The 112,140-nt window shown below is 63.7% G+C and carries 109 protein-coding genes (2 of these 109 running past the window's edge); 48 read left to right on the forward strand and 61 right to left on the reverse strand.

Annotated features, from left to right (window positions below):
* The 11 genes from JAB8_RS21200 to JAB8_RS21250 all read right to left on the reverse strand — a co-directional run.
* Window positions 1-43, reverse strand: the beginning of a protein-coding gene (locus tag JAB8_RS21200; RefSeq protein WP_070291411.1) for a TIGR00730 family Rossman fold protein. 503 nt of this gene lie to the left of the window's left edge; only the first 43 of its 546 coding nucleotides appear in the window; it begins with the start codon at window positions 41-43; its stop codon lies beyond the left edge, outside the window.
* Window positions 44-54: 11 nt separating this feature from the next.
* The gene (locus tag JAB8_RS21205; RefSeq protein ID WP_070224976.1) at window positions 55-828 is read right to left on the reverse strand and encodes a hypothetical protein; all 774 of its coding nucleotides are present in this window, start codon (window positions 826-828) and stop codon (window positions 55-57) included.
* Between the two features lie 41 nt (window positions 829-869).
* Complete coding sequence (locus JAB8_RS21210) at window positions 870-1,541, reverse strand: TetR/AcrR family transcriptional regulator (RefSeq protein WP_034758777.1); 672 nt, start codon at window positions 1,539-1,541, stop codon at window positions 870-872.
* A 138-nt stretch (window positions 1,542-1,679) separates the two neighbouring features.
* Window positions 1,680-2,300: a phasin family protein gene (locus tag JAB8_RS21215; protein ID WP_070291305.1), complete on the reverse strand. Its 621-nt coding sequence runs from the start codon at window positions 2,298-2,300 to the stop codon at window positions 1,680-1,682.
* Between the two features lie 152 nt (window positions 2,301-2,452).
* The gene (locus JAB8_RS21220) at window positions 2,453-6,091 is read right to left on the reverse strand and encodes an EAL domain-containing protein (RefSeq protein WP_070224974.1); all 3,639 of its coding nucleotides are present in this window, start codon (window positions 6,089-6,091) and stop codon (window positions 2,453-2,455) included.
* Window positions 6,092-6,393: 302 nt separating this feature from the next.
* A complete protein-coding gene (locus JAB8_RS21225) occupies window positions 6,394-7,350 on the reverse strand; it encodes an alpha/beta fold hydrolase (protein WP_070291306.1) in 957 nt (318 codons plus the stop codon).
* A complete protein-coding gene (locus tag JAB8_RS21230) occupies window positions 7,347-8,981 on the reverse strand; it encodes a GMC family oxidoreductase (RefSeq protein WP_070291307.1) in 1,635 nt (544 codons plus the stop codon). Before JAB8_RS21230 ends, JAB8_RS21225 begins: the two co-directional genes overlap by 4 nt.
* A gap of 7 nt (window positions 8,982-8,988) precedes the next feature.
* Complete coding sequence (locus tag JAB8_RS21235) at window positions 8,989-9,516, reverse strand: hypothetical protein (protein WP_070291308.1); 528 nt, start codon at window positions 9,514-9,516, stop codon at window positions 8,989-8,991.
* 72 nt (window positions 9,517-9,588) lie between these two features.
* The gene (locus tag JAB8_RS21240) at window positions 9,589-10,785 is read right to left on the reverse strand and encodes an MFS transporter (protein WP_254679563.1); all 1,197 of its coding nucleotides are present in this window, start codon (window positions 10,783-10,785) and stop codon (window positions 9,589-9,591) included.
* A 100-nt stretch (window positions 10,786-10,885) separates the two neighbouring features.
* Window positions 10,886-11,788 (reverse strand): LysR substrate-binding domain-containing protein, encoded by a 903-nt coding sequence (locus tag JAB8_RS21245; protein WP_070291310.1) that lies wholly within the window; start codon window positions 11,786-11,788, stop codon window positions 10,886-10,888.
* Window positions 11,785-12,549, reverse strand: a complete 765-nt coding sequence (locus JAB8_RS21250) for an RNA methyltransferase (RefSeq protein ID WP_070224968.1) — start codon at window positions 12,547-12,549, stop codon at window positions 11,785-11,787. The genes JAB8_RS21245 and JAB8_RS21250 overlap by 4 nt, the downstream gene beginning before the upstream one ends.
* Window positions 12,550-12,744: 195 nt before the next feature.
* Between JAB8_RS21250 and JAB8_RS21255 the strand changes: the two genes are divergently transcribed.
* The gene (locus tag JAB8_RS21255; protein WP_070224967.1) at window positions 12,745-13,524 is read left to right on the forward strand and encodes an inositol monophosphatase family protein; all 780 of its coding nucleotides are present in this window, start codon (window positions 12,745-12,747) and stop codon (window positions 13,522-13,524) included.
* Between the two features lie 74 nt (window positions 13,525-13,598).
* On the opposite strand, the gene JAB8_RS21260 is transcribed toward JAB8_RS21255, so the two are convergent.
* The 10 genes from JAB8_RS21260 to JAB8_RS21300 form a co-directional block, all read right to left on the reverse strand.
* Entirely contained in the window at window positions 13,599-14,531 is a 933-nt protein-coding gene (locus JAB8_RS21260) for a type II secretion system F family protein (RefSeq protein WP_083287854.1), read from the reverse strand.
* 27 nt (window positions 14,532-14,558) lie between these two features.
* Window positions 14,559-15,527, reverse strand: a complete 969-nt coding sequence (locus tag JAB8_RS21265; protein ID WP_070291312.1) for a type II secretion system F family protein — start codon at window positions 15,525-15,527, stop codon at window positions 14,559-14,561.
* 6 nt (window positions 15,528-15,533) lie between these two features.
* Window positions 15,534-16,823: a CpaF family protein gene (locus tag JAB8_RS21270; RefSeq protein ID WP_139143130.1), complete on the reverse strand. Its 1,290-nt coding sequence runs from the start codon at window positions 16,821-16,823 to the stop codon at window positions 15,534-15,536.
* 107 nt (window positions 16,824-16,930) lie between these two features.
* Window positions 16,931-18,091, reverse strand: a complete 1,161-nt coding sequence (locus JAB8_RS21275) for an AAA family ATPase (protein ID WP_070224964.1) — start codon at window positions 18,089-18,091, stop codon at window positions 16,931-16,933.
* Window positions 18,092-18,128: 37 nt separating this feature from the next.
* Complete coding sequence (locus JAB8_RS21280; RefSeq protein WP_070224963.1) at window positions 18,129-18,401, reverse strand: hypothetical protein; 273 nt, start codon at window positions 18,399-18,401, stop codon at window positions 18,129-18,131.
* Between the two features lie 9 nt (window positions 18,402-18,410).
* Window positions 18,411-19,919, reverse strand: coding sequence for a type II and III secretion system protein family protein (locus JAB8_RS21285; RefSeq protein WP_070291313.1), 1,509 nt, complete (start codon window positions 19,917-19,919; stop codon window positions 18,411-18,413).
* A 25-nt stretch (window positions 19,920-19,944) separates the two neighbouring features.
* Complete coding sequence (gene cpaB / locus JAB8_RS21290) at window positions 19,945-20,778, reverse strand: Flp pilus assembly protein CpaB (protein ID WP_070291314.1); 834 nt, start codon at window positions 20,776-20,778, stop codon at window positions 19,945-19,947.
* A gap of 63 nt (window positions 20,779-20,841) precedes the next feature.
* Window positions 20,842-21,402, reverse strand: a complete 561-nt coding sequence (locus JAB8_RS21295) for an A24 family peptidase (protein WP_083287855.1) — start codon at window positions 21,400-21,402, stop codon at window positions 20,842-20,844.
* Between the two features lie 116 nt (window positions 21,403-21,518).
* The gene (locus JAB8_RS28300; RefSeq protein ID WP_071650303.1) at window positions 21,519-21,692 is read right to left on the reverse strand and encodes a Flp family type IVb pilin; all 174 of its coding nucleotides are present in this window, start codon (window positions 21,690-21,692) and stop codon (window positions 21,519-21,521) included.
* A gap of 201 nt (window positions 21,693-21,893) precedes the next feature.
* Window positions 21,894-22,586, reverse strand: coding sequence for a response regulator transcription factor (locus JAB8_RS21300; protein ID WP_070291315.1), 693 nt, complete (start codon window positions 22,584-22,586; stop codon window positions 21,894-21,896).
* Between the two features lie 558 nt (window positions 22,587-23,144).
* Here JAB8_RS21300 and JAB8_RS21305 point away from each other — a divergent pair.
* Genes JAB8_RS21305 through JAB8_RS29215 form a run of 3 tightly spaced genes read left to right on the forward strand, consistent with a single transcriptional unit; the run spans window position 23,145 to window position 25,578 of the window.
* Window positions 23,145-23,633: a TadE/TadG family type IV pilus assembly protein gene (locus JAB8_RS21305; RefSeq protein ID WP_070224959.1), complete on the forward strand. Its 489-nt coding sequence runs from the start codon at window positions 23,145-23,147 to the stop codon at window positions 23,631-23,633.
* Complete coding sequence (locus tag JAB8_RS21310; protein WP_070291316.1) at window positions 23,633-24,238, forward strand: TadE/TadG family type IV pilus assembly protein; 606 nt, start codon at window positions 23,633-23,635, stop codon at window positions 24,236-24,238. Before JAB8_RS21305 ends, JAB8_RS21310 begins: the two co-directional genes overlap by 1 nt.
* A complete protein-coding gene (locus JAB8_RS29215; protein WP_070291317.1) occupies window positions 24,238-25,578 on the forward strand; it encodes a VWA domain-containing protein in 1,341 nt (446 codons plus the stop codon). Before JAB8_RS21310 ends, JAB8_RS29215 begins: the two co-directional genes overlap by 1 nt.
* 14 nt (window positions 25,579-25,592) lie before the next feature.
* On the opposite strand, the gene JAB8_RS21320 is transcribed toward JAB8_RS29215, so the two are convergent.
* Complete coding sequence (locus tag JAB8_RS21320; protein ID WP_070291318.1) at window positions 25,593-27,443, reverse strand: amidohydrolase; 1,851 nt, start codon at window positions 27,441-27,443, stop codon at window positions 25,593-25,595.
* Between the two features lie 66 nt (window positions 27,444-27,509).
* Window positions 27,510-28,163 (reverse strand): hydrolase, encoded by a 654-nt coding sequence (locus JAB8_RS21325; protein ID WP_070224955.1) that lies wholly within the window; start codon window positions 28,161-28,163, stop codon window positions 27,510-27,512.
* Between the two features lie 219 nt (window positions 28,164-28,382).
* Between JAB8_RS21325 and JAB8_RS21330 the strand changes: the two genes are divergently transcribed.
* Entirely contained in the window at window positions 28,383-28,637 is a 255-nt protein-coding gene (locus JAB8_RS21330; protein ID WP_070291319.1) for a hypothetical protein, read from the forward strand.
* 15 nt (window positions 28,638-28,652) lie between these two features.
* On the opposite strand, the gene JAB8_RS21335 is transcribed toward JAB8_RS21330, so the two are convergent.
* The 4 genes from JAB8_RS21335 to JAB8_RS21350 all read right to left on the reverse strand — a co-directional run bounded on the left by JAB8_RS21335 (window position 28,653) and on the right by JAB8_RS21350 (window position 34,669).
* The gene (locus JAB8_RS21335) at window positions 28,653-30,797 is read right to left on the reverse strand and encodes a TonB-dependent receptor (protein WP_070291320.1); all 2,145 of its coding nucleotides are present in this window, start codon (window positions 30,795-30,797) and stop codon (window positions 28,653-28,655) included.
* Between the two features lie 113 nt (window positions 30,798-30,910).
* The gene (locus JAB8_RS21340; RefSeq protein ID WP_070291321.1) at window positions 30,911-32,467 is read right to left on the reverse strand and encodes a M23/M56 family metallopeptidase; all 1,557 of its coding nucleotides are present in this window, start codon (window positions 32,465-32,467) and stop codon (window positions 30,911-30,913) included.
* A gap of 3 nt (window positions 32,468-32,470) precedes the next feature.
* The gene (locus JAB8_RS21345) at window positions 32,471-32,848 is read right to left on the reverse strand and encodes a BlaI/MecI/CopY family transcriptional regulator (RefSeq protein ID WP_070291322.1); all 378 of its coding nucleotides are present in this window, start codon (window positions 32,846-32,848) and stop codon (window positions 32,471-32,473) included.
* Between the two features lie 99 nt (window positions 32,849-32,947).
* Complete coding sequence (locus JAB8_RS21350; protein WP_070291323.1) at window positions 32,948-34,669, reverse strand: methyl-accepting chemotaxis protein; 1,722 nt, start codon at window positions 34,667-34,669, stop codon at window positions 32,948-32,950.
* Window positions 34,670-34,959: 290 nt separating this feature from the next.
* Between JAB8_RS21350 and JAB8_RS21355 the strand changes: the two genes are divergently transcribed.
* From JAB8_RS21355 to JAB8_RS21380, 6 genes are all read left to right on the forward strand, one after another.
* Complete coding sequence (locus JAB8_RS21355) at window positions 34,960-36,330, forward strand: DEAD/DEAH box helicase (RefSeq protein WP_070291324.1); 1,371 nt, start codon at window positions 34,960-34,962, stop codon at window positions 36,328-36,330.
* Between the two features lie 244 nt (window positions 36,331-36,574).
* On the forward strand, window positions 36,575-37,366 hold the full coding sequence (gene otnI / locus JAB8_RS21360; protein ID WP_070291325.1) for a 2-oxo-tetronate isomerase: 792 nt from the start codon (window positions 36,575-36,577) through the stop codon (window positions 37,364-37,366).
* An 88-nt stretch (window positions 37,367-37,454) separates the two neighbouring features.
* Window positions 37,455-38,273, forward strand: a complete 819-nt coding sequence (locus tag JAB8_RS21365; protein ID WP_083287840.1) for a hypothetical protein — start codon at window positions 37,455-37,457, stop codon at window positions 38,271-38,273.
* A complete protein-coding gene (locus JAB8_RS21370) occupies window positions 38,258-38,731 on the forward strand; it encodes a hypothetical protein (protein WP_083287293.1) in 474 nt (157 codons plus the stop codon). Before JAB8_RS21365 ends, JAB8_RS21370 begins: the two co-directional genes overlap by 16 nt.
* Window positions 38,732-38,814: 83 nt before the next feature.
* Complete coding sequence (locus JAB8_RS21375) at window positions 38,815-39,231, forward strand: VOC family protein (protein ID WP_070291326.1); 417 nt, start codon at window positions 38,815-38,817, stop codon at window positions 39,229-39,231.
* A 108-nt stretch (window positions 39,232-39,339) separates the two neighbouring features.
* A complete protein-coding gene (locus JAB8_RS21380; RefSeq protein ID WP_070291327.1) occupies window positions 39,340-39,720 on the forward strand; it encodes a TraR/DksA family transcriptional regulator in 381 nt (126 codons plus the stop codon).
* Window positions 39,721-39,888: 168 nt separating this feature from the next.
* Here the strand turns inward: JAB8_RS21380 and phbB are convergent, their stop codons facing one another.
* Complete coding sequence (gene phbB / locus JAB8_RS21385; protein WP_070224945.1) at window positions 39,889-40,635, reverse strand: acetoacetyl-CoA reductase; 747 nt, start codon at window positions 40,633-40,635, stop codon at window positions 39,889-39,891.
* A gap of 168 nt (window positions 40,636-40,803) precedes the next feature.
* Between phbB and JAB8_RS21390 the strand changes: the two genes are divergently transcribed.
* On the forward strand, window positions 40,804-41,670 hold the full coding sequence (locus JAB8_RS21390; RefSeq protein WP_070291328.1) for a universal stress protein: 867 nt from the start codon (window positions 40,804-40,806) through the stop codon (window positions 41,668-41,670).
* Between the two features lie 21 nt (window positions 41,671-41,691).
* Here JAB8_RS21390 and JAB8_RS21395 read toward each other — a convergent pair whose 3' ends face one another.
* The 8 genes from JAB8_RS21395 to JAB8_RS21430 all read right to left on the reverse strand — a co-directional run bounded on the left by JAB8_RS21395 (window position 41,692) and on the right by JAB8_RS21430 (window position 47,784).
* Complete coding sequence (locus tag JAB8_RS21395) at window positions 41,692-42,051, reverse strand: hypothetical protein (RefSeq protein WP_070224943.1); 360 nt, start codon at window positions 42,049-42,051, stop codon at window positions 41,692-41,694.
* Window positions 42,052-42,247: 196 nt separating this feature from the next.
* Complete coding sequence (locus tag JAB8_RS21400; RefSeq protein ID WP_070224942.1) at window positions 42,248-42,802, reverse strand: glycine zipper domain-containing protein; 555 nt, start codon at window positions 42,800-42,802, stop codon at window positions 42,248-42,250.
* A 105-nt stretch (window positions 42,803-42,907) separates the two neighbouring features.
* The gene (locus JAB8_RS21405) at window positions 42,908-43,651 is read right to left on the reverse strand and encodes an amino acid ABC transporter ATP-binding protein (RefSeq protein WP_070291329.1); all 744 of its coding nucleotides are present in this window, start codon (window positions 43,649-43,651) and stop codon (window positions 42,908-42,910) included.
* Window positions 43,648-44,340, reverse strand: coding sequence for an amino acid ABC transporter permease (locus JAB8_RS21410; RefSeq protein WP_070291330.1), 693 nt, complete (start codon window positions 44,338-44,340; stop codon window positions 43,648-43,650). Before JAB8_RS21410 ends, JAB8_RS21405 begins: the two co-directional genes overlap by 4 nt.
* A complete protein-coding gene (locus JAB8_RS21415; RefSeq protein WP_070291331.1) occupies window positions 44,340-45,023 on the reverse strand; it encodes an amino acid ABC transporter permease in 684 nt (227 codons plus the stop codon). Before JAB8_RS21415 ends, JAB8_RS21410 begins: the two co-directional genes overlap by 1 nt.
* A 128-nt stretch (window positions 45,024-45,151) precedes the next feature.
* Complete coding sequence (locus JAB8_RS21420) at window positions 45,152-45,982, reverse strand: transporter substrate-binding domain-containing protein (RefSeq protein ID WP_070291332.1); 831 nt, start codon at window positions 45,980-45,982, stop codon at window positions 45,152-45,154.
* Between the two features lie 110 nt (window positions 45,983-46,092).
* A complete protein-coding gene (locus tag JAB8_RS21425) occupies window positions 46,093-46,965 on the reverse strand; it encodes a M90 family metallopeptidase (RefSeq protein ID WP_070291333.1) in 873 nt (290 codons plus the stop codon).
* Between the two features lie 318 nt (window positions 46,966-47,283).
* Window positions 47,284-47,784 carry a winged helix-turn-helix domain-containing protein gene (locus JAB8_RS21430; RefSeq protein ID WP_223278908.1) on the reverse strand — a complete coding sequence of 167 codons (501 nt, stop codon included), beginning with the start codon at window positions 47,782-47,784 and terminating at the stop codon, window positions 47,284-47,286.
* A gap of 466 nt (window positions 47,785-48,250) precedes the next feature.
* On the opposite strand from JAB8_RS21430, the gene JAB8_RS21435 reads away from it, so the two are divergent.
* From JAB8_RS21435 to JAB8_RS21490, 12 genes are all read left to right on the forward strand, one after another.
* Complete coding sequence (locus tag JAB8_RS21435) at window positions 48,251-48,487, forward strand: hypothetical protein (protein ID WP_070224936.1); 237 nt, start codon at window positions 48,251-48,253, stop codon at window positions 48,485-48,487.
* Window positions 48,488-48,883: 396 nt separating this feature from the next.
* Window positions 48,884-49,885: an ABC transporter substrate-binding protein gene (locus JAB8_RS21440; protein WP_070224935.1), complete on the forward strand. Its 1,002-nt coding sequence runs from the start codon at window positions 48,884-48,886 to the stop codon at window positions 49,883-49,885.
* Window positions 49,886-49,915: 30 nt separating this feature from the next.
* Entirely contained in the window at window positions 49,916-50,737 is an 822-nt protein-coding gene (locus JAB8_RS21445; protein WP_070291334.1) for an ABC transporter permease, read from the forward strand.
* Between the two features lie 11 nt (window positions 50,738-50,748).
* Window positions 50,749-51,540 (forward strand): ABC transporter ATP-binding protein, encoded by a 792-nt coding sequence (locus JAB8_RS21450; RefSeq protein ID WP_070291335.1) that lies wholly within the window; start codon window positions 50,749-50,751, stop codon window positions 51,538-51,540.
* Between the two features lie 73 nt (window positions 51,541-51,613).
* Entirely contained in the window at window positions 51,614-53,500 is a 1,887-nt protein-coding gene (locus JAB8_RS21455; RefSeq protein WP_070291336.1) for an ATP-binding protein, read from the forward strand.
* Between the two features lie 3 nt (window positions 53,501-53,503).
* A complete protein-coding gene (locus JAB8_RS21460; protein WP_070291337.1) occupies window positions 53,504-54,850 on the forward strand; it encodes a sigma-54 dependent transcriptional regulator in 1,347 nt (448 codons plus the stop codon).
* 111 nt (window positions 54,851-54,961) lie between these two features.
* Window positions 54,962-55,420 carry a hypothetical protein gene (locus JAB8_RS21465; protein ID WP_139143121.1) on the forward strand — a complete coding sequence of 153 codons (459 nt, stop codon included), beginning with the start codon at window positions 54,962-54,964 and terminating at the stop codon, window positions 55,418-55,420.
* A gap of 40 nt (window positions 55,421-55,460) precedes the next feature.
* Complete coding sequence (locus JAB8_RS21470) at window positions 55,461-55,961, forward strand: hypothetical protein (protein ID WP_139143122.1); 501 nt, start codon at window positions 55,461-55,463, stop codon at window positions 55,959-55,961.
* Window positions 55,962-56,088: 127 nt separating this feature from the next.
* Complete coding sequence (locus tag JAB8_RS21475; protein ID WP_139143123.1) at window positions 56,089-56,379, forward strand: hypothetical protein; 291 nt, start codon at window positions 56,089-56,091, stop codon at window positions 56,377-56,379.
* A 63-nt stretch (window positions 56,380-56,442) separates the two neighbouring features.
* On the forward strand, window positions 56,443-57,129 hold the full coding sequence (locus JAB8_RS21480) for a hypothetical protein (protein WP_139143124.1): 687 nt from the start codon (window positions 56,443-56,445) through the stop codon (window positions 57,127-57,129).
* A gap of 92 nt (window positions 57,130-57,221) precedes the next feature.
* Window positions 57,222-59,540 carry a DUF3274 domain-containing protein gene (locus JAB8_RS21485; protein WP_070291342.1) on the forward strand — a complete coding sequence of 773 codons (2,319 nt, stop codon included), beginning with the start codon at window positions 57,222-57,224 and terminating at the stop codon, window positions 59,538-59,540.
* 110 nt (window positions 59,541-59,650) lie between these two features.
* A complete protein-coding gene (locus tag JAB8_RS21490) occupies window positions 59,651-61,273 on the forward strand; it encodes a DUF2875 family protein (protein ID WP_070291343.1) in 1,623 nt (540 codons plus the stop codon).
* Here JAB8_RS21490 and pbpC read toward each other — a convergent pair whose 3' ends face one another.
* A complete protein-coding gene (gene pbpC, locus JAB8_RS21495) occupies window positions 61,274-63,370 on the reverse strand; it encodes a penicillin-binding protein 1C (RefSeq protein ID WP_070291415.1) in 2,097 nt (698 codons plus the stop codon).
* A 17-nt stretch (window positions 63,371-63,387) separates the two neighbouring features.
* On the reverse strand, window positions 63,388-69,144 hold the full coding sequence (locus JAB8_RS21500; RefSeq protein ID WP_254679564.1) for an MG2 domain-containing protein: 5,757 nt from the start codon (window positions 69,142-69,144) through the stop codon (window positions 63,388-63,390).
* A gap of 472 nt (window positions 69,145-69,616) precedes the next feature.
* On the opposite strand from JAB8_RS21500, the gene JAB8_RS21505 reads away from it, so the two are divergent.
* Together JAB8_RS21505 and JAB8_RS21510 are read left to right on the forward strand one after the other, a co-directional pair.
* A complete protein-coding gene (locus JAB8_RS21505; protein WP_070224923.1) occupies window positions 69,617-70,642 on the forward strand; it encodes an OmpA family protein in 1,026 nt (341 codons plus the stop codon).
* 72 nt (window positions 70,643-70,714) lie between these two features.
* Entirely contained in the window at window positions 70,715-71,662 is a 948-nt protein-coding gene (locus JAB8_RS21510; protein WP_070224922.1) for a YihY/virulence factor BrkB family protein, read from the forward strand.
* 62 nt (window positions 71,663-71,724) lie between these two features.
* Here the strand turns inward: JAB8_RS21510 and JAB8_RS21515 are convergent, their stop codons facing one another.
* From JAB8_RS21515 to JAB8_RS21525, 3 genes are all read right to left on the reverse strand, one after another.
* Entirely contained in the window at window positions 71,725-72,783 is a 1,059-nt protein-coding gene (locus tag JAB8_RS21515; RefSeq protein WP_227742169.1) for an AI-2E family transporter, read from the reverse strand.
* A 210-nt stretch (window positions 72,784-72,993) separates the two neighbouring features.
* Entirely contained in the window at window positions 72,994-73,305 is a 312-nt protein-coding gene (locus JAB8_RS21520) for a BON domain-containing protein (protein ID WP_070224920.1), read from the reverse strand.
* An 82-nt stretch (window positions 73,306-73,387) separates the two neighbouring features.
* The gene (locus JAB8_RS21525) at window positions 73,388-73,942 is read right to left on the reverse strand and encodes a hypothetical protein (RefSeq protein ID WP_046682431.1); all 555 of its coding nucleotides are present in this window, start codon (window positions 73,940-73,942) and stop codon (window positions 73,388-73,390) included.
* Between the two features lie 270 nt (window positions 73,943-74,212).
* Here JAB8_RS21525 and JAB8_RS21530 point away from each other — a divergent pair, with 270 nt between their 5' ends.
* From JAB8_RS21530 to JAB8_RS21540, 3 genes are all read left to right on the forward strand, one after another.
* Entirely contained in the window at window positions 74,213-74,659 is a 447-nt protein-coding gene (locus tag JAB8_RS21530; protein ID WP_070224919.1) for a glycine zipper 2TM domain-containing protein, read from the forward strand.
* Between the two features lie 67 nt (window positions 74,660-74,726).
* Complete coding sequence (locus tag JAB8_RS21535; protein WP_010396415.1) at window positions 74,727-74,879, forward strand: DUF3309 family protein; 153 nt, start codon at window positions 74,727-74,729, stop codon at window positions 74,877-74,879.
* 44 nt (window positions 74,880-74,923) lie between these two features.
* Complete coding sequence (locus JAB8_RS21540) at window positions 74,924-75,226, forward strand: hypothetical protein (RefSeq protein WP_071654449.1); 303 nt, start codon at window positions 74,924-74,926, stop codon at window positions 75,224-75,226.
* A gap of 156 nt (window positions 75,227-75,382) precedes the next feature.
* On the opposite strand, the gene JAB8_RS21545 is transcribed toward JAB8_RS21540, so the two are convergent.
* The 7 genes from JAB8_RS21545 to JAB8_RS21575 all read right to left on the reverse strand — a co-directional run bounded on the left by JAB8_RS21545 (window position 75,383) and on the right by JAB8_RS21575 (window position 79,773).
* Window positions 75,383-76,537 (reverse strand): patatin-like phospholipase family protein, encoded by a 1,155-nt coding sequence (locus tag JAB8_RS21545; protein WP_070224917.1) that lies wholly within the window; start codon window positions 76,535-76,537, stop codon window positions 75,383-75,385.
* A gap of 136 nt (window positions 76,538-76,673) precedes the next feature.
* The gene (locus JAB8_RS21550; RefSeq protein WP_070224916.1) at window positions 76,674-77,012 is read right to left on the reverse strand and encodes a hypothetical protein; all 339 of its coding nucleotides are present in this window, start codon (window positions 77,010-77,012) and stop codon (window positions 76,674-76,676) included.
* A 21-nt stretch (window positions 77,013-77,033) separates the two neighbouring features.
* Entirely contained in the window at window positions 77,034-77,420 is a 387-nt protein-coding gene (locus JAB8_RS21555) for a phage holin family protein (protein ID WP_070224915.1), read from the reverse strand.
* Window positions 77,421-77,438: 18 nt separating this feature from the next.
* Window positions 77,439-77,741: a DUF883 family protein gene (locus JAB8_RS21560; protein ID WP_070224914.1), complete on the reverse strand. Its 303-nt coding sequence runs from the start codon at window positions 77,739-77,741 to the stop codon at window positions 77,439-77,441.
* Between the two features lie 58 nt (window positions 77,742-77,799).
* A complete protein-coding gene (locus tag JAB8_RS21565) occupies window positions 77,800-78,336 on the reverse strand; it encodes a ferritin-like domain-containing protein (RefSeq protein ID WP_070224913.1) in 537 nt (178 codons plus the stop codon).
* A gap of 107 nt (window positions 78,337-78,443) precedes the next feature.
* The gene (locus tag JAB8_RS21570) at window positions 78,444-79,343 is read right to left on the reverse strand and encodes an OmpA family protein (RefSeq protein ID WP_070224912.1); all 900 of its coding nucleotides are present in this window, start codon (window positions 79,341-79,343) and stop codon (window positions 78,444-78,446) included.
* Between the two features lie 25 nt (window positions 79,344-79,368).
* The gene (locus JAB8_RS21575; protein ID WP_070224911.1) at window positions 79,369-79,773 is read right to left on the reverse strand and encodes a DUF4398 domain-containing protein; all 405 of its coding nucleotides are present in this window, start codon (window positions 79,771-79,773) and stop codon (window positions 79,369-79,371) included.
* Window positions 79,774-80,034: 261 nt separating this feature from the next.
* On the opposite strand from JAB8_RS21575, the gene JAB8_RS21580 reads away from it, so the two are divergent.
* Window positions 80,035-82,071: an AsmA family protein gene (locus JAB8_RS21580; RefSeq protein ID WP_070291345.1), complete on the forward strand. Its 2,037-nt coding sequence runs from the start codon at window positions 80,035-80,037 to the stop codon at window positions 82,069-82,071.
* A 169-nt stretch (window positions 82,072-82,240) separates the two neighbouring features.
* Window positions 82,241-82,459, forward strand: a complete 219-nt coding sequence (locus tag JAB8_RS21585) for a glycine zipper 2TM domain-containing protein (protein ID WP_034758955.1) — start codon at window positions 82,241-82,243, stop codon at window positions 82,457-82,459.
* A 119-nt stretch (window positions 82,460-82,578) separates the two neighbouring features.
* Here the strand turns inward: JAB8_RS21585 and JAB8_RS21590 are convergent, their stop codons facing one another.
* Window positions 82,579-83,355 (reverse strand): Crp/Fnr family transcriptional regulator, encoded by a 777-nt coding sequence (locus JAB8_RS21590; protein WP_083287389.1) that lies wholly within the window; start codon window positions 83,353-83,355, stop codon window positions 82,579-82,581.
* 183 nt (window positions 83,356-83,538) lie between these two features.
* On the opposite strand from JAB8_RS21590, the gene JAB8_RS21595 reads away from it, so the two are divergent.
* From JAB8_RS21595 to JAB8_RS21605, 4 genes are all read left to right on the forward strand, one after another.
* Window positions 83,539-84,198: a glycine zipper 2TM domain-containing protein gene (locus JAB8_RS21595; protein WP_070291346.1), complete on the forward strand. Its 660-nt coding sequence runs from the start codon at window positions 83,539-83,541 to the stop codon at window positions 84,196-84,198.
* 165 nt (window positions 84,199-84,363) lie between these two features.
* On the forward strand, window positions 84,364-84,609 hold the full coding sequence (locus JAB8_RS21600; protein ID WP_070224908.1) for a hypothetical protein: 246 nt from the start codon (window positions 84,364-84,366) through the stop codon (window positions 84,607-84,609).
* 166 nt (window positions 84,610-84,775) lie between these two features.
* Window positions 84,776-84,922 (forward strand): lmo0937 family membrane protein, encoded by a 147-nt coding sequence (locus JAB8_RS29220; protein WP_121670992.1) that lies wholly within the window; start codon window positions 84,776-84,778, stop codon window positions 84,920-84,922.
* Between the two features lie 165 nt (window positions 84,923-85,087).
* The gene (locus tag JAB8_RS21605; RefSeq protein WP_070224907.1) at window positions 85,088-85,774 is read left to right on the forward strand and encodes an OmpA family protein; all 687 of its coding nucleotides are present in this window, start codon (window positions 85,088-85,090) and stop codon (window positions 85,772-85,774) included.
* A gap of 217 nt (window positions 85,775-85,991) precedes the next feature.
* Here the strand turns inward: JAB8_RS21605 and JAB8_RS21610 are convergent, their stop codons facing one another.
* Window positions 85,992-88,838 (reverse strand): pitrilysin family protein, encoded by a 2,847-nt coding sequence (locus tag JAB8_RS21610; RefSeq protein WP_070291347.1) that lies wholly within the window; start codon window positions 88,836-88,838, stop codon window positions 85,992-85,994.
* Window positions 88,839-89,123: 285 nt separating this feature from the next.
* Between JAB8_RS21610 and JAB8_RS21615 the strand changes: the two genes are divergently transcribed.
* The 3 genes from JAB8_RS21615 (at window position 89,124) to JAB8_RS21625 (ending at window position 91,665) form a co-directional block, all read left to right on the forward strand.
* Window positions 89,124-89,411 carry a hypothetical protein gene (locus tag JAB8_RS21615; protein WP_139143125.1) on the forward strand — a complete coding sequence of 96 codons (288 nt, stop codon included), beginning with the start codon at window positions 89,124-89,126 and terminating at the stop codon, window positions 89,409-89,411.
* A gap of 69 nt (window positions 89,412-89,480) precedes the next feature.
* Window positions 89,481-91,028: a TerC family protein gene (locus tag JAB8_RS21620; RefSeq protein WP_070224904.1), complete on the forward strand. Its 1,548-nt coding sequence runs from the start codon at window positions 89,481-89,483 to the stop codon at window positions 91,026-91,028.
* A gap of 67 nt (window positions 91,029-91,095) precedes the next feature.
* Window positions 91,096-91,665 carry a DUF3617 domain-containing protein gene (locus tag JAB8_RS21625; protein WP_070291349.1) on the forward strand — a complete coding sequence of 190 codons (570 nt, stop codon included), beginning with the start codon at window positions 91,096-91,098 and terminating at the stop codon, window positions 91,663-91,665.
* Here JAB8_RS21625 and JAB8_RS21630 read toward each other — a convergent pair.
* The gene (locus JAB8_RS21630; protein WP_070291350.1) at window positions 91,653-92,762 is read right to left on the reverse strand and encodes a porin; all 1,110 of its coding nucleotides are present in this window, start codon (window positions 92,760-92,762) and stop codon (window positions 91,653-91,655) included. The two genes, JAB8_RS21625 and JAB8_RS21630, sit on opposite strands and share 13 nt — an antisense overlap.
* A gap of 320 nt (window positions 92,763-93,082) precedes the next feature.
* Here JAB8_RS21630 and JAB8_RS21635 point away from each other — a divergent pair, with 320 nt between their 5' ends.
* From JAB8_RS21635 to JAB8_RS21650, 4 genes are all read left to right on the forward strand, one after another.
* Window positions 93,083-95,194, forward strand: coding sequence for a site-specific recombinase (locus JAB8_RS21635; RefSeq protein WP_070225020.1), 2,112 nt, complete (start codon window positions 93,083-93,085; stop codon window positions 95,192-95,194).
* A complete protein-coding gene (gene cls / locus JAB8_RS21640; RefSeq protein WP_070291351.1) occupies window positions 95,191-96,582 on the forward strand; it encodes a cardiolipin synthase in 1,392 nt (463 codons plus the stop codon). The genes JAB8_RS21635 and cls overlap by 4 nt, the downstream gene beginning before the upstream one ends.
* Before the next feature lie 96 nt (window positions 96,583-96,678).
* A complete protein-coding gene (locus JAB8_RS21645; RefSeq protein WP_070224900.1) occupies window positions 96,679-96,924 on the forward strand; it encodes a type II toxin-antitoxin system ParD family antitoxin in 246 nt (81 codons plus the stop codon).
* On the forward strand, window positions 96,917-97,207 hold the full coding sequence (locus JAB8_RS21650; RefSeq protein ID WP_070291352.1) for a type II toxin-antitoxin system RelE/ParE family toxin: 291 nt from the start codon (window positions 96,917-96,919) through the stop codon (window positions 97,205-97,207). The genes JAB8_RS21645 and JAB8_RS21650 overlap by 8 nt, the downstream gene beginning before the upstream one ends.
* Before the next feature lie 15 nt (window positions 97,208-97,222).
* On the opposite strand, the gene JAB8_RS21655 is transcribed toward JAB8_RS21650, so the two are convergent.
* Genes JAB8_RS21655 through JAB8_RS21665 form a run of 3 tightly spaced genes read right to left on the reverse strand, consistent with a single transcriptional unit; the run spans window position 97,223 to window position 99,723 of the window.
* Window positions 97,223-98,041, reverse strand: coding sequence for a metallophosphoesterase family protein (locus JAB8_RS21655; protein WP_070291353.1), 819 nt, complete (start codon window positions 98,039-98,041; stop codon window positions 97,223-97,225).
* Window positions 98,042-98,050: 9 nt separating this feature from the next.
* Window positions 98,051-98,959 carry a diacylglycerol kinase family protein gene (locus JAB8_RS21660; protein WP_139143132.1) on the reverse strand — a complete coding sequence of 303 codons (909 nt, stop codon included), beginning with the start codon at window positions 98,957-98,959 and terminating at the stop codon, window positions 98,051-98,053.
* Between the two features lie 11 nt (window positions 98,960-98,970).
* Window positions 98,971-99,723 (reverse strand): phosphatase PAP2 family protein, encoded by a 753-nt coding sequence (locus tag JAB8_RS21665; RefSeq protein ID WP_343216111.1) that lies wholly within the window; start codon window positions 99,721-99,723, stop codon window positions 98,971-98,973.
* A gap of 147 nt (window positions 99,724-99,870) precedes the next feature.
* On the opposite strand from JAB8_RS21665, the gene JAB8_RS21670 reads away from it, so the two are divergent.
* The gene (locus JAB8_RS21670; RefSeq protein WP_010396348.1) at window positions 99,871-100,095 is read left to right on the forward strand and encodes a hypothetical protein; all 225 of its coding nucleotides are present in this window, start codon (window positions 99,871-99,873) and stop codon (window positions 100,093-100,095) included.
* Between the two features lie 107 nt (window positions 100,096-100,202).
* Here JAB8_RS21670 and JAB8_RS21675 read toward each other — a convergent pair whose 3' ends face one another.
* The 3 genes from JAB8_RS21675 to JAB8_RS21685 form a co-directional block, all read right to left on the reverse strand.
* Window positions 100,203-101,315, reverse strand: coding sequence for an AI-2E family transporter (locus JAB8_RS21675; RefSeq protein ID WP_070291355.1), 1,113 nt, complete (start codon window positions 101,313-101,315; stop codon window positions 100,203-100,205).
* A gap of 92 nt (window positions 101,316-101,407) precedes the next feature.
* A complete protein-coding gene (locus JAB8_RS21680; protein ID WP_070291356.1) occupies window positions 101,408-102,592 on the reverse strand; it encodes a DUF1501 domain-containing protein in 1,185 nt (394 codons plus the stop codon).
* Between the two features lie 15 nt (window positions 102,593-102,607).
* On the reverse strand, window positions 102,608-104,155 hold the full coding sequence (locus JAB8_RS21685) for a DUF1800 domain-containing protein (protein WP_070291357.1): 1,548 nt from the start codon (window positions 104,153-104,155) through the stop codon (window positions 102,608-102,610).
* A gap of 250 nt (window positions 104,156-104,405) precedes the next feature.
* Between JAB8_RS21685 and JAB8_RS21690 the strand changes: the two genes are divergently transcribed.
* A complete protein-coding gene (locus tag JAB8_RS21690) occupies window positions 104,406-104,783 on the forward strand; it encodes a cytochrome c (protein ID WP_070291358.1) in 378 nt (125 codons plus the stop codon).
* Between the two features lie 44 nt (window positions 104,784-104,827).
* Here JAB8_RS21690 and JAB8_RS21695 read toward each other — a convergent pair whose 3' ends face one another.
* The gene (locus tag JAB8_RS21695) at window positions 104,828-105,742 is read right to left on the reverse strand and encodes a LysR family transcriptional regulator (protein WP_070291359.1); all 915 of its coding nucleotides are present in this window, start codon (window positions 105,740-105,742) and stop codon (window positions 104,828-104,830) included.
* 226 nt (window positions 105,743-105,968) lie between these two features.
* Between JAB8_RS21695 and JAB8_RS21700 the strand changes: the two genes are divergently transcribed.
* Window positions 105,969-106,982 carry a zinc-binding alcohol dehydrogenase family protein gene (locus JAB8_RS21700; RefSeq protein ID WP_070291360.1) on the forward strand — a complete coding sequence of 338 codons (1,014 nt, stop codon included), beginning with the start codon at window positions 105,969-105,971 and terminating at the stop codon, window positions 106,980-106,982.
* Window positions 106,983-106,984: 2 nt separating this feature from the next.
* Here JAB8_RS21700 and JAB8_RS21705 read toward each other — a convergent pair whose 3' ends face one another.
* Window positions 106,985-108,253 (reverse strand): glycerate kinase, encoded by a 1,269-nt coding sequence (locus JAB8_RS21705; RefSeq protein WP_070291361.1) that lies wholly within the window; start codon window positions 108,251-108,253, stop codon window positions 106,985-106,987.
* Window positions 108,254-108,343: 90 nt separating this feature from the next.
* Here JAB8_RS21705 and JAB8_RS21710 point away from each other — a divergent pair, with 90 nt between their 5' ends.
* Complete coding sequence (locus JAB8_RS21710; protein ID WP_070291362.1) at window positions 108,344-108,697, forward strand: YnfA family protein; 354 nt, start codon at window positions 108,344-108,346, stop codon at window positions 108,695-108,697.
* Here JAB8_RS21710 and JAB8_RS21715 read toward each other — a convergent pair whose 3' ends face one another.
* Window positions 108,698-109,099 carry a TerB family tellurite resistance protein gene (locus JAB8_RS21715; protein ID WP_070224889.1) on the reverse strand — a complete coding sequence of 134 codons (402 nt, stop codon included), beginning with the start codon at window positions 109,097-109,099 and terminating at the stop codon, window positions 108,698-108,700. It abuts the gene before it with no gap.
* Window positions 109,100-109,169: 70 nt separating this feature from the next.
* Entirely contained in the window at window positions 109,170-110,132 is a 963-nt protein-coding gene (locus tag JAB8_RS21720) for a TerC family protein (RefSeq protein ID WP_070224888.1), read from the reverse strand.
* A gap of 160 nt (window positions 110,133-110,292) precedes the next feature.
* On the opposite strand from JAB8_RS21720, the gene nhaR reads away from it, so the two are divergent.
* Together nhaR and JAB8_RS21730 are read left to right on the forward strand one after the other, a co-directional pair.
* On the forward strand, window positions 110,293-111,192 hold the full coding sequence (gene nhaR / locus JAB8_RS21725; RefSeq protein ID WP_070291363.1) for a transcriptional activator NhaR: 900 nt from the start codon (window positions 110,293-110,295) through the stop codon (window positions 111,190-111,192).
* Window positions 111,193-111,307: 115 nt separating this feature from the next.
* Window positions 111,308-112,140, forward strand: the 5' portion of a protein-coding gene (locus JAB8_RS21730) for a chloride channel protein (protein WP_070291364.1). 502 nt of this gene lie beyond the right edge of the window; only the first 833 of its 1,335 coding nucleotides appear in the window; it begins with the start codon at window positions 111,308-111,310; its stop codon lies beyond the right edge, outside the window.

A 112,140-nucleotide genomic window follows, 5' to 3' on the forward strand; every position in this document is an offset into this window, starting at 1 on the left:
AGACGCCCGCGTTGGCGCCACAGTACACACATAAAGCCTTGATCACAGTCGTCCCTACCCTTTCAATTCATCGATCGCCGCCTCGACTTCGAGGCGTTCCTTGGCGTCCAGTGCCACGCACTCGGCCGCCTTTTCATACAAGGCCAGCGCTTCCGCCAGCTTTTTCTTTCCATCGAGCATATTCAATGCGCGCGCATATTCGCTGTGCGCGAGCGCCGAATACGGCGTCAGGGCCAGCGCCGTCTTGAAGTGCTGGTAGCCGTCTTCCTTGTTGGCGCCATAGGTCAGCCCCCCTATCATGACGCCGACCTTGTCGATAATTTCCGTATGATAAATCCCAAACGCGATATGCGCTTCCGCATGCATGGGCGCGATCGTCATCGTGCGGTCCAGGCTGTTGCGCACGCGCGCCCCCATGCCCTGCGCCAGCGCCTTGACGACGGAAGTGCCGAGCGCGTAGCGGCCCAGACTGTAGGCATGCCAGTAGTAGCCGGCCGGATTGTCCGGCTGCTCGCTCTGCTGGCGCTCGCAGCGCTCGGCCACTTCCTCGTACATGTCGAGTTTCTGGCTGTCGTTGCCTTCCAGGTGCGTGGCATAGATGCAAGTGGCCTTGTGCGCCACCGCATAACCGGGCACGCCGACGGCCAGGCCCAGCTTCACGGCGCGCTCGAAGTCGCCCGCATGGAAGGCCAGCCAGGCTTGCACCAGCGCAGGGTGCGTGGGAAACGGTTCCACATCGCCCGCATGCAGGCGCGACCAGGCCGCTTCCAGGGTTTGCGGGGTGTAGACATATGCTGCGTCCGGATAGGGAAATTGTTTCCAAGCCATATATCTCTCCTGTAATTGACGACGTGACGCCAACAGCCGCATCAGTCGTTCTTGAGTTTGGTCACATACTCTTCCGACAGTTTGCGAAACAGCAAATGCGTTTCATTGCGCAAATAGGGCCCGATCAGGGACAGCACCTGGTAGCAGCCGCGCGCCAGCGCATCGGACATCGATTGCTGCTCGCTGTACTTGCGCGGATTGCGCACATATTCGTACGACAGCCAGTAGGTGGCGACGACCACCATATTCGTCGCCATGGCGGCCACTTCCATGTCCGACGCCTCGAGCGACTGTTCGCTGCGCAAATCTTCGCACAGCTGCGTGGCCACCTTGATCTTGTGCGCCAGGATCAGTTTGAAGTGCAATTCCAGCTTGCGGTTGCGCGACAACAAATCGTTGAGGTCGCGATAGAAAAAGCGGTAGCGCCAGATCAGTTCGAACATCAGGTGCAGGTACAGCCAGACATCCTCGATATTCGAGCGGCGCCCGTCGGGCACGGTCAGGATGCGTTCGATTTCCGCCTCGAACTGGACGAAGATCGAGTTGACGATGTCGTCCTTGTTACGGAAGTGGTAATACAGGTTTCCCGGCGAAATGTTCATCTCTTCCGCAATCACGGTCGTCGTGATATTCGGCTCACCAAACTCATTGAACAGGCGCAGCGACAACTCCAGGATGCGTTCGCGGGTACGGCGTGGTGCTTTTTGTAGCATGGCGGGCAATCTCTCTGTGTTCTGCCTCAAGCATACCACCTAAGATAGCCGTAATGAAACACCGCGCCCCACGGCGGCGGCGAATAAGGCAGGCAAAAAAAAGCCTGCGCGAGCAGGCTGGAGGAATGCTGCGCCAGCTCAGGCCGGCGATGCTTTTTTCTTCGCCGCCGGCCTGACGGCTGGCTTGCTGGCGGCTGGTTTGGTCACGGGCTTGGTCACGGACTTGGCGGCGGCGCGCGGCACCGCCTTGGCGGTCGTCTTGACCGGTGCCTTGCCCGGAGCCTTGGCGACGGCCGCCTTCGGTGCCGTTTTCGGCGCCGTCTTCGCGGCAGGCTTGGCAACGGCCTTCGGCTTGGCCGCCGGCGCGGCCTTGCCCGACAGGGCCGCCACCTGCACGCTCAAGGCATCGATCTTGGCGTGCAGCGCGGCAATGTCGTTTTGCATGGGCACGCCGATGGTGGCCAGGGCCCGCGCCACGCGCTCCTCAAACACCTGTTCCAGCTTGTCCCAGGAACCGCTGGCCTGCTTGCCCACACCATCGGCCAGCTTGCTGACGCTGCCGCTGACATCGGCCACCTTGTCTTCGGCGCGCTTCTGGAATTCCGTGCCCTCCTTGACCAGCTTGGAAAACACGCGTCCGCCCTCTTCCTGCGCCTTGGCGAAGGCGCCCAGGCCCGCTTGCCAGATCTGCTGCGCCGACGAGCGCACGGCGCTCGCCAATTCCGTGTCTTCCGCCAGTTCCTTCAATTTCTTTACCATCGCCCGCTCCCGTCATGTGAAAGGCCATGCCACTACATGGATGTTTTTATTCTAGAGAGCAAAACTAGAGACGGGAGTCTAATTCGATAGCGAGCTGCGCCCCAAGGTGCGCCAGCGCACGCGGCGGCCGGTCGCTTGCGCGCGGCCAGCGCCTAAGCCGCCGCTTTCACGGGGCCATGCAGCAGCTTGTGCAAGCGGAAGCCTTCGCGGATATTCTCGCGCAGCACGGCGCCTTTCCACGGCTTGGTGTAGAAGCGGTCGACGGCGCCGCGGTTGATGGCCGCCATGATGGGCGTCAGGTCGGCAAAGGCCGACAGCATGATGCGGAAGGTGTCGGGGCACAGGTGCTTGACCCGCTCCATGAATTCGGTGCCGCTCATGAGCGGCATGCACTGGTCGCACAGGATCACCTGCACCTTGTGGCGCGCCAGGATGTCGAAGCCCTCGGCGGCCGTCTGCGCCGTCAGGATGCGGTAGCCGTCCTGCGCCAGGAAGTCGCTGAGCACGTCGAGCATGAAGACATCGTCGTCGACGATCAGCAAGGTTTGCTGCTCTTCGCTGCCATCATCCTGCGGCGCCTGCAGCAGCTTGCCCCCCATCAGCATCTGCTCGAATTCTTCCTGCGGCACGGGGCGGCTGAAATAATAGCCCTGCATCTCGTCGCAGCCGTGGCGCCGCAAATAAGCCAGCTGCGCATCGTTTTCCACGCCTTCGGCAATCACCTCCAGTTTCATGCTGTGCGCCATGCTGATGATGGCCAGCACGATGGCCGCGTCGTCCGGATTGCTCGTCACTTCGCGCACGAAGGCGATGTCGATCTTCAGCTTGTCGATGGGGAAGCGCTTCAGGTAGGCCAGGCTGGAATAGCCGGTGCCGAAATCGTCGATGGAAATCTGGATGCCCAGCGCCTTCAGGTTGCGCAGCACGGAGATGGTCTCCTCGGCATTCGACATCAGCGAGCTTTCCGTCAGCTCCAGTTCCAGCAGGTCGGGCGCGATATCGTACTTGCGGATGGCCTTGAGCACCTCCTCTTCCAGGCCCCCGACGAAGAACTGGATGCCCGACACGTTCACCGACAGGTGCACGGGGCCGATGCTGCTGGCGCCCCACTCGCTGATCTTCTTGCAGGCCTCGTCGAGCACCCAGTTGCCGACGCGCACGATGAGGCCCGTTTCTTCCAGCAGGGGGATGAACAGGGCCGGCGAGACCATGCCGTGGCCCGGACGGCGCCAGCGGATCAGCGCTTCGGCGCCGCTGATGCGCCCCGAGATGATATTCACCTTGGGCTGGAAGAACAGCACGAATTCCTCGTTGTCGATGGCGCGCCGCAAGGCATTTTCCATGTCCAGCCGCGCCATCGATTGCGCATTCATTTCCGCCGTGAAGAAGCGGAAGGCGTCGCGCCCCGCTTCCTTGGCGCGGTACATGGCCGTGTCGGCGTATTGAATCAGCGTGTCCGCATCGACCGCATCCTCGGGGAACACGGAAATGCCGATGCTGACCGTCACCGTCACCTCGTGGCCCTGCAAGTCGAAGGGCTTGCGCATCGCCTCGCGGATCTTGTCGACCACGCCCACGGCATGCTGGGCGCCTTCAGGCAGCACCAGGATGGTGGCAAATTCATCGCCGCCAAAGCGGCCGATGGTGTCGCGCACGCGCAGGCAATCGACGAGGCGGCTGGAAAACTGCCGCAGCAGGTCGTCGCCGATGGTGTGGCCCAGGGTATCGTTGATATTCTTGAAGCGGTCGACATCCATGAACAGCACGGCCACGGCCCACTGGTGTTCGGCCGCCTGGGACAGCGAATGGGTCAGCGAAGCATAAAACTGGCTGCGGTTCGGCAAACCCGTCAAGGTATCGAAATGGGCCAGCTTCATCAAACGCTGCTCGGCATCCTTGCGCTCGGTGATGTCGCGCGCCACGGCCACCAGGATCCAGCTCTGCCCCGAGCGCAGGGTGCGCCGCTGCACTTCCACCGACAGCGGCGAGCCGTCCTTGCGCTGCAGCTGCAATTCCGTCATGGGGCCGCCCTGGTCGCCGGCCAGCAGCTTGTTGTACAGCTCTTCGAGCTGGGATTCGCCCTCGTGCGCGCGGCCCGGCCCCACGCGCAGGAAATCCTCGCGCTCGAAACCGAGCATGCGGCAAGCCGTCTGGTTGACGTCGACGAAGCACATGCCGGCGCGGTCGACGAGGAAAATCGCGTCGGCCGTGGCATCCATCGCCAGGCGGAAGCGGCGCAAGTCTTCATCGAGGCGGATGCGCGCCGCCATGTCCAGTGTCAGCTGCTCGTGATGGCGCTTGATCTCGTCGTACAGCAGCAGGTTGTCGTAGGCGACGGCGATCTGCGCCGCCACCGTCGCGGCGACGCGCTCGTCGACTTCGGAAAATTCATTCGCCCCCAGCTTGTCGACCAGGTACAGCCAGCCGTGGCTGCGTTCGCGCGAAGCGATGGCCACGCCCAGGAAGGAATGCACGGGCGGGTGCGTGTCGGGCAAGCCGAGCGCGCCGGGATCGCCCTTCAAGCCATTGACCCGGTAGGGCTGGCGCTGTTCCAGCAAGCGGTTCAGGATGCCCGTGCGCGGCGCGCTGGCGATGCGCTCGAGGTTTTTCTCGGCGCCGCACGAGGAAAAATAGCTGAGCTTTTCGGCGCCCTCTTCCAGCACGCCGATGCAGGCGTACTTGGAGACGCAGATGTTCTGCGCCACCTTGCAGCCCGCCTCGATCAGGGCGCGCGGATCGCGTTCGGCGCCCAGCTCGATGCCGAGTTCGATCAGGGCCGTCAGGCGCAGGCTCACCGCCTGCAGGCTCGACAGCGAACGCGACAGGCGCTCCGTCATGACGCCCAGGTCTTCGGGAAGCGCGGCCTGGCCCTCGCGCTGGCTGGCCAGCTGCGAAATCTGCTGGCTGCTCGATTCGAGTTCGTCGAGGTAGCCGCTGACCTGATGCTCGATGCCGGCCAGCTTGCCCGTGACGGGAAGCGCCGCCCCGCCGCCCGCGCCGGGCCCCGCCGCCATCTGGGCCGCCGCCGGCATCAGCCCCAGCGCCTCGTTGACGGTGCGCACGATAACCTCGGGATCGGACGGCTTGGGCAGCACCCAGCGCACGCCGCATGCCTGCGCCAGCAGGATCGCTTCCTGCTCGCGGTAGGTGGCCGTATAAAAGATGATGGGCACGTCGGTCAGCGCGGGATCGGCGTGCACGCGCGTGACGAATTCGTAGCCGTCCATGTTCGGCATGAGGATGTCGGAGATGATCAGGTCCGGCCGCTCGGTGCGCAGGATTTCCAGCGCGTCGGCGCCATTGGCCGCCTCCAGCAGGCGGTGGCCGCCGTAGCCCAGCAGAGCGGTGAGGAATTCGCGGTTCAGCACATGATCATCGACGATCAGGATGGTGGCTATGTCGTTTTTAACTGGCGTCGACGGCGCCCCGGGTAAAAAAGACTCCAGCTCCGCCACGAACAGGTCGGGTTCGATCGGCTTGCCGATGTAGCCATTGAAGCCCGCTTCGAGCAGGCGTTCTCGGTCGCCCACCATGGCCAGCGCCGTCACGGCCAAGGCAGGAATCTTGCGCAGCAGCGGGTCTTTCTTCAGCTCCGCCACGACGCCATAGCCATCGAGCTTGGGCAAATGCACATCGCAAATGATCAGGTCGGGCAATTCGCTGCGCGCCATGCGCACGCCCTCTTCACCATCATAGGCGGCCAGCGGCGTGTACCCGAAGGCACGCAGCAAATACACCATCAATTCCATATTGGTGGCGTTATCTTCGATAATCAGTATACGTGCGGACAATTAGCGCCCCCAATAAAAACTGCATGGACTCATTTTCTGCCTGCGTTCAACTTTCCGCTTGCGCAGCCAACATAACAATCCTACAACATCTTGCCATATATCCAGAGAAATAGGTGGCCGTCGTCAGGCTGCGGAACGGGGCAAGCGGCCTCAAGAACAAATTTCCACCGCCTGTCTTCCGATGCTAGCTTAATACAGTACGCCAGTGGAAAACAGCATTATCTGCCCCTTGCGTTGTTAAACAGGGGCAACAGCAGAGTCAAAACAGACAGTCTTGCCATGCAGACAAAACACAACAGGACTCAGGCGAAATGGGGGGCCGAAGGGGGCTGGGTGACTTCGTTCTTGATAGTGATTTCTGCCAGCAGCCGGCGCAGCACGCGCGCGTCGCTGGCCAGCGCCACGTGGCCGATGCCGCCAAAGGCGAGATTGCGCGCGCCCGGCAACTGCGCGGACGCTTGCGGCGCGACGATATTGTCGTGATGCGAATACATCGACGTGATCAGCGCGCGCGTTTCCGTCGTCTCGCTGGCGGCCAGCTGCGCCAGCCAGCCGCTGGGCGCATCGTCAATGCGGCTCATCTGCCGCGCATTCGTCCCCGCCGCCAGGTTGGCCAGCGCCGTGCCGTGGTGGGGCGTGCCGATGGTGAGGATGCGCGCCACGCGGGCCGCGCCGTAACGTCGCAGCCAGGCGCGCGCCACCAGGCCGCCCATGCTGTGGGCGACGATAATGACGCGGTCGCTGCCCGTGCGCGCGCACAACGCCTCGATCGCTTGCTCGACCTGCGGCACGAAGTCTTCGATGTCGGCGCCTATCGGCTCCAGGTCGACGCCGTCGTGCGCGATGCCGGCGCGCGCCAGCTGCCGGCTCAGCTGCGTCCAGTAGCCGCGGTTGCACACATAGCCGTGCACCAGCAGCACCGGCAGACCCTGGCCAGCGACGTTGTCGGCCGCATGCAGGCGCGGACGCAGCATGTCCCACGACGAGGACCGCAGGGTAGCGCGCAGCTCGCCGAAAAACAGGCGCGCGGCACCCCCGGCACCCAACTGATATTGCTCTGGTACGGGGCTGCCCAGGCGCCGGCTCTGCCAGAAATTGCGCGCCACGATCAGCGCGCGCACGGCCAGCAGCATGGCGCCCGCCAGCAGCAGGGCCATGGCGGGCGAGGCGACGCCCCACGCGTGCATGGCCAGGTACGCCAACCCCAGCACGGCCAGCACCTGCAGCAGCATCAGCCACTTGAGGATGCGCGCGATCATGCAGCGCCTGCAAGGGGAACGGGCGCCGGCTTGCCCGTTAATTGCTGCGCCAGCCCGCTGGCCAGGCGCGCGGCCAGCGCATAGATCGTCAGTTGCGGATTGGCGCCTATCGACGTGGGAAACAGCGAGCCGTCGTGCACGGACAGGTTGCGCACGCCGTGGTAGCGGCCGTCGGCGCCCGTCACGCCCAGGCGCGCATCGTCCGACATGGCGCAGCCGCCCATCACGTGGGCCGATACCACGCGCGCCAGCAGCGCCTGCATCGGCAAATCGCCGATGGCCCGCTTCGCCTGCGTCCAGCTCGTGTAGTGGCTGGCCATCTCGTGCACGGGATACACGGTCCTGGCGCCGGCGGCGAACTGGATTTCCGCCATCGACAGCAGCGCGCGCCGCACGCCATCCCAGATGAACGGCGTGAGCGGATAGTCGAGCACGGGCGCGCCGAAGCTGTCGATGGAGACGCTGCCGCCGACCGCCTCATGGTGAAAGCCGTCGCGCAGCAGCGCCAGCAAGGCGTGCGCATGGGGGAAGTCGCGCATGGTGCGCGCATGCTCGTCGCCGAAGCCGCCCATGGTGGTGGCCATCAGCAGCGGGTGCAAAGGCGGCGCTTCGAGCTTGTAGCCGATGGGGCCGTCGATGGGCGCCGTGTGCAGGAAATGGTCGGAATAAATCGTCTGCGGCGCGCCCGCGTAGGCGTCGACGCGCTGCGGGAACAGGCCCGCCGACACCACGGTCGGATGCAGGAAAGTGCGCCGGCCCAGCAAGCCGTGCGGGTCGGGCGCCTGCGAGCGCAGCAGCAGGGCCGGCGAATTGATGGCGCCGCCGGCCAGCACAAAATGTTTCGCGCGCAGCGTCAGGCGCACGCCCGTGGGTACTTGCCCGGCCGCGTCCAGCGCAGTGACTTGCAGGCTGTCGATGCGCTCGCCCTTGAAGCTGAAACGCTCGGCGCGCGCATGCACGAGCAACCCCGCGCCCAGCGCCAGCGCCGACGGAATCGTCGTCACCAGCATCGACTGCTTGGCGTTGGTCGGGCAGCCCATGCCGCAGTAGCCGAGATTCCAGCAGCCGTTCACGTTGCGCCGGATGGCGGCCGTCGGAATCCCCAGCGCCGCGGCGCCACGGCGCAATAAATCGTTGTTTTCGTTGGGCGGCGCGGCCCAGTCGCTCACGTGCAGGCGTTTTTCCATCATGGCGAACCACGGCGCCATGGCGTCCACCGAATAGCCGGACAAGCCGAAATGCCGGCGCCAGTATTCGAGCGTGCCGGACGGTGTGCGAAAACTCGAAGTCCAGTTGACGGTGGTCGAACCGCCCACCGTACGCCCCTGCAGGATATTGATCGCCTTGTCGCGCGTCTTGCGCGCGGCCGATTCCTGGTACAGCGCGGGATAGGCCTGCGCTTCGCGCATCTTGAAGTCCTTCGAAGACTTCAAGCCGCCCTCTTCGACCATCAAGACTTTCAAGCCGGCCAGCGCGAGGATTTCCGCCGTCACGCCGCCGCCGGCGCCGCTGCCGATGACGACGACGTCCGCTTCCAGGGTGCGGTCGGTACCCAGGGTGCTGGCGTCGGTGACGTTCCAGCCTGCCGCAATGCCGGCGGCGATGGGATCAGGAATGGGGGATGTGCTCATGGATGCCTTATGCGCTCAGTTCGGGCAGCGGTCCCGGATAGCCGATGGCGGCCCAGTGGGCGGCATCGGCGTACCAGGCGCCGAGGATCAGGTCATGCAGGGCCAGATAGGCCGTCTGCAGGGTGGCCAGGCGGTGCGTGCGCCACGCCTGCAGAAAGGCGGCCACCTGGGCCGGATCGGCTGCGTGCCAGCCACCTGTTACACCTGCGACGAAGCGCCGCGCGGGCGCCAGCGCCAGCAAGCCGAACAGGTCCTGCACTTCCTGCTGCGCCGCCAGGGGCAAGCCATGGATGGCCGTGTCCACGCCGGCGATGGCGCCATCGAGCGCCGCGGCCCGCGCGGGGGTTTCCTGCGGCAGCGCGCTGCCCAGCATGGCCGGCACGATGGCCGCCAGCGCAGCGCGCGCTTCGCCGTCGAGCACGAAACGGCCAGGAGGCGCCGGCCCGCGCACCAGGCGGTAGGCGGCGCCGCCGGCGGCCAGCGCACAGGCGCCCAACACGCCCAGTTTCAAAAACGATCTGCGTCGCATTCCCATGTCTCCCCTTGTTTTGTACGGCCTTTTGCAGGCCAGTGTACGCCAAAGGAAGTGCGCTTCCGCGCGCAAAAACTAGAGCGAGCCGTCTAGTTTACGCGACTGTAACCACAGCGGCAGCATGGCCAGCAGCGCCGCCAGCGCGCCGCCGATGGCGATGCCGGGCAAGCCGAAGGCGACGATCAGCACACCGCCCAGCGCCCCGCCGGCAGCCGTGCCCGCATTGAAGGCGGCGATATTCAGGCCCGCCGCCACCGCATCGCTGCCCGGGCAATGCCGCTGCGCCAGGCGCAGCAGGCGCATGGTCGACAGGGTGACGAGGGCAAAGAACAGCAAGCCCAGGGTGCCGCACAGGGCCAGCATGGCCAGGGGATGCGTGCGCAGCGCATAAAATCCCAGCAGGTTGAGCGCCAGCGCGGCCAGGGCCAGCACGGTGAAGCGCAGCGCGTGGGGACGGTCTGCGCACCAGCCGCCAAGCAGGTTGCCGCCGATGGCGCACGCGCCAAAGCACAGCATGGCAGCGCTGAGCCAGCCCGCATCGAGCCCGCCCAGCTGCAGCAGGAACGGCGAGACATACGTAAAAAAGCTGAAGGTGGCCACGCTGACCAGCGCCGCCACGCCGGCCGCCAGCAGCAGGGGCGGCTGCAGGATGGCGCGCAAGCTGGCCAGGGCCGACGTGGCAGCAAGCGGCCGGCGCGCGGCGGGCATGGCGCAGCGCAAGCCGGCACCGCCGCACAGGGCCAGCACGCCGATGGCCACAAATACCCAGCGCCACGACGAGACGGCGCCCAGCCACGTCCCCAGCGGCACGCCGCCCGCCAGCGCCAGGGTCAGGCCCAGCCAGACGATGGACAGCGCGCGTCCCGCGCGGGACGGGTCGACCAGGCTGGTGGCCGCATGCGAAGCGACGGCCATGAACACGCCATGCGCGAGGCCCACGGCAAAACGCACACCGAGCAGCGCGCCCAACGCCGGCGCAGCCGCCATGGCCATGCTGCCGGCCGCCAGCACGAGCATGGTGGCCACCAGCACCTGGCGCACGGGCCGGCGCGCCAGCAGGGCCGTCAGCACGGGCGCGCCGATGGCCGCCCCCAGCGCATACGCGGCAATGGCGCCGCCGGCCGCCGCCACGCTCGCGTGCAAGTCGCGCGCCATGGGGGTCAACAGGCCGGCGGCGATGAATTCAGACAAGCCGAAGGCGAAGCTGCACAGGGAAAGAAGATAAATGGAAGATGGCAGCATGGCGGACGGCAGCACTGTGCGTGAGGACATGGTGGACATGGCAGCTCCTGACAATCAAAAACGCCATGCTGGCCCCTGCACCACCATCTGTAAAATATCTTATTTATCTTGAAACGAGACGTTCAAAGTCTTATTGAGCAGCAGACAGCCGCAGCTGCGCCAGCAGCCGCTCGCGCACGGCGGACATGCGCTGCGGGTCCCACGCCATGTACAGGTCGAGCTGGCGCAGCGGCGCGGGCGCGCTGCTTGCCAGCGGCAGCATGACGACGCCGGCAGGCCTGGACGCCGCCAGGCTGGCTGGCAGCAGGGCCACGCCGAAGCCGGCCGCCACCAGTCCCAGCACCGTTTGCAAGCGGCGCGCCTGCTGCACCACGCGCGGCACGAAACCCGCATGCAGGCACAGGCTGGCCAGCTGGTCGTGGAAACCCTGGCCCAGCTCGCGCGGCGAGGCGACGAAATCGTCACCGGCCAGGTCCGCCAGGTCCACGCGCGCCTGGCCCGCGCAGCGGTGATCCGACGGCAGCGCGATCACGATGTCTTCGCCGGACAGGCGCTCGAAGCGCAGGCCGGGCGTGCTGCGGCCGGGCGCGCGCAGCACGGCGATATCGACCTCGCCCCGTTCCAGCCACTCGACCTGCTGTTGCGTCGACGCTTCGCGCAAGGTGAATTGCACGGCGGGCGAGGCGGCGCGGAAGGCGCGCAAGGCGTCCAGCACGTGGGCGTACGGCGTGATGTGGATGAAGCTGAGGCGCAAGTGGCCTTCGATGCCTTGGGCCACCCGGCGCGTGGCGGCCACGCCCTCTTCCAGGCTGGCCAGCACCTGGCGCGCCGTGGCCAGGAAGGCATCCCCTGCCGGCGTCAGGCTGACCTTGCGGTTGGTGCGCTCGAAAACGGGGTAGCCCAGCGCCTCTTCCAGCCGCAGTATCGCCTGCGACAACGGCGGCTGCGCCATGTGCAGCCGTTCGGCCGCGCGGCGGAAATTGAGTTCCTCGGCGACGGCGATGAACTGGCGCAGCAGCCGCGTCTCGATCATGGGCCTTTTTTGGCGACCGCCAGGATATGCCGCGCGATGCCGCGCAGGATATTGACTTCTTCCGTTTCCAGCCCCGTGCGCGAAAACAGGCGTTTTAAGCGCGGCATGAGTTTTTTCGGGTTGTCCGCGTCGAGGAAGTCGATGGCGACCAGCGCCTGTTCAAGGTGCGCATACATGCCGTCGACCTGCGCCAGGCTGGCCGCGTCGCCATGGAAGCCGACGGGGCTGGCCGCTTGGGCATCGCCGAGCGCCGCCACGCGGCATTCATAGGCGACGACCTGCGCCGCCTGCGACAGGTTCAGCGAGGAATACTCGGGATTGGCGGGAATGTTGATCAGCACATTGCACTGCTCGACGATCTCGTTGGGCAAGCCAAAGCGCTCGTTGCCGAAGATGACGGCCGCGTGCAAGTCTTCGCTGGCCGCCAGCTGCGCCGCGATGGCGCGCGGGGCCGTGACGGGCGGCGAGAATTCGCGCAGTCGGGCCGACACGGCCGCCGCGTAATTGCAGCCTTCGAGCGCCTCGGCGATCGAGCCGACGATGCGCGCGCCGGACAGAATATCCTGCGCGCCGCTGGCGAAGGCCACCGCTTCCGCATCCGTCAAGGCATCGGGAAAGCGGGGATTGACCAGCACCAGATCGGAAAAACCCATCGTTTTCATGGCGCGCGCGACGGCGCCAATGTTGCCAGAGCGACTAGTTTCGACAAGAATAAATCGCAGGCGTTTGAAAAGAGACGTGTTGATTTCGGGCAGATTCATTTAAAATAGCGCTATTGCGCGGTATCGATACAGGAAATTTCGGGAAACGGAGTCACAAAACGCTGACGCCAGGCCGGGATTTTAACCACTTCGGCACCGCTCCGCTCTTTAATTCATTCTTGCACTCTATCGTACCGGCGCCGCAAGGCGGCCATGGGCGGTCGCGTGCTTTTAACGGAAGCTCACATGCACCCAATGCTCAACACGGCGATCAAAGCCGCCCGCCGCGGCGCCGCCGTCATCAATCGCGCCTCTTTTGACCTCGACCGCGTCGTCGTCACGGAAAAACAACATAACGATTTCGTCACCGACGTCGACCAGGCGGCCGAACAAGCCATCATCGAGGTGCTGTCCAAAGCCTACCCGGACCACGCGTTCCTGGCTGAGGAATCGGGAGCTTCCGCCAACTCGCACGACGAGAATGAATATCAGTGGATCATCGACCCGATCGATGGCACCACCAACTTTATCCACGGCTTCCCGCAATACTGCATCTCGATCGCGCTCGCGCATCGTGGCGTCGTCACGCAAGCCGTCATCTACGATCCGGTCCGCAACGACCTGTTCACGGCCACCAAGGGCGCCGGCGCCTACCTGAACGAAAAACGCATCCGCGTCACCAAGCTGGACCGCATTTCGAACGCCATGCTGGGTACCGGCCACGGCGCCGGCCCGCGCGCGCTCGACGAATACCTGAAGATGTACCAGATCATGGCCGAGCGCAGCCAGGGCGTGCGCAGTGCCGGCTCGGCCGCGCTGGACCTGGCCAACGTCGCTTGCGGCCGCCTGGACGGCTTCTACGAAAAAGGCTTGAAGCCTTGGGATATCGCCGCCGGCGCCCTGATGATCACGGAATCGGGCGGCATCGTCGGTGAATTTTCCGGCGAATCGGACTACCTGTACAAGGGCGACGTCATCGCCGCCAGCCCGAAGATCTTCGGTCAGATGATCCCCCTGCTGGCACCATTCGCCTGATCGCCAGACGCGCCCTGATGTAAAAAAGCTGCCGGAGGAAACTCCGGCAGCTTTTTTTTGGCCCCGGCCAGCCCTCAGCCGCCCCGCATGGCCGGCAGCAGCACGCGGTAAATCTGCAGGAACGCCGGTCCCATCAGCACCACCATCAGCGACGGGAAGATAAAAAAGATCAGCGGGAACAGCAGCTTGAGGGCGATCCTGGCCGCCGTTTCCTCGGCGCGCTGGCGCCGCTTGGTGCGCAGCTGGTCGGACTGCACGCGCAGCGACGCGGCGATGCTCGTGCCGAAGCGTTCGGCCTGGATCAGCAAGGTCACCAGCGCATCGACATCCTCCACCCCGGTGCGCAGGGCCAGGTTGCGCAAGGCCTTGTCCTTGGCGCTGCCGGCGCGCAGTTCCAGCGTCACCAGTTGCAGCTCTTCGGCCAGGACCGCACTTTTCAAGCCGATTTCCTGCGCCACGCGCGCCAGCGCCGCATCCATGGCCAGCCCCGCTTCGACGCACACCGTCATCAGGTCCAGCGCATCGGGAAAGGTTTCGAACACTTCGCGCTGGCGCTGTTTCAGGCAATGCGACAGCCAGACATTGGGCAAGTAATAGCCGAGGGCGGCCGCCGCGACCAGCCACAACAGCATATTGTGCCCGCCGTGGCGCAGCAGGAAGTACGCCAGCAGCGGCAAGCCCACGAACAAGGCCGTCTTGCCCGCGTAAAACAGGGCGGGCGCGGCCTGGCTGCGCCAGCCGGCATGGACGAAGCGGCTGCGGATGGGCGAACTTTCCCAGCCCTCGTCCGGCAGCGACAGCCTGGCCAGCGGGCGCGTCAGGCTGACGGCATGCGCCAGCCAGCGCCGTCTGGCATGGCGCCCGCTATCGCCGGCCGCGCCGGCATCGCCCAGCGCCTGCAGCCGCTCCTGCACGGCGCTGCCGGCGAATATGCGCAGCACCAGCAAGGCCAGCGCGAAAACGATCAGGAACAGCAGGCCCAGCAAAGCCAGCTGCGCCGCGCTCATGCCGCTCATCGTGTTTTTTCTTTCATGTCACACCCGGATATGGATAATTTTTCTGATGCAGAGCACGCCAACCATCAGCAAGCCCAGCGCCACGCCGACCATCTTGCGCCCGCCCCCATCCGTGTACAGCACGGCGATAAACTGCGGATTCATCACGTGCATCATCAGCGCCGCGCCGAACGGCAGCAGGCCCAGGACCCAGGCCGACATGCGCCCTTCGGCCGACAGCACGCGCACCTGTCCCAGCAATTTCAGGCGGTCGCGGATGATGGCGCTGATGCTGCTCAGCAATTCAGTCAGGTTGCCGCCCGTTTCGCGCTGAATCAGCACGGCGATGACGAAATAGCGCAAGTCCGTGCTGGGCACGCGCGCGGCCAGGTTGCCCAGCGCATCGGCCATCGCGACGCCGAAACTGACTTCGTCGAACACGGCGCGAAATTCCTCGGCCAGCGGCCCCGTCATCTCCTCGCCCACCATTTTCAGCGCGGTGGGAAACGCATGGCCGGCACGCATGGCGCGGCCCATCAGGTCGAGCGCATCCGGCAGCTGCTGCTCGATGCGCACCAGCCGCCGGCTCCTGGCGCGGCGCACCAGCAGATACGGCAGCATGGCGCCGCCCGCGCCCAGGCCCAGGCGCACATACCAGGGCAGCGGCAGCGCGCCGGCCAGCAGCAGGCCAGCCAGCGCGCCGAGTGCGCAATAGCCGAGGAAGCTGGCCACGAGCCAGCGCATGCCCGCCTGCAGCAATAGCTGCTCGATGCGCCCCGCGCCGGGCAAGCCTTCCAGCACGCCTTGCAGAAACGGATGGACGCTCAGCGGGCGCTGCTTGGTGATCGACAGCGCCTGTTCGCCACCGCTGGCCGTATACATGGCTTGCAGGCGCCGCGCCACGCGCGCCGCGCCCGGCCCCCGCGCCGCCTGCCACGCCAGCCAGGCGCCAGCCACCAGCAGCAGGACGGCCAGGAAAATAAACAGATAGACAAGGTAGGAAAGCATGGCGGGTCAGCGCCCCGCCGCGGTGGGTTCGAACAGCGAGGCCGGCACGCCGATGCCGAAGCTGTTCAGGCGTTCGAGGAAGCGCGGGCGGATGCCGCTGGCCGAGAAATGCCCGACCACCGCGCCGCCCTCGGCCACGCCCGTCTGCCGGAAACTGAAGATTTCCTGCATCGTGATGACCTCCCCTTCCATGCCCGTGATTTCCTGGATCGACGTCACCTTGCGCTTGCCGTCGATCAGGCGCGACACCTGCACCACCACCGACACGGCCGAGCTGATCTGCTGCCGGATGGCCTTGCTGGGCAGGTTGGCCGCCGCCATGCTGATCATGTTTTCCAGCCGCGTGATGGCGTCGCGCGGCGTGTTGGCGTGGATGGTCGCCATCGAACCTTCATGGCCCGTGTTCATGGCGCCCAGCATGTCGAGCGCCTCGGCGCCGCGCACCTCGCCCAGGATGATGCGGTCGGGACGCATGCGCAGCGCATTGCGCACCAGCGCGCGCTGGCTCACTTCGCCCTTGCCTTCGATATTCGGCGGACGCGTTTCCAGCCGTACCACGTGCGGCTGCTGCAACTGCAGTTCGGCCGCGTCTTCCACCGTGACGATGCGCTCGGTCTGGCCGATAAAGCCGGAAATCACGTTGAGCATGGTGGTCTTGCCGCTGCCCGTACCGCCGGAAATGAGGATATTCATCTTCGCCTTGCCCAGGCCCTGCAGCACCTCGGCCATTTCCGCCGTCATGCTGCGGTAGGCGACCAGGTCGGCCAGGCGCAGCGGATCGACGGAAAAACGCCGGATCGACATCACGGGGCCGTCGATGGCCAGCGGCGGGATGATGGCGTTGACGCGCGAACCGTCGGGCAGGCGCGCATCGACCATGGGGCTCGATTCGTCGATGCGCCGGCCCACGCGCGAGACGATCTTGTCGATGATTTTCATCAGGTGGGCGTCATCGTCGAAGCAGACGTCGGTCAGCTCGAGGCGGCCGCCGCGCTCCACATAGACCTGCTGGTGGCCGTTGACGAGGATGTCCGACACGCTGGCATCCGACAGCAGGGTTTCCAGCGGGCCGAAGCCCAGCATCTCGTGCTGGATATCGCGCGTCAGGCTCCTGCGCTCGGCCTCGTTGATGACCACCGCCTCTTCATCCAGCAAGCGCTCGACCAGGCCGCGCAATTCTTCGCGGATGCGCTCCTGCGACAGGCGCTGCATGCTTTCCAGGTCGACCCGTTCGAGCAGCAGCCCATGGATGCGCAGCTTGAGGTCGCGGTAGCCGCGGTTGTCGATGGCCGCCATGCGTTGCGGCGCGAGCGCGGCGATCTTGGCGCTGCCGAGACGTTCGCGGATGGACAAGGCGGCGATGGGGGAACTAGCCATGAAATGCTCCTGTTCTGGGATGTGGATCAGGCGCGCCGCAGGACGCGGCCCAGCCAGCCCTGGCGCGCCGTGCTGGCCGCGCCGCCGGCCAGGCTGGCGGCGAATTCCTGCAGCGAGCGCGTGATCGGGCTGGCTTTGTCGAGCTGTAAAATCGGCACGCCCTGGTTGACCGAGGCGGCCGCCGAGGCGTAGTGATTGGGCACGGTGCGGTAGACGGCCGTGCCATACGCCGCTTCCAGGTCGCGCAGGCGGATCTCGCCGCCCTTGTCGTGGCGGTTGACGATGATATGCACCTTGTCACTGGCGTATTCGAGCGAGCGGAACATGCCCAGCAGGCGCTTGCCGTCGCGGATGTAGGGCAAGGTCGCCTGCAGGACGGGAAAGATCATGTCGGCGTGGTCCAGCGCGCGCACGCTGACGGCGTCGAGGTTGCGGCCCACGTCGAGCACGATGAAATCGTACTGGCGCCTGGCCTGCCGGATGATGGCGTCGATGTGTTCGGGCGCCACTTCGCTGGCGTGGGCGGGATCCTCGGGCGCGGCCAGCACGCTGTAGTTGGGCAGGATGTGCAGCATGCTCGATCCCAGGAACGAGGAATCGAGCCGGTGGATGTCGCGCGTGACGTCCGACAGCGTGGCCAGCGGCTTGTTCTCGGAGACGAACAGCGAGGCGTCGCCAAAATGCAGGTTCATGTCAATCAGGGCAACGCGCTGCTGGCCGCCGGCGGCCAGCGCATAACCGAGGTTGCTGGCGATGAAGGTGGCGCCGCTGCCGCCCTTGCACGAGATGAAGGCCAGCACCTTGCCATTGCCATGCTCGCGCCGCTCCAGCTTTTCCTCGATGCGTTCGAGCGCCGCATACAGGCTGGCCGGCGCGGCGGGAAACGGCAGCACGTCGCGCACGCCCGCGCGCATGGCCTGCAGCAGGAATTCGGGCGGCTGCTGGTGGCACAGCACGATGAAAGCCATGCGCGGATGCAGGTTGCTGAGGCGCTCGATGGCGGCCAGGTCGGCGCCGTCGTTCGATGGACGGTCGAAGATCAGCACGTCGGGCGGCGACTGCGCCGCCTGCAGCGGTTCGAGCGTTTCGCCGCCCGCATCGATCTCGTCGAGCCGGTTGCGGCCGCGCAGCAGCTGGCCCAGTGCGGACAGTGTTTTTTCATCCCTGGAATTGATGGCGATTTTCACGATAGGCCTTGCTGGTTCTGTGGTGACGGTGCCAGCTTCACTTGCGCGCCCCGACGCCGATGGTGAAGGCGGCCGCTTGCGGCGCGGGTGCGGCAAAGCTTTTCTGGTACGCCGCGTAGGCGGCTTGGGCGGCCTTGCCGTCCAAGCCGGCCACGGGGTCGCGGTTCGCGCCCGCCTGCGGCGACAGCATTTGGCGCTGGCGCAGCTGCGCGACGCTGTGGCCGAACTGGCGGTCCAGGTTCGGCGTGGCGGCGCAGCCGCTGGCGGCCAGGGCGGCCAGCAGTACGGGGAGGAAAACGGCATGCTGCATGGTGTGCTCCTATTGAATGTCCGCGCCGGCCGGCGCTGTCTGCGTGGCCGCGTCCTGCCGCGGCCGTGGCGCGGCGGCGCCTTCCATTTTTCCTTGCAAGAAGAACTCGCCGCGGCTGGGTGCCACATAGGCATCGGTCGGCAGCACGATCTCACTGTCGAGCGGCTTGACCAGGTGCGGCGTGATGATGAAGACGAGCTCGGTGCGGTCCGTCTGGAAATCGCTGCTGCGGAACAGCGCGCCCAGCACGGGAATCTCGCCCAGGAAGGGCAAGGCCTTGATATTGGTCGTCACATTGTTCTTGATCAAACCGCCGACGGCAAAACTCTGGCCATCGAACAACTGCACCGTCGTGGTGGTGCGCCGCGTGGTAAAGGCCGGCAGCACCGCGTTGGCGGCGGCGCCCCCGCCGGTGGTGATGCCGATGCCTTCGCGGTTCAGCTCCGACACTTCCGGCGCCACCTTCAGGTTGATGCGTCCGCCTTCGAGCACGGTGGGCGTGAACTTGACGGCAATGCCGAATTCCTTTTCTTCCAGCGTGATCTTGTTGGTGGTGCTGTCTTGCGCGACCGGAATGAAAATCTTGCCGCCCGCGAGGAAACTGGCTTCCTGGCCACTGATGGCCATGATGTTCGGTTCGGCCAGCACCTTGACCAGGCCGTCGCGCTTTTGCGCATCGAGCGTGAGACCGTTGCCATTCTTGCCGTTGACGGCGCCCAGCTGGCTGGGATGGCCGCTGAGCAAGTTCGACAGCAGGCCGTAGCTCCAGTTGCCGCGCGTGCCGCTGATGCCCACGCTGGCGCCCAGCTGGTCGACCAGGGTCTTCGACACTTCGGCGATCTTCACTTCCAGCATGACCTGCTGCGGCGCCGCGACCGTCAGCATATTGATGACCTTGACGCCGCCGGCGGCATTGGCAGTGCTGGCGGCGCCGTCGGCCGGCGCCGCCGCTTCGCCCGCGCCGCGCTGGGCATAGGCTTGCGCCATCTCGAGGATCTGGCTGGCCTTGACGCTGTCGCTGACCTGCCCCGACAGCACGATGCTGCCGCCGGCCGCGCCCGCCTTGACGGCATGCTCGCCGGGGAAGACATAGGCCAGCTGCGCCTGCAAGCCCTCGACATCGATCTCGACTTCAATATCGACGATCACGGGGCGCTGCTGCCGGTCCCACAGGATCAGGTTGGTGCTGCCCGGGGCCAGGCCCCAGACGAACAGCTGGCTGGACGAGCCCAGCATCCTGGCGCCGGCCACGCGCGGATCGTTGACGGCGATCTGCGACACCGGCAGGCTCAGACTGCGCAAGGTGGACTTGCCCACGGCGATGCGCACGGGCGCGCCCAGGCGGGCGATATCGGCGCCCAGCGACATGGGCGGCGCCGCGACTGGCGTCATGACGGCCTGCCGGGAAGGCGCCGCCGCGCCGGCGCTGCCGGGCCAGGCCAGGCCTGCGGCCGCGCCGCCCAAGGCCAGGGCCAGGCGCATGCCCGCACTCGAGGCGTGCTTACGAAATGTATTCATCGATCATCCTTGCTTGCCTGCTGATTTAAAATTGCTGGACGCTGGTATCCATGCCCTTGATGACGGTGACGCTGTCGCGCGCGGCAGCGCGTGCCGGCGCCGTCTGACGCCGCGCCGCGCGCACGGGCGCCGCCGCGGGCGCCAGCGCCTTCAATTCCAGCAGCGACTCCTTGGTGGCGCCGCCCGTGTCGGCGGGCGCCGGATCGACCTGGTTGCGCAGCACCAGCGACAGGCTGCCCACGCTGCGCGCCAGGTCCAGCTTTTCCACCTGCTCCGGCGTCAGCTCCAGGGTCACGGCGTTGACCACCTTGGGCTTGTTGTCGTCGCGGCCGGATTCCTGCGCCACGGCCAGCACCAGGATGCGCTCCAGCACGATCTTGGAAATGGCCAGCGGCCCGCCGCCCGCCGGTCTGGCGCGGTCATCCTGCGTATGCACGAGAATGTCGACGAAGTTGCCCGGCAGCGCGAAGCCGGCCACCCCCACCACGTCGTTGACGCGCACGGTCATGGCGCGCTTGCCGGCAGCGACGATGGCCGACAGGCCACCGGTGGCGCCGGGCGGCGCGAGCTTGCTTTCCAACACAGGCTCGCCCCTGCTGACGGCGCTGCGCGTGATGCGCCCGTCCAGCGCGCCGGCGTCGCCAAACGCCCCCGGCGGCATGGCGCCCGCCGGCCAGTCCATGCCGCGCAGCATGGCCGGCGTCACCTTCGCGCCCACGCCGATATCGACCAGCGCGACCATCACCGTCTGGCTGGCCGGCGCGCCCTGCCCTGACATCCAGCGGGCCGCCGCCAGCACGGCGCCGCCCGCCATCAGCAACGCCAGCAGCAGCACGATCGCAACGCGGCTATTTCTCATGATTTATCCTCTTGGTGAAACATGGGTTTCCGCGCGCACGCGGCCATATCGCTGCCCGGCGCGTCATGCATGGCCGCCGGCCGCCAAGGCCAGGCTGATGGCGGTGCCGGCGGCAATGGCGATCGCGTACGGCAGGCTGCCGCTTGCCAGCGCGGGTGCGCCGACCTGCGGCGCCTCGCCTGCCGCGGCGCGCAGCCAGCCTTGCAGCAGCAATTGCCGGGCATTGGCCAAGGCCTGGCGCAGCGTGCCCTGGCACAGGGCGACGGCCAGCGCCAGCACGCCGCCAGCAAGCAGGCTGCACAGCACGGCAAACACGGCGGGGCGCGGGCCCAGAAACGCCCCCACCATCGCCATCAGCTTGACGTCGCCCGCGCCCAGCGCCTTCAGCGCATACATGGGCAGCAGCAAGCCCAGGCCGACGGCCAAGCCGCCCAAGGCCAGCCACGGCCCGGCCGGCGTCAGCCCTGGCAACGCCAGGCTGTTGAGCAGCACGCCGAGCAATGCACCGGAAAAGACCAGCCGGTTGGGAATGCGCCGGCGGCGCACGTCATGCCAGACAGCGGCGGCCAGCAGCCCCCACAAGACTATGGCGGGGCTGAACGTCCAGAAAGAATGAGGGTCCATCGTGTACCTGATGCAAGCCGAGCGCATGACGGGATGCGCATCGTTGGGCGGGAAGCCGGCAGGCCAGTGCGCATGGGCAGCTGGCATGCCGGGGTGCAGCGCGGTGGGCGGGCGTCTTAGATCGCCGCGCCCGTCAACTTGGTGCCGATGGCCTTGAAGGCGCCATCGAGGCCTGTGGTGAAATAGCCGACGGCCGTGACCAGCGCCGCCGCCACCAGCGCAGCGATCAGCGCATATTCGATGGCGGTCACGCCATCTTCTTCGGCGATAAAGTTTTTAATGAAATTCATATTATTCCCTTTCAGGTCAAGTTTTAAACATGATAAAAACTGAAAATACAGTCTGAAAATAAAAACATTCACCTTGTTTTTATTTGCCAATTTCTGATGCGTGTATTTTATATAAACAAACATTAAATCGAATCAGAGAAAAGTCATTTTATGCACAGTACAAACCATCTTAATTTTTTGTCTACAATCAGGACATATGTACTATCCCTCCGCAGGCAGGGACTCGGCCAGCCGGTTGCGGGTGGCGTACACATATAATTCCAGGCGGTTGGTGACATCGAGCTTGCTGTAGATCGATGTCAGATGATTACGCAAGGTTTGCTCCGAGATAAAAGCGCGCTGGGCTATTGCACGGTTCAGCGCGCCATTTCCTTCCACCATCATGGCAACGATCTTGCGCTCCTTCAGCGTCAGCCTGGCGATCCGCTGCTCTTCCGGATCGGGTGCCGCTTCCGGCTTGTTGAGCACCCCCAGCATGCTGTCGAGCAGCGCCGGAGCCAGGCACAACTCGCCCTGATGCAGGCGGGCGATGGCGTCGACCATTTGCTTGACGGGCGTCTCCTTGCCCACCACCGCGCGCACACCGCTGCGCACGGCGCGTCCGCACTCGGCCTGGTCCTGCGTGCCGCTGAACAGCAATACGCGCGAGACGCCATTGCCGAGCAGCTGCGGCAGATAATCGATGGCGCAGGCGCCGCCGCAGCCCAGATCGGCGTCAAGCACGATGACGTCGGGACACAGGCTCCGGGCCAGCAGCAGCGCGCCGTCGATCTCGGTGGCGCTGGCCACCACCTGCATTGCCGGCTGGGCGCCGGCGAGCAGCTGCTCCAGGCCCCACAGCCAGGTTTTGTGGTCCGACACCAGCATGACGCGTATGACATTTTTTGTTGACATGCTTTACCTCTTAACGTGTAACCCATTCCCTTCGGGGAATGTTGTTGATCCGAATCGGATTGCCAGCCTCGCCCGCGCGCGCCTCTGTTGCCGCGCGCAGGGGAGGAAGTCATGGGGGCACGAAGGAAGAGGCCTTGGGCCGGCACGCGCAAACGCGGTGCATGACCCACGCCAGCGGTCGCCGCACGCCGGGCGAGTGCCGATGGATGGGCAGCGCGGCCAGGGCGGGCGCGCCGCCGGCGCGCCATCGCTGCTGCCATCGCTGCTGTTGCTTACATTGCAGCATTTTTATTGCATCACCTTGCAAAACAAGTCTTTGCCTGCACGCAGGACAATCCTGACACCAAGCCTGTTTTCATACCCGCGCATATTACTCCCGGCCCTGTAAGGACGGGGGCCGCACACTTGAAATAAGGCGCTTAATTACGATTATCTTGACCTGTAATAATTTAATGGGAAGACATGCCCTTGAAAATCGATATAGAATAATCGCCAGTCAAATGGCGTAATACCCTCCGCCCGACATTTTTCATCGTGGCACCTAACCGGATTAATCCCATGCGTTTAAAACAGGCCGATTCCCCTATATTCCGCAAGCAAAGCGGACAGGGCGGCGCCACCTTGCTGGAATTGGCCCTGATAACGCCGGTGTTTCTCATGCTGATAATCGGCATCATTGAATTGAGCATGGCGTATTTTGCCAATATGACCATGCAGCACGCGGTGCGAGAAGGCGCGCGCTATGCCGTCACGGGGGCCAAAGACCTCGACCCCGACAGCGCCAACCAGCAGCGCTACCAGGCCGTGATACAAAAAATACGCGACAGCTCCATGGGCATGTATGACAAGGTCAGCCCCGTGATCTCCGTCAACGGCAGCGATGCGGTCGGCGCCGCCATGTTCGGCCAGGCCGGCGATATCGTCGTCATCTCCGTCGATTGCCGCTGGGCGTTTGCCACGCCGATGATCCGGGCCCTGTTCCGCGACGGCCAGGCGCATTTCGTGGTGGCCGCCACCATGCGCAATGAAAGCTTTGGCGGCCTGTGATGCGCGCCCGCCCTCCTGCGCCGCGCGCCGCGCGCGGCATCGCCGCCGTGGAATTTGCCATCGTTCTGCCGCTGCTGGCGCTGCTGCTGTTCATGCTGGCCGACCTGTCGCGTGCCATCCAGGCCAAGACCATCCTGCTCAACATCAGCCGCGAAGGCGCCAACCTGGCCTCGCGCTCCACGTCCGACCTGAGCGGCTCGGGCCAGGCCATCATGAATGCGCTGGCCGCCAGCACGCCGCCGCTGGACATGAACAAGCGCGGCATGATCTACATCACCAAGATCATGGGCTACACGGCAAAGAGCGGCTTGCGCAATATCGTGCTGGAACAATACCGCTGGGATGCCGGCGCCAGGGCCAGCGGCTACCTGCCCGCCAGCCAGGTATGGCAATGCGGCAGCTGGAGCAACGGCACGTGCACCGGCGTCGCCAAGGACGAGCATGCCCCCACGGTGGCATTGATGCAGAACCAGCTGGCCGATGGCGAACTGATCTACGCCGTGGAAACGTTCTACGATTTCGACATGCTGTTCGGCACCCTGAACTTTGGCAACAGCACGACGCCCGTGCTGGGCCCCAACCTCACTTCGATGACGGTATTCTGATGCGCATTCCACACAAGCGGCAAGGCGGCCAAGTGCTGATCATGGTGGCGCTGTCGGCCGTCGTCCTGATCGCCTCGGTGGGCCTGGCCGTCGATTCCGCCCTCGGCTACTTCGTCAAGGCCAAGCTCAATGCGGCCGTCGACGCGGCCAGCCTGGCGGCGGCGCGCGGCATTACCGCGGGCAATTCGGAAGCGGAACAGCGGGACAGCGCGCGCCAGGCGGCCAGGGAGTTTTTCGACATTAATTATCCGGACAACTTCCTGCTCTCGACGCCGGTCCTCAATCCCGTCGGCGTGGTGTTCGACAGAGGCACCGTCACCATCGACGTCTCGGCCACCGCCTCGCTGCCCGTCTCGCTGATGGGCATACTCGGCTTCAAGACCCTGAACGTGGCGGCCAGCGCGCAAACCATCCGCAAGGACCTGGACATGGTGCTGGTGATGGACACGTCGCGTTCGCTGGAAAACAATGCGGACGCCGTGCGGGCGGCGGGCAAGTCCTTCCTGAACAAATTCAACTCCACGGTCGACCGGGTCGGCTTGCTGCATTTCGCTTCGGAAGCGCAAATCGACGTCCCGATCAGGCAGGTCGAGCGCGGTTTCGACCGCGACAGCATGACCATGAAAAATGGAAAGATCGATCAATTCTCGTTTGTCGGCGGCACCAATTCTTCCGCCGGCATGTTCCAGGCGCGCAAACAGCTGAACGACATCGCGCAGGTCAACCGCTCCAGCCTGCGCGTCATCGTGTTTTTTTCCGATGGCTCGCCGGCGGCATTTTCCGCGTACTTTCCCAACAAGGACAACAAATGCAAGGACGCAGGCGGCCTCGCCACCTTTCCGAAACTGCAAAACCCGGCATTGGCGGGCCTGTACAGGATGAAAGTGAGCGACTCGCTCCAATACGGCGATTGCGCCGCCAGTCAGATCACCGGACTTCCCGCATGGTATAACGCGAATAATGACACGGCGCTGCGCGAGTTTCCCATCGTCACCAATACGCCCCGCGTCGTGACTTCTTCCACCGCAACGGCGCAAGCGCAATGGACGAATGTGCACCGCGCCTCGCGCAACCTGGTTGAAGCGATGGCGGCAAAAGCGCGCCAGGAAGGCATTTTTGTCTTTACTCTGGGCATGGGCGCCTCGCTGAAAACCAAGGAAGGGCCGGACAACGAGCTGGGCGAAGACTTGCTGCGCTGCCTGGCCAACACGACCGACGCAAAAGCGGCTTGCCGCAAGCCGGCCGAGCCCGTGGGCCTGTACTGCTATGCGGCCACCGAAAGCGAGCTGAGCCCATGTTTCACGCGGCTCGCCTCGGCCATCCTGCGCATTTCCAAATAAGGCCAGGCCGCCCTCTAGAAGGCGAAACAGCTGCAGCCCAAGGTGCCCCAGAAGCCGGAAAAGTCACTGATCGGCACGGCCGACTTGCGCGCCCGGTCGTGCGCATGCGCATGCACGCCGCAGGCGCCCGCGCACTGGTGCGGCAGCATGGCTTGCGCCGGCCTGGCCGCGGGCCGGTAATGGCCGGGCACCGTGCGCACGGGTGACCACTCGGGCAGCACGGAAATGGGCGGCGGCGCCAGGGTCGTGAATTCCGCCTGGCCGTAGACGACCTTGCCGCCCACCATGGTCAGCACGGATTCGATGGACTTGATCGCCTCTTCCGGCACCGTAAAGTAATCGGCCGACAGCACGGCCAAGTCGGCCAGCATGCCCTCGCGGATGCGTCCCTTCTTGCCTTGCTCGCTGGAGAACCAGGCGCTGCCCGCCGTCCACAGCTCCAGCGCCGTGTCGCGCGACAACCTGCCCGCCGCATCCGTCAGGGCCAAGCCGCCCACGGTGCGCCCCGAAACCAGCCAGTACAGCGCCGTCCACGGGTTGTAGCTGGCGACCCTGGTCGCATCCGTACCGCCGCCGACGGGCACGCCCGCGTCCAGCATGCGCTGCACGGGCGGCGTCGCCTTGGCCGCGTCGGCACCGTAGCGCTCGACGAAATACTCGCCCTGGAACGCCATGCGGTGCTGGATGGCCAGGCCACCGCCCAGCGCTTTCACGCGGTCGATATTTTTCGGGCTGATGGTTTCCGCGTGGTCGAACAGCCAGTGCAAGCCGCCGAACGGCGTGTCGCGGTTGACCTTTTCAAACACGTCAAGCATGCGGCCGATCGATTCGTCATAGGTGGCGTGCAGGCGGAACGGCCAGCGCTGCTCGACCAGGTGGCGCACGACCTTTTCCAGCTCATCCTCCATGCCGGCCGCCAGCTCTGGGCGCGGTTCGAGGAAATCCTCGAAGTCGGCGGCGGAAAACACCAGCATTTCGCCGGCGCCGTTGTGGCGATAGTAATCGGTGCCATCGCCGGGTTTCACCATGCCCGTCCACTTCTGGAAGTCCTGCAATTCCGCGCCCTTGTTTTGCGTGAACAGGTTGTAGGCGATGCGGATGGTCAGCTGCTCTTTTTGCGCCAGCTCGTCGACGACCGCGTAATCCTCGGGATAATTCTGGAAGCCGCCGCCCGCGTCGATGGCGCTGGTCAGCCCCAAGCGATTGAGTTCGCGCATGAACTGGCGCGTGGAATTGACTTGCAGTTCGCGCGGCAAGGTCGGGCCTTTCGCCAGGGTCGCATACAGGATCATGGCGTTCGGCCGGGCGATCAGCAAGCCCGTGGGATTGCCCGATGCATCGCGCACGATCTCGCCGCCGGGCGGGTTCGGCGTATTTTTATCGTAGCCGACGGCGCGCAGGGCGGCGCGGTTCAAGAGGGCGCGGTCGTACAGGTGCAGGATGAAGACGGGCGTGTCGGGCGCGGCCGCGTTGATTTCATCGAGGGTGGGCATGCGCTTTTCCGCGAACTGGAATTCCGTCCAGCCGCCCACCACGCGCACCCACTGCGGGTTCGGCGTGCGCAAGGCCTGTTCCTTCAACATGCGCAAGGCATCGGCCAGCGAGGGCACGCCTTCCCAACGCAATTCCAGGTTGTAGTTCAAGCCGCCGCGGATCAGGTGCAGGTGCGAGTCGTTCAGGCCGGGAATCACCGTGCGGCCACCCAGGTCGATCAGCTGCGTGGCGGGACCGCGATGACGGATCACGTCTTCGACGTCGCCCACGGCGAGGAATTTGCCATCGGCGATGGCGACGGCGGACGCCAGCGGCTGCGTCCTGTCGACCGTGTGGAAACGGCCATTGAGCAAGATCGTGTTTGCGTGCATGGGAACTCCCGAATCATGTAAAAACACGGCTCTGCCGGCGGGCGGCGGAGCCGGAGTCAGTGAAAATCAATGGCCTTCGCTGGCGTTGAACATGGATTTGGCGTAGATCAAGCCCAGGCCATAGCCGCCGCCGTGCGCCACGGCTGTCGCCACCGTCTCGTTGTAAGTCTCGCCGCGTGCCCAGTCGCGCTGCAGTTCCAGCAGGTATTGCACGGACGTCATCGGCTGCGCGCCCGCCTGTATCATGCGCTGCATGGCCATCGCATGGGCTTCGTCGGAGACGTCGCCGCTGGCGTCGGCGATCACGTACACCTCGAAGCCCTGCTCCAGCGCCGACAGCGCAGGGCCCACGATGCAGACGGATGTCCACAGGCCGGCCAGCACGATCTTGCCCTTGCCGTAGCCATTGACCTTGTCGGCGATGCGCGCGTCTTCCCAGGTATTCATGCTGGTGCGGTCGATCGGCGCCTGCTCGGGGAAGACTGACTGGATCTCGTCAAAAATAGGGCCGGAGAACGATTTGGCGGCCACCGTCGTCAGAATCGTCGGCACCTTGAATTGCGCCGCCGCCTTGGCCACCAGGGCCGCATTGTTGCGCAGCAAGGCCAGGTCGATCGAACGGGTGGCGAACGCCATCTGCGACTGGTGGTCGATCATGATCAGGGTATGATCGTTTGGAGTCAGCAGTTTGTGGGCGGCTTGGGCGGTGGCGATAGGCATGATGTTTTCCTTAGTGAAAATAATTGAATATGAAAAAAGAGAGGTCCTTGTACGGCATTTCTGCTCGTGCCCTTGCGTCACGCTGTGTGTGCCGGGCCAGTGCTATGCAGTATGGACGAGATACTTTGAAAACAAAAACGGAAAGAATGCCAAGCTATGTGCAATTTTTTCGATAATGAAAAATAGCCGCTGCGGCGGCCTGTCAATCAAGGAGAAAACATGGGATTTGAATTCAGGATCGCGGCCAGCCTGGCGCCGCGCCAGCGCCAGCATCTCGAACAGCTGCTGGCGGCACTGCCGCAGGCACCGCGCGCAACCGGCGCCGCCATGCCCGACACCGACGCCAGGCTGACGGATGCGGGCCTGTATATATGCCAGCACCTGCGCCCCGACCCGTGGCACGGCCTGGACGCCGTGCGCGGCTACCTCGAGGCGCAGGGCGTCAGCTACACCGTCGACGAGATCGACGACTAGGCTGGCTACAGCTGGCTACAGGGTTCCCTCCAGCATCAGCCGCCAGGTGCGGTAGCTGCCCGTATCGACCGTGCGCAGCAGGCTGCGCGCGCCATCCGCATACAGGCTGCGCGTGCGGTAATCCTGCCCCAGCAGGTTGGCGCCCGACAGGCGCAGGCGCAGCCTGTCGCTGACTTTCCACAGCGCGTACATATCGAGTTCGCGCTTGCCGCCCTGCCAGGCCAGCAGCTGGCCGGACTCGCGCGAGCGCCCGCCCGCCTGGTAATTCAGGTCGACGCCCAGGCTCAGGGGCAGGCGGGCCAGCTGGTAATCCCCTCCCACGTTGGCGCTCCACGGCAATTGGCTGTCGAGGCGGCTATCGGGGCCGGGCACGGCATCGAGCCTCGACCAGTTGCGCGCCACGTTGGCCCGCAAGTCCAGCGCGGGAGCGCCCGCCCACAGCGCCGTCAAGGGCAGCTTCGCTTCCAGCGCGATCGAGCGCACGCCGGCATGGCCATGGTTGACGGGCGTGCTCACCCAGCGCCCGTTGTCCTGGTACAGGCGCTCCAGCATCACGTCGCTGATGCGCCGCAGCGAGGCGCTGGCGCCCAGCATGGCGCCCGCGCCCGGATAGTATTCATAGGCGGCATCGAGCCCCCACGCCAGCTCCGGGCGCAGCGCCGGATTGCCCTGGGTGTCGGGATTCGTGGGACTGTTGCCATTGTCGACCGTGTACGGGCGCGGGATCAGTTCGAAAATCTGCGGCGCCTTGTAGGTGCGCGTAACGGCCAGGCGCACCTGCTGCTTGCCGCCGGACTTCCACAGGCTTTGCAGCAAGGGACTCCATACCTGCGCGCGCACGTCGACCGGCTCGCCGCCGCCCGTGGCGCTGGCCGTGCGCCAGGTTTCCCAGCGCAAGCCCAGGTACAGCGACCAATGCGCGGACAGTTCCCATTCATCCTGCGCGAACAGTGCCAGGCGCCGCACCGTGGCCGCATAGTCTTCGTCGCTGAGCACTGGCCGCCCGCCCGGCTCCAGCTGGCGTTCGCGGCGAAAATCCGTGCGCCGCCGGTGCCCCGCATCCCAACCCGCCGCCAGCGTGTGGTGTTCGCCCAGCGCGCGGCGGTAGGTGCCGCTCGCCTGCACGCCCACCTCGTCCAGGCCCGAATCGACCAGGCGCGTGATGCCCTGTCCCGGCGCCGCGCCGCGGCCCAGGAACTGATAATCATTGGCGCGGTGATTGATGCTGGCGCCCAGCTTCACGTCGAGACTGGCGCCATGGTCGAGCTTGCGCAGCCAGTGCAGGTCGCTGCGCACGGTGCTGCTGTCCTGGTTGAAATTGGCCTGGTTCTCCGGATAGACGGTCGTGCCGCCCAGGTAAGCCGTTTCCTGCGCGTGGCGGCGACTGGCCAGGCGGCGCACGTTGACCAGGCTTTGCCAGGCCAGGCTGCCCTCGCCCGCCAGCGCCCATTGTACGCGGGGCGCCAGCTCGATGGCGTCGCTCGTCACGCGCTCGGTGAGCGGCACGTGGCGCACCACCGTGGGCGCGCCCGCTGCGTCGAATTCGCGGCTCCACTCGTCGAGCAACGCTTCGCGTCCCGTATGGCTGAGCGTGCCGGCCAGCGCGTACGACCGGCGTCCATCCTTGTCCGACCACTGCACGGTGGCACTGCCGGCGGGCATGCCGTGACTGGCGGACGCGCCCAGCTTGAACGTGCGTTCGCGCCGCCCGCCCGACTTTTTCAGCACGATGTTGATGGAACCGGCGATCGCCTGGGTAGAAAATTCCGCCGTGGCGGCGCGCATGATTTCCACGCGCTCGACCAGTTCCGGGTCCAGGGCGTCGAGCGAAAAGCCGGGCGCCACGGGCACGCCATCGAGCATGATCAAGGTATAGCCCTGGCCCAGCCCGCGCATCTGGATTTGCCCGCCAGCGGCGCCCGCAGCCGCGCCGGATGGCCCGCCGATGGAAATGCCGGGCAGGCGCTTCAGGGCGTCGGACAGCACGCGGTCGCCCTGGCGTATCAATTCATCGTGGCCGACGACGATGGCGGCGACGGTGTCGTTGCGGCGCTGCTCCACTTTACCGGCATGGACCGTCACGGAAGGGAGAATGTCTTCGGCACGGACGTGCGCCGTCAACGGCAGCGCGAGGCTGCACAACAAGATACTCAATCGCATGGGGATTCCCGAAGAAAGGATATTTCAGTGAAAACCAAGAGCCTCACGCCGGGGCAGACCCTGCCGAGTCCGCCCCCGTTTGTTGTTCCTGGGTGACAAAATACCGTACGGCGTCAGCGGCCGAACTGCTCCTTGCGCATGCGCAAGGCCCGTTCGCTGGCGTTGGCATCCAGGCCGGCCAGCCAGCGCTGCGGATCTTGCACGCGGCCGTCCTGGCGTACCTGGAAGTGCAGGTGCGGCCCCGTCGCGCGGCCCGTGTCGCCCACCGTGCCGATGCGCTGGCCGGCCTCGACGATGGCGCCGTCTTCCAGCGCGACGCTGTCGAGGTGGACGTATACCGATTGCAGTCCGCCGCCATGGGCGATGTGCACGGCCTTGCCCAGCCAGTCGTCCTGCGTCACCGTGGCGATGCCATCGGCCACTGCCTGCACGGACGTGCCGCGCCGCGCCGCCAGGTCAATCCCGCGCAAGCCCTTCTGCGTGATGGGGCGCACCACGCCAAAGAAACCCGTGACGCGCATGGTGGCGAGCGGATTGCGCCACGGCGCATGGGCAGGTGCCGTGGCCGGAAGCGGGGCCGGGCTGGCAAAGGACGCGGCCGATGTCCAGGCCCGTGCGGGCTGTAAGGCCGGTGCCGGTTGTAAAGCCAGTGCCGGCTGCAAGGCCACGCTGGCCGCACCCAGTGCGCACAGGACCAGGCCCATGGCCAGCCGGGCGCGCCAGTGCATACTGGCGGCGCTGCTGTCGCGCATGCGGGCCACGCGCTCCAGCATGCTGTCGGGTTGGCCGCCAAACGCCAGGCCGGCAGGGGCACGGGTTTGCAGGCCCAGCTGGCGCACCAAGGCGGCCGCATATTCGCGGCGCTGCTGCTGCGAACGTCCAGCCAGCACATGGCGGTCGCAGCCCAGTTCCTGCGCCCAGGCCAGCTTGCCTGCGAGCCAGCGCGCTGCCGGGTTGAACCACAACAGCAGTTGCACGCCGCTGGCCAGCAGCTGGAGCATGGGATCGCGCCGGCGCGCATGCGTCAGTTCGTGTTCGATGACCAGTTGTTGCTGCTCGGCCGTAAATTGCCGCAAATGCGCGGGCAACAGCAAACGTTGCCGCCACACGCCCACCAGCATGGCCGAGATGGGCGCGTCGATTTCCAGTACGGCGGTGCGCTGGGCTTGCAGCTGGCGCAGTTGCGCCGGCGCAAACGCGCCATGCGCGGCCAGGGCTGCCGGCGCCAGCGGCTGCGCCGCCTGGAGCAAGGCCCGCAGTGCGCTGCGGCTACGCCAGCGGCGCCACGCCAGCACGGACAGAACCAGCGGATACACGCCCAGCCAGATCGTGGCCAGCATGCTCAGCCAGGCCGTCACCGATGGCGCTTCGACCAGCGGCGCTGGCATGGGCGCGGGCGCGGGCGCGGCCATCGGCAAAACCGCCTCGGGCGCTGCCTGCGCGGCGGCGGGCAAGCTGAACTCGGGTACCACGCTGATCTGCTGGCCCTGCGGCAACAGCGGCAGCAGGAACACGGCGGCCAGCACCAGCGCGGCCGCCAGCCATGCGCTGCGCTGGGCGGCCAGCGCGGGCCAGCGCCCCTGCGCCAGGTGCAGCAAGCCTTGCAGCAGCAAGCCGGCGAACAGGCAGGCGGCCGTCGCCTGCAACAAGGTCAGGGCGAACAGGGTCATGGCCTATTCCTTCGCGTCCGCAGGCCAGTCCTGCAGCAGCTGCTCCAGCGCCGCCAGCTCCTGCTGGTCCACCAGTTTGCTGCCGGTAAACATACTAACCGGCAAGGGACTGTCGATTTCCATCACGCGCCGGCCAAAGTCGTGGGCGAACGCGGCCAGGGTGGCCACTTTGTCCACGTTCGCTTCATACACGAGCACGCCGTGCACGCTGCGCTGCAGCAGCATGCCCTTGTCCAGCATGCGCTCAAGCGTCTTGCGCGTGGACGAAAAAGACCAGCCCAGCTCTTCTTCCACGCGGGCATGCAATTCGCGCGCGGACAGTGGGTGGTCTTTCCACAAGGCTTTCAATAACGACAGTTCGGTGACGGAGGGCGTGCTCATGGTGCATCCTTTGAGTGACTATTGACACAATTATGCGACAACAGTCACACGCATGCAAGCGGTATTTGCGACAGCTGTCGCATGCACTGGGCGCCTGTGCTAAAACTCGTCCCACTCATCGTCCCCCGGACGCTGTTTGCCGGCTGGAACTTGCGGCGCATGGGGCGCTGCGGGCTTGACGCTCAGGCGGGCAGGCGCGCGCGCCGCCTTGAGCGGCACGGGACGGCGCACGGCGGGCCGGGGTGCCGGCGCCGCGATGGCGTCCACCTGCGCCGTCCTGAACACGCTCACCGCATCGGCCAGCCGCGCCGCCTGCTCCTGCATGGCTTCCGCAGCCGCGGCGGCCTCTTCCACCAATGAAGCGTTTTGCTGGGTCACATGATCCATTTCGCTGATCGCCTGGTTGACTTGCTCGATGCCGGCCCGCTGCTCATCGCTGGCAGACGAGATATGCCCGACGATGCTGCTGACCTTGTGCACGCTGTCGACGATCTCGTGCATGGTGTGGCCCGCCTCGTCGACCAGGCGCGCGCCGCTCTCCACCTGCGCCACCGAGTCGTTGATCAGGGCCTTGATTTCCTTCGCTGCGCCGGCTGATCTTTGGGCCAGGTTGCGCACTTCCGTGGCGACGACGGCAAAACCGCGCCCCTGCTCGCCCGCCCGGGCCGCCTCGACGGCCGCGTTCAGGGCCAGGATATTCGTCTGGAAGGCGATGCCGTCGATCACGGCGATGATGTCGACGATCTTGCGCGACGAGTCGTTGATCGAACCCATGGTATCGACCACCTGCGCCACCACGCTGCCGCCCTTGCCCGCCACGGTGGAAGCCGACGCGGCCAGGCCGTTGGCTTCATGGGCATTCTGCGCGTTCTGCTGTACCGTGCTGGTCAGTTCTTCCATCGACGAGGCCGTCTCTTCCAGCGAACTGGCCTGCTGTTCCGTGCGCGCCGACAGGTCGAGATTACCCGAAGCGATCTGGCGCGAGGCCGTGGCGATGGCCTGCGTGCCGCCGCGCACCTCGGTGACGATGCGCAGCAGGCTGGCCGTCATCTCCTTCAATGCCTGCATCAGTTCACCCGTCTCGTCCTTCGAGCGCACTTCCACCTGTACCGTCAGATCGCCCTGCGCCACCTGCCTGGCCACGTCGATGGCCGAACGCAGCGGCCCGCTGATGTTGCGCGCCAGCCACCAGGCGATCAGGGCGGCCAAGAACAGCGCCGCCGCGCCGCCGCCCAGCAAGGTCCAGTGCGTGCGCGCCTGCAAGGCCGCCGCTGCTTCCGAGCGCTGAGCCAGCAGCACCGTTTCCGCCTGGCCGATCTCGCCCAGCAATGCGCGCATGGCATCCATGCCCTGCTTGCCCCGGCCCTCCTTTTCCAGCGCCAGCACGGGCTCGATGGCCGCCGTGCCCTGCGCCACGGCGCGCCGCATGGCGATCACGGGTTCGAGCGCGCCGGCCAGCCAGGCTTGCTTGGCGGCATCGAGCTTCGCCAGGCGCTCCTGCTGGGCAGGATTGTCGCTGGTCAGGGCGCGCGCCTTGTCCAGATGCGCGCCGAACGCGGCCTGCCCCGCCTTGTACGGTTCCAGCGAGGCCTCCGCACCCGTGATCACATAGCCGCGCTGCCCCGTTTCCATATTGATCAGGCTTTCCAAGATCGCGCTGTTTTCAGCGAGTACCTGGTAAGTGTGGGTATTGATGGCATTGGCGTCGGCCAGCCGCGAGACGTTCAATGTGGCGACGGTGACCAGGGCGGCCAGCAACAGGACGATGGTGGCAAAACCGCCGTACAGGCGGGTGGCGATGCGAAGATCGGCAATACGCATGATAGTCCTCCGGGAGTGAACACTCCGGCGCCACGGCGAGTCCCGCAGATGGAGTGCTACAGGCAATAATAATGAAAAACGGCATGCAAAGGCGCACCGTGGCCATGTATTTCTTTTACCTGTGGTATTGCATACTTTAAACAAACTCGGCGGTTTTTTGCCATGCTGTTATACTTCGCGTGTGCGGCACATATGACCAGTCCCCTTGCCGCTGTCTTTCGACCCCTAATCTGATTGCCTGCGACTGGCGCCCCACGATGGCGACAGGCCGATCTCACAATAAAGTTACCATGTCCTTTTCCTCCCTCGGATTGTCCGACGCTATCGTACGTGCCGTTACCGAACACGGCTACACCGTGCCGACCCCGATCCAGTCGCAGGCGATTCCCGCCGTGCTCGCTGGCGGCGACTTGCTGGCCGGTGCACAAACCGGTACCGGCAAGACGGCCGGCTTTACCCTGCCCGTGCTGCACCGCCTGTCGACCGACACGAATGGCGCTGCCATCACCAGCAACACCTCGACGCGCCCGATCCGCGCCCTGATCCTGGCACCGACGCGCGAACTCGCCGCGCAGGTCGAGGAAAGCGTGCGCGCCTACAGCAAGTACACCAAGCTGAACTCCACCGTGATCTTCGGCGGCGTCGGCATCAACCCGCAAATCAAGCAGCTCAAGCATGGCGTCGACATTCTCGTCGCCACGCCTGGCCGTTTGCTCGACCACATGGGTCAGGGCACCGTCGACCTGTCGAAAGTGGAAATCCTGATCCTGGACGAAGCCGACCGCATGCTGGACATGGGCTTCATCCGCGACATCAAGAAAGTGCTGGCCGTGCTGCCGCCGAAACGCCAGAACCTGCTGTTCTCGGCCACGTTCTCGGAAGAGATCAAGGCCCTGGCCGACGGCTTGCTGAACAAGCCGGCCATGATCGAAGTGGCGCGCCGCAATTCGACCGTGGAAGTGATCAAGCAAAAGATCCATCCCGTCGACCGCGACAAGAAGCACCCGATGCTGTCCTACCTGATCAAGTCGAACAACTGGACGCAAGTGCTGGTCTTTACGCGCACCAAGCATGGCGCGAATAAACTGGTCGAGCAGCTGGGCGCGGACGGCATCGGCGCCCTGGCCATCCACGGCAACAAGAGCCAGTCGGCACGCACGCGCGCCCTGTCGGAATTTAAAGATGGCACCCTGCAAGTGCTGGTCGCCACCGACATCGCCGCGCGCGGCATCGACATCGACCAGTTGCCGCACGTCGTCAACTACGACTTGCCGAACATTCCGGAAGACTATGTGCACCGTATCGGCCGCACGGGCCGTGCCGGCGCCAAGGGCGAAGCCGTGTCGCTGGTCTGCGTGGACGAGCACGAAATGTTGAAAGACATCGAAAAGCTGATCAAGCAAACCCTGCCGCGCGAAGTCATCCCGGGCTTCGAGCCGGACCTGAACGCCCGCGCCCAGCCTGTGCAATTGCGCAGCGGCACCGGCGGCCACCGCAACAACAGCCGCGCGCCAGCCGGCGCCGTGGTGCGCGTGAAAACGGGCGGCAGCGGCGCCAAGCCACGCAGCGCCGGCCCATCGGGCGGCGGTGGTGGCGGCAACCGTTCGGGCAATGCGCCGCGTTCGGCGGCCTCCCACCGCTCCGGCGGCCGCGGCCGCTAAAACGCGGCCTGAAAGCTACTGCGCGGGGCGCTATTGCGTTTGCGTTGCTCGCCGTACTCCAGTACGGCTGCGCTACTCGACGCAATATCACTCCCGCTCGCTACGCTTTCAGGCGGCGTTTGTCTTTGTCAAAAAGACGACAAAAACCGTTTCAGGACTTGCTTCTGGAGCGGTTTTTTCATGCACGCCACTGATTGGCAATTTGGGCTAGGATAGTATCCATCTTCCTCACCTGCGTGCCGCCATGCCGAACTTCGCTGCCAACCTCAGCATGATGTTTACCGAACTGCCTTTCCTCGACCGCTTTGCCGCCGCCAGGGAAGCGGGCTTCGATGCCGTCGAGTTTCTGTTTCCCTATGCCGTCGAGGCGCGGCAGATTGCCATGCGGCTGGAACGCCACCATCTGCAGCTGGCCGTCTTCAACTTTCCGCCCGGCGACTGGGAACACGGCGAGCGGGGCATCGCCTGCGACCCGCGCCGGGGCGAGGAATTTCGCACGAATGTGCAGCTGGCACTCAACTATGCGCTGGCGCTGGGGGCGAAACAGCTGCACTGCATGTCCGGCATCGTGCCGCCCGGCATGAGCCTGGAGCGTGCGCGGCAAAGCCTGATCGGCAACCTGCAATTTGCGGCCGACGCCTGCCGTCCGCACGGCATCAACGTGCTGATCGAGCCGATCAACCGCTTTGACATGCCCGGTTACTTTCTGAACCATAGTCAGCAGGCGGCCGACGTCATCGCCGACTGCCAGCGCAGCAATATCTTCCTGCAGTACGACATTTATCACATGCAGCGCATGGAGGGCGAGCTGAGCAACACTATCCGCGCCCTCCTGCCCCTGATCCGCCACATCCAGATCGCCGACACGCCGGGCCGCCACGAACCGGGCACGGGCGAGATCAATTACCGCCACCTGTTCAAGCTGCTCGACCAGGTCGGCTACGTGGGCTGGGTCGGCTGCGAATACCGTCCCGCCAGCGACACCGTGGCCGGAATGGGCTGGCGCGAACAATTGACGGGCACGACGGGCGCCTGATCGCAGCGCGCTTGCGCCCGCACAAGGCGGGCAACGCAGGCCGGCACGACAATACCTTTCCATACAGTATTTCCTGTCGAGAGGTGACGTGTCCACCCTGCCCGCCCGCCATCGCCGCGCCCTTTGCCTCAACCTGTACCTGAGCCTCTTCCTGGCCGTCGTGCTGTGCGGCTGCGCCAGTCCGCGCACCGACCTGGCGCAAGTGCGCGCCCTGGCCGCCGGCACCGATGCCTTGACGGCCTTCGGCGAACTGTCGCAGCGCCACGTGGACAGCTACCAGCGCACCCGCCCCTATCTGTCGCCGGCCGAAGACGCGCGCGAACGCCTGCTCGATGCGCAGCGCCGCGCCGCGCAGACGGACGTCGCGCGCCTGGCGCAGGCCGTGCGCCTGTACCTGCAGGCGCTGGGCCTGCTGGCGAATGCCGATGCGTTTGACGTGCAGCCGGAACTGGCCGGCGCCGGCGCCGCCATCCGCGCCTGGCCCGGCAGCGGCATCGACGACCGCCATGTCAGCGCCTACACCCTGTTGCTGCAGCAACTGTCGCTCCTGGGCGGGGCGGCCAGCCAGCAGGCGCACCTGGCGCAAGTGCTGCACGACGGCGACGCGCCGCTGCAAGCCCTGCTGGCCGCGCTCGACAGCTTGCTGGCGCTGTACGACAAAAGCGGAGATAACGAGCGCGACATGGTGCTCGGCCTGCTCGACGTGGAAATCGCGTTTGCCGACACGCCGCAGCAGCGCCTGCTGGCCGTGCTGGCGAAAACCATGCAGCAAAGTAAAACCGAAGAATACCGGCTGCTTGGCTTGCGCCACACGCTGGCGCGCCGGCAACTGGCGGCACTGGCGCGCGACCACGCACAGCTGGCCGCCGCCCTCACCACCACGGAGGCAAGATGGACGGATCGGTAGGCAGGAGCAGCGGCAGCGAACGCCGCGAAGCGGCTCTCAGCAGCGCCATGCGCGTCGAGCAACTGGCCGACAGCCTGTCGCAGGCGGCCGTCACCTTGCACGGTGCCGTCATGCGCGCCATCCGCAAGCGCGCCAGCCAGGGAGAAAACGGCATCAGCCACAGCCAGGCACAAGCCGTCTTCGCCCTGGAAGTAGCCTTGCGCCAGCAAGCCAACCAGCTGTATGCCGATGCTGCCGGCCATACGGTAATGGGCCTGGAAACGGCGCAGCGCCAGCTCAGCGGCCTGCTCGACACGGTGCGCCTGCGCATCGCCCGCAACGACGATGTGCGGCACTGGATCAGCCTGTCGACGAGTTTGTTACATCTGGGCAGTGCCGTCCTGGCCGGCAATCCCGAGCGCATCCTCAGCACCCTGGGCAAGGTGCGTGAGCGGCTGCAAGAGATGGCGCCGGACTGATTGAAATCGGCCGGCGAGCGCCTATACTGGGACGTCCCCGCCTGGCAATCGTGCCTGCGGGGCGATTGCCAGAGGAGACCAACATGCGTATCGAACCGTATTTGCAATTCAATGGAAACTGCGCGCAAGCGCTGGAATACTACCGGCAGCACCTGCATGGCACAGACCTGTGCCTGATGCCGTATCGCGGCACGCCGATGCAGGAGCAAGTCAAGGAAGACTGGTATGACAAGATCATGCACGGCTCCGTGCAGCTGGGTCCCACCATGCTGATGGGCTCGGACGGCGGCTACGACGAGGGCGCCAAGGGCATGAGCGGCAGCTCGATCTGCCTGACCGTCGACACGCCGGAGGAGGCGGAACGGGCCTTCGCCGCGCTGGCGCGTGACGGCGCCATCCAGATGCCCATGGAAGAAACGTTTTGGGCCAAACGCTTCGGCATGCTGAAAGACCAGTTCGGCGTGGCCTGGATGGTCAACTGCCTGAAAGAGCCAGCATAGAACGGCCCGCGCCTGCCTGCGCCGCGTCAAACGCGGCGCGGGTAGTAGCGCAAGCAGAAGCGCCCATCCTGGACTACCATAGAGGAGAGACTCCTATCGGGGACAGCCATGAATGGATTGCCGCAAGACCAGCTACAGCGCCTGCAAGGCGTGCTGGAGCAACGCAAGCTGGCGTTGCTGGAACAGATAGAGAACGAAGCGGCCGAAGCGGACGCGCGCGCCTCGCTGCTCAATGAAATCGAAGCCTCGCCGGCCGACAACGCCAGCGTGCGCACCTTGAACGCCCTCGTCAGCGAAGCGGCCGAGCACAATCAGGCGCAACTGGCCATCATCAAGCACGCGCTGGCGAAGTTTGCCGACGGCAGCTACGGCCTGTGCGACAACTGCGGCGAAGCCATCGGCCTGTCGCGCCTGAACGCCCGCCCCGAAGCGCGCCTGTGCATCGATTGCCAGACGCGGCTGGAAAAGGCACGGCGCGCCATACCATGACCCTAGCTTAACGGCGGCACGACAACAAAGGGCAAGGCATCGCTGCCCTGCCCCCTGTTTTCCAGCGTAATTACCATGCTGCCTGCCGTCCTCCGCCAGCGTCTATGCGCCGGCTGGGTGGATGGGTCTCCTCTACTGCCATTGCCTCTATGCAAGCTGTACGCTTACCTAACTCATGTGCTGTCCGCCATTGATGGCGATGTTTGCGCCCGTGACGAATGCCGCCTCGTCGGACGCCAGGTAAGCGACCAGGGCCGCCACCTCGTCCGGCTCGCCCAGGCGGCCCAGGGGGATTTGCGGCAGGATCTTCGTTTCCAGGATATCGGCCGGCACGGCCGTCACCATCTGCGTGCGCAGGTAGCCGGGCGACACGGTGTTGACGGTGATGCCGTGGCGCGCCACTTCCAGCGCCAGCGCCTTGCTGAAGCCATGCACACCGGCCTTGGCGGCCGCGTAGTTGCACTGGCCAAACGCGCCCTTCTGGCCATTGACGGACGAGATATTGATGATGCGTCCCCATTTCTTTTCCAGCATGGGTTCCAGCACCTGCTTGCTCATGTTGAACAGGCTGTCGAGATTGGTCCGCATCACCTCGGACCAGTGCGGCAACTCCATCTTGCGCATGCTCTGGTCGCGCGTGATGCCGGCGTTATTGACCAGCACATCGATGCGGCCGAACTGCGCCAGCACCTTGCCGACGGCTTCGCTGCAGGCAGCAAAGTCCGTCACGTCAAGGGCCAGCGGGTGAAAATAATACTGCTGCGCCTGCTGCTCGTCGAGCCAGCTTTCCACCCGCGTGTTGCCCGGCGTATGCGCCGCCACGACGGCAAAGCCCGCCGCATGCAGGCGCCGGCACAAGGCCGTGCCCAGGCCGCCCATGCCGCCCGTGACCAGCGCTACCTTTTGTTCCTTCATGACTGTCTCTCCCCGCTTGTTATGGTTGTTCTGCGTGGCATCAAGTGTAGGAGCAGTTTTTATTGCCAGCCTTGCGCCAGATCAAGTGCCCAGCCTGGTGCAGTCGTGCGCGGCCGGCGCCCCGGACTGTGCCAGAATGGCCGCTACTGCACAGCGAGAGGACAGGCCATGACGTACAAGACCGTATTGCTCCACATCGACGACAGCGCCGGGCGCGCCGCCCGCATCGAAGCGGCGGCCAGCATCGCCCAGGCGTGCGGCGGCCACCTGACGGGCGTGGCGCTGACGGGCGTGTCGCGCCTGCTGTACCAGCACCAGCCCGACCTCGATGCGGACCCGAACCTGAGCTTGCATCTGAATTTCCTGCGCGACCGCGCCACGCGCGCCCTCGACGGTTTCGAACAGCAGGTGCGCGCGGCCGGCGTCGCCTCATTCGAACAGCGCGTGCTCGACGACGAGGCGGCGGGCGGCATCAGCCTGCTTGCCCGCTATGCGGACCTGGTCGTCATCAGCCAATACAATGCCAAGGATAAATCGCCGTCCGTGATGCGCGACTTTCCCGCCTATGTGCTGCTGCATTCGGGCCGGCCCGTGCTGATCGTGCCGTATGCGCCGCCGCTGCCCCTGCTGGCGCCGCCGGCAGCGGCGCGCAATGTGCTCATTTCCTGGAACGCCAGCAAGGAAGCAAGCCGCGCCGTGACCGCCGCCCTTCCCCTGCTGCAGCGCGCCGGGCAAGTCCACGTGGCCATCTTCGACGCCCAGGTGCATGCGGCCGAGCACGGCGAACAGCCGGGCGCGGAACTGGTGCACTACCTGGCGCGCCACGGCGTGGAAGCGCGGCTGCATTTGCTCGATGGGGGTGGCGTGCGGCGCGGCGATATCGGCGAGGCGCTGCTGTCGCAGGCCGCCGACCTGTCGGTCGACTTGCTGGTGATGGGAGCGTATGGCCATTCGCGCCTGCGCGAAACCATCCTCGGTGGCGTCACGCGCACGATTCTGCAGAGCATGACGATCCCCGTGCTGATGGCGCACTAGGCCTTTGCTAAAACGGTCGGGCTAGCCGCCCTGCCAGGGCTGGCTGCGGATCTTCGCCACCTGGCGCTGCGCCAGCCACTGCCACAGCTGCAGCGCGTCGTCCTGCGGCAGGGCCGACATGTGGCGCGGACTGGCCAGGGCAATTTCGCAATCGCGGTCCGACCATTCCTCGAAAGTGACTTCGCCTCCGCTAGCGACTTCGACCTGATACATCAAGCCATCGTCGTAGCCAAAGCGCAACAAGACGGCGGCCGGGCTGCCATCCGGCGTGACGGCGCCGCCGCGGTACACCTCGGCCAGCGCATCGGCCAGCTGTGCCGGTGAGGGCGCGCAGATGTCGCGCCCATCGGCCCGTGTCAGAATGAACCATGCCTGTGTCATGACGCGCCCTCCTATCCATACTCGTTAGCATGCGAGGCAAGTACTACGGGCAGTCACCTTGGTCCAGTGTCACTTCGGGCGCGCGGAAACTATCCCTGTCGGCATTGTTTACCAATAATTACTCATACTAACAAGGATCATACCTAAATTTCGTGCAGCGCGGAATTTATGCATATGGCACCACAGAGGCGTTGATTCACGCCACCAGCACGGGAATGCTGAGCGGATCGAAGTCATGCCAGTCGCCATTGGCGATCGTGCCTTCCGCTTCCTCGATATGCTCGGCGCCCAGCCGGTGCAGTGTCTCGAGCGCCCGTTCGCGCTCTTCGAGGCCGCCCAGCGCCACGGCGATCAGCATGCCCGGATGGCGCGGCTGGCGGTGGTTTTCGCCATGTTTCTCGGGCTCGCCCGCCTCCTTCATCTTGTTAAAACTGTAGAGTGAGCCCACATGGGCGCCCACCAGCGCGCCCACCACCGGCCCCAGCGGCCCCGTCGCCAGCGTGGTGGCAGCGCCGATGCCGGCACCGACGGCGGCACCGACGGCCACGCCCTCGACCACGCCTTCCGGCGTCTCCTTGGCGCCCGGCGAGACGTCGCGGTCGCCGCCGAGCGCATGCAAATCATGCTGGCCCGGCTGGTTGACAAAGAAGGCGCTGATGCGGCTGTCAGGAAAACCCGCCTGGTTCAGGGCGGCGCGCGCGGCGTCTATCTGCTCCTGCAACTGAAAATGACCTGCGATGATGCGTGACATGATACGGCCCTCCTGGTCGGCTGCGGGCGCCCCGTGCGCCACTCCGATAGCGTGCGCCGGAGAACGCCAAGATACCGTTCGCTTGCGCACACAGCCCAGAAATCCTCAGGCCGGTCCCCCATATGGGCTGCGGATATCGGACAGGAATTGCTGTGCGCGCACATGCTGCGGCCGCGCAAAGAACTCCTCGGGCGCGGCCCGTTCCAGCACTTGCCCGTGGTCCATGAACCAGACGCGGTCCGCCACTTCGCGCGCGAAACCCATTTCGTGCGTCACGCACACCATCGTCATGCCGCCGTGCGCCAGGTCGCGCATCACTTGCAGCACCTCGCCCACCATTTCCGGGTCCAGCGCGCTCGTCGGCTCGTCGAACAGCATCAGCGGCGGCTGCATGGCCAGCGCGCGGGCAATCGCCACCCGCTGCTGCTGCCCGCCCGACAAGGCCGCCGGCATGGCGCGCGCCTTGTGCGCCAGGCCCACGCGCTCCAGCAGGGCCAGCGCCCGCTCTTCCGCTTCGCGCCGGGTGAGGCCGCGCAGGCGCTGCGGCGCCAGCGCGCAATTGTCCAGCACGGATAAATGGGGAAACAGGTTGAATTGCTGGAACACAAAGCCGATATGCGAGCGGAAGGCATTCACGTCCAGCCCCGGCGCGTGGATATCCTGGCCCGCCACCGCGATGCGCCCTGAGGCGATCGGCTCCAGGCGGTTGATGGTGCGGATCAGGGTCGACTTGCCGGAGCCGGATGGTCCGCACACGACCAGCACCTCGCCTTTGGCGACGTGTTCATTGATCTCGCACAAGGCGTGATAGTCGCCATAGTATTTGTTGACGTTGTCAAAGGTAATCATGCTGCCGCTTTCAGGAGACGCGCCTGACGCCGCTCGAGCCAGAAGGCGGCGCGCGACAGGCTGAAACACAAGACAAAATACGTCATGCCCAGCAGGAAATACACTTGCACGGGCTTGGTCAGCACGAGGCCGTTCACTTGCGAAGCGATGAACGACACCTCGGCCAGGCCGATGATGTACCCGAGAGAGGTTTCCTTGATGGTCGAGACGAACTGGTTGACCAGCGAGGGCAGCATGTGGCGCAGCGCCTGCGGCAGCACCACCGAGCGCATGCTGTCCAGATAATTCAGGCCCAGCGAGCGGGCCGCCTCCACCTGCCCGCGCGGCACGGCTTGCACGCCGGCGCGCACAATTTCCGCCAGATAAATGCCGTCGAAGATGACGAGGGCGGCCAGCATGGTACCGAATTGCCCGCTTTCATGTCCCGTGATGCTGGGCAGGAAGAAATACGCCCAGAAAATCACCAGCAGCAAGGGGATGCCCCGCACCACGTGGATCAGCGCGGCGACGGGCCAGCGCAGCAGCCGCCAGGGACTCAGGCGCGCCAGGCCCAGCAGCAGGCCGAAGGGCAGGCTCAGCACCAGCGCCAGGCTGGCCAGCACGACCGTCAGCGCCAGGCCGCCCAGCGGCCCCTCGGGATAGCGACCGACGAGGAAATACAGCCAGTAATCATGGAGGAGTTCCAGCATCAGGACACCTTCCTTTGCAGCAAGGCCGCCAGGCCGGCGATCAGCAGCGAGACGGCCAGGTAGGCCGCGCTGGCGAAGACGAAGGCATCGACGCTGCGGAACGAGGCCGCTTCCACGCGCTGCGTCTGGTACATCAGCTCGGCCACGCCGATGACGGTGGCGATGCTGGTGTTTTGCCACAGGGTCAGGGTTTGCGACAGCAGCGGCGGCGCGGCCAGCCGCAGCGCCTGCGGCAAGATGCACAGGCGCATGGTGGCAAGAAAACTGAAACCCAGCGCCCGGCCCGCCTCGAATTGCTGGGCGGGTATGACGCGGATGCCGCTGCGGATGTCTTCCGCCATGTAGGCGGCCGTATATAAAGTCAGGGCCGTGACGGCGCTGACGGCTTCGATATTGCCGGCATACAAACGCTCCTTCCACGCATCGGGCAGCAATTCGGGCGCGCCGAAATACCAGAACAGGAAGTGGGCCAGCAAGGGCACATTGCGGATCAGCTCGACATATGCGGCGCCCAGGGCATTGAGCAGGCGCGACGGGGCGAGGCGCAGCATGGCCACACCGCAGGCCAGCGGCAAAGACAAGAGCAAGGTAATGCCCATCAGTTGCAAGGACAGCAGCAAGCCGGAAACGAGCCAGTCGCGATAGTCGCCGGACAGCAAAAAGGTCAGATCAAATTGGAACATGATGGTGAAATATCATTGATGCCTAAGAAAACCGTAGCGAGCGGCAGTGATTTGTGGCTGAGAAGCGCAACCGTGCTGGAGCACGGTGAGCATCGCAGGCCGCAAAGCGCGCCGCGCAGTAGGTTTGCTTAGGCGTCAATCTTGTCCGATTCGATCTTGAAGGTCCGTTTTTGAAATTTCACATTGCTCGTCGGGCCATACCATTTGAAGAACAGTTTTTCCGCCTCGCCCGATTTTTCCAGTCCGCGCAGCACCTGGTCGACGGCCGTTTTCACGCCCGTCTCGCCCTTGCGGATGCCGAAGGCAAACACTTCCTGGCTGATGTTTTGCGGCAGCACAATATAGTCTTTTTGCGCGGCGCCCAGCTTGGCGTAATTGTTGAGCAGGGACACTTCATCGTCGACATAGCCTACGCCTTTGCCTTGCTGCAAGCCCAGATAAGCCTGGCCCGCCGTCTCGAACGTCACCACGTCCACGCCGGGCACGGCCTTGCGGATATTCGGTTCCTGCGTGCCGCCCTTGACGGTCAGCACTTTCTTGCCGGCCAGGCCAGCGACCATCGTGATGTTGCTGCTTTTTTTGACCAGCACGCGCTGGCCCGTGTAAAACGTGGACAGCGAGAAATCGACGAGCGCTTCGCGTTCCTTGTTGTGCGTCAAGGACGCCGTCAGGATATCGATGCGGCCCTGCTGCAGTTCGGGAATGCGGGCGGCCACGGCCAGCTGCTTGATCACGGGCTTGACGCCCAGGCCCTGGGCGATGGCGCGGCACAGGTCCACTTCATAGCCGACCAGCTGGCGCGACTTGGCATCGATGAAACTGTTCGGCTCGTCCGTGCCCAAGGTACCGCAGACCAGTTCGCCCTTCGCCTTGATGGCGGCCAGCTGGTCCGCTTGCGCCACTTGCGTGAAAGCGATGGAAGTGAAAAGAAGCGCGGCGAAATGAAGGCGGGTCTGCATGGGATTCCTCTGGTGGATAACGAATGCCGCCATTAGACCGCAACGTCATTATTTCCAAAAAGGAATCTTTTCAGCCTTGCTTATGAGTAAATCATGTAAGGCGCTGCCGCCTACCAGTGGGGCGCGTAATTGGGAAACGGCGAGGCCATGTGTTCGGGCTCGACGGGCGGCGCCATCCAGTCGCGCGGGTCGACCTTGTAGTACTGCAAGAATTGCGCGTACAGTTCTTCGTGGTGCTCGGCCATCTGGTACGGCTTTTCAAAGAAGGTTTCCGTCGCCACGGCAAAGAATTCGGCAGGATTCGTGGCGCCGTAGTGGTCCATCACGCTGTGCTGCTGATAGATGGCATCGTGGCGCAGGTTGTCGAAGTCGCGCGACAACACGGTGGCCCAGCTGCGGTAGCTCGACACGCTGGGCAGGTAGGGTGCGCCATTCGCGGCGCCCGATTCGCTGTCGAGCTGGTGGGCGAATTCATGCAGCACGACGTTGTGGCCATCGGTCCAGTCGGCCGCACCGCGCTGCACGTGGTCCCAGGCCAGCACCACGCGGCCATCGCCCCAGGATTCGCCCAATAAACCATTGGCCGATGGCGTGACCACGCCGCCCGGCCCCACTTCATCGCGCGTAACGATGAATTCCGTGGGATACACGAGGATGGTGTCGAGTTCCGGATACACCTGGGTCTGGCGATTGAGCAGCAGCAAGCACGCCTGGCCGGCAATCGTGTAGCGCATCTCGTCCGTGATCTCCAGGCCGCCGCAACCGACGAATTTCTTCTGGTACAGGAATTGCACGACCAGACGGCGCAACTGCTGCTGCAGCGGCGCCGGCATGCGCGGATAGACGGGGATATTCTTTTCCAGCACGGCCAGGCCTTCCGGCGGCAAGGGCCTGGACAGGGCCCGCTTCAAGCGCCAGCGGGGGAACCATAATGAAAAGACGATGGCGGCCGTGACGAGGGCGATCCACAGCAACGGGTTCATGCGGCGGCCCGTTTCAGGCAGCGCAATGGCGGGAACGATAACAGGGCGGCGTAGGCAGACAAGGACAAGCTCCTTCAAGTGAACCCGCGCGTTGCGGGCAGCAGTCCAGCCCACATGGGGTTGATTAATATCTTTTCAATCCGCCCAGCTCAAAGGGCTTGCCCCAACGCCAAAAGCCGGGTTGTAACCCGGCTTCTATTACGTCCCAACGCCTGACAAAACCGTAGCGAGCGGCGATGATTTGTCGCTAAGAAGCGCAACCGTACTTTAGTACGGTGAGCATCGCAGGCCGCACGCCGCGCGAGGTTTGGTCAGGTGTTACTCGGCCGACTTTTGCTGTGGCGCGCCAAACAGGGCGGCCACCAGCGGATCGCGCGTCACGGGACCGCGGTTGACGCGGATGGCGTAATGCGTGTCATCGGCCAGGATGTGGAAGTGGCGGCCGCTGCCTGCCATGCTTTGCTCGCGCAAGCCGGGACGGTCCTTGCGCGGTGGCGCGCCTTCGCGTTTCGGCTGGACGATGGCGGCCAGGAAGGCGCGCACGCGCTCGGGATCCGGCGTCAGCTGGTACACTGCCTTGCCCAGGTAGGTGGCGGTGCCTTCGATGTAGCGGGCCAGTTCGATCACGCCCGCTTCGCGCAGGTCGCGGATGTATTTGCGGGCGCCCGATGGCGAAAACTTGAGGAACCAGGCGATTTCGTCAGCCAGCATCTCGTGCAGCGACAATTCGCCGATCAGTTTTTGCATGTTTTCGATGCGGCGCAGGGTGGCCGACGTCGAGCGCACGCGCTCGATCGGTGCCATGGAAATAGGATTCATGCGTTCCGGGGGGATAGGTGCTGCGCGTTCGACCATTTGCGAGCCTTTTTCGGGGCTACGAAGTTCCTGGTGCGCTGCCTTTAATTCGCTCTTCACGTGAGACTGAGTCATTGCATGCATTTGAATACTCCTTTTAAACGATTGCCGGTAGCCCGGATTGTTAAGTTCTTGGCAATTTTTATACCAGAACACCACGAATCCTGAGCGTCTGGGCACAGAATGCCATCCTGCTCCGCACTGGTCTGTGCGTTAACGAACATTAGAAGCAAGAAAGTGAAAAATATTGCCTTGCTGAATTATTTCTCTTGAGGCATCTATAAAAGACATTTAAACCGCTGTGCCTCGATGCGCGCACAAAGTGAAATAGCGAACAGAAGTGTCGGCATTCTTGCAATAAATTCAAGCTTCGCGCGCGGCACCCGCCGCCCGCATCGCGCCAAACTTGATACTTTGCAAAGGAACCATCATGAACATGCCTACTCTGCTGGCTGCCGCCGCCCTGATCACCTTGTCCGCCTGCAAAAAACCGGCCGAAGCACCGCTGCCTGAAACGGCGCCCAACCCTGCTTCCGCCCCACAAGTGATGCCCCCTCCCGTCACGCCAGCCGCGCCGGAAACGGGCCCGGGCAGCACGACGCCGCCTGCCCCGCTGACCGATCCGGCCACCGCGCCGGCCCTGCCGCCCGCCACGGCGCCGAAATAAGGCCCGCCAAAGGCGACCGATCAGGCGCCCCTGCGGCGCCGCCCCTACTCCACGGGGGAGTTACGCGTTGCCAGCCTGTTTGCAACGCGTTTTTTTACGATTGGAGTCGGCCGCGCCCTGAAGGTTCACCGGCATGCGGCACCGCAAGCCGGCACCGGACCAGCCAATCAAAATGCGGCAATCCGCACAGTCTTTTCCTTCGCCGTGCGGAAAGACGGAATCTCGTCATTTCCCATTTTCAATAGATTCAAATTAAACCTTTATAAACAATCACTTGCAATAAACGCCAAAATGCGCTCCACTGGCACGGAAGATGCTTTTATATTTTCATAACCGCCACCAGAGCGGCAGCCTTACCCAATATAAAAACCATCTACTTTTTTTGGAGACAACAGCATGGCACGCACCTTCCGCATCTCGTCCTTCCTCAACACCAAGGCACTGGCCGTGGCCGTCGCACTGGCCGCGCAATTCCCGCTGGCCGTCCATGCGGCCGACCTGGTCCGTCTGGGCAACCTGAAATTCGCCCATTACGGCGCCGTCGCCTACATGAAGGAAATCGCGCCGAAGTACGACCTGAAAATTGAAGAACGCATCTTCGCCAAGGGCCTCGACATCGTGCCGGCCATGATCGCCGGCGAAATCGACGTGTCCGCCAGCGCGCTGGAAGCGGCCATCACGGGCCGCGCCACGGGCTTGCCCGTGTACCTGGTGGGCGGCTTCGCCAAAGGCGGCGTGCAGATCGTCGGGCGTCCCGACCTGAACATCAAGGATATTGCTGGCCTGAAAGGCAAGAAAGTCGGCGTCACGCGCGGCGGCCCGCAGGAAATCCTGCTGTTTGCCGAATTGACCAAGGCCAAGCTGACCTGGTCCGACAAGCCGGGCAAGGACGTGCAGATCCTGTACATGGGCTACCCTGACCTGAACCAGGCGCTGCTGACCAAGGATATCGACGTCATGAGCCAGTCCGAACCGTACTCGACGCAGGCCATCCACAAGAAGTACGGCGCGGCCATCATCAAACCGTATGACACGCCGCTGGGCGAGCCCGTGCGCGCCCTCGTGATGACGGAAAAGATGTACAAAGAAAAGCCGGCCGTGGCCCAGCGCTTCATGGATTGCTTCGTCGCCGCCACGCGGGCGTTTTTGGCCGACCCGAAACTGGCGGAAAAATACGTGCGCGAATCGATGTTCAAGAACCAGATCACGACCGAGGATTACCGCGATGCCATCGACAACGCCATCTTCACGGAAGACATCACGCAAAGCCACGTGCAGCTGACCACCGACTACATGGTGAAATTCGGCGTGGGCCGCATGGCCAAGGCGCCTGCCGCCAAGGATTGGGTCAAGCTGGACCTGCTGGAAAAAGCCAAGAAGTCCTATGTCCCACGCTAACCACGGCCACGCTAATCTGAAAGTATCACAATGAATATGCAAATGATGAAACGCTTCGCGCACGGCGCCGCCGTGCCCGTCGCCGTGCTGCTGTTGTGGCAAGCCATGTCGACCTTCGGCTGGATCAACCCGCAGATCCTGCCCTCGCCCGTGGCCGTGCTGGTGAAGTGGTATGAATACCTGATGCCGATGCAAGCGTACACGCCCGAAGCGGGCAACTACCTGGTGTGGATGTTCTCCGGCGAATTGCCGCATGACGCCTGGGCCAGCCTGTCGCGCGTGCTGGGCGGCTTCGCCATCGGCGCCGGCCTGGCCTTGCCGCTTGGCTTGCTGATGGGTACCAACAAGACCATCTATAAACTGTTCGACCCGCTGGTACAGGTGCTGCGCCCGATTCCGCCCATCGCCTACATTCCGTTGGCCATTTTGTGGTTCGGCCTGGGCAACCCACCCGCCTTCTTCCTGATCAGCATCGGTTCCTTCTTCCCCGTGCTGATGAATACCATCGCCGGCGTGCGCCAGGTCGACGGCATTTATATCCGCGCCGCGCGCAACCTGGGCGCCAGCCAGATGACCATGTTCCGCCGCGTCATCTTGCCGGCCGCCACGCCGTATATCCTGGCCGGCGCGCGCATCGGCATGGGCACGGCCTTCATCGTCGTGATCGTGGCCGAAATGATCGCCGTCAATAGCGGCCTCGGTTTCCGCATCCTCGAAGCGCGCGAGTATTTCTGGTCTGACAAGATTATCGCCGGCATGTTTACCATCGGCCTGTTCGGCCTGGCCATCGACATGGCCATGAATGCCCTGAATAATCATTTGCTGCAGTGGCACCGCGGCCTGGAACACTGAGAGGAACGGCCATGACCACGATCAATATCAATGCAGTCAATAAAATCTTCACCACGGGCGGCGCGGACGTCATCGCCCTGAAGGACATCAACCTGGAAATCGCCAGCGGCGAGTTCATCTGCCTGCTGGGGCCGTCCGGCTGCGGCAAGTCGACCTTGCTCAACGCCATCGCCGGTTTTTCGCAGCCGACGTCGGGCCAGATCCTGGCCGGCGGCAAGCTGATCAGCGAGCCCGGCCCCGACCGCGGCATGGTGTTCCAGGAATACGCGCTGTTCCCATGGATGACGATTGAAAGCAATATCGCTTTCGGCCTGGAAATCGCCGGCAAGACGCCGGCCGAGATCAAGGAACGGGTCGACATGCTGCTGAGTATGCTGGGCTTGACGGAATTCCGCGCCCGCTACCCGAAAGACTTGTCCGGCGGCATGCGCCAGCGCGTGGCGATTGCCCGCGTGCTGGCCCTCGATTCGCCGATCATGCTGATGGATGAACCGTTCGGCGCGCTGGACGCATTGACGCGGCGCAACCTGCAAGACGAATTGCTGAAAATCTGGAAAGTCTTCGGCACCACCATCGTGTTTGTGACGCACTCGATCGAGGAATCGATCTACCTGGCCGACCGCACCATCGTCATGACCTACCGTCCCGGCACCATCAAGCGCGACGTGGCCATCGAACTGCCCCGCCCGCGCGACCCGAGCGACCCCGAGTTCAACCGCCTGAAACGCATGCTGGGCGAGATGGTGATGGAAGAGCAACAAAGGCATCATAATGCGGAGACGATGGCAAGTACGGCAGACTAAGTAATGGGGTCAGACCCGGCGGGTCTGACCCCAGATTGCCCACACACGGGCATAAACATACACACGGAGCACCATGGCATTCGGCAAATGGCCCCTGAGACAGCTGCTGGCCGTGGGCTCGCTGGTCGTGCTGACGTGGGCCTCGTATGCCTGGGTCAAGCAGCGCCAGCTCGATGAATTGCACCGCACGCTAGATTCGCGCGCGGAACTGTATGCGGCGTCCATCGGCGGCGCCCTGAACAAATACGAATTCCTGCCCCTGGCCGTGGCCCAGAGCGATGCCGTGGCGCAATTGCTGGAGCAGCCCAGCGCCGATAAAGTCACGCAGATCAATGCCTACCTGGTCGACATGAACCGCCGCGCGGGCGCCTTTGCCGTCTACGTGCTCGACGACAAGGGCACGACCCTGGCATCGAGCAACTGGCAAGACCGCAGCTCCTACGTGGGCGTCAATTACGGCTTCCGCCCGTATTTCAAGAACGCCATTGCGGGCGGCATCGGCCGCTTCTACGGCATCGGCTTTTCCACCTTCGAAGCCGGCTACTTCATTTCGCAGCCCGTGCAGCGCGACGGACGCATCCTCGGCATCGTCGCCGCCAAGGTCAACCTGGACTGGATCGAGCAATCGTGGCGCACGCCGGGCGCGGGCGAACAGATCTGGGTCAAGGATGCGAATGGCGTGATCATCCTGGCCACCACCCCCGCCTTCAAGTTCAAGACCCTGGCGCCTTTGTCGCCGGCCGCCAAGAAAGACATCAGCGAACAGCGCCAGTTCCTGCAAGAAAATCTGCCCATCCTGCCGCACAAGGTGCAGCGCCAGTTCGCCGATGGCGCCAGCGTGATGACGCTGGAACGCCCGCAGACGAATGACTCCCCCGCCCTGTCCGGCAGTGCCGACAAGGTGAGCTATCTGGCCGTGAACCGCGCGCTGGGCCCGCTGCAATGGCAAATTACCGTGCTGGCCGAGCTCGACCAGGTCGATGAGGCGGCGCGCAACGCGGCCATCGCCGCCGCGCTGGGCTGGGCCTTGCTGCTGCTGGCCCTGATGTATGCGCGCCAGCGCCGGCGCCGCATCGCCGACAAGCTCAATGCGCAGCAGACGCTGGCCCGTGCCTATGAACAGCTGGAAATCAAGGTCGAGCAGCGCACGGCCGACCTCGTCCACGCGAACGGCCGCCTGCAGGCGGAAGTGGCCGAGCGCGAGCGGGCCGAGCAGACCTTGCGCTACGCCCAGGCGGAACTGGTGCAAAGCGGCAAGCTGGCGGCCATCGGCCAGATGGCGGCCGGCGTCACGCACGAGCTGAACCAGCCGCTGGCCGCCCTGCAGACGTTTTCCGACAATGCCAAGGTCTTTTTGGCACGCGGCCAGATCGACGACGCGCTCGACAACCTGTCGACCATTTCCGACCTCGTCAAGCGCCTCGGCTACGTGACCTCGCAATTGAAAGGCTTTGCGCGGCGCAGCGACGATGCGCGCAAGCCCGTCAGCGTGCGCCAGGCGTTTGCGCAAACCATGCTGCAAATCCGCACGCGCAAGGGCTCGCAGCGCCTGACCCTGCATGAAAGCTGGCTTGAGGACGACATCATCGTGCTGTGCAACGCCATCGGCCTGGAGCAAGTGTTCACAAACCTGATCACGAACGCCATGGATGCCGTGCCGGAAGGCGAGCCCGTGCAAATCTGGTTTCAGGTGCGGCGCGAAGGCGGCCTCGCCGTGTTGCATATCACCGATAATGGCCCCGGCATCCCGCTGGCCTCGCTCGACAAGATCTTCGACCCCTTCTATACCACCAAGGAACACGGGCTGGGCTTGGGATTGTCGATCAGCGCTGGCATACTGCGCGCGGCCGGCAGCGCCCTGGCCGTGCGCAACCGCAGCGCGCAGGAAGGGGGCGGCGCACAATTTACCATCACCCTGAGCTGTGCCCCGGGGGAGAATAAGATAGAGACGAAGGAATAGGGAATGCACGAGAATAATTTTGAAGGCATGCAAGTGCTGCTGGTGGAAGACGATGCCGTCGTGCGCAAGGGCGCCCGGCAATCGCTGGAACTGGCGGGCTTGCAAGTGACGGCCGTCGCCACGGCCGAGGAAGCGCTGCCTTACCTGGTGCCCGAATTTGCCGGTATTTTATTGAGCGATATCAAGCTGCCGGGCATGGATGGCTTGAAACTGCTCGATATCGCCGTGGCACAGGATGCCAGCCTGCCCGTGATCCTCGTCACGGGCCATGGCGACGTGTCGATGGCCGTGGGCGCCATGCGCCGTGGCGCCTACGATTTCATCGAAAAACCGTTTTCCGCCGACTTGCTGGTGGAAGTGTGCCGCCGCGCCCTGGATAAACGCCACCTGGTGCTGGAAAACATGAACTTGCGCCGCCAACTGGAACAGCGGGTCGGCATCGAGGCGCGCATCGTGGGCCGCAGCGCGGCCATGGCCAAGGTGCGCCAGCTGGTGCTGAACCTGGCGCCGAAATCGGCCGACATCATCATCCTCGGTGAAACGGGCACCGGCAAGGAACTCGTCGCGCGCTGCCTGCACGACTTCAGCGAGCGGCGCGACCACCCCTTCGTGGCGATCAACTGCGGCGCCCTGCCCGAATCGATCTTCGAATCGGAACTGTTCGGCCACGAGGAAGGCGCGTTTACGGGCGCGCAGCGCCAGCGCATCGGCAAGATCGAGTACGCGAACGGCGGCACCCTGTTCCTCGACGAAATCGAAAGCATGCCGCTGGCCCTGCAGGTGAAACTGCTACGCGTGCTGCAGGAGCGGCAAGTCGAGCGTCTCGGTTCCAACAAATTGATATCCGTCAATTTCCGCGTCATCGCCGCCGCCAAGGAAGACTTGAATGTGCTGGCCGAGCAGGGGAAATTCCGGCCCGACCTGTATTACCGGCTGAACGTGGCCAGCCTCACGCTGCCCGCGCTGCGCAACCGGCGCGAGGATATCCCCCTGCTGTTCGAATTTTTCGTGCTGCAGGCGGCCCTGCGCTATGGCCAGCCGGCCGCGCTCGTCAGCGGCGAACTGATCGCATCCCTGATGGCGCAGCGCTGGGCCGGCAATGTGCGCGAACTGCACAATGTGGCCGACCGCTTCGTGCTGGGCCTGCTCGACGACACCCTGAGTCCCGCCGGCTGCCGCGAAGCGTCGCTGGCGGAACAGGTGGACACCTTCGAGATTTCCATCATCGAGGAAGCCTTGCGCCGACACAATGGCAACGTCATCGACGCGGCCGCCGCGCTGAATATCCCGAAGAAAACCCTGTACGACAAGCTCAAGCGATTTGACATCTCGACGGAGCAGTTCCGCTAAGGCCTGCGCCACGGCCAGCCATCCCCCCACATCGGGTGGCGGCGGATTCCTACTTGCGGGCCAGCCCGCGCGTGGCAGAATCGGTACTCCACTTCATCCGAAGGAGTTCCCATGAAACCATCCGCATTCATGCTCGCGGCCATGCTGCTGGGCAGCGCAGCCGTCCTGGCGCAGGCGCAATCGACCGGCAATAGCAATACCACGTCGAATAACACGGGCAATACCGACACGGCGACACAGCAAAATCCGCAAGTGAACCAGAATGACAAGGCCAAGCCGCGCAAGCACGACAAGAAGCAGGCGAAGAAATCGGGAAAATCGCGCAACCATGACACGACGGGGCAATCGACCAGCGGCACGAATTCGGGTGGCGGCGCCCCTGACAGCGCCGGCCAGTCCGCAGCTAACGCCACGCGCAGCGGCACGCAAGACATGAATGGCAATACGGGTGGCACGGTTCCCCCGGGCACGACAGGTACCACAGGCAATACGGGCACGCCGGGCAACGCTGGCAATACTGGCAACACCGGCAACACCGGCGTGGTGCCGCCGCGTCCGCCGGGCCGCTAAGCGCGGGCAGTCCGCCCCGGCCATGACGGCGCTGCAAGCCATGCTGCTTCTGCACGGGCTGCTGGGCGGAGCTGACGTGCTGCTCAACCACGAGTTGCTCGTGCGCTTGCCGTCGCGTCCCGGCGCGGCGGCCGAGCAGCGCCTGCACAGCTTGCGCGAAGCCATCTTCGGCCTGCTGTTTCCCTCGCTGGGCCTGTTTGCCTGGCAGGGCTGGCTGGCCTGGTGGCCGGCATTGCTGCTGTTGGCGGAAATCGGCGTTTCGCTGCGCGACACGGTCGTGGAAGGCCGCACGCGCCGCCTGCCCCTGCCCGAGCAGATCCTGCACGTTTTGCTGTTCATCAACCTGGGCGTGATCGCCACCCTGCTGCTGCAGGCGCTGCCCGGCTGGCTTGGCCTGCCATCGGGCGTGCATGCGCTGCCTGCGGACGGCCCCGGCAGCTGGCTGGCGGCCATGGGCGCCATATCGCTGGCATGGAGCATGCGCGATGCCCTGGGCGCCCGGCGCCTGCGCCTGCGCGCGAGCGGCGCAAGAGCGGCTTGAACATTGGCAATACGCCCACACAAGGATGAGGCGTAATCCTACTTGCGCGCACGGGTCCGCGTGTGACAATGCATTCTCGACAGCGGTATCCACCGCCCTCTCACTCTCTTGCACAGGAAGACGCACCATGAAAACCGCCGCTCTCTTGCTGGCCGCCACCCTGATGACCATCGGCGGCGCCTGGGTGCAAGCCCAGTCGACGACGAACGTCAACCAGACGGGCAACCACACCAACAATGCCAACGATCCGGGCCAGCAATCGGACCAATCCGACAAGCTCGACAACAAGGGCAGGCTGATCCACGACGCCAAGCCCGCCAAAACGCGCACGGACAAGCGCACGCGGCGCGGCAAGCCGACGGCGCCGCCAGCGTCCACACGCGCTGTGCCCAGCATCCCCGTCGCCCCTGCGAAATAGGGTCAGCGCTGCGCCACATTGCTCCAAGGCACGCTATCATCACGCCTTTACAAGATAGCCGGGATGACAATGAAAGCAGCATGGCAAGTGTTGGTGGCGGCAGCCGTATTGGCGGCCGCAGGCGTACAGGCGGCGCCGACGGTCGGCGAGTGCATGGAACTGACGACGGGTGTCAAGTTCAGCAAGAACAATGGCGACGCGCAAGTCAACGTCGAGGAAGTCTTCGAAGGCAAGAAACTCAAGGGCATCCAGCTGATCCTCGACGGCGGCGTCTTGCTGGCCACGTCCTACCAGGACATCCGCGACGGCCAGGTCTTCCTGACGGGCACGGTCCATTACAACGAAGACGGCACAGTGCGCAGCAAGAACGTCTACGCGCCGCAGTCCGCCATCCCCGCCAAAATGCGCCCGGGCCAGGAAGTGCGCGTGCAATTCACGGACACGCAAACGAGCACCCACTACCCGCTGGCGGGCCTGTCCGACAAGATCACCACCTCCACGCGCACGGACCAGCGCGATTTCTCGATCACCTTCCTGGGCTGGGAACGCCTGGAACTGGGCGGGCGCCGCTTCCCCGACGCCTGCAAGTTCGAACTGCACGATGTGGGCGGCAAAAGCAAGGGCAAGAGCGGCGAATACGTCTGGTATGCGCAGGGTTTCGGTGTGATCATGACGGACAAGCTGGACCAGGATGGCGACGTGCAGCCCGCGTACCGCATCGCGCTGACGAAGATCATCAGCGCGCCGTAAGACCGCATTCTTTCCCGCAAAGTTTGCGTAAGCGCAACTAATCCGCCATCGCGCCTCTCTACACTGTCCTGACTGGTCAGCATGGAGCGGCGATGGCGTATCCCAAACTTCCCTACACCAGCGGCAAGAGCACCGCCCTGCTCCAGTGCGGCCGCTTAAACGACGCCATCGTGCGCATCCGCCCTGAGCTGCCCGGCAACGTCATCGTCATCCATGGCGTCAACGACGTAGGCACCAGTTTCGGCGCCGTGGAAAAGGGTTTATGCCAGGGACTCGATGCACGCATGTATGGCGGCGGCCACGTGTTCATGCCAGCCGCCTACCGCATGCCGCAGGCGTCCGACAAGAAGGAAGCCCTGGCCGACCCGGACGACGTGTTTTTCAAGCGCCAGCCTGATGAGACCACGTACAGCCCGGTGATCCCGTTTTACTGGGGCTTTCGCGAACGCAGCAACGCGAGCAAAATGGTCAACGGCCAGAACACGGACCGCTACGGCAACCGTCTGGACAAGGACATGTCGAAGAACGGCGGCCCGTTCGGCAATGCCACCAACACCCTGCCCGACATGTGGAACAAGGGGCTGTTCTCACCCTACGACGTGGGCGGCGACCCCGTGCGCCCGTTGAAGACGGCGCCGGGGCGCATGTACATGGTACTGGCCGCCAAGCGCCTGGCAGCCCTCATCGCCATGATCCGCGATTACGACAGCAACGACGTGGTCTCCATCGTCGCGCACAGCCAGGGCTGTTTGATCTCGCTGCTGGCGCAGGCCTTCCTGCTCGACGAGGGCAAGCGGCCCGCCGACACCTTGATCCTCACGCATCCTCCCTACAGCCTGGTGGAGGACACCACGATGTTCTTCGGCGCGGCGGAAGCTAGCCGCATCTTCGGCGGCGGCCGGGATGCGGTGATGGAGGAGCAATACGATGCCATCGACAACCGCCAGACCCTGCATGCGCGCCTGCAGACGCTGGTGCAGATCGTGCAGGGCGTGGTGGCAAAAAAGCATGCCAGTCCCGCCTTTGCGCAGATCAAGGATCACGCCGTCTGCCATGGCATGGCGGGCGCGACATGGCGGGCGGAAGCGGACCGCGACAACCGGGGTAAGGTCTACCTGTACTTCTGCCCCGAAGATATGACGGTAGCGCTGGACAATATGCAGGGCATCGGCTGGCAAGGCATACCCGACTACATCGACGGCCATCGTCTGTCCAAGACCAAGGGCAAGACGGACAAAAGTATCTGGGGCGACGGCCCCACCTGCTGGGAAAAGGAATTCCAGCGCCGGCAACCGCTGGCGGAACTGGGCAAGGGATTTTACCAGCGTGTCTTTACCAACAAGCAACGTCCCGATGCGACTGGAAAGAACAACGGTCCGGTGCTGGTGGGCCAGCCGCCGCACGACTTCGCCCTGCGCCTGGAAGGCGAGGACGATCACGCCCATGTGGCCGGCGCCAATCGTGGCCATCGCGGCAGCCATGCCGAGGCACCATGGCCGCCCGTCAAACCCGGCAAATGGAATATCTTTTCAACGGAACCAGGCCGGCGTGAAGGCTTGCGCACGATCAATGGCGAAGCGCTGCGCGCGCCCAGGGCGGCCGTGCTGGACGGCGGCGAGATCCGCCCTGGGCAATTCCCGAAGGATTCCGACCAGGCCAAGCTGCCGCGCGACCAGCAAGGACCGTGCGAAGAAGTCGACCCCATCGATGCAGCCATCGCGGTGACCAGCACGAAAGGTTTGCGGATGCGCAAGCAGGAAATCATCGCCGACCCGCGGCCGAAGCAGCATCGCATCCCCGAATTCGGTGCCGGCATGTTCGGCGCGGGCGAGCGCGAGCAGGTGGAAAAAGCCCTGAACCTGGGCAAGGAAGCGGGCGACCAATGCAGGATAGACCGCGTTTCGCGCCATCCGGGCAGTGGCGACAAGCTGATTGTCGACCGCGAAGAGACCCCGAATGAGGCGCGCAAGCGCTGGCAGAACGAGGTCAGCCCCAAATCCTTCCACGGCGCCATCATCGGCAACGCGGAAAACCACCGCAACGTGACGGCGTATGACGTGGCCATCGGCAGCGGGAAGGCGAGCAGCGATCCGCAGTTTTATCAGTATTTGTGTGCGGTGGCGGATTGGCGGCTGCAAAACGACAAAAAAAATCCTATAAGAAAATCCATCCTGAGATGGGAGGATTTCATGAAAAAATTTGCAATCTATTGGGCTGCAGAACCTCTACAACGCAAGCAAATCATTGAAGGTAATGCACATTACTACAGTTCGGGAGACTTACCTGCCTTTGTGCCCGCACTGCAAGCAGGCCTGCCGTCTACCGTCGTTTGTGAAACAGTGAATGGCAGGCGTACCGAATCGGTCGTCACTCCTTTTGTACATAAAGCCAGCGATGACATTCCAAGATGAAAAAATTTTTCCCAAACTTGCTCTCTCCCTTCTGCGTAACCCTCGCATTGATGACTCTGCTATTGCTTGGGTTTGTATTGATCAGTCCTACTTATTTACAGGAGTCCACGATGAGCAGCAAAATATGGCGCCACCTGCAATGGCTGTTGCTGATCCCGCCCATCGTCGCGGCTACATTGCTCGGTTCTCGCTGGCTGCATTCGTCCAAGCCTGTGGCCGTCGCACAGCCGCAAGTGCAACAGGCGGCGCCCAGCGAACAGGACAAGCGGGAATATGTGCTGGAAGTCATCGGTCTCGGCGTCACTCTGGACAAGTATCGCCAAGGCAAGCTGTGGGAAGTGCTGCAGCAGGGAAATGCCTATGCCAGCATCCGTGAACAGGACAAGGAAAAATACACCTGGGATGCCATGCAGAGAGCTGGGATAGCAGGTGGCCGCGGCGGTGACACGCTGGAAAATGGGGCAAGGGACATTCCCATGTATTTTGGCGTGCCCGTTTTCAATGCCGAACCACCAATCTTTAATTCGCACATGCTGGACAGCCCCGACTCGCCGGCCATAGGTCTGGCCGGTGGCGCTGCGTCATCCGGCCTGCACTGGCATCTGTTCGCCAGTGGTCCGCGCCGCCTCAGTGAACATCCGGACCGCATACTGGAAGACGTGTTCGCCTTTTTTGACGCCAACCCTGACGTACCGTACATCGTGCTCAATTCCGAGGACAGCATGCCCACGCGCGACCTGTACAGCCCGGACAACTCGCCACCGCTTACAAGAGACGGCCGCTACATCCCCGAAATGCCCGACGCCTCCGCCCTGTTCGTGCTGGCCCGGCGCGAACGCATCGATGCCGTACGCAAGTTTGCGTATGACGATGCGCCGCCAGAGGACAGCGTCGACGATTTGAATACCTACGGCGTGGCGCGGCGCTTGTATCTGGCCTACTATGATTTGATGGGAACCGTGCCACAGGCACGCCTGGAAACTGATCCCACAGCCATCACCCGGCGCCAGCCCAGCATCGCCGAATGGCTGCCCGTCGCCGCGCAATTCGCCCGGCGTCCCGACATCCGCGGCACGGGCAGCTTCAGCATGCTCGACAGGCTCCAGCACAAGACTTATCACCCGCCGAAAGAGTGGCAGCCCACGCCCTGGTTTCCCCTGCCGTTTAACAAGGAACAGCTGGCGCAGCTGGACCGCCTGCCCACCTTCGGCTTCATCCACCGGCCCACTTTTATCAAGTTGACGGATGAACACGGCAAGCCGCTGACGCGGCGCGACCAGCGCGAACGCGCCCTGCAGGCGGGCTGGCGGCAAGCCTTGCACAGCTTGCCGGAAACCGAACGTCCCGCCGCACCGGCACGCCTCGTCGCCGCCACGGGCGGCAATCAGGCGCAGCTGGTGGCGCTGCACAAGACCTTGCTGAAACATGCGGAAGATGGCGGCACGGAACTCGACAGCGGCAACACGGCGCAATGGATAGACACGGACCGGCGGCTGGGCAACACGGGCGCGGCCACCCTGTTCGTACAGATGGCCATAGCCGTGATGGGCAGCTACCGCGATGGCGGCGTCAGCGCCGTGGTGAATTTGCGCAATCCGGACGAGGCGACCATCGTGCTGGTCAGCCCGCCATCGGACGAAAAACGCCGCACGCAGCAGCATCCGCACGGCGGCGATGTGCTGCGGCACTACGTCACGCCGGCCATCGATCCGGCGAATTATCCATCGAACTGATTATTTTTCCTGTGCGGCAAGCTGCGCCAAGGCATTCCCCCGCACCTGGAACGCCACCCGCGCCACCGTCTTGCCAACGTCGTCGACGAGGGCCAGCGCATGCTTGCCCGGCACGGGGCGCCAGCTGATGCTCTCGGCTGCACCGCCCATATCTTTGCCGTCGAGCACCCAGCGCAAGCCGTGGCTGCCTTGCGCCTGGAAGAACACGCGCTGCAGGGCGGGCGGGATGTCGGGGTCGATGGCGAGGATGCTGTCCTCGGCCGGATACACGATGGCGGGCGGCTTCACGGTGTCGCCCAGCACGGCGATGACGGGACTTTCCGTGCCGGCAATAAACCATTCGCGACGCGGCGCTTCCAGTGCGGGTTGGTACGCCACCATTTGCTGCAGCACGCCGGGCGGCGCTTTCGGTGCATGGCTGGGCACGTTCTTGTGCAGATAATCCATGACGTCGCGCCACACGGGCGCGGCGCCCGTCACGCCCGACACGTCCCACATGGGCTTGCCGTCGAAGTTGCCCACCCAGACGCCCACCGTGTAGCGCTCCGAGTAACCCATGCACCAGTTGTCGCGCATATCCTTGCTCGTGCCTGTCTTGACGGCGCTCCAGAAATTCGTCCCCAGCTCGTTGCGCAAGCCAAAGGTCATGCTGCGCGCGGCGCGGTCCGCCAGGATGTCGCCGACGATGAAGGCGGCGCCCGCCTCCATCACACGGCGTTTGTCCTTGCCAGCCTGCCCCGGCTGCAGGCTGGCGGTGCTGTAGGTACCGCCATTGGCCAGCGCGCGGTAGGCGTTGGCCAGTTCCAGCAAGGTCACTTCCGACGAGCCCAGCGCCAGCGAGGGGCCGTAGTATTCGGCCGGTTCCGTCAGGCTCGACAGGCCCACGTCCTTGAGGCGGTTGTAAAAGCCGTCCTGTCCCGTCAGCAGCACCGTGCGCACGGCGGGAATGTTGAGGGAACTGGCCAGGCTGGTGCGGGCGCTGACGTAGCCCTTGAAATTGCGGTCGTAGTTTTGCGGCGCATACATGCCGGACGCCGTGGCGACGTCCAGCGGCGAGTCGTCCATGACGGAGGCGGCCGTCATCAGACGGCGCTCGATGGCCAGTTCATATAAAAACGGTTTCAAGGTGGAACCGGCCTGGCGCAGAGCCGTCACCCCATCGACATGGCTGCCGCCCGCATTGCCGACATAGGCGAGGATCTCGCCGCTGCGGTTATCGAGCACGATGATGGCGCCGTCGTTGACATTGCGCTCGCGCAAAGATCCCAGTTGCTGGCGCAGGTTTTCCTGTGCGAAGCGTTGCAAGGGACCATCGAGCGTGCTGGCGACCTGGGCGCCCGGCTGCTTCAGCAGTTGCTGCGCCACTTGCGGCGCCGGCGCCAGCTCCGCATACAGCGCATTGCGCTGCAAGGCCGTCTGCACGCGCTGGCCGATCAGCTGGCAGCTGCTGTCCATGCGCCATTCCTTTGCCAGCGCGCAGGCACGGCGCGTGACGGTGGCCGGCGGCGCATTCGGCGAGCGCACCAGGCTGGCCAGGATGATGCCATCCGTCTGGTTCAGGCCCGACGGCGCCTTGCCGAACAGGCTGTACGAGGCGGAGGCGATACCTTGCAGTTCGCCGCGGAACGACACGAGGTTCAGGTACGCCTCGAAAATCTGCGCCTTGCTCCAGCTGTCTTCGATCGCCTTGGCGGCGCGCATCTGGTCCCATTTCTGGCGCAGGCTGCGGCCGCCCGCTTGCGCCTGCAAGTCCGCATCGAGCTGGCCCGCCAGCTGCATGGTGATGGTCGAGGCGCCGCGGGGTTTCTTGGAAAACAGATTGTCCCAGGCGGCCGTGGCCAGCGCGGACACATCCACGCCGCCATGGCGCATGAAGCGCTGGTCTTCCGCCAGCAGCACGGCCTGCTGCACGGCGGGAGAAATATCGGCCAGCGGCACCCACGGCAGGCGCCGTACCTTCATGTCCACGCGTAACGATTGCAACGGTGCGCCGCTGCGGTCCAGCAACTGCGCTTCGGAACTGCGGTAGGCGGCCTGCACCTGGGCCGGCGTCAGGACCGCCTCGGCGAAGACCGGGCTGGCAAACAGGCCGCCCATGATAAAAATCAAACTCTTCACTGCCCCACCTTCACATTCGCATTCGGCGCTTCGCCAAACATCTCGGGCGAATACATGGCCTCAATACGCGTGGCCGGCAGGCTGAAATCCCCGGCATTGTTCAGGCGCACCGTGTATTCCACGCTCCAGTTACCTTTCGGCACGAAGGCATAGTAGGCGCGGAAAGCGTCAAACGCCCGTTCCTCGAACGTGGGCCAGACCCAGCCCGTGGATTTTTCGCCGGCCGTCAGCAGCTGCGAGTCGCGCCCCAGTCCATTGCCCAGCACCGTGGCGCTGGCCGGTATCGGGTCGTCGACCACTACCCAGCTCATGTCCGCCTGCGCCGACAACTCCAGGCGCACGCGGTAGACGTCGCCGCGCGACCATTGGCCGGTGGTTTTCTGTTCCACCGGCGTTACGGTTTTCTTGATCGTGTAGCCGCTGGACACGGGCGCCTGGAGCGGAATGGCCGCCAGACTTTGCACGGTGGCCCACGGCTTGCCCATGCCGCTGTGTGCCAGGCCCAGGGTATCCGTGCCCGTCGGCCACGCCTGCAGCACGGGGCCGACTTTCGCCGCGCCATTCCACACGAGCGCTTGCGTATCGCCGCCCAGTTTGACGGCACTGGCGCCCGTCACCGGCGTCGACTCGAATTTAGCCGAGAATTTGGCGATGGCCAGGGTGCCCCAGGCGTTGGCCACCGTGGTATCCCAGCGGCCCTTTTTCTGGCGCCCCATGCTGCCGCGCACCAGGCGGCCGATGTCGTCCTTCCACGCCGGGTCGTCCATCACGGCCAGTAATAAACGGTTGGCGTTGACGTCGCCGGACACCATCAGCCACCACCAGTTATCCTTGCGCTCGGTGGAAAAGCCCATGGTGGTGCCCTGGAAATTCAGGCGCGAACGCAAAATCTGCTGCGCCTCGGCAAGCAGCGCATCGCGGCGCGCCAGGCCAGGCGTGCGTTGCAGCAGCAAGCTCCAGTCGATGACGGCGGAGGTCGGCCACAGGTTCGGGCTGATGCTGATGCTCTCGAGCGCATCGGGCGGCACCTTGTTCGAACGCGACAGCGCTTCCAGCGCGGCCAGCTTGCGCACGGCCAGGTCGGTCGTGGCCAGCGCGGAACGGCGCACGATCTTGCCCTGCACGAAGGCCGTCAAGGCTGCTTCCATGCGGTTCTTCGTCTGCTCGGGAATCGCATAGCCCGCTTCCCTGGTGGCCGACAGCACGTAGGCCGTCAGGCTGTCGCTGCCCTGCTCCATGATGGGGAAATATTTCAGCAAGCCGTCGCCGTCCAGGTAGGCGGGCAGGCTGGCGGCCAGCTTGTTCCACGCGTCCTGGTCTTGCAGGGCGATGGCCTTCGACGTGTTTTGCTCGAAGCAGGTGTACGGGTAGGCGGCCATGTACTCGCGCACGCCGGGCAGCTCGCCGCCCAACTTGGCGACAAAGCTCGTCTGCAGGCCGCCCCGGCCCGGCAAAGCGCCGGCCGGCATTTGCACGGACATATTGACGGGTTTGTCGATCTGCATCAAGGTGGCCTGGTACGTGCGCACGGGCGTGGCCTGGCCGACTTTTTGCGTGATTTTCAGTTTATCGGAGGTGTTGCCAAGCCCGCTACCCGCCTTGGCGCTGATCTCCCACACGACAGTTGGCGCGCCAAGCGGCACCTGGTAATCCCAGCCCGTCTCCCGCGCTTCGCCCGCCGCCAACGTCAAACTCTGGCGCGGCAAGGCCTTGCCAGCCGCCGTGGCATTGAGGTCCACGTTCAAGGAGGCGGCCGAGGTGTTGCGCACCGTAAAGCCCGCGCGCAACTGGTCGCCTTCGCGCACGAGGGACGGCAAGCCCGACATCAAAATCAAGTCTTGCGAGCTGCGGATATCCGTGCTGCCCGTGCCGAACAATTCCTTGCCCGCGCTGGCAATCGCAACGATGCGGAATCCCGTCAAGGAATCGTTGAGCGGCACCTGCACCGTCGCTTCGCCCTTGGCGTCGAGCTTGACGGTGCCCTTCCAGAACAGCAAGGTATCGAACAGCTCGCGGCTGGCGCCCTTGCCGCCGCCCCCGCCGGCCGGAAACGCCTTGCGGCCGAAATGGCGCTTGCCGATCACCTGCATCTGCGCCGTCGCCGTTTCCACCTGCAAGCTGCGCTGCGCCATCATGGTATCGAGCAACTTCCAGCTATCGTTGGGCATCAGCTCCAGCAAGCCCGTGTCGACGGCCGCCAGCGCCACTTCGGCACCGGCCGGCAGCGGTTTTCCGTCAGCGCGGCGCACGCGCACGGACACTTCCGCCTTGTCGCGCGTTTTATATACTTCCTTGTCGGACACGACCATGACGTTCAGTTCATGCGCCTGCCAGCCCACGTTCAGCGGCGCGATGCCCATCTTGTAGGCCGGCTTGCCCAGGTCGACCAGCGCCGTCGGCTGCACGCCATCGACCCGGCCCCGCACGACAAACACGGAGACATACACATTCGGTGCGTAATTCGATTTGACCGGGATGTTCACCACAGGTTCCCGGCCGTTCAACTGGCGCACATAGGTGTCGAGGATGCCTTCGCGCTCGACCGTGATCAGGGCCGTGCCCGAACGGAACGGCATGCGCACCTGCAAGCTCGCTTCCTGGCCCGGCTCATAGCGTTTCTTTTCAGGCAAGACGTCGATGCGGTCATTGTCGCTGGCGTTGAACCACCAGTCGCCGCTGCCGGCCACCCAGGTTTCGCGGTTGGCGACGGCCGCATTACCGGCACTGTCCTGCGTGCGGGCGCGCAACACCAGATTGCCGCTGGCGGGCGCCTTCACGTCGCAAGTCAAGAGGCCCTTATTGTCCGTCTTGCCCGAGCACGCTTGGCCCAGCTTGACCACTTCGCTGCTGTTTTCATACGCATAGAAGCCGCCGATCAGGCGCCGGCGGTGCGAATAGCTGTTGCGCTGGAAGAAGTCGACGGCGACCGGGGCGTTCGCCACGGGCTTGCCATTGGTACCGAGCACGGCCACCGTGAACTTGAAGGCATCCTTGCTCAAGGCCCAGGCATCGGGCTTGATGCCGATCACGTAGTTCGACGGCCACAGCGGCACGCGCGTGGCGACGGATGCCGTCTCGCCATTCGCATCCTGGAAAGCCATTTCCGCCACCAGGTCGCGCGGCACGGACAGCTGCGGCAACTGGTCGATGACGATGCGCGCGCCGCCCGCCTTGTCGAGGGTCAAGCTTTGCGTGCGCGCGGCAGCCGCGCCGGCGCCGGCACGCCCGCCATTGCCTTCGTCCTGCCACTCGCCCTCATCGTCGTCGTAGCCCGTGCCCTGCTTCACCAAGCCTTCCTTCACGTCTCCATTGCTGAAGCTGAAATCGGGATAGTCGGCAAACGTCACGCTCTTGTCTTGCAGTACCGTGCGCAGCTTGACGGGCGCGTTGGTGGCGGCGCCGCCGGCCAGATACGTGATTTGCGCATCGAGGGCCAGCTGCTTTGCCTGCACGGCGGGGGCCTTCGGTCCCTGCAGCACGGCTTTCATGGTCGGTACGCGAAACGCTTCCACGCGGAAACTGCCGGACGGGCGGCCCGCCATCGTCACGCTGTATTCGCCCTGCTTGGCGTCGGCGGGGATGAGCCAGTCGCTTTCCGCCGTGCCGCCGGCGGACCAGCGCAGCGGTAATTGATAGTTCTGGTCGCTGCCCTGGTGCGTGATGACGACGGAGGTGGCGCTGCCGGGACCGTTGTTCTTGTCGACCAGGCTCATGCCTTCGGCCGTGTGCTTGCGAATAAAGTGCTTCATGTGCACGGTTTCGCCGGCGCGCAGCAAGGTGCGGTCGAATACCGTGGCCAGCAAGGTGTTGTCGGCGCGCGTGTCATCCGTGGGCAAGTTGAAACGCCAGGCTTCGATGCCGCCCACCCAGTCCGACAGGGTGAACGTCATGTCGCCGCCGCTGCGCGCACTGATAAAGTAGCGGCCATTGTTCTTGCAGCTGGAATTGGCCAGCTCGCCGGGAATGTGCGCCACGCCGTCCGCACCCGTGGCGCCTTGCCACAGCAGCTTGCCGGCGCAGTCGCGCACGGCCACTTGCGCTTTCGCAACAGGCGCGCCCTTGTCCAGCGAGGTCACCCACACGAGCGACGATTGCGCGCCATGCTTGAAGTGGGCGGCCGGGTTCGTCACCAGCGCGGCCGTGCGGATATACGCGGTCGTCGGTTTGCCCAGCAACGCCTTGCCGAGGATGGGGCTGGCCAGCTCGACCACATAAAAGCCCGGCTTCTGCAATGGGATGCCGATCACTTCAAAGGTTTTCCGGCCATCGGGACGCGGCAGGCTGATGGGGCGCGTGCCGGCAGCGCCCGCCAGCACGGATTTGCTCATGTTGCCCGCATACTGGGCGTAAGGCTGCCAGTATTCGCCCCCGTCGCCATTGCCGGCCAGGCGCTGCATCCACTCGATGATGAACTTGTCGTCATTGTCGGGCACGCGCAAGCTGGCGCCCGTGGCGGCAGCCGAGGCTTGCGCGACTTCCTTGCCCGACAGCACAGGCTCGATATTGCGCACGGTGACGGGCAGCAAGCCGTCGCCCTTCGCTTCGATGATGCCGAACGGGGCCGGGAATTTGAGCAGCGGCGGCTGTTCGCCCGTGCGCACCGTCATGGGGAAGCGCGCGCGGTTGAGCAAGGCGCGGCCCGCATCATCCGTCAGTTTCGGCGGCAAGTTCAGCACAAAACTGGCCTGCACGGGAAATGGACCATTGAAGACGGCGCCATACAGGAATTCCGCCTTTTCCTCCTCTTTTGAAATCGTCGGCGCATAGGTCTTGCCGCCGCCCTTCAGGGTCATGGCGCGCACCTGCGCCGCGCTCACGGGCGCGGAAAACTGCACGCGCATGGGCAGGAAGGGAATGCATTGCTCCTTCGGATTGCTGCGCTCGCAGCTGAACTTGGCCGTGAAGTCGGGACGCGTCTTGAACTGCAGGGTTTGCGCCTTGTCCGTGGCGATACCGCCGGCGCTGGCGATGCCCTCGCCCCACACCAGCGACACCTTGGCATTGGCAGGGAAGCTGCGCTTGCATTGCAGCACCGTGACGGGCAGCGCCGGCGCGCCCTTGCTGGCGACGGGCATGCCCACTTTCCAGACCGTGCCCCGCTTCTTGAAGTACACGGTCAGGTAGCGGTCGAGGAAATTCTTGCGCAGGGTCAATACCTGCTCCAGTTCCTTGCCTACAAGCCGCCGCACGGGAATCTTTTCATTGATGCCATCGGCACGGCAATACGCGTTGGCGGCCACGCTGGCCTCGTTCGGCACGGCGTCCAGGCCCAGCACGAAGATCTGGTTTTCGTCGATGTAGGGCTGGCCGTCATACGGTACGGCCTCGACGATGGCCGGGCCGCCCGTGGAAAAGCGGTAGGACGTGCTTCCCTGCAGGGTCTGGCCCGCCAGGTCCTTGAGCCCCGGCTTCAAGGTAAAGCTGCAGGCCACGCCGGCCGGCAAGTCGCGCTCGAAATCGAAGTTCCAGTTGCGTTCGTCGGCCCAGCGCCCCGCGCCCGCCACGACGGCCGGCTCGGCCTTGCCGCAATCGATGGCGAACGGCGCGGGCAAGCCCATGTCGCCGAACGGCACCATCGGCGTGGCGAACTGGGCCCGCACCTGGCGCACGGCCTTGACCGTGCCGCTCGGTGAAAACAGGGACACGCCGCTATCGGCCCAGGCTGGCGCCGCCAGGCCCAGCGACAGCAGCAGGCACAGCGGGCCCAGCTTGCCGGACAGCGGGGAAGTAAGAACACGGGACAGGTCAGGCACGGATGACTCCTTGAGAAAAAGTGGCGGAGCTGGCTGCGGCGCGCAAAAGTTGCCTAGCGGAAGCCCAGAAAAACAACAGAACGCGGCCGGAATACAACATCAATGTATTATTAGTTATCAAGCTCATCATTGTTGCTAATATACAGTGGCATGCAGGTGACAAGTCGTACGATTGCCTGTCGCCGCGGTGCCAGGCAATGACCGTGCTTGTAAAAGTTTCACCAATAAAATTAGTTTTTTTCAACACCAAAATCTTTGTCGTGAATCTGCAACACTATTGATATACCGCAATGCTTTGTGCGCCAGCGCACCGACCACCAGAACCTGCAATCGTATTCTCTAGTCCAACAGCAGTGCATTTATCACAAGAATGCGCACCTGGAAGTGTGGTCTATATCTAGCAATAGCACGTGTAGCAAGATGTGTCTTTGATGCCGTAGAGAAAATCTCTTATCAACGTTGGGAGTTACTTGTGAATAATCTAAAAAAAATCGCCGTTGCCGCCGCAGTCCTGTGCTCCGCCCTCGGCGCACAGGCCCAGGAAATCAATCCCTCCTGGTATATTCAACCTAGCATCAACGCACTCAAGCCAGATTCCGACTTCGCCACGGATAAAACCGGTTATGGCGCAGGCTTGCGTTTCGGTAAGCCTGTTTCCCAGGACTGGGATATCCAGCTGGGCACCACGTATGCCCGTTCCAAGGATGGCGGTCAGCGCTACCAGCAAAATACGCTGGGCGTAGACGGCTTGTACATGTTCTCGCGCAAAGCCTTCCGTCCTTTCCTGCTGGTCGGTGCCGGCATGCAGCGCGACAAGGACACCAGCTTCGCCTTCGGTGAACGCACAAAGAGCTCGCCATACGCGAGCGTGGGCCTGGGTTTCCAGTCCAGCATTACGGAGCAGCTGTCCCTGCAGGCTGACGTGCGCAATGTGCACGGTTTCCTGCGCGGCAATACGTTCGACCCGAGCAGCAAGTCCAACAACTACTACGTCACCGTGGGCTTGAACTACGCGTTCGACAAACCGCCTGCACCGCCGCCACCACCGCCACCGCCGCCAGTACGTGAAGAAGTCGTCGTGGTCGTGCCGCCACCACCACCGCCACCGCCGCCACGCTTTGAAAAAGTGACGATGTCGGCAACGGAACTGTTCGCGTTCGACAGCGCCAAGCTGGGCCCGACGCAAACCAAGCTCGACGAAATCGCACGCGTGCTGAACGCAGCGCCGGACGTCAACAACGTCGTCATCAGTGGTTATGCCGACCGTATCGGTTCGCCCAAGTACAACCTGAAACTGTCGCAGCAGCGCGCTGACGCAGTCAAGGAATACCTGGTCGCGCACGGTGTCGCCGCCAACCGCCTGACGGCTGAAGGCAAGGGTTCGACCAATCCGGTCGTGGAGTGCAACAACAAGAAACGTGCCGACCTGATCAAGTGCCTGGAACCTAACCGCCGCGTTGAAGTGGAACAAATCACCATCGAACGCCGCGTGCAGTAAGCTCGACAGTGGTACGCCACTTGTGAATTAAAAAAAAGGGGCTCGCGCCCCTTTTTTGCATTGAAAGCCATCATGAATTTCTTTACCCGCTATCCCAGACTGGCCGGTCTCGCGCCGTTAAGCAAGCAGATGCGCAGCGTCGTCTACTGCTCCGTCACCGAATGGCTGGAACACCGCGCCTCGAGCAAGGGCGCCGCCCTCGCCTATTACACCCTGTTTTCCATCGCCCCCATCCTCGTACTGGTGATCGCCATCGCCGGCTTTTTCTATGGTCCGGCCGCCGCGCGCGGCGAGCTGATGGGGCAACTGCAGGGCTTGCTGGGCACGCAGGGCGCCGAAGCCATCCAGCTCGTGCTGGCCGGCGCGAAAAACCATGAACAGGGCCGCATCGCCACCCTCATCGCCAGCGCCCTGCTGCTGTTTGGCGCCACCAGCGTATTTGCCGAACTGAAAGCCAGCCTTGATGAAATCTGGCAAGTGCCACCCTTGAAGGAAGCGGGCGCCTGGGACATGGTGCGCACGCGCTTGCTGTCGTTTGGCCTGGTACTGGTGCTGGCCTTCCTGCTGATGGTGTCGCTGGTGGTCAACGCCGCCATGGCCATCCTCGCCAACTTTTGGGAAGGCGTGTGGAAAGACACTGCCGTGCTGTTTACCATCCTGTCGAACCTGATCGGCTTTGCCGTCATCGCCAGCCTGTTTGCCGTCATCTATAAAATGCTGCCGCGCGTGCGCCTGTCCTGGCGCGACGTGCTGATCGGCGCCATCGGCACGGCTTTCATGTTTTCACTGGGGAAATATGCGATTGGTGTGTATATCGGCAATAGCGGCGTGGCCAGCAGCTATGGCGCCGCCGGTTCGCTGGTCGCCCTGCTGCTGTGGGTGTATTACTCGGCGCAAATCTTCTTCCTGGGCGCCGAATTTACACGCCAGTTCGCCTTGCAGCTGGGCAGCATGAAGGATATGCCGAAGACGGAAGACGGCGACGTGCAAGTGAAGATACTGAAACGCCACCAGTCGTAAGGTGTCGTTCCGGATGCAGCAACGGCGCCCGAGGGCGCCGTTTTTCTTGGCGTTGCCGCAAGCTATTCGCCCAGCAGTTCCGCCACCACTTCCATGCCTTGCACGCGCTCGGCGACGACCTTCACCATGACGATGATGGGCACGCCCAGCAGCAATCCCCAGACGCCCCACAGCCAGCCCCAGAACAGCAGGCTGACGAACACGGCAGTAGGATTCATGCGCGCGATACGCCCCGTCATCCAGGTGGTGACAAAGGTGCCCACCAGGGTGGCGATGGCCATCGACGTGCCCGTCACCAGCAAGACCATTTCCAGCGATTCGAACTGCAGGAAGGCGACCAGGCCCGTGGCGATGGTGATGAGCAAGGGGCCGAAATACGGCATGATGTGCAGCAAGCCGGCCACGATGGCCCAGGCGCCCGCGTTTTCCAGCCCGATCACGCGCAGGGCGATCCACATCAGGACGGCCAGCAAGACATTCGTGACGAGCAGCATGAACATATAGTTCTGGATTGAAGTGTTGATGTCTTCCAGGATGTGCACGGTGACCTTCTTGCGGCTCAGCGACGGTCCCGTCAGCTTGACGAGCTTGCGCTTGAAGGTGTCGCCCGACAGCAGCAGGAAGAATACGAGGAAGATGACCATGGTGGCCTGGCTGAGGAAGCCCACCAGGCCCAGCGAACCGGCCCAGACCCAGTCCATGATCTTGAAGTTGGGCGCCTCGGCCGCGGCGGCGCGGCGGTTGTTGCGGCGCGCTTCGGCGCCGGCGGCCACTTGCTCGATTTCATTGGCCACGGCCTGCATCTTCTGGAAGGTGCTGTTCTTGCCGCCCGTATTGGCGGCGATCAGCCGCGACAGTTTATGCGTGGCGGCCGGCAACTCTTCAACGATGGATTCGAATTCGCCCTGCACGCGCTCGACCACGACGATGGAGCCGAACAGGATCAGGGCCGTGACGGCCGTGGCGCCGATGGCGCGCGGCAGGCGCAGCTTTTCCAGCCAGGCGACAACGGGATTGAGGGTGTAGGCAATGAAAATGCCGAAGATGACGGGAATGAGGAATTTCTGTGCCCACTGCAGCGCATAAATAAAGCTGACGGTGGCGATGATGCCCAAGGCCATGCCACGCGCATTGACATGCAGCGGCAAGCGCAAGGTTGAGTCTGGCTGCTCCACGGGCGCGCCGGGAGGTGGCCCGGCAGGCTCGGTGGAGGCAGCCGCCACCGGATCGGGCGGGGTATCTGAAGGCTGGGTATGCATGCGATTCCCGCGACGGTCGGTGGAAGGCCACAGGGCCAGCCGTGAGGCTGGCCGCTGCGGCAGGTCAGGCCATTACTTGACGCGGATGTCGTTTTTCACCGACTTCACGCCCTTGACGCCACGGGCAACTTCACCCGCTTTGGCGGCATCGGCTGGCTGGGCAACGAAGCCGCTCAGCTGAACCACGCCCTTGAAGGTTTCAACGTTGATTTCCGTCGATTTCAGGGTAGGCTCATTGAAGATGCTGGCTTTCACTTTGGTGGTGATCGCGGCGTCGTCGAGGTATTCGCCCGTGCCTTCCTTGGTTGGGGTCGAAGCGCAGCCTGCAACGGCGAACAGGGAAGCGACGAAAAGGCCAGTAGCGATAGATTTAGTGAATTTCATGGTTTTTTCCTTAGGAGTGGTCAATCAATGTGCTCACAATGAGCTTCTTATACCAGTGTGGTGACTGCGCGCCGGAGGGAGCTCAGTAGCCAAACTGGGTTTTTGCAGCCTTGATACAGTCATCCTTGGCTGCGCCGGCCAATGCATCGCATTTTTCTGTCGCGACCTTGTACTCGGCTTTTCTTTTTGCTTCACGCGCATCGCTGCGCGCTTCGATGACTTTCTTGTCCGCCTTGGCGTCGGCCAGCGCCGCCACTTTGGTGGACTTGGCCAGCTTGACGCAGACATCCTTGTCGTTGCCCGTCAGCGCATTGCAGCGGGCCAGATCGACATCGTAATTGGCATCGGCAATCTTGATGCGCGCCTTGGTGTAGGCACGCAGCGTATTCGTGTATTGCGCCTGGGCCACGGCTTCATCGTAGGTACGCACGGCCTTCGCCTCGGCGATGCAGACATCCTTGGGGTTGCCCGTGATTTTTTCGCACTCGGCATGCGCCAGTTTGTAATTCAGGCCAGCCTGTTCATTGGCCGCCTTGTACGCTGCTTTTGCTTCCGGCGTGGCCGCCACTGCCTGGCCGCCCCATGCGGCGCATGCCAGGCTGACGACGATGGCGGTGAAAAGCTTATTCTTGTTCATGTTGTATTTCTCCCTGGTGGTAGCAAGCATGTCTGCTTGGCATGACTACCGTTTTACGTGGATAGTCGCCGCTCTTCTGTACGCTGCCGTACACAAGTAATTTATTTTGAAAGTGGAAGGGCAATATGGAGAAATAACAACGTTTTTGCCGGATCGCTCCAGCCCGCACTACCCTTTTCGACTGCAAATAAGTACGTGCGGCAGCGTACAGACCGGGGACAGGGGCATGACTAAGATGGCTCTACACCCTCACCTCGTCAGGAGAATAAAATGAAAACCAACGCCACCTTGGCTGCACTGATGCTCGCCGCCACCGCCGTACTGAGCGGTTGTGCCACCGGCCCTACCCAGTCGCAACAATATTACCCGGCCAACCAGCCTGAGTCCGCCATGTACGGCACCGTCGACTCCATCCAGATCGTGCAGGGTGGCGGTCAAACCAGCGGCGCCGGCGCCGTGGTCGGCGGCATCGCCGGCGCCCTGCTGGGCAATACCATCGGTTCGGGCAGCGGACGCACGGCCGCCACCGTGGCGGGCGCCGTCGCCGGCGGCGTCGTGGGCAACCAGGTCGAAGGCCGCAGGCAGCAGGCGCAGGCCTACCAGATCAGCGTGCGTCTCGACAACGGCGAATACCGTACTGTAGTGCAGGACAACGCGAATGATTTGCGCCCGGGCAACCGCGTGCGCGTCGTCGACGGGCGCGTCTACCGCTATTAATTCTCGGCGGAGCTTGTCAGCAGGCATCCGCCATCTCGCATGAGTCGTACCATAACAAGGAGTTGCCATGGGCACCATCATTCTGATCATCTTGATCCTGGCCCTGGTCGGCGTCCTGCCTACCTGGCCGCATAGCCGCAACTGGGGTTACGGCCCCAGCGGCATCGCCGGCCTGGTCGTAGTGATACTGATCCTGCTATTACTGACGGGCAGGTTGTAAAAAAAGGCGCTACGGCGCCTTTTTTATTTCAAGGAGGAAATATCATGACTATTCACAATACACTCTTGGCCACCCTGTTCGCCTGCAGCCTGGCGCCGATGGCACTGGCGCAGACGGCCACGCCGCAGCCGGGCGACCCGCAACGCTGGTACCAGGAAGACAGCACGGCGCAAGCCCAGCTGCGCACTTTGCGCAGGGAAATCGCCGCCGCCCTGGCCGAGGCCAAAAAAGCGTGCCGCCTGGAGCCATCCGCCACGCGCGCCACCTGCCTGAAGGAGGCGCAGGATACTTACCGGCAAGACATGGCGAACGCGGAAAAACTGCGTGCAGCGGCGCATCCGCAGTGATGCGCCGTGCTGTTGCGACGCTGAACAACATTGCAACACCTGACAAAACCGTCGCGAGCGGGAGGGAGAGGTGGCTAAGAAGCGCAACCGTACGGAAGGTACGGTGAGCATCGCAGGCCGCCTATACCGACGCGCAGCAGGTTTTGACAGGCGTCACTAAGCCGCATCGCGCTCATAGGGCGGGAGTTCGTGCACCACGAGCGGCGTGTCTTCCGTGACGAAGGCCAGCCAGCCGGCCGCCTTGATCGCGCGCAAGCCATCCTGGTAGCCCTGCTCCCAGCGCCACTCGATGGAGCCCTTGGAGAAATTGATATCCTTGGCCGCCATGTGCCAGTCGCGCCCCGCATACGGCAGGCGCACGATGTGCATGGTGCTGTCGCAGCCCAGCGCTACGAGCTCTTCCGTCTGCTGGCGGTTGTGCTTTGTGTCGGGCAGGCCGGCGTACAGCTCGCGCAATTTGCGCTGCAAGGTGTGCGTATTGACATAGTCGGCGATATGGCGTTTCGAGCGCGAGGCGAAGGTGACGTCCTTTTGCCGCGTCTGCACCTCATCGAGGGTGGTCGGTTCCGGCCCTTCCGAGCTCCACAGGTCGACCATGAAGACCAGGGTGTCGACGTGGGGCGTGTCGTCGAGCACGGTTTCCAGCGGCGTGTTCGAGTACAGGCCGCCATCCCAATATAAATCGCCATCGACGCGCACGCCGGCAAAGCCGGGCGGCAAGGCGCCGCTGGCGCGGATATGGTCCGCCGTCAGGGGTTGCTGCTGGCTGTCGAAACTGGTGAGGCTGCCGCATTTGACGCGCAGGGCGTTGACCGTCAGGCGCATGCCGCCGGGCTGGTTCAGGTAATCGAAATCGACCAGTTCCTCGAGGGTGCTGGCCAGCTCACTGGTGTCATAGAAGCTGGCCTCTTCCGGCTTGACGGCGATTCCTGCGGAGAACAGGCTGAAAATGCGCGGCTTGAAGAAGCCGGGCACGCCGCGCAGCACCGTATCGAGCGTGGCCAGCCAGATGTTCGAGCGGCGCTGCTGGTCCGAAACGAGATTCATGTCGACGCTGTCGCGGTGCGCCACGCGCTGCCAGAACTGTTTTAAACGCACGAGCCTGTCCTCGTGCTTGTTGCCGGCCAAAATGGCGGCATTGATGGCGCCGATCGAGGTGCCCACCACCCAGTCGGGCGCCAGGCCATGTTCGTGCAGCGCATGGTAGACGCCGGCCTGGTAGGCGCCCAGTGCGCCGCCGCCCTGCAGCACCAGCACGATGCGCAGGCGCGAGGGATTTAACTGATTGATCGGTGTCTTCGAATTCGTCATCAAGATGGCCCCTCTGTGCGCCGCGCAAAATGCGGCGTGAATCATTGTAAGGGATTGCGCCTGCCCGTGCCGGACGTTGGGTACGGGCAAAAAAAACGCCGTCAATGACGGCGTTCGTGTGCAACACGGCTGGCGTTCAGCGCTTGCGGCGCAGCCAGCTGGCGGCCACTGCGGCCACGGCCACGAGGACCAGGGCCGGCTTGACGAGCTTCTTGCGCCCAATAAACGATAGCGCCGTCAGCACGTAGGGCATGGCGCCCTGCAAACGCATGCCGCCCGGCGCCAGCAAGGACTCGACGCGGTGGCCGGCAAAGCCGACCGCCGTTTCGACCACGCCCTGCAGCAGCGATTCGGGACGCAGGGCATAGCCCACGTTAGCGCGCGCATGCACGATGCCCACGCGATACATTTCGCCCTGGGCGATCAGCAGGCGCTTGCGGGCGGCTTGCGCCGCCAGTTTGTCGGTTTCCGACATGAATTCTCCTCGTGAGCCCGCTTACATCAGCATGTCGCGGTCGGCCTTCAATTCCGCCATGGTGGCAGGCATGGACAGCTTTCCTTGACGCAGCATGGCGCGCGCATACATGACCAGCGCGATGGCCAGCAGTACGAACACGACCGTCATGATCGCCAGGATCTTCCAGCCCAGGCTATCCCAGGCCAGGAAAACGATCAGTACGCTGCCGTAAGCGATGGCAAACAAGCCCGCCACTGTCGCCAGGGCGAAAATGACCACGAGCTGCAGCATGTGATTGCGCACTTCCGACAGTTCGATGGTGGCCAGTTCCAGCCGCGACAACATCAGTCCGACGGCGTTTTTGGCCAGGCCGGCGACCGAGCCGATCAATCCCGGCCCCTGGTGAGACGAAGCAGACTTGTCCATATCGCTCCTGACAATGGATTACTTGCGGCCCAGAATGAAGCCGACCAGTACGCCGACGCCAGCGGCGACGGCTACCGTGCGCCATGGGTTTTCCTTGACATAACCGTCCGCCTGGGAGGCGAGCTGTTTGGTAGCAACGATGGCCGACGCTTGCGCTTCGTGCGCCTTGGCCAGGGCAGCGTCCAGGGTTTTCATGCCCTTGATTCGCACTTCATCGGCTTTTTCACCGGTCAGGGCGGCAGCGGCGCTGAACAGGGCTTGCGCATCCTTGACCAGGGTTTTGACATCGTTATTGACGGTGGTGATATTGTTTTCCAACATGGTTTAGCTCCTTAGCTGTGGATGAATGTAGTTACTATACCTACTTTACTCAAAAACACTATTCCATTAGATCGCGCATGTCATCGGCGTGCTCTTCTTCGACAGCCATGATTTTGATCAACAAATGGCGTGTGGTCGGGTCCTTGTCGCCAATTTTGACGATCATCTGGCGATACGACTCGATCGCTACCCGTTCCGCGATCAGATTGGCACGCACCATGCTTTGCACGTCTTCGGAGTCATCATACTCGGCATGGCTGCGCGCAAGCAATGTTGCAGGATTAAAATCTGGCTTGCCATTGAGTTGCACGATGCGTTCGGCCAGCCAGTCGGCGTGTTCCTGCTCCTGTTGCGCATGCTCAAGGAACTCGGCCTTGATGGTGCCATTGTCGCGCCCGCTCACGGTGTAGTAATGGCGTTTATAGCGCGCAATACACACCAGTTCGGTGGCCAGCGCCCCATTCAACAGGGTGATCAACTCCTGGCGGTCGCCCTGGTAGCCGGCCGTCACGGCGCCGTCATCGAGGTTTTTGGCGGCGGCGCGGATGGCGGCCGTATCGATGCCAGCTGGAATCTCAACAGATGTTTGGGTCATGATGCTTCCTTTCAAGTATTACATGGGTATCCACCGGCCAAGTAGCGGCCGGTGCTGCCTACTAATAAATCAAACGCCAGGCAAAAACCGTAGTTTGGCCTGGTGTTTTAACGGCGGGCGGGAATGGCCGTGTTGTCCTCGGACAAGACGATTTCCACACGGCGATTCAGCTGGCGGTTTGCCGCCGTATCGTTGCCGGCGGCCGGATAGGCGGCGCCATAGCCTTTCGTGGCGATGCGGTCACGGCTGATGCCTTGCTCCAGCAGCGCATTGCGCACGGATTCGGCGCGGCGTTGCGACAATTCCAGGTTGTGCGCGGAGCCGCCCGTGCTATCGGTAAAGCCTTCGATCAGCACGGTGCGCTGCGGGTTGTTTTTCAGCACCTCGGCCAGCTTGCGCGCCGTATTCACGCCATCGGCCGTCAGGTTCGCCTTGTCCGTGCCAAACAGCACGTCGCCCAGGGTAATGACCATGCCGCGTTCGGTTTTCTTGGCGGCCAGGTCGGCCAGCTGTGCTTCGAGTCCGGCGGCGCGCGCTTGCGCATCGCGGGCCGATGCTTCGGCAGCCTGAGCCTGGGCCTTGGCCGCTTCCGCATCCGCTTGCGCCGTCTGGGCGCGGGCCGTGGCCTGGTCAGCCTGCTGCGTGCGCGCATCGAGGCGCAACTGGTCGCGCTGCTTGCCCGCGTTGGCGATATCGGCTTCGGCCGCTTTCTGCTTGGCGACTTCTTGCGCCGTGGCTATCTTTTGCTTGGCCAGGTAGGCCAGCTTGTCGACTTTTTCGCTATCTTCCTGGCGCGTGGCGGCGGCGTTTGCCGCTTCCAGCGCAGCGCTCGCTTCGCGGAATTCGCGTGGCGCATAGGTCGATACCATCGGGTTCGATTGCGCCGCCATGTAGTCGCCGCGGGTCTGGTCGAGCAGGCTGGTGGTGGTCGGTGCGGAACTGCAGGCGGCAACGAGGGCGGCCATGGCCAGCAGGCCGGGAATGGTGGTGTAAGTAGCTTTTTTCATGATGGAATCCTGTTCTTATTCTTGGTTATTGTTTCGGGGCTTGCTGATTGGCACGGTCGAGTTCTTCGCGCATGACGCGGATGTTCTCGTTGATTTCATCGGCGGCGCTGGTGGCCTTGGCCGAGTTGGCCTTGCTTTGCGCCAGCTTGGCATCGGCTTGCGCCTGGTCGGCCAGGTCGCGCGCCGTTTTGTAGTCACGGTCTTTCAGGGCCTGGTTAGCCATGCGCATTTTTTCGCGGGCCGAACGCATTTCATCGGGTGCCAGGTCGGCAGCGCCGGCGCTGGCGGCGTTATCGACGGCGGCGCGCGACACGGCGACATCGGCCGTGGCTGGCGTTTTCAGGCTCGAGCAGCCCGTCATCAGGACAACGGCCGTGGCGCAGGCGGCCAGGGCGGCCAGTGGGGAAATCTTGAAATCTCGGTTTGTCATTTTTTTTCTCCTGAAGAATGTGTAAGCGTTAGGGTTCATACGTCGGTGCATCTGGAATCAGGAACGGCGTTTGATGTAGACGTTATAGGCTCCGGCTCCCCGCATATCCGTTCGGTGCCGCACATAGAGTAAGAAATCGACAATACTTGCATCGGCAACGTGCGCCAGCGCACGTGCCGGACCGTAAAAGCGAGAAACGGGCCCGGCTGAGGAGCGATTCCTGTAGCATCGTGAATACTTGTCCAGAAAGAATCGTCTACCATGCAACTGTCCCGCCGTCAGAAAATCTCCCTCGCCAGCGCCGCCGTGCTCATCGCCCTGCCCGTCACCGCCTCCATCGTCCTGATGAATATGGACTGGAACCGCGCCAAGCCCTGGCTCAATGCGCGCGCCAGCGAAGCGCTGGGGAGACCGTTTGCCATCGAAGGCGACCTGACGCTGACGTGGCAGCAGCCCACGACGGGAGGCAAACAAGGCTGGCGCGACTATTTGCCATGGCCGCACCTGCAGGCAAAGGATGTGCGCCTGGGCAACCCAAGCACCATGTCCGGGACGGACGACGGGGCGCAGCTGGCCACCGTCAGCCAGCTGGCGTTCTCGCTCAATCCCCTGGCCCTGCTGGACAAGAAAATCATCATTCCGCAATTGCGCTTCGACACGCCGCAGGTGCGCTTGCTGCGCAACAAGGACGGCAAGAACAACTGGACCTTCGACAAACAGGAGCAGCCATCGCCGTGGCAGCTGGAATTGCAAGGCGTGGTCTTCAGCAAGGGCACCGTGTATCTGGACGATGCTGTCACGAAAACGGCGATGCGCGCCGATGTCGACACCATCGCGAACGATGCGCGCTACGGCATCGCCTGGACGCTGTCGGGAAAATACCATAGCGAAAGCGTCAAGGGCGGCGGCAAGGCCGGCGGCGTGCTGTCGCTGCAGCAGCAAGGCACGCCCTTCCCCATCCAGGCCGACATGCGCGCGGGCGGCAGCAGCATGGCCATCGAAGGCACCCTGACGCGTCCGGCCAAGCTGGCCGCGCTCGACGTGCGCCTGAAGCTATCGGGACCCAGCATGGCGAGCCTGTATCCATTGACGGGCGTGCTGCTGCCGGAAACGCCGCACTTCAGCACGGAAGGCCATTTGACGGGCACCCTGGCGCCGCGCGGCGGTGAATGGGTGTATGACAAGTTCACCGGTAAGGTGGGTTCCAGCGACATCAGTGGCAAGCTGGCCTTTTCCGCCAGCACGCCGCGCAAGCGCCTGACGGGAGAAGTCCACTCGCGCCTGCTGCAATTTTCCGACCTGGGCCCGCTGGTGGGCGCCGATTCCAGCGCCAGCAAGAAGGAACGCGGCGTGGCATCGACGCAGCCAGCCGGCCGCGTGCTGCCGGTGGAAACGTTCAAGACGGAGCGCTGGACCAGCCTGGACGCAGACGTGCGCTACACGGCCGACAAGATCACGCGCGATGCCGAGCTGCCAATCAGCAAGCTCGACACGCATGTGGTGCTGACGGATGGCGTGCTGTCATTGACGCCGCTCAACTTCAACGTGGCGGGCGGCACCCTGACGTCGCAAATCAAGCTCGACGGCAGCGGCAAGGTCATCGCCAACGGCATCGCGGCCGAACTCAAGGCCAGCGCCCGCCATCTGCACATCCAGCAACTGTTTCCCCGCCTGCCCGCCCTGCAAGCGAGCGTGGGCGAAATCAATGGCGACGCTTCGCTGTCGGCCACGGGCAATTCCGTCGCCACCCTGCTGGGCAGCTCGAACGGCGAAGTACGCGCGCTGATCAACCGGGGCAGCATCAGCAAGCTGCTGCTGGAAGAAATGGGCTTGAATATCGGCAGTGTCGTGCTGGCCAAACTGTCTGGCGACAAGCAGGTCAAGCTGAACTGCATGGCCGCCGATTTCGCCGTCACCAAAGGATTGATGCAGACGCGCCAGTTTATCGTCGACACGGATGATGCCGTCCTGCATATCGATGGCACGGTGAACCTGGCCGATGAACGGCTGGACCTGACCCTGCGGCCGGACAGCAAGGGCTTGCGCGTCTTTTCGCTGCGCTCGCCCCTGTACGTGCATGGCACTTTCAGCAAGCCCGACGTGAGCGTCGACAAGGGCGTGCTGGCCTTGCGCGCCGGCGGCGCACTGGCGCTGGCCGTGGTGGCGCCCGTGGCGGCGCTGCTGCCGCTGGTCAATACCGGCCCCGTCGAAGATAGCGAGTGCGCGGCCCTGCTGGCCCAGGCGCGCGTGAAACCGGTGGCGCCCAAGCCGGGGAAAGCCGTGCGCAAGGTGCGCTGAGCGCGGCGTGGGCGCCTTTACAATTGTTACACCCCTATGTGCGTTGCCGAACAGACCCTGCCTTGCCGCAATCCTATGCTGTGATCGTGCCTGAAACACACGGCGTCACGAAGTCATCCGGCCCATACCATGCCGGCGCCACGAGGTCTGAATTCATAGGAGAACTATCATGCAAATCATTAAAAAAATCGCCGCTACCACTTCCGTTGCCGCCCTGCTGCTGAGCCTGACGGCTTGCGCCAACATGTCCGGCCAGGATAAAAACACCGCCATCGGCGCTGGCGTCGGCGCCGTTGCCGGTTCCGTGCTGACCGGCGGCAGCGCTGTCGGCGCAGTCGGCGGCGCCGCTGTCGGCGGCGTGATCGGTAACCAGGTCAAGCCGAAGTAATTATTGCTCAAGAAAGCGGGGTGGGTGCGCAGGCGCCCGCCCCGCTTTTTTGCGTCTGCGGCACAAGGATGAAAGCAAGCGGGATGAGGGCAAGCCTGATGCAAGGCAAGCGAGGAAAGTCAGACGAAGACGTTGGCCATGCCGATGGTGCCGCTGTCCTTGACCAGCTCGTAACAGCGGCAGGAGACAGCTTCCAGGCCGGCGGAATCAAGGATTTCGATATTGCCGCGGCTGTAAGTAATCAGTTTTTGCTGTTGCAGCGCGCTCGCTGCCTTGGTCACGCCGACCCGCCGCACCCCCAGGGTATGGGCGAGGAATTCATGCGTGAGGTGAAATTTTTCGGATTGCAGGCGGTCGCGCGTGATCAGCAGCGAACGGGCCAGGCGCGCCTCGAGCACGTGGAAGCGGCTGCACACGGCAATCTGGATGGCTTGCGCCAGCAGGGTATCCGTGTAGCGGTACAGCAAGCGCTGCAGGGACTCGAGCTGCGCGAACTCGGCGCAGAAATCGGCACGCGCGATGCGGCTGGCCATGCCGGAACGTTGCACCACGGCACGCACTTGCGCCAGGTCATGACCGAGCGCGACGGACGCGCCCAGCACGCCTTCGCGGCCGACCGAGCCCACTTCCAGGGTCATGCGGCCTTCCGCCACGGCCAACAGCGAGATCAGGCAGTCGCGGGGGAAATAAATGTGGCCGATAGGCTGGCCCGGTTCGTACAGCACCTCGCCTACCTCGACCGTGACCGTATCGAACAACGCCGTCAAGTGCCGCAAATCGTGCTCGGGCAGGCTGGCCAGCAAGCGGTTGCCGGCGTCAGGCGCGCCCACGGACGACCCCAGGCCGGATCGGCCTGTATCGCGGGACAGGGTCATGCTGGCGTTCGTTAGTGGCATTGCTTTTCCTTGGTGTCGTTACAACTCGACATAATTTTTACTTAGCCTACGGTGCAGTACCGCCCATGTATGTACGGTGACGCACGGAAGCGAAGCAAGCGGCACAGCACACTGGCAATACACGCGAATCGCACGGATAACACGCACTACCCATTTCATTATTTTAAAAAACAGGAGCTTTCCATGACCACCACCACCAAATCCCTCCATCCGCTGGTACTTGCCGCCGCCGTCGCCGTCCTGCTGTTCTGCGGCGTGGGCACGGCGGCCCTGATGGGCTGGCTGCCTTCGTCCCAGAGCGACGCGCAGCCACTGGCAGCCGGCACTTCGGCCGAACAGATGGCCAACCTGCAGGCGAACCAGCCGCCAGCGAACCTGCAGCCCGCCGGTGCGCAGCCGCTGGCCGCTCTGCCGCCTCAGCAGCAACAGCAGCAACAGCCAGTGCGCCAGCCGCAGCCCCAGCAGCAACCGCAACAGCAATACGCGGCTGCCCCGACGCCGCAAGTGTGCAGCAACTGCGGCGTGATCGAAGCCATCCATGAAGTCAATACGCGCGCCGAAGGCAGCGGCGTGGGCGCGGCCGGCGGCGCCGTCGTCGGCGGCTTGCTGGGCAACCAGGTCGGCGGCGGCCACGGCAAGCAGCTGGCCACCGTGCTGGGCGCCGTAGGCGGCGCCGTGGCCGGCAATCAGATCGAAGGCAGCGTGCGCGCCACGCGCAGCTACAACATCGTCGTGCGCCTCGATAACGGCAAGACGCGCACCGTGCACCAGAGCGCCGCGCCGAACTGGCGCCAGGGCGACCGCGTGCGCGTCGTCAACGGCGGCTTGCGCGCCATGGGCTAAGCGGAGCGCGGCGCCGCCGCTGCCGCGATGAGTTGCAAATTCAACACACGCCCGGCCTGTCCGGGCGTTTTCTTTTTGACAATGTTCGTTGGCGTACAGATGAGTTTGCCGTCCCGCGAGATGATGCATTCAAGAAAGTTCAACGAATATCTTCAAGGAGGTGCGATGGAAAACGACAAGACAAACAGTCACCGGATCTGGCTCGGCTTTATCGGTGGCGGCATATTGGCCACGGCGCTGGGCTTTTGCGCGCTGGATCTGGCGCCCGTGCAAACAAGCGCGCCCGTGTTTGGCGTCATGCTGCTGTTGACCGGCGGCATGGTCAGCTGCCTGGCCGGCGCCGTCGGCATGGCCGGCATGCTGGCCTGGATACCGGGCATGGCCGATGAACACGCCGACCGCTCCCGCTAGTTGAGCCTTGTGTACGACAGCGTACAGAACACAATGAAAACAAAGTAGACACTTAGTCATGGCATAAGCGTTCAGCGACCCGGTCGCTGCGCAATGACAAAAACTGATGACGGCGCAAGGCCAAGGCAGCCGCCGTCATCCACACATTACTCTCGGAGGACACATCATGCTGTATACAATCGCCGTCGTACTCATTATTCTTTGGCTGCTGGGCCTGGTAACTTCCTATACCATTGGCGGCTTCATCCACATCCTCCTGGTGGTGGCAGTCATCATGATCCTGTTGCGTCTGATCAGCGGGCGCGGTTTATAGAGGCCACTCCATTGGCCAGACAGGGGCGGCGCGCGTGCAAACGGGCGCCGCCCTTTTTCCGCCTTTTGCGTACAGCGTGCGCGCACTGGCACACTGCGGCATTTTGCAGTAACGTGTGCAGGTAATTCCTGGGTATGTCCCAATAACAAAACAAGGAGAAAATCCATGAAAGAAGCATTCAAAAAAGGCCCTGGCGCCACATCCCTGATCGGTATGCTGGTGATCGCACTGGCCGCCACCGGCTGCGCGGATATGTCCTCGACGCAACGTGGCACGGCCACGGGCGCCGGCATCGGCGCGGGCCTGGGCGCCTTGATCGGCGGCACCACCGGTGGCGGCAGCAGCGGCCGCACGGCCGGCGGCGCGCTGATCGGTGCCGCAGCTGGCGCCGTGGTCGGCAATATCTGGTCGAACCGCATGGAAAACCAGAAGCGCGCGATGGAGCAAGCGACACAGGGCACAGGCGTGCAAGTGTCGCAAACGGCCGATAACCGCCTGAAAATGGAAATCCCGAGCGACATTTCCTTCGATACCAACCGCGCCGACATCAAGGGTAACTTCCGCCCCATCCTCGACCGCTTTGCCGCCACCCTGAACGAAAACCCGAACACCACGGTCAGCATCATCGGCCATACGGACAGCACGGGCAGCGATTCCATCAACGAACCGCTGTCGGTGGAACGCGCGGCCCACACGCGCGACTACCTGGCCATGCGCGGCGTCTCGCCGACGCGCGTCGTCACGGAAGGCCGCGGCGCCCGCGAGCCGATCGCCTCGAATGCGGATGCGGCCGGACGCGCACGCAATCGCCGCGTCGAAATTTACGTAGCAGAGCTAGCCCCACGGGGGTAACACCGAACCAAACCTACTGCGCGTCGGTATAGGCGGCCTGCGATGCTCACCGTACCAGAGTACGGTTGCGCTTCTCGGCCACCTCTCCCTTCCGCTCGCTACGGTTTTGTTCGGTGTCGGGACGTTGACATCAAAATCAAGATCGTAAAAAAACCCGCCGGCAAGGTCACTTGCCAACGGGTTTTTTTCCATTTAAAGCAGCTTATTTTGAAGTAGCTTATTTCGACGTCGTTGCCTTGGCGCCGCTGTCGCCCTCTTTCGCCACCTTGGCAAAGTCGCCCGCCGTCACGATCGAGACGGCCGATGGCTTCAGGTATTCGCGCAGGCCCTGGTTCACTTGCGCCAGCGTCAAGGCGGCCACTTTCGCTTCCAGGTCCTTGTCGTAAGCCATGGTACGGTCTTGCGCCAGGTAGCTGGCGAGGCCGCTGGCCAGAGCGCTGTCCTGCGTGCGGCTTACTTCTTCCGATTGCAGCCAGCCCTTTTTCGCCTCGGCCAGTTCCGCTTCCGAGAACCCGTCGGCCAGCGCCTTGGCGATTTCCTCGCGCAGGGCCGCTTCCACCTTGACCGTGTTTTGCGGCGCGCTGATGGCATACGCCATCCAGTAGCCGGCCGGCTCGCGCGACGGCACGCTCACTTGCGAACCGACGCCGTACGACAGGCCTTCCTTCTGGCGGATGCGGTCGGCCAGGCGGCTGCGCAAGGCGCCGCCACCGAGCATGTGATTGGCGATCAGCAAGGCCGGATAGCTGGCGGCGTCATCCTTGAGGGGAATCGGCTGGATGGCGAACAGCACGCTGTTGGCCTTGTCCGGCGTTTCCAGCGTGACTTTCTCGCCGCTCACAGGCTTAACGGCATCGGGAATGCGCACATACGGCTGCTGCGTCTTCCAGCTGCCGTACAGGCTGGCCACTTGCGCCTTCAGCGCGGCCGGGTCGAAGTCGCCCACGGCGGCAAACGTGGCGTTCGACGCGCCATAATAGGCGCCATGGAAGGCTTTCACATCGGCAACCTTGATGGCTTTCCATTGTGCCAGTTCGGCCGGCAAGGTGGCCACGTGGCGCACATGGCCTTCCGGCGTGGCGTCGAGCAGGCGGCGGAAGGCGTTCACGGCCAGCGGCTGCGGCTCAGGCAATTCCTGCTCGGCGCGGCCGACGCGCTCGCGCTGCAATTCCAGAAATTCCGTTTCGTTCAAGGCCGGCTTTTGCAGCACTTGCGCCAGCAGGTCCATGGCGGCAGGCAAGTTCTCGCGCTTGCCCGTCAGCATGGCGGTCACGCCTTCGGCGCCGCCGGAGATGGCTACTTGCATGCCCAGCTGGTCGAACTTGTCCTTTACTTCCTGGCGCGACAGTTTATCCGTGCCGCGCGACAACAGACTGGCCGTGTAGCTGCCCACTTGCCCCTTGCCGCGCAGGCTCTCTTCGCTGCCGAGCTGCAGTTTCAACACGACGCTGACGGTATTGCCCTTGGTTTTCTTCGGCAGCAAGGCGCCCTTCAAGCCGTTCGGCAAGGTAAAGCGCGTGGTGCGCGCTTCGATATTGTCGGGACTGGGGTCGAACGCTTCGCCCTGCGCCACGACGGCGCGGCCCGTGTAGCCGGCCAGTTGCGGCGCCACGTCGGCATAGGCCGGCACAACGGTACGGTCCGGCGCATCGGTGGGGATGAAGCGGCCCAGGGTGCGGTTCGAGCTCTTCAGGTATTTCTCGGCCGCCGCCTGCACCTGCGCCGTCGTCAGCTTGTCGAGCTGGTCGCGCTGCAGGAAGAACAGACGCCAGTCGCCGGCCGCCAGCGACTCCGTCAGGGCGATCGTCATGCGCGCCGTATTCGACGTGATCAGTTCGACCTGCTTGTTCAGCTGCTGTTTCACGCGCGCCACTTCCGCATCCGTGACCGGCTGCGACTTCAAGTCTTCCAGCACTTTCAGCATGGCCGCTTGCGCCGCGTCGAGGTTGCCATCGACGGGCACCAGGGCGCCGAACAGGTTGTAGCCCGGCTCCAGATTGCTCACCGAGTTGTATTCGATCTTGCTGGCCAGCTTGGTTTCCACCAGCGCCTTGTGCAGACGGCCGGCGGGCGCGTCCGTCAGCACGTGACCGAGCACCTCGATGGCGACAGCGTCCGGGTTGCCGGACGGCGCCACGTGGTAGCCGGCGCCGACGAACTGCGTGCCGCCGCTGCGGCGCACCGTCACGGCGCGCTCGCCATCCTGCACGGGTTCGGCCGTGTAGGTCGGTTCGATCACGCGCGTCGGTTTCGGGATCTTGCCGAACAGTTCATTGATCTGCTTCAACACCTTCGCTTCATCGAAGCGGCCCGCCACCATCAGCACGGCGTTATCCGGCTGATAATATTTATGGTAAAACGCTCGCAGGCGGGGAATGTTGACCTGTTCGATGTCGGAACGGGCGCCGATGGTCGACTTGCCGTAGTTGTGCCAGTCGTAGGCAACGGCCTGGATGCGTTCGCTGGTCACGCCGATCGGGTCGCTCTCGCCCATTTCGAACTCGTTGCGCACGACCGTCATTTCGCCCTTCTGCGTCTTCGGATTCCACAGATCGTTCTGGTCGATGGCCGCGTTGACCATGCGGTCCGCTTCCATGGCCAGCATCTGGCGCAGGTTGTCGTCGTTGGCGGGGAAGGTGGCGTAGTAATTGGTGCGGTCGTACCAGGTGGTGCCGTTGAAATCGGCCCCTGTCGAGTTCAGGATCTCGACGGGGGTTTTCGTGCCCTTCCTGACGCCGAAGTTGGCGCTGGGCTTGAACAGCAAGTGCTCGAGCAAGTGGGCCATGCCCGTTTCGCCGTAGTTTTCATGGCGCGAACCGACCAGGTAGACGATGTTGGTGGTCAGGGTCGGCTTGCTGGCGTCCGGGAACAGCAGCACGCGCAAGCCATTGGCCAGGCGGTATTCGGTGATGCCTTCGACGGACGTGACTTTGACGGCGGCGGCACGGTTCGATGCGGCCTTGCCGGTTTTCTGAATCGGCGCGGCTTCGACCGGGGTGGCGGCCAGGATGAACGACGGCGAGAGGATGCCGGCGGCAAGCAGGAGGGCGGTAATTGGTTTCAAATCGGAGTCCTGGTAGCACTACGTTATTAGACAAGCGCAAAAGCGGGCGCAATGGAATACGAATGCAAGAATTGCCATGGACCCACGCTGCGTCTTCGCTGCCCAGGGAAATCATTGCTCTCGCAATTTACGTCATGCTTGTCAGTTACGCAAGTGCCTGTCATCGGGCTGTTATGTGCGCGTGTTATACTCCACAGTTCCGGAACTATCTGCCTGTATATGAGACGAGCTCTCGTCCTGCTCTGCCTTTTTGTCTTCATTGCCTTACCCCAGGCGTTCGCCAGCATGGCTGACGCCAGCCCTTCCCCATTCCAGCATGCAGTCGCGGCCGGCACTACTGCCACGCCTGCCTTTGTCGCCGATTGCCTTGACCCCGGCGCCCATGCGGGCTTGCCCGGCGACAGCTGCGACGCCGACGAATGCGACAACGACCCCATCACGCTATACCCGACCTCGCGCCAGGCGGCGCCGTTTTGCGCCATCATTTGGCAAGCGGGACCGGGGGCACTTGCCGAAGCGGACGCGCGGCAGGCCACCCGGCCGCCGCGCGTCCGCCGCCACATCACGCAATAGCAACACGATTCCCTGGGGCACTGGCCGCCAGGCAAGCTTGATACTTACTGACTTTACAAGGTTACACACATGGAATGGTTATTTGACCCGACAATCTGGGTCGGCCTGCTGACGCTGGTCGTACTGGAAATCGTACTGGGTATCGACAACCTGATTTTCATCGCCATCCTGGCCGAAAAGCTGCCGCCGCACCAGCGCGACAAGGCCAGGGTGCTGGGCCTGACCCTGGCCCTCGTCATGCGGCTGGGCCTGCTCTCGCTGATTTCCTGGCTGGTCACCCTGACGACGCCCTTGTTTTCCATATGGGCCTTCTCGTTTTCGGGGCGCGACCTGATCCTGCTCATCGGCGGCCTGTTCCTGCTGTTCAAGGCCACCAGCGAGCTGCACGAGCGCCTCGAAGGCGTCACGCATGCCCAGACGGGACCGAAAGTCTACGCCGGCTTCGGCCTCGTGGTGGCGCAGATCGTCGTGCTCGACGCCGTCTTTTCGCTCGACGCCGTCATCACGGCCGTCGGCATGGTGGAAAACCTGTACGTGATGATGGCGGCCGTCGTCATTTCCATCGTCGTCATGATGCTGGCCTCAAAGGTGCTGACGCGCTTCGTCAACGCCCATCCCACCGTCGTCGTGCTGTGCCTGAGCTTTTTGCTGATGATCGGCCTGTCCCTGGTGGCCGAAGGCCTGGGCTTCCACATTCCGAAAGGCTATCTGTACGCCGCCATCGGTTTCTCGATCGTCATCGAGTTCTTCAACCAGCTGGCGCGCCGCAACTTCCTCAAGCTGCAGTCGAACGCCCCGCTGCGCGACCGCACGGCACAAGCCGTGCTGAGCCTGCTGGGCGGGCGCAAAGGCCGCGAAGCCGTGGAAGAGCACGAAGTCAAGGAATTGCCCGACGTCTCCGCCTTCGGTGTGGAAGAGCGCAACATGGTCAGCGGCGTGCTGACCCTGGCCGAACGCTCGATCCGTTCCGTGATGACGCCGCGCGGCGACGTCTCCTGGGTCAACCTGAACGACAGCAGCGACAAGATGCTGCAATTGCTGCGCGACACGCCGCACAGCATGATTCCTGTCTGCAATGATGACCTCGACAATGTGGTCGGCATCGCGCGCAGCAAGGACCTGATCGAGGACCTCGTCTCGCGCGGCAAGATCGACCCGGCCAGCATGCGCGAAGCCGTCGTCGTGCCGGAAGCGGCCGGCGTGCTGAAAGCCATGGAGACCCTGAAGCGCTCGCGCGGCCAGCTGGTGCTGGTGGTAGACGAGTTCGGCACCGTGCAAGGCGTGCTCACGCCAATCGATATCCTGGAAGCCATCGCCGGCGAATTCCCCGACGAGGACGAGCAGCCGGACGTGGAAGTGCTCGGTCCCGGCCACTGGCGCATCGACGGCGCGACGGACCTGCATTACCTGGAGCAAGTATTCGAGACGGAAACCCTGGTCAGCGAAGACGGCGAGTACAACTCGCTGGCCGGCTTCCTGCTGGCGCATTTCGAAAACATGCCTGCCGTGGGCGAAGTGCTGGAACTCGACGATCTGCGCTATGAAATCCTCGAGGCCGACGAGCGCCGCATCGCCAGCGTGGACGTGCGCCGCATCGAGCCCGATCACAGTTTGTAACACAATGGCAAGCGTGCCCCGCTTGCCATGCCGTATGCTGGGGTCTGCCTTTTCCGGAGACGCCCACATGAAACATTCTTTGCTACGCCTGACCCTGCTCGCTTGCGCCGCATTCGGCAGCCAGGCCATGGCCGCCGCGCCATCGGCCACCATCAAGCCTGGCCTGTGGCAAGTCGACAGCAAGATGGCGTCGCCCGACGCCGCCACCGACAATGCCATGTCCATGGTGCTGCAGCAGCTGGGCAACCTTCCTCCCGATCAACGCAAGCAGCTGGAAAGCATGGCGGCCAGCCGCGGCATGGCCATGCCCACCGTGGGCGCCGACGGCGCCGTGCGCGTGACGGCGTGCGTGACGCCCGACATGGCGGCGCGCAAGCAGATTCCCACGGGCCAGCCCGGCGATTGCACCTCGAAGAACAAGGACATCGCGGGCGGCATGCAGGTGTCGTTCACGTGCGCGAATCCGAAATCGAGCGGCGAAGGCCAGGTGCTGTTCTCGGGCGACCAGGCGTTCAGCATGCAGCTGGCCGTGACGACGAGCGCGCGCGGCACGCCGGAACAGGTGAATGTGACGAGCAACGGCAAGTGGCTGGGAGCAACGTGCCCTGCCCCATCCGCCGCCGCTCAGAAACCGTGACGGAAGCCCATATTAAAAGCCGCGTCGCCGCGCCCCGCATCGCTGGCATTGCCCACCGTGTAGCGGGCGCCGTTCTTGTTGTGGATCTTCGCGTAGGACGCGTAGAAATCGCTGCGTTTTGACAGGGAATACGTGAGGCCGACGGCCACCTGATTGGCGTCGCGGTTGGCCAGGTCGCGGTCATCCTTGCGCACGTACGAGGCCAGCAGCTTGAAACCGCCCACGGGCACGGACACGCCCAGCAAGGTGTCGCGGCTGTCGGACGACGACATCGACAGGGCCAGCGAGCTGTAGGCATTGTTCGGGTCCCACGGCGAGCTGCCATAGCCCTTGTTCACGCCCACGGCGGCAAAGGCGGTGGCCACTTTCAGGTCGATGTTCGCCGCGATCAGGGTGTTGCGCGACGACATGTCGATGGCGGGCAAGGTGCCGGAGGCGAGGATGAAGTTGTTCTTGCGCTGGTGCGACACGCTGACATTCACGGCGCCGGACGAATAGCCGAGGGTGGCGCCATATGCGCGGTTGTTGGCGCTGCTGTACGGCGACTCGCCGAAGCTGTAGATGGCGCTGGCCGTCACGCCGCGCAAGGCGGGCGTCACGTATTTGACGGTATTGTCGTAGCGTTTCACGCTGTAGCCGGCCAGGTTGCTGGCGCTGCCGGCCATGCCGCCCTTGAACGGGTCGGCCACGTCGGTGAGCGCCAGGTATTGCAGGTTGTACTGGCGCCCCAGGGTCAGCGCGCCCAGGCGGCTGTCCAGGCCCACGTAGGCTTGCCGGCCGAACAGGCGGCCCTCGTCCGACTGGCCCGTGTCGTTCTGGACGCCCGCTTCCAGGGTAAACACGGCGGAAACGTCGTTGCCCAGCGCTTCGCGCCCCTGCACGCCCAGGCGCGAGCCGGACGCGACGCCGCCGGACACCTTGGTGCCGGCGCAACCGGCGGCGCAGCCCCGCTCGGCCACGATGCCCGCGTCGAGCACGCCGTACACGGCAACGTTGGTGGATGCGGCACTGCCCGCGCCATCGGCAGCCTGGGCCGTCGCGCCCAGCGCGAAAGGCCCCATCCCTATCACAGCAAGCGCAAAATACGAGGTCTTCATGATAAATATCTCGGTGACGTGAAAAGTAAACTACCCGGTATTGATCAGGACATGCGCTGTGTGTCTGATCCAAGTGTTACCTTATCCTCGCTTTTTGTCCAGCCATCCGTGCGTTGTACAACAGAAACTTCAGCTTAGTCCCAAGAAACACGTCGCACACTGACAACACGCAAGATTGGCCATGATTGTGGCAATATGCGGCAAAATGGCGTGAATTGCAGGCCCTGCCGTAAAGCAATGTTCGGTGGCGAACGTTGCGCGATCTGACGCAGGCGGTACACTACTGGTTTTACCGACAGCGGCTCGCCCGTTTTTTCTGCATGCTAGCTATCCTCGAACGCATTGACCCCAACTCCAGCAATATCGACTTGCTGGTGGAATTATTCAACTCATTGCGTCCCAAGCGCCCCCACGACAGCGCTACCGCGATCGCCAACGTGCGCACCCTGCGCCAGCTTCTCAAAGGTAACCCCGCCCAGGCGCGCGCCCTGCACGAATACGTGCTGCGCGTGCTGGCCGCACGCCGCCACGCCAGCCTGTACACGGACATCGGCGTGCTGTCGAACAGCGGCTTCTTTACAGAATTGAAACGCCGCATCGCCTACCGCATGCTGCCGCCCGCCCTTGGCGATGAATACCTGAACGACGCGCTCGACCAGGTGCTGTACCTGAAGACCGATTATTTGTGGATCAGCAACGTGCCCGCCACGGACTGGCTGGAACTGTTCGACGTGCTCACCAGCGACGAGGTCGAACTGGCCGTCGGCGACGGCAATATCATGTTGCCAGGGATGCTAGACGCCATCCGCACCTTGTCTTACCGCGTCTGCGCCATGGGCCTGGAGCCGGAACTGACGCGTTTCCACAATGAAATCGAAGTGTTCCAGTCGCCGTTCATGGTGCAGAACACGGAAGTGAACGCCTACCTGGATGCCTACTCGAGCCTGCTGCAAGGCGATATCGAGCACATCGAGGACGCGCGCCATTTGCTGGTGATGCTGGACCAGTGCGACGCCGTCATCGCCAAGATCCGCAAGAAGGCGCTGTACCAGGGCACCAGCATTCCCCTCACGTATTTACTGGTGGCGCTGGCGCAGAGCATCGACCGCCTGCGCAAGCTGCTGTTCCTCGTCGACACGAGCGGCGAGCTGCCCGCATCGAACAACGTGGACATCGACGCCATCACGGTCGACGCCACGCAGGACTTGCTGCACCCGCAGCCCGTCAGCCGCCGCCGCGCGGGCGCCGTGGGGCTGGCGCTGGAACTGATACGCGCGCATAACCACAAATACAAGGTCAGCGACCTGTTTTCCGACAATATCAACTTGCTGGCGCGCAATGTGACGGAAAACGCCAGCCGCACGGGCGAGCACTACATCGCGGAAAACCGCCGCGAAATGGGTGCCATGTTCCTCTCGTCCGCAGGCGCGGGCGTGATCATCGGCTTCATGGCCCTGTTCAAGATATTGATGTCGTATTTGCGCTCGGCGCCGCTGGTCGAAGCGTTCATGTTCAGCATGAATTACTCGATCGGCTTCATGTTCATCCACTTGCTGCACTTCACGGTGGCCACCAAGCAGCCGGCCATGACGGCTTCGCGCATCGCCGCCGGCCTGCACAGCAAGGATGGCCGGAATATCGACCTCGACAGCATGGCGGAACTGATCAACAAAGTGTTCCGCACGCAAAACATGGCCGTGCTGGGCAACCTGGCGACGGCCATCCCCACGGCGTGGCTGATCGCACTCGGCTACAAGGCGATCACGGGGCACAACCTGGTATCGCCGGAAAAAGCCATGCATCTGCTGCACGATATCGATCCCATCGGCAGCCCCGCCATCTTCTACGCCATGATCGCCGGCGTGTGCCTGTTCGTGGCCGGCCTGATTTCCGGCTACTACGATAACCAGGCGCTGTACACGCGCTGGGCGCAGCGCATCGCGCAATTGCGCGGCCTGGGCCGGGTGATCGGCCAGGAGCGCTTGCAGCGGCTGGGCCTGTACCTGGAAAACAACCTGGGCGGCCTGATGGGTAACTTCTATTTCGGTATTTTGCTGGGCTCCATCGGCACGCTGGGCTTTTTGATCGGCCTGCCCATCGATATCCGCCACATCACCTTCTCGGCCGCCAACTTTGCAACAGCCCTGGTGGGACTCGACCACAATATGAGCTGGCAACTGGCCGTCAAGTCGCTGTCGGGCATCTTCGCCATCGGCACGGCCAACCTGCTGGTCAGCTTCGGCCTGGCCCTGTGGGTAGCCCTGCGTTCGCGCCAGGTGCGCTTCAAGCACGGCATGCAATTGTTGAAAATCCTGGGCAAGCGTTTCCTGCGCTCGCCCATCGTCTTCTTCTTTGGTTCGAAAAACCCGCCGCCCCTGGCACTGGCCGATGATACGGCAAACCTGTCACTGACAAACAAGGCTCAAAAATGACCGCTAGGCGCATGCAACCCTGTCTCACCGCCCTCCTGCTGTGCTGGACCCTGGCTGCATGCGCCTCGCTGCCCAATGTCAAGAACCTCAACACCACCCTCGAACCCGTGGCCAAGCCCAAGGTGATCACGGGCAAGGGCGCCGTGCTGAACGTCAACAGCCGGGCCGCCCTGCTCAACAAACGCTGGGCCAAGTCCGGCATGGACTTGAAGACCCAGGCCGCGCTGGAAGAGGCGGCCACGGGCGTGCCTCTGATCAAGGGCAACAAGGTAACCCTGCTGTTTGACGGCCCGCAAACCATGGCCGCCATGTTCCAGGCCATCAGCGAAGCGAAGAACAGCATCAACCTGGAAACGTATATCTTCGACCAGGACCCGCTGGGCCTGAAGTTTGCCGACATGCTGATCGAAAAGCAGCAGGCGGGCGTGACGGTCAACGTCATCTACGACAGCGTGGGCACCATCGGCGTGCCGCAAGCGTTTTTTGAGCGCATGCGCGCGGCCGGCGTGCACCTGGTGGCCTTCAACCCCGTCAATCCGGCCAAGCTCAAGGGCGACGACTGGAAGATCAACAACCGCGATCACCGCAAGGTGCTGATCGTCGACGGCAAGACAGCGTTTACGGGCGGCATCAATATCAGCGATACCTATGCGAAAAGCTCGCTGTTCCGCTCGAAATCGAAGCCCACCGACAAGAAGGACGTGGGCTGGCGCGACACGCACGTGAAAGTGGAAGGCCCGGCCGTGGCCGCCTTCCAGTGGCTGTTCATCCGCACCTGGGCCCAGCAAGACCAGGCAGACTTGCCTGACGCCAATTATTTCCCCGTGCTGTCCGAAGTGGGCGACAAGCTGGTGCGCGTGGTGGCCAGCGAGCCGGAAGGCGGCTTTGAAATCTACAAGGCCTACATCCTGGCCATCCAGGAAGCAAAAAAATCGATCCACATCACGTCCGCCTATTTCGTGCCCGACCAGCAGACGGTCGACGCGCTGGTCGCGGCCGCCAAGCGGGGCGTGGACGTCACCGTGGTGCTGCCCGGCGTGTCCGACAGCGGCCTCGTGTTCCATGCGGGACACGCACTGTACGACCAGCTGCTGGCCGGCGGCATCCGCATTTTTCACTTGAAACTGGCCGTGCTGCACGCCAAGACGGCCGTCATCGACGGCGCCTGGTCGACGGTGGGCTCGACCAACATCGACATGCGCAGCTTCCTGCACAACAGCGAGCTGAACGTGATCGTGCTGGGCGACAGCTTCGGCAGGGAAATGGAAAACGCCTTCCAGGAAGACTTGCGCGACTCGGAAGAGATCACCAAGGCGAAATGGGAAACCCGGCCCATCTCCGACCGCATGAAGGAATGGGCGGCCCGTTTCATGAATTACTGGTTATAAGCACCGATCAGGCGACTGGATATTTGCACAAATATGCACTATATTGCACCAATAGTATGACGATCGTCGTACTGCTCATATCTGGAGTGAACCACCATGGGAACCGTGCGCAAGACCATTACCTTGACGGACCAGCAGGACGACTGGATCAAGGCGCAAATTGACGCCGGGCGCTATACGAACGACAGCGAATACATCCGCGACCTGATCCGGCGTGAACAGGAACGCAGCGCCGAACTCGATGCGATCCGCGCGGCGCTGGTGGAAGGCGAGGCCAGCGGCGAACCCCAGCCTTTCGACGCCAGGGCTTTCAAGCAGAGAATGCTGGCAGCGCATGGCTGAATACCGGCTGACGCCCGCCGCCGAGCATGATCTTGAGGCGATCTGGGCGTATACGTCGCAGCGCTGGAACGTGCAGCAGGCCAGTCTTTATCTTGACAACATGACGGCGGCCTTCGATGACCTGGCACGCGCACCCGAGACGGCACCGGCATGCGAGCAGATTCGGCCCGGCTACCGGCGCCGCAAAGTCGGACGGCACATGATTTATTTCCGCATCACTCACTATGGCATTGCCATCGTCCGCATTTTGCATGACCGCATGGATGCGGCACGCCATCTGTAATTAACACATCATCGATCACAGCGGCCGCAAGCTGGCCCACACGCCGCCCTGGCGTTCGAACGCTTCCGTGCTGACCTTTTCAAAATCGGCGCTGTCTTCATTCCAGCTGTAGCGCTCGACCCGGATGCAACTGTTTTCCACGCGCAGCACATTGAACGAGTTCGACTCGCCCCTGCCCCGCGTGGACGTGGCCGTGCCCGCCTGCACCATCAGGGCCGCGTAGCCGGCGATCTTGTAGCGCTCGGCCGTGTTGCCCGCCACGCTGGCATGCAAGTGTCCCGCCAGCAATAAATCCACGCCGCATTCGGAAAACATTTGCAGCGCCTGCGGCGCGCGGTCCACCAGATCGTCTTCATCGAAGTGCTCGGGCAAGTCGAATGGATGGTGCGTGACGATGATGCGCGTCAAACCGGGCGGCAAGCGGCCCAGGCGTTCACGCAGGAAATCGATCTGCTCGTGGCTGATGCGGCCATCCTTGAACGTCAATGAACGGGCCGTGTTGATACCCAGCACGGCAATTTCCTCGTCCACATATTCGGGCGACAAATCGTCCGTCACGTGGCGCCGGTACTTCACCAGCGGCGTCAGGAAACGGGAAAAGACGTTATACAGCGGCACGTCATGGTTGCCCGGCACCACGATCTGCGGCCCCGGCAAGCTGTCGAGAAAGTGCCGCGCCGCCTGGAACTGGGCGCTGCGGGCCCGCTGGGTGAGGTCGCCCGAGACCACCACCACATCCGGCTCCAGGCGCTCGACCAGCGCGCGCAAGGGCGCCAGCAAATCCCCGTCGACCCGGCCGAAATGCAAATCCGATAAATGCACGATGGTACGCATGGCGTTCTCCTAGCTGGCGGCGGGCACGGACGCCGGCACGATCACTTCGAGCGCGGCCGTGCGGATGCGGTAGCGCAGTGGCGTATTCATGACGGTCACTTCGCCATCGGTGGCCACGCGCAGGCGGCGGTGTTTCGTGGCGATCTCCAGGTCGGTGGCCGTCAGCACATCGAAATCCTTGGCCTGCGACAACTTGCCGAACAGCGCGTGCAGGGCCAGGCGCACGAGGCCCAGGCGGCCCGGACGCTGCGCCACGTACAGGCTCAGCTGGCCACCGTTGAGGCGTTCGCGCTCGCCGATATTCAAGCCTTCCATCAGGTATTCATTATTGCCGATGAAGACGAAGGGCGTGCGCCGCGCATGCACGGCGTCGTTGAGTTTCAATTGCACGCTGAGAAAGGGATAGCGGCGCAAGGCGGCCACCAGCGCCCAGCTGAAGGCCAGCCACTTGCCCCGCCCCAGCCGCCGCTGCTGCTTTTCGCGGTCGCGCACGATATCGGGATACAGGCCCAGGCTGGAATTGTTCAGGAAGATGCGGCCATTGACTTCGCCCACGTCGACCTGGTGCGGCACGCCCTGCGCCACGTTGGCAATCGCCGCATCGAGGTCAAGCGGGATATTCAAATCCTTGGCGAAATGGTTCAAGGTGCCTAGCGGCAGGACGCCAAACGGCGTGCCGCTGCCGACGACGACGGACGCGACGGCATTGATGGTGCCGTCGCCGCCGCCGGCCACGACGATGGGCGCGCCATCGCGCAAGGCTTGCTCGGCAGTGGCGATCATCTCGGCCCCGCTTTGCGCCAGGGTGATGGCGGCGTCGAGGCCCACGGCCAGGAATTGCGCTTCGAGCTGCTGCGCCCAGTCCGGCGCATAGCCGCAGCCGGCGCCCGCGTTGATGATGACGGCGATTTTGCTCAGGATCGTTCCCCTTATGTGGTTTGCCGGATGTGCCGGCGGCGGCGCAGGGTCGACACGCCGGCGATACAGATGGCCAGCCAGCCATAGCTTTCCGCCATGGCCGCCAGCACATCGCTCAGGTAATGTGCGCCCAAATAAATGCGGCTGAAGCCCACGAGCGACGCCATCAGGAATGCGCCCAGCGCGATGCCGATGCGCTTGCCCCAGGCGCCCGGCGCCGTCTGGCAAATCAGGTAGGCGGCCAGCAAGCCGTACAGGGCTGTCGAGGTGGCCGTATGGCCGCTGGGAAAGCTGTACGTGCTCAAGGCCGTCTGCAGGATGGGCTCGTCAAAGCTGGGCCGCGCGCGCACAAAAATGTACTTTAACAGCAGGTTCAAAAACATGACGCCCGGCATGGTGATGACCAGGGTAAACAGCCAATAGTCGGCGCCCTTGCGGTGCAGATACCAGCCCAGCAAGACGGCCAGGGTGATGGCGCCGATCACGCCATGCATATGCGTAACGACCAGCAGCACGCTGGTGATCCACGGCACGGCATGCCGGTTGAACCACTGCGCCACCTGCAAGTCGATCACGGTGATCTGCTCCATGCCCATCACGGCTTCGGCGATCTCGTGGAAGACCACGATGGCCACCAGCATCAGCGCCACGCCGACCGTCATATGCAGGCCCAGCTCGCCTTCGGGCGACAGGCGCGCCTCGACGAAGCGGCGCAGTTTCATGGTCCAGCCCGTGGTCACGCCCATGTCATTATTCTCTTGCAAACTGATCTCTCTTTCTTGTTCCTGGCGATGATCAAAAAAACCACACCAGCAAAAAAATACTGTTTATTCATACAGTAGCTGTGTATTCATACAGTAGTTATGCTATTCTGATGACTCGTTCAACACATCTCCCTCAAAGGAATTGTCATGGCAACATTGAATAGCGGTTTTGGCTCACGGTTCGGCCTGGAATACGCCCCAAGCTCTTTCCTCGTCCGCATGGGCAAGCGCGAAATCCTCGTCTGCCGCGACTTCCGCAAGCGCTACTACACCGTCAATCCCTTGATCGAGTGCGGTACGGGCATCGAGCCGGGCTATGTTGAAGTGCTGCTGATGCGCCGTTGGCTCCTCATTTTATCCAAGGCGCATTAAGAATGACTTTAAAACAAGGTGCTTGCACTCTGTTTTGAAGTCTGCTCCGCCCGGCCACGCCGGGAGCGCGCCAGTACCGGCCAGCGGCAACGCTGGCCGACCCCTCATTACTGCGTGCGTTCCTGTGCGGCCGGGCTGGCAGGTGTATTCGCGCTTGTCTTGACAGGCGCCGCCTTGTCGAACACATTCGCCTCGTACCACAAGGTCACGAACAGCACCATCACGACGGGGCCGATGAACAGGCCCACGAGGCCCAGAGTTTCCACGCCGCCCAAAATGCCGAACAGCACGGCCAGGAAAGGCAAGCGGGTAGCGTTGCCGATCATCCCGGGACGCACGAAGTGATCGGCCACGAACAGCACCACGGTGCCCCAGGCGGCCACGCCGATGGCGGCTCCTACATTACCCTGGAACACCAGCAAAGCGGCCGCGCACAGGTAAGCGAGCGGCGCGCCGAACGGGATGATGGCCAAAATACCGGTGGCGAACGCCCACAGGGCCGGCGACGGCAAGCCGGCAATCGCATAGGCGAAGCCGATCAGCACGCCTTCGGCCAGGCCCACGAGCACCAGACCGTTGACGGTGGCACGGATGGCCGTGGGGATCTTTTGCGCATAGCGGCCCCAGCGCTCGGGACGCAGGAAATGGCTGCCGACGGCCGTGATCTGACGCGTCAGCGCTTCGCCATCCTTGTAGAAGAAAAACAGGCATAAGAAGGCCAGGCCGAAATCGACCAGGCGGTGGAAGACGTCCGCGCCAAGGATTTTCAGGATGTCGCGCGCGGAATGAAAGCCGCCCACGGCGCTGCCCGCAAAGAAGTGGCCGAGGCCGTGGGGCTGGCTCAGGGTGGCTAGCCACCAGTCGCCGATGGCGCTGCCCGCCAGCGGAATATGCGCCACCCAGTCCGGCACGGGCAAGCCGTCCGTATTCGCATGGACGACGAAATTGGCCAGCACGGGCACTTCGCGCGCCGCCTGCGCCACGCCGAACAGCACGGGAATGATAAAGATGCAGGCGAACGCCAGGGTCAGCACGGCCGCCGCGATGATGGTGCGCTGGCCCAGCGCCGCGCGCACGCGCAGATACAGGGGCCAGGTGGCCACGCACAGGATGCCGGCCCACACGAGCGGCAAAAAGAAACGCTGCATGACGAAGGCCGTCACGGCGATCAGGGCCAGGGAAAAGCCTGCGCTGACGATGTCGCGCTGGGTATCGGTCATACCACTCCATTCGTGCCCGGCGCCGGGAAGCGCGACGGGACTTAGCTACGCGCCAGTTGCGCAGACGTAGCGTAACACGGAGCCATGGCGATTTATACGAGGCCCAGCTCCACCGGTTTGACGCCGGCAAACACGTGCTCGAGTTGCGCCGGCGTCAAACCAAAGGTGCGGCGCAGCAAGCCGCCCAGCACGGCGCGGTATTCATTGAGCACGGGCATGTCGCGGTTCTGGAACAGCGTCGCCTGCGACATCGCCACCTGCTCGCCCGCCACCTGCTTGCCCTTAATGCCGCCGCCGAGCACCCAGAAGACGCTGCCGTGGCCATGGTCCGTGCCGCGGTTGCCGTTTTCGCGGAAGGTGCGGCCAAATTCGCTGACGACGACGACGACGGTATTGCGCCATTCGCTGCCCATTTCCTGCGAAAACGCGGCCAGGCCCCGGCCCAGCTCATCGAAACGCCCCGCCAGGTAGCCATTCGCGCCGCCCTGCCCCACGTGCGTATCCCAGCCGCCCACGTCGACGAAACCAAGGTTGTATTTGTCCTTCATCAAGCGCGCGATGCGCTGCGCTTCCAGTTCAAAGCCCTTGGTACTGATGGCGTTGCGGTTGGCCGCCTGCATTTCTCCCGTCAATTCCTTCGTCACGTCCTCGCGCACGGCAAAGCCCGCGCTGACCGGTTGCTGCAGAGGCGTGCCCTTGTACATCGCCGCGATGAGCTGGCTTTGACGCGCATCGATACCGGACTTGCCCACGGAACGCAGCCCCATGTTCGGCACTTGCACGTCGCCCTGGAAGATCAGGGGCAGCTGGTCCGTGAAGGAAATGGCGTGCTTGCCGCTATTGAGGCTTTGCGCGAGCCGGTTCAAAAAGCCCGAACGGAAATCGCGGCGCCCGCCCAGTTCCTGCCCCAGTTCGATGCTGTCCTGCGTCTCGAAATGGCTGCGCGTCAAATCCGTCGTGCCGGCAAACGGAATGAAGGCCGCCTCGCCGCCCGTGAACATCGGGTAGATGGTCTCGCGCAAGGCCGGATGCAGGGCCCAGTCGGCGTTCAAGGCCAGCGCGCCGTTGTCCGCACCCGGTTTCGCGATGGCGATATTCGGCCGCGATGCATAATAAAAATCGCTGCCGATGGGCACCAGCAGGTTGTTCGCGTCATAGCCGCCGCGCAGGAAGACGAACAGCAGCTTCGCATTCGTGGCGGGCGCGGCCAGCAAGCTGCCCGCGTGCGACAACAGGGGCGCGGCGGCCAGGGCTTTCAACAGGTCACGACGGTTCATGGCGATCCTTTCAATCTAGCGGTGCATCATTTCCGGCGAAGAGAGCAGAAATGTATTCCACTCCTGCGGCGAGGCGGCCTGTTCCAGGGCCTGGCGCGTGGCGGCACTCAAGGTCGGCTGCAGCGACTGGTAATACAGGGCGCTGGCCAGCTGGGGAAACGCGACCTTTTCCTGCGGCTGCGGGCCGTCCGTCTTGAACAGGCCGGCGCTGCCCGAACCGATGGTGCGGGCGATATCGAAACGCGTCGTCATCTGGCCGGGGCTGGCCCAGGACGCATCCGTCAGCGGATAGCCGTCCGGCGTCTGGCGCCCGTACAGGGGCTGTCCCATGCGCGCGAGCCAGCTCAGCATGGGACCGGCGTTGAGGATGGGCTTGTCGTCATAGCTGAGGCGCACGGCCGACACCACATAATGCATGGGATCCTTGAATTTCTTGCCCAGCGACTGCCGAAACTCGGGACTGCTGAACATGGTCTGCAGCACGTCGGCGATCATGCCGTCGCTGTGCTGGAAGGTGGCCGCCATGCGCGCCACCAGCGCTTCGGGAGGGTTATCTCCCACGAAATACTGGGCCAGCTTGCCGCTGATAAAGCGCGCGGTGGCGGGACTGCGGCTCAGGCGGTCCAGCGCTTCATCGAGTTCGGCCAGTCCCCGCCCCTTCACCGTTTGCCCGAGGAATTGTTTATCGCCGTAATCGTGGCGGTTCGGATTGAATTCGAACAGGCCGCGGCGCACGTATTGCGATTGCAGCGCCGGTTTCACCTTCGGCGTATCCGTGCCCAGGTTGACGCCCACGCCGGTGAGGATGCGCGCCAGTTCCTGCACGTCGGTCTGGCTATAGCCACCGTTCACGCCCAGGGTGTGCAGCTCCATCAGCTCACGCGCATAGTTTTCATTGATGCGCTTGACAGCATTGGCTTCATTATCGAGGTAGCGCAGCATGGCCGGGTGGTGGACGGTCGCGCCCAGCAAGTCGCGGAATTTCCCTAGGGCATGCGGCGCGATGGCGTTCGCCTCGTAATCGCCGACCATGGCGCGCAAGTTGTGCTTGCCCTGGTGCACGCTGAAATGGTTGAGCCAGAACCAGCTCAGCTGCTGCTGCAGCTGGTTCGGCGAATACACGTCCAGCAACAGCGAGCGCGTGGCCGCCTCGCGCGCCAGGCGGTTCAGTTCCTGCTGGTATTCCTTTTGCGCTTGCTGCTTCGCCATGTCGTCCATGACGCCGGCCGACTCCTTGCGCTTTTGCTCCACGGACATGACGAGCTGATCGAGCGGCACCTGGCTGATGGTCATGGCGTCGATCTGCGCCTGCACGGCGGGCGGCAGGCTGGCTTTGCCTGGGTGTAACTGCGCCTGCAGGTAAGCGTTCCAGCCTTCCTTTTGCACCTGGCGCACGCTGCCGCCGTTCACACCCCAGCTGACGCGCTCGAGCATCGCGATGCCTTGCGCGGCATTGTCGGGCGCGGCGACGGCATGCTGCGCGGCCGGCGGCGCCGTCGCGGCACAGCCGGCCAGCAACAGCAGGGATATCAAGGTCGTCGGCAATAATCGGTTCGGGCTCATGGCAATCTTTCAAGCGGTTTCAACCAGAATGCCTGAGGGTACGCCCAGGTTGACCCGCGCATGATTGCCATTTGCAACGAGTTGTAATCAAGCGGGCGTGTTCGCCAGCCGATCGCGCGCGGGCGCGGGCACGTTAGCAATGAACAATCTCGGATAAAATGTTATCGAGAGAATGGCGCACTGCAATGGCAGCTGCGTATTTTCTCTTGAACCAGACATTATCCATACAATACGTCCACATTAAAAAGAAATGAAAATATTATTTATCGCCGCATTGGGAATCTTATCGTTCATTCAAACGCCCTTATCCTTCGCCGAGAATCTGAATGGAAAAACCCTGTATGTGCAGCGATGTGCCGTGTGCCACGGAGCAGAGATCAAGGGAACCGGGCCATTGGCGAATAAAAGCAATCCCCCTACACCGGATCTGACGACGGCCGCTTTTAAAAAACGTCTGAAGGATTATCCGGGTGTGATCGTATCGTCGGTCATACTGCGCCCGAATGGCGATTTGATTCCAAAGACCTTGAAAGAGAATGGCGTCAAGATCGCGCCATACGCCTGGCGGGTAAAGGATTTTCGCGATTTGAATCAATACATGAGTGATGTGATTTTCAAAAACCGCTGATCTTGAAATCAGCGGAGTACACCTCGCGCAGGAATACTCCGAAATCAATTATCCTGTTTGAATAACTCCACGCAGTGATCTCGCAGGAAGTCGCGCAACTGCAGCACCAGCGGCGTCACTTGCGCCCGGTGCGTGCAGACCAGGTGCAGGGGCGTCGCCTCGCCCGCCACGTCGGGCAACAGCGCTTGCAGGCGGCCGGTGGCCAGGTCGCCAGCCACGTCGAGCCGCGACTTGTAGGCGATGCCCAGGCCCGCCACGGCCCAGCGGCGCACGAGGTCGGCATCGTCGGCGCTGCGGTTGCCGCTCACCTGCACGGTGACTTGCTCGCGCTGGGGCAAGCGGTAAAAGGTCCAGCGGTCGTGCAAGCCGTCTTCCAGCGCGAAGCGCAGGCAATTGCGCTGCGACAAGTCTTGCAGCGCCAGCAAGGGGCCATGCTCGCGCAGGTAGCCGGGCGAGGCCACCAGCACCCTGTCGTTGGCGGGCGCGATGGGCATGGCGACCATGCTCGAATCGTCTTGCTGGCCATAGCGGATGGCCACGTCGACTTGCTGACGCACCATGTCGGCCACCCGGTCGCTGACGCTGAGCTGGTACTGCAGCTTCGGATGGCGCGCCTGGAATGCGTCCAGCCAGCCCAGCATCAGGTTGCGGCCCAGGTCGGAAGGCATGGCAATTTTCAAGGTTCCGCCGAAACTGTCCTTGCCGGCCAGCAGTGCGTCATGGCCCGCGCGCAGCAGGCGCAGGGCTTCGCGCGCATGCTCCAGGTATTGCGTGCCTTCCGGCGTCAGGCTCAGCGAGCGGGTCGTGCGGGCCAGCAGGCGCAAGCCCAATTCCCCTTCCAGGCGCTTGACGGCGGCGCTGGCCAGCGCAGGCGAGATGCCGATCTCGCGCGCGGCCGCCGACAAACTGCCCCGATCAGCCGTGCGGACAAACACTTGCAAGTCATCGAGTCGCAGCAATTTTCAGCATTCCTTTGAAAGTGTTTCGGTACGCGCCCTCTTTTTCGCTGGCGAGAAAATGGCCATGATACGTCATCAAGCCTGTATGGCGTAGGTCGGATGAGGTCCAAAGGACCGTAATCCGACAACATTGTTGGCGTGGCCGATGGTGGTGTCGGATTACGCGCGGTACAGCCGCGCTAATCCGACCTACCCGACTCCATCACTGTTTTACCAAAGGAAGAATATGAAAGCCATCGCCTACCACCACAGCCTGCCCATCACGGATGCCGACGCCCTGCTCGACATCGAGCTGCCCGTGCCCGTCGCCACGGGACGCGACCTGCTCGTCGCCGTCAAGGCCGTCTCCGTCAATCCCGTCGACACCAAGGTGCGCCAGAACCGCGCGCCGAAAGACCGCCAGCCGGAAGTGCTGGGCTGGGATGCGGCCGGCGTCGTCACGGCCGTCGGCCCCGACGTCACCCTGTTCCAGGTGGGAGATAAAGTCTGGTACGCGGGCGCCATCAACCGCCCCGGCAGCAACAGCGAATTTCAATTAGTCGACGAGCGCATCGTGGGCCACATGCCGGCCAGCCTCGATTTCGCCCCGGCCGCCGCCCTGCCGCTCACGGCGATTACGGCGTGGGAATTGCTGTTCGACCGCCTGCAGATCAGCCGCGACAAGAGCCTGACCGGCAAGTCGCTGCTCGTGATCGGCGCGGCCGGCGGCGTTGGCTCCGTGCTGGTGCAACTGGCGCGGCAGTTGACGGGCGTCACCATCATCGGCACGGCCTCGCGCGCGGAAACGGCCGATTGGGTCAAGCAACTGGGCGCCCACCACGTGATCGACCACAGCCTGCCGCTGGCCGCCGAAATCACGCGCCTCGGTTTACCGCCCGTCGATTACGTGATCAGCCTGAACCAGACCGACAAGCATTTCGAGCAGATCGTCGAACTGATCGCGCCGCAGGGCAAATTCGCCCTGATCGACGACCCCGAGCACATCGACGTGCGCAAGTTCAAGGGCAAGAGCGTGTCCTTGCACTGGGAACTGATGTTTACCCGTTCGCTGTTCCAGACGCCGGACATGGTCCAGCAGCACGCCTTGCTCGAGGAACTGGCGCAGCTGGTGGACGCCGGTATCATCAAGACCACCGTGGCCGAGCGCTTCGGCACGATCAACGCGGCGAATCTGAAGCGCGCGCATGCCCTGCTGGAAAGCAATACGGCCAAAGGCAAGATCGTCCTTGAAGGGTTCTAAACTCAGGTAATCAGAATGGCCCGGAAATCATTGACATTCGTCAATGTCGGGCCCGTGATCACACTATCTCCCAGCGCCTGGAAGAAGCCGTGTCCATCGTTGTTGTCGAGGCTATCGCGGGGCTTGATGCCCTGCGCCCAGGCACGCTGCAGGGTGTCGGGCGCGAGATAAGCGCCGGCGATGTCTTCCTGGCCGTCGACGCCATCCGTGTCGCCCGCCAGCGCGTGGATGCCCTCGTATCCGTCCAGCGCGATGCCCAGCGCCAGCAAAAATTCCACGTTGCGCCCGCCGCGGCCCTTGCCGCGCACGGTGACCGTCGTTTCGCCGCCCGACAGCAGCACGCACGGGGCGGGAAACGGCTGGCCCCGCATCGCCGTTTGCAGCGCGATGCCGGCCATGACTTTGCCCACGTCGCGCGCCTCGCCTTCCAGGCTGTCGCCCAATATATACGGCGTGACGCCGGCCGCGCGCGCCACGGCGGCGGCCGCCTCGAGCGCCATCTGCGGCGTGGCGACCAGGGTCGTGCGCGTGCGCGCCAGCCGTGGGTCACCGGGTTTCACGGATTCGCCGCGCCCGCTTTCCAGCGTTTTTCTTATGCTGTCCGGCAAGTCCATGCCATAGCGGCGCACGATGGCCAGCGCGTCCTCGCACGTCGTCGCGTCGCCCACCGTGGGGCCGGAGGCGATATCGCCGAGCTTGTCGCCAGGCACGTCGGAAATCGCCAACGTCACCACTTGCGCCGGATGGCAGGCAGCCGCCAGCCGGCCGCCCTTGATGGCGGACAAATGGCGGCGCACGCAATTCATTTCGCCGATGGTGGCGCCCGACGCCAGCAGCGCGCGGTTCAAGGCTTGCTTGTCTTCCAGGGTGATGCCGTCCAGGGGCAAGGCCAGCAGCGACGAGCCGCCGCCCGAGATCAGGCACAGCACCGTGTCGTCCGCCTGCAAGTTGCCCACCACGTCCAGCATGCGCCGCGCGGCCGCCATGCCGGCAGAGTCCGGCACAGGATGCGACGCTTCCACGATCTCGATGCGTTCACAGGGCACGGCATAGCCGTAGCGCGTGACGACGAGGCCCGACAGCGGCCCCGGCCAGTGCCGCTCCACGGCTTGCGCCATGGCGGCCGACGCCTTGCCGGCGCCGATGACGATCAAGCGTCCCTTGGGTGCGGGCGGCAGATGGGGCGGTATGCAGTGCGATGGCTGCGCCGCCTCGACGGCGGCGTGGAACATGGCTTGCAGCAATGCGCGCGGCGCGGGGGGCGTCGTCATGGTGTTCTCCTCGGGTATCCGAACCCGATCATAGCAGGGACGGCGCTGCCCGGAGACTACAATGGCGGCTTGATCACGAACAGGAATGCAATGAGCGACGCCATCGAATGGACCAGTCTTGCCCGCACTTTCGGGCTGTTTACCGTCACGGCCGTGGCTGAACTGCTGGGCTGCTACCTGCCCATGCTGTGGTTGAGCAACAAGGGCAGCGCCTGGCTGCTGTTGCCGGCCGCCCTCAGCCTGCTGATCTTCGTGTGGCTGCTGACCCTGCATCCGGCCGCCAGCGGCAGGGTCTACGCCACGTATGGCGCCGTCTACATCGCCACGGCGCTGGGATGGCTGTGGCTGGTGGACGGCGTCACGCCCGCCTGGACGGATGTGACGGGCGTGGGCCTGGCCCTGGCCGGCGCCGCCGTGATTGCCATGGGACACAAGGCAGCATAATTACGCCGCGTGCTGGCGGAAATTCGTTTCCGCCGACCACGCCGCGCTGGCGCGGGCCAGCAGTACGGCTTCGCCATCGGCCAGCCAGTCGTCCGCGTCGGCAATCTTCCACATGGCTTGCAGCAGCTTGCGGCGCAAGTCCGGGTCCGTGATTTCATCGAGCAGGCTGTCGATCACGCCATGGGCCAGCTGCACGGCGCCATGCACGGTCGACGTCAGCATGTCGTCGCACAGGTCTTGCAACAGCTGTTGAAAGGCGGCCGGCGCCAGGTCGATATGCTCGAGGATCTTGCTGCGGTGCATGGCTTGCAGCTCGGCGCTGGCCAGGTTGCCGTCGACCACCATCATCAGGGCCAGGATACGTCCCGCTGCCTGGGGACTGTTCGCTTCATAGGTACGCATGATTTCATTCTTTCATTGTGATTGATCAAAAGACGCGCCACCGCCTTGCGGGGCGCGCCGTACTGCTGTGTTACTTTTTGTCGCTGCGGGTGATGAATACGCTCGCCACGCAGCTCGACACGATCAGCACCGCCACCACCAGCAGCGACGCTTCCACCGGCACGTGGTACCACGGCATGATCAGCATCTTGGCGCCGATAAACACGAGCACCATTGCCAGGCCATACTTGAGCATGTGGAAGCGGTCAGCCACGTCCACCAGCAGGAAGTACAGGGCGCGCAAGCCCATGATGGCGAACAGGTTCGACGTGAAGACGATGAACGGGTCCGTCGTGATGGCGAAGATCGCCGGGATCGAGTCGACCGCGAACACCAGGTCCGTCACCTCGATCAGGATCAGCACGAGGAACAGCGGCGTGACATAGCGCAAACCGCCCTTGGCCACGAAGAAACGTTCGCCGTGGTCGCCGTCCGCTACCCGCAAGTGGCGGCGGGCAAAGCGCAGCACGGGGTTGTTCGCCACGTCCGGTTCCGCATCGGCCGCCACCAGCATGCGCATGCCGGTAATTAAGAGGAAGGCGCCGAACAGGTACAGCACCCAGCTGAACTCGCTCACCACCCAGGCGCCGGCCATGATCATCACGGCGCGCATGACGATCGCGCCCAGCACGCCATAGATCAGCACGCGGCGCTGGTACTGGATCGGCACCTGGAAGGCGCTGAAGATCAGCAGGAAGACGAAGACGTTATCGACCGACAGCGCTTTCTCGATCAGGTAGCCGGAGAAAAACTCCAGCGCCTTCTGGTTGGCGATCTCGGGACCGGCCGTGCCGTTCAGATACCACCACAGGCCGCCGTTGAACAGCAGGGCCAGGCTGACCCACACGAGCGACCACGTCGCCGCTTCCTTGACACTGACCTTGTGCGCCTTGTTGCCGCCGAAGACGAACAGGTCCAGCGCCAGCATCAGCAGGACGAATACGATGAAGCCGGCCCACATGGGTGCCGTTGCAATACTCTCCAGGCCGTTCATCGGCGGCCTCCGCAACTGTCTGTGTCTATCCTGATGCCCATGGCACTCTCCTTGCATGAATTGAGCAGTCATCATAGGCTGAATATAAACATCGAACAAATCGAATATAATTTACGAATACATCGAAAAATTCGATGCATTAATTTTGCCGGGAACAAACATGTCCACACTCAACTTCAAGCACTTGCGCTATTTCTGGATGGTGGCCAAGACGGGCAGCATCGCGCGCGCGGCCGAGCAGCTGCACCTGACGCCGCAATCGATTTCCGGCCAGCTCAGCGACTTTGCCGACACCCTGGGCGTGGAACTGTTCCGCCGCAGCGGGCGCAAGCTGGAATTGACGGAGACGGGCCGGCGCATCCTCAGCCATGCGGAAGAGATTTTCAGCACGGGCGACGAATTGCTGGAAATCGTGCGCGACCAGTCGCGCACGGCGACGACCACGTTTCGCGTGGGCTGCGCCGATTCCGTGTCGAAACTGATCGCCTGCCGCCTGGTCGAACCGGCGCTGGGCCTGGCCGAACCGCTGCGCATGATCTGCCGCGAAGGCCGGCTGGCCAGCCTGCTGGCGGATCTGGCCGTGCACCGGCTGGACCTGATCATCGCCGACCGCCCCATGCCGTCCCATCTGAGCGTGCGCGGCTACAACCACCTGCTGGGCGAAAGCGGCATGACCCTGTTTGGCACGCCGGCGCTGGCCGCCACGCTGGAAGGCGGCTTTCCCAAATGCCTCGATGGCGCGCCGCTGCTGCTGCCGGGCGAGGATTTCGCCATTTATGGCCGCTTGCTGCAATGGCTGGGCGACAACCATCTGCACCCGCGCATCGTGGGCGAGTTCGACGACAGCGCCATGATGCAGGCCTTCGGCCAGTCCGGCGCCGGCCTGTTCTTCGCCCCCACCGTGATCGCGCCCCAGGTGTGCGAACAGCATGGCGTGGTGGCACTGGGCCGGGTCGACAGCCTCGTCGAGCAGGTGTATGCGATCACCACGGAGCGGCGCCTGAGCCACCCGGCCACCGTCGCCATCAGCCAGAGCGCGCGGCGCGAACTGTTCGTGTAGTAGTTCCACAACTGAAGTTCCACAATTAAAACGCCGCAAATACATTTGAGCAAATACATCTATATAATGGCAAGCCTCCCCGACGCCCTGCGCGCCCCTTCCTGGACTTGCCGCAATGAAGCACTTGCACGACATTCCCTCTGCCTTCAAGCATGAATTTGCCAACCCGCGCCTGTGGTGGTCGCGCGCCGTCGTCGTCGGCATGGCTGCCGTCGCGGGCCTCGTCGTCGTGGGCTTTACGTGGCTGGCGGAAACAGCGCTCGATTGTTTTCTCTTTTTTAACGGCAAGGCCTGGTGGTTCGCCCTGCTGTGGACACCCGCTTGCGCCGCCTTGCTCGTCTGGCTGACGCGCCGCTACGCCGTGGGCGCGGCCGGCTCCGGCATCCCGCAAGTGATGGCCACGCTGGATCCGGCCGTGGCACCGGAGCAGCGCTCCTTGTTCGTGTCCCTGAAACTCAGTGCCGCGAAGATAGTCCTGACGGCGGGCGGCTTGCTGGGCGGCTTGTCGCTGGGGCGCGAAGGGCCGTCCGTGCAGATCGCCGCCGGCGTGATGCTGGCCGCGCGCCGCTGGCTGCCGCGCCATTCGCAGGTGAGCGCCCATTCGCTGCTGGTGGCCGGTGGCGCGGCCGGCATCGCGGCTGCCTTCAACACGCCGCTGGCGGGCGTCATGTTTGCCATTGAGGAATTGTCACGCTCGCCCGAGCAACGCAACAGCGGCCTCATCGTCGCCGGCATCGTGCTGGCCGGCATGATGGCCGTCTCGATCCACGGCAACGCCACCCACTTCGGCATCATCCACCCCGGCCCCATCGGCCTGGCGCTGGCCCTGCCAGGTTTACTCGTCACCCTCGTGGCGGGCGTGGCCGGCGGCCTGTTTGCGCGGCTGCTGCTGGCATCCGCCCGGGGCAATCCGCTGGGGAAATTATCGGCGTGGAGAACAGGCCGGCC

Origin of the sequence: Janthinobacterium sp. HH106 (genome assembly GCF_001758725.1) — a bacterium.
Lineage (GTDB): Bacteria > Pseudomonadota > Gammaproteobacteria > Burkholderiales > Burkholderiaceae_D > Janthinobacterium.

Coding starts and splice junctions, on each gene's coding strand:
- JAB8_RS21205 (WP_070224976.1), bottom strand. CDS start 828: ATGGCTTGGAAACAATTTCCCTATCCGGACGCAGCATATGTCTACACC.
- JAB8_RS21510 (WP_070224922.1), top strand. CDS start 70,715: ATGAATTTCTTTACCCGCTATCCCAGACTGGCCGGTCTCGCGCCGTTA.
- JAB8_RS21525 (WP_046682431.1), bottom strand. CDS start 73,942: ATGAACAAGAATAAGCTTTTCACCGCCATCGTCGTCAGCCTGGCATGC.
- JAB8_RS21705 (WP_070291361.1), bottom strand. CDS start 108,253: ATGACGACGCCCCCCGCGCCGCGCGCATTGCTGCAAGCCATGTTCCAC.
- JAB8_RS21425 (WP_070291333.1), bottom strand. CDS start 46,965: ATGAACCCGTTGCTGTGGATCGCCCTCGTCACGGCCGCCATCGTCTTT.
- JAB8_RS21580 (WP_070291345.1), top strand. CDS start 80,035: ATGCAACTGTCCCGCCGTCAGAAAATCTCCCTCGCCAGCGCCGCCGTG.
- JAB8_RS21420 (WP_070291332.1), bottom strand. CDS start 45,982: ATGCAGACCCGCCTTCATTTCGCCGCGCTTCTTTTCACTTCCATCGCT.
- JAB8_RS21350 (WP_070291323.1), bottom strand. CDS start 34,669: ATGCGTATTGCCGATCTTCGCATCGCCACCCGCCTGTACGGCGGTTTT.
- JAB8_RS21590 (WP_083287389.1), bottom strand. CDS start 83,355: ATGCCACTAACGAACGCCAGCATGACCCTGTCCCGCGATACAGGCCGA.
- JAB8_RS21455 (WP_070291336.1), top strand. CDS start 51,614: ATGGCATTCGGCAAATGGCCCCTGAGACAGCTGCTGGCCGTGGGCTCG.
- JAB8_RS21720 (WP_070224888.1), bottom strand. CDS start 110,132: ATGAACGGCCTGGAGAGTATTGCAACGGCACCCATGTGGGCCGGCTTC.
- JAB8_RS21235 (WP_070291308.1), bottom strand. CDS start 9,516: ATGGGAATGCGACGCAGATCGTTTTTGAAACTGGGCGTGTTGGGCGCC.
- JAB8_RS21330 (WP_070291319.1), top strand. CDS start 28,383: ATGGGATTTGAATTCAGGATCGCGGCCAGCCTGGCGCCGCGCCAGCGC.
- JAB8_RS21615 (WP_139143125.1), top strand. CDS start 89,124: ATGGCTGACGCCAGCCCTTCCCCATTCCAGCATGCAGTCGCGGCCGGC.
- JAB8_RS21370 (WP_083287293.1), top strand. CDS start 38,258: ATGGACGGATCGGTAGGCAGGAGCAGCGGCAGCGAACGCCGCGAAGCG.
- JAB8_RS21345 (WP_070291322.1), bottom strand. CDS start 32,848: ATGAGCACGCCCTCCGTCACCGAACTGTCGTTATTGAAAGCCTTGTGG.
- JAB8_RS21515 (WP_227742169.1), bottom strand. CDS start 72,783: ATGGCCTTGGGCATCATCGCCACCGTCAGCTTTATTTATGCGCTGCAG.
- JAB8_RS21585 (WP_034758955.1), top strand. CDS start 82,241: ATGCAAATCATTAAAAAAATCGCCGCTACCACTTCCGTTGCCGCCCTG.
- JAB8_RS21310 (WP_070291316.1), top strand. CDS start 23,633: ATGCGCGCCCGCCCTCCTGCGCCGCGCGCCGCGCGCGGCATCGCCGCC.
- JAB8_RS21415 (WP_070291331.1), bottom strand. CDS start 45,023: ATGTTCCAATTTGATCTGACCTTTTTGCTGTCCGGCGACTATCGCGAC.
- JAB8_RS21475 (WP_139143123.1), top strand. CDS start 56,089: ATGAAAACCGCCGCTCTCTTGCTGGCCGCCACCCTGATGACCATCGGC.
- JAB8_RS21255 (WP_070224967.1), top strand. CDS start 12,745: ATGCTCAACACGGCGATCAAAGCCGCCCGCCGCGGCGCCGCCGTCATC.
- JAB8_RS21565 (WP_070224913.1), bottom strand. CDS start 78,336: ATGACCCAAACATCTGTTGAGATTCCAGCTGGCATCGATACGGCCGCC.
- JAB8_RS21435 (WP_070224936.1), top strand. CDS start 48,251: ATGAACATGCCTACTCTGCTGGCTGCCGCCGCCCTGATCACCTTGTCC.
- JAB8_RS21395 (WP_070224943.1), bottom strand. CDS start 42,051: ATGACACAGGCATGGTTCATTCTGACACGGGCCGATGGGCGCGACATC.
- JAB8_RS21335 (WP_070291320.1), bottom strand. CDS start 30,797: ATGCGATTGAGTATCTTGTTGTGCAGCCTCGCGCTGCCGTTGACGGCG.
- JAB8_RS21480 (WP_139143124.1), top strand. CDS start 56,443: ATGACAATGAAAGCAGCATGGCAAGTGTTGGTGGCGGCAGCCGTATTG.
- JAB8_RS21635 (WP_070225020.1), top strand. CDS start 93,083: ATGCTAGCTATCCTCGAACGCATTGACCCCAACTCCAGCAATATCGAC.
- JAB8_RS21230 (WP_070291307.1), bottom strand. CDS start 8,981: ATGAGCACATCCCCCATTCCTGATCCCATCGCCGCCGGCATTGCGGCA.
- JAB8_RS21470 (WP_139143122.1), top strand. CDS start 55,461: ATGCTGCTTCTGCACGGGCTGCTGGGCGGAGCTGACGTGCTGCTCAAC.
- phbB (WP_070224945.1), bottom strand. CDS start 40,635: ATGAAGGAACAAAAGGTAGCGCTGGTCACGGGCGGCATGGGCGGCCTG.
- JAB8_RS21375 (WP_070291326.1), top strand. CDS start 38,815: ATGCGTATCGAACCGTATTTGCAATTCAATGGAAACTGCGCGCAAGCG.
- JAB8_RS21645 (WP_070224900.1), top strand. CDS start 96,679: ATGGGAACCGTGCGCAAGACCATTACCTTGACGGACCAGCAGGACGAC.
- JAB8_RS21680 (WP_070291356.1), bottom strand. CDS start 102,592: ATGAACCGTCGTGACCTGTTGAAAGCCCTGGCCGCCGCGCCCCTGTTG.
- JAB8_RS21390 (WP_070291328.1), top strand. CDS start 40,804: ATGACGTACAAGACCGTATTGCTCCACATCGACGACAGCGCCGGGCGC.
- JAB8_RS21245 (WP_070291310.1), bottom strand. CDS start 11,788: ATGATCGAGACGCGGCTGCTGCGCCAGTTCATCGCCGTCGCCGAGGAA.
- JAB8_RS21675 (WP_070291355.1), bottom strand. CDS start 101,315: ATGACCGATACCCAGCGCGACATCGTCAGCGCAGGCTTTTCCCTGGCC.
- JAB8_RS21605 (WP_070224907.1), top strand. CDS start 85,088: ATGAAAGAAGCATTCAAAAAAGGCCCTGGCGCCACATCCCTGATCGGT.
- JAB8_RS21670 (WP_010396348.1), top strand. CDS start 99,871: ATGGCAACATTGAATAGCGGTTTTGGCTCACGGTTCGGCCTGGAATAC.
- JAB8_RS21430 (WP_223278908.1), bottom strand. CDS start 47,784: ATGAATCCTATTTCCATGGCACCGATCGAGCGCGTGCGCTCGACGTCG.
- JAB8_RS28300 (WP_071650303.1), bottom strand. CDS start 21,692: ATGAATTTCATTAAAAACTTTATCGCCGAAGAAGATGGCGTGACCGCC.
- JAB8_RS21405 (WP_070291329.1), bottom strand. CDS start 43,651: ATGATTACCTTTGACAACGTCAACAAATACTATGGCGACTATCACGCC.
- JAB8_RS21550 (WP_070224916.1), bottom strand. CDS start 77,012: ATGTCGGAAACCGACAAACTGGCGGCGCAAGCCGCCCGCAAGCGCCTG.
- JAB8_RS21535 (WP_010396415.1), top strand. CDS start 74,727: ATGGGCACCATCATTCTGATCATCTTGATCCTGGCCCTGGTCGGCGTC.
- JAB8_RS21355 (WP_070291324.1), top strand. CDS start 34,960: ATGTCCTTTTCCTCCCTCGGATTGTCCGACGCTATCGTACGTGCCGTT.
- JAB8_RS21575 (WP_070224911.1), bottom strand. CDS start 79,773: ATGACAAACCGAGATTTCAAGATTTCCCCACTGGCCGCCCTGGCCGCC.
- JAB8_RS21655 (WP_070291353.1), bottom strand. CDS start 98,041: ATGCGTACCATCGTGCATTTATCGGATTTGCATTTCGGCCGGGTCGAC.
- JAB8_RS21540 (WP_071654449.1), top strand. CDS start 74,924: ATGACTATTCACAATACACTCTTGGCCACCCTGTTCGCCTGCAGCCTG.
- JAB8_RS21250 (WP_070224968.1), bottom strand. CDS start 12,549: ATGAATCTGCCCGAAATCAACACGTCTCTTTTCAAACGCCTGCGATTT.
- JAB8_RS21210 (WP_034758777.1), bottom strand. CDS start 1,541: ATGCTACAAAAAGCACCACGCCGTACCCGCGAACGCATCCTGGAGTTG.
- JAB8_RS21685 (WP_070291357.1), bottom strand. CDS start 104,155: ATGAGCCCGAACCGATTATTGCCGACGACCTTGATATCCCTGCTGTTG.
- JAB8_RS21340 (WP_070291321.1), bottom strand. CDS start 32,467: ATGACCCTGTTCGCCCTGACCTTGTTGCAGGCGACGGCCGCCTGCCTG.
- JAB8_RS21690 (WP_070291358.1), top strand. CDS start 104,406: ATGAAAATATTATTTATCGCCGCATTGGGAATCTTATCGTTCATTCAA.
- JAB8_RS21270 (WP_139143130.1), bottom strand. CDS start 16,823: ATGGCGGCCATCGACAACCGCGGCTACCGCGACCTCAAGCTGCGCATC.
- JAB8_RS21400 (WP_070224942.1), bottom strand. CDS start 42,802: ATGTCACGCATCATCGCAGGTCATTTTCAGTTGCAGGAGCAGATAGAC.
- JAB8_RS21530 (WP_070224919.1), top strand. CDS start 74,213: ATGAAAACCAACGCCACCTTGGCTGCACTGATGCTCGCCGCCACCGCC.
- cpaB (WP_070291314.1), bottom strand. CDS start 20,778: ATGAGAAATAGCCGCGTTGCGATCGTGCTGCTGCTGGCGTTGCTGATG.
- JAB8_RS21325 (WP_070224955.1), bottom strand. CDS start 28,163: ATGCCTATCGCCACCGCCCAAGCCGCCCACAAACTGCTGACTCCAAAC.
- JAB8_RS21620 (WP_070224904.1), top strand. CDS start 89,481: ATGGAATGGTTATTTGACCCGACAATCTGGGTCGGCCTGCTGACGCTG.
- JAB8_RS21570 (WP_070224912.1), bottom strand. CDS start 79,343: ATGAAAAAAGCTACTTACACCACCATTCCCGGCCTGCTGGCCATGGCC.
- JAB8_RS21700 (WP_070291360.1), top strand. CDS start 105,969: ATGAAAGCCATCGCCTACCACCACAGCCTGCCCATCACGGATGCCGAC.
- JAB8_RS21215 (WP_070291305.1), bottom strand. CDS start 2,300: ATGGTAAAGAAATTGAAGGAACTGGCGGAAGACACGGAATTGGCGAGC.
- JAB8_RS21650 (WP_070291352.1), top strand. CDS start 96,917: ATGGCTGAATACCGGCTGACGCCCGCCGCCGAGCATGATCTTGAGGCG.
- JAB8_RS21555 (WP_070224915.1), bottom strand. CDS start 77,420: ATGGACAAGTCTGCTTCGTCTCACCAGGGGCCGGGATTGATCGGCTCG.
- JAB8_RS21560 (WP_070224914.1), bottom strand. CDS start 77,741: ATGTTGGAAAACAATATCACCACCGTCAATAACGATGTCAAAACCCTG.
- JAB8_RS21320 (WP_070291318.1), bottom strand. CDS start 27,443: ATGCACGCAAACACGATCTTGCTCAATGGCCGTTTCCACACGGTCGAC.
- JAB8_RS21300 (WP_070291315.1), bottom strand. CDS start 22,586: ATGTCAACAAAAAATGTCATACGCGTCATGCTGGTGTCGGACCACAAA.
- JAB8_RS21295 (WP_083287855.1), bottom strand. CDS start 21,402: ATGGACCCTCATTCTTTCTGGACGTTCAGCCCCGCCATAGTCTTGTGG.
- JAB8_RS21450 (WP_070291335.1), top strand. CDS start 50,749: ATGACCACGATCAATATCAATGCAGTCAATAAAATCTTCACCACGGGC.
- JAB8_RS21410 (WP_070291330.1), bottom strand. CDS start 44,340: ATGCTGGAACTCCTCCATGATTACTGGCTGTATTTCCTCGTCGGTCGC.
- JAB8_RS21715 (WP_070224889.1), bottom strand. CDS start 109,099: ATGCGTACCTATGAAGCGAACAGTCCCCAGGCAGCGGGACGTATCCTG.
- JAB8_RS21225 (WP_070291306.1), bottom strand. CDS start 7,350: ATGATCGCGCGCATCCTCAAGTGGCTGATGCTGCTGCAGGTGCTGGCC.
- JAB8_RS21545 (WP_070224917.1), bottom strand. CDS start 76,537: ATGACGAATTCGAAGACACCGATCAATCAGTTAAATCCCTCGCGCCTG.
- JAB8_RS21600 (WP_070224908.1), top strand. CDS start 84,364: ATGGAAAACGACAAGACAAACAGTCACCGGATCTGGCTCGGCTTTATC.
- JAB8_RS21460 (WP_070291337.1), top strand. CDS start 53,504: ATGCACGAGAATAATTTTGAAGGCATGCAAGTGCTGCTGGTGGAAGAC.
- pbpC (WP_070291415.1), bottom strand. CDS start 63,370: ATGGGCGGCCTGTTTGCCAGCCCGGTCTTCGCCGAGGCGGTCCTGACG.
- JAB8_RS21440 (WP_070224935.1), top strand. CDS start 48,884: ATGGCACGCACCTTCCGCATCTCGTCCTTCCTCAACACCAAGGCACTG.
- otnI (WP_070291325.1), top strand. CDS start 36,575: ATGCCGAACTTCGCTGCCAACCTCAGCATGATGTTTACCGAACTGCCT.
- JAB8_RS21630 (WP_070291350.1), bottom strand. CDS start 92,762: ATGAAGACCTCGTATTTTGCGCTTGCTGTGATAGGGATGGGGCCTTTC.
- cls (WP_070291351.1), top strand. CDS start 95,191: ATGACCGCTAGGCGCATGCAACCCTGTCTCACCGCCCTCCTGCTGTGC.
- JAB8_RS21265 (WP_070291312.1), bottom strand. CDS start 15,527: ATGCTTTCCTACCTTGTCTATCTGTTTATTTTCCTGGCCGTCCTGCTG.
- JAB8_RS21240 (WP_254679563.1), bottom strand. CDS start 10,785: ATGTCCTCACGCACAGTGCTGCCGTCCGCCATGCTGCCATCTTCCATT.
- JAB8_RS29220 (WP_121670992.1), top strand. CDS start 84,776: ATGCTGTATACAATCGCCGTCGTACTCATTATTCTTTGGCTGCTGGGC.
- JAB8_RS21465 (WP_139143121.1), top strand. CDS start 54,962: ATGAAACCATCCGCATTCATGCTCGCGGCCATGCTGCTGGGCAGCGCA.
- JAB8_RS21280 (WP_070224963.1), bottom strand. CDS start 18,401: ATGCAGCATGCCGTTTTCCTCCCCGTACTGCTGGCCGCCCTGGCCGCC.
- JAB8_RS21490 (WP_070291343.1), top strand. CDS start 59,651: ATGAGCAGCAAAATATGGCGCCACCTGCAATGGCTGTTGCTGATCCCG.
- JAB8_RS21260 (WP_083287854.1), bottom strand. CDS start 14,531: ATGAGCGCGGCGCAGCTGGCTTTGCTGGGCCTGCTGTTCCTGATCGTT.
- JAB8_RS21445 (WP_070291334.1), top strand. CDS start 49,916: ATGAATATGCAAATGATGAAACGCTTCGCGCACGGCGCCGCCGTGCCC.
- JAB8_RS21595 (WP_070291346.1), top strand. CDS start 83,539: ATGACCACCACCACCAAATCCCTCCATCCGCTGGTACTTGCCGCCGCC.
- JAB8_RS21710 (WP_070291362.1), top strand. CDS start 108,344: ATGAGCGACGCCATCGAATGGACCAGTCTTGCCCGCACTTTCGGGCTG.
- JAB8_RS21520 (WP_070224920.1), bottom strand. CDS start 73,305: ATGAAATTCACTAAATCTATCGCTACTGGCCTTTTCGTCGCTTCCCTG.
- JAB8_RS21305 (WP_070224959.1), top strand. CDS start 23,145: ATGCGTTTAAAACAGGCCGATTCCCCTATATTCCGCAAGCAAAGCGGA.
- JAB8_RS29215 (WP_070291317.1), top strand. CDS start 24,238: ATGCGCATTCCACACAAGCGGCAAGGCGGCCAAGTGCTGATCATGGTG.
- JAB8_RS21380 (WP_070291327.1), top strand. CDS start 39,340: ATGAATGGATTGCCGCAAGACCAGCTACAGCGCCTGCAAGGCGTGCTG.
- JAB8_RS21285 (WP_070291313.1), bottom strand. CDS start 19,919: ATGAATACATTTCGTAAGCACGCCTCGAGTGCGGGCATGCGCCTGGCC.
- JAB8_RS21625 (WP_070291349.1), top strand. CDS start 91,096: ATGAAACATTCTTTGCTACGCCTGACCCTGCTCGCTTGCGCCGCATTC.
- JAB8_RS21485 (WP_070291342.1), top strand. CDS start 57,222: ATGGCGTATCCCAAACTTCCCTACACCAGCGGCAAGAGCACCGCCCTG.
- nhaR (WP_070291363.1), top strand. CDS start 110,293: ATGTCCACACTCAACTTCAAGCACTTGCGCTATTTCTGGATGGTGGCC.